The sequence below is a fragment of the Streptomyces sp. NPDC002669 genome (genome assembly GCF_042889165.1).
In the GTDB taxonomy this organism is placed as follows: Bacteria; Actinomycetota; Actinomycetes; order Streptomycetales; family Streptomycetaceae; genus Streptomyces.
This window is the reverse complement of the sequence record NZ_JBIAQQ010000015.1, coordinates 121045-216443: the sequence shown is the minus strand read 5'-3', so window position 1 is coordinate 216443 and position 95399 is coordinate 121045. Positions and strand designations below refer to the sequence as shown.

Annotated in this window: 79 protein-coding genes and 1 riboswitch; of the genes, 53 read left to right on the top strand and 26 right to left on the bottom strand. The window is 73.0% G+C overall.

What is annotated here, in order from left to right:
• Positions 1 to 206 precede the first annotated feature (206 nt).
• The 10 genes from ACFYW1_RS22980 (at position 207) to ACFYW1_RS22935 (ending at position 12674) form a co-directional block, all read left to right on the top strand.
• Entirely contained in the window at positions 207 to 3296 is a 3090-nt protein-coding gene (locus ACFYW1_RS22980) for a lantibiotic dehydratase (RefSeq protein ID WP_388996125.1), read from the top strand.
• Positions 3293 to 4768: a lanthionine synthetase C family protein gene (locus ACFYW1_RS22975; RefSeq protein ID WP_388996088.1), complete on the top strand. Its 1476-nt coding sequence runs from the start codon at positions 3293 to 3295 to the stop codon at positions 4766 to 4768. Before ACFYW1_RS22980 ends, ACFYW1_RS22975 begins: the two co-directional genes overlap by 4 nt.
• A 136-nt stretch (positions 4769 to 4904) precedes the next feature.
• On the top strand, positions 4905 to 6752 hold the full coding sequence (glmS, locus tag ACFYW1_RS22970; RefSeq protein WP_388996085.1) for a glutamine--fructose-6-phosphate transaminase (isomerizing): 1848 nt from the start codon (positions 4905 to 4907) through the stop codon (positions 6750 to 6752).
• Between the two features lie 18 nt (positions 6753 to 6770).
• Positions 6771 to 7139 carry a holo-ACP synthase gene (locus tag ACFYW1_RS22965; protein ID WP_356933880.1) on the top strand — a complete coding sequence of 123 codons (369 nt, stop codon included), beginning with the start codon at positions 6771 to 6773 and terminating at the stop codon, positions 7137 to 7139.
• A gap of 4 nt (positions 7140 to 7143) precedes the next feature.
• Positions 7144 to 8631, top strand: a complete 1488-nt coding sequence (locus ACFYW1_RS22960) for an NAD(P)H-hydrate dehydratase (RefSeq protein ID WP_388996083.1) — start codon at positions 7144 to 7146, stop codon at positions 8629 to 8631.
• A gap of 60 nt (positions 8632 to 8691) precedes the next feature.
• Positions 8692 to 9078, top strand: a complete 387-nt coding sequence (locus ACFYW1_RS22955) for a DUF488 domain-containing protein (RefSeq protein WP_388996081.1) — start codon at positions 8692 to 8694, stop codon at positions 9076 to 9078.
• Positions 9079 to 9184: 106 nt separating this feature from the next.
• The gene (gene alr, locus ACFYW1_RS22950; protein WP_388996078.1) at positions 9185 to 10339 is read left to right on the top strand and encodes an alanine racemase; all 1155 of its coding nucleotides are present in this window, start codon (positions 9185 to 9187) and stop codon (positions 10337 to 10339) included.
• Between the two features lie 108 nt (positions 10340 to 10447).
• Positions 10448 to 11671: an alpha/beta fold hydrolase gene (locus ACFYW1_RS22945; RefSeq protein ID WP_388996074.1), complete on the top strand. Its 1224-nt coding sequence runs from the start codon at positions 10448 to 10450 to the stop codon at positions 11669 to 11671.
• Between the two features lie 58 nt (positions 11672 to 11729).
• Positions 11730 to 12260: a tRNA (adenosine(37)-N6)-threonylcarbamoyltransferase complex ATPase subunit type 1 TsaE gene (tsaE, locus tag ACFYW1_RS22940; RefSeq protein ID WP_388996071.1), complete on the top strand. Its 531-nt coding sequence runs from the start codon at positions 11730 to 11732 to the stop codon at positions 12258 to 12260.
• Between the two features lie 234 nt (positions 12261 to 12494).
• Positions 12495 to 12674 (top strand): hypothetical protein, encoded by a 180-nt coding sequence (locus ACFYW1_RS22935; protein WP_388996068.1) that lies wholly within the window; start codon positions 12495 to 12497, stop codon positions 12672 to 12674.
• 103 nt (positions 12675 to 12777) lie between these two features.
• Here ACFYW1_RS22935 and ACFYW1_RS22930 read toward each other — a convergent pair whose 3' ends face one another.
• A complete protein-coding gene (locus ACFYW1_RS22930) occupies positions 12778 to 13371 on the bottom strand; it encodes a hypothetical protein (RefSeq protein ID WP_388996065.1) in 594 nt (197 codons plus the stop codon).
• 146 nt (positions 13372 to 13517) lie between these two features.
• Here ACFYW1_RS22930 and tsaB point away from each other — a divergent pair, with 146 nt between their 5' ends.
• From tsaB to ACFYW1_RS22890, 8 genes are all read left to right on the top strand, one after another.
• Positions 13518 to 14165 carry a tRNA (adenosine(37)-N6)-threonylcarbamoyltransferase complex dimerization subunit type 1 TsaB gene (gene tsaB, locus ACFYW1_RS22925; RefSeq protein ID WP_388996062.1) on the top strand — a complete coding sequence of 216 codons (648 nt, stop codon included), beginning with the start codon at positions 13518 to 13520 and terminating at the stop codon, positions 14163 to 14165.
• 29 nt (positions 14166 to 14194) lie between these two features.
• The gene (rimI, locus tag ACFYW1_RS22920) at positions 14195 to 14680 is read left to right on the top strand and encodes a ribosomal protein S18-alanine N-acetyltransferase (protein ID WP_388996123.1); all 486 of its coding nucleotides are present in this window, start codon (positions 14195 to 14197) and stop codon (positions 14678 to 14680) included.
• Positions 14680 to 15780, top strand: coding sequence for a tRNA (adenosine(37)-N6)-threonylcarbamoyltransferase complex transferase subunit TsaD (tsaD, locus tag ACFYW1_RS22915; RefSeq protein ID WP_388996059.1), 1101 nt, complete (start codon positions 14680 to 14682; stop codon positions 15778 to 15780). Before rimI ends, tsaD begins: the two co-directional genes overlap by 1 nt.
• 20 nt (positions 15781 to 15800) lie before the next feature.
• Positions 15801 to 16061, top strand: coding sequence for a hypothetical protein (locus ACFYW1_RS22910; protein ID WP_388996120.1), 261 nt, complete (start codon positions 15801 to 15803; stop codon positions 16059 to 16061).
• A gap of 168 nt (positions 16062 to 16229) precedes the next feature.
• Complete coding sequence (locus tag ACFYW1_RS22905) at positions 16230 to 16598, top strand: YciI family protein (RefSeq protein WP_388996057.1); 369 nt, start codon at positions 16230 to 16232, stop codon at positions 16596 to 16598.
• Between the two features lie 105 nt (positions 16599 to 16703).
• Complete coding sequence (locus ACFYW1_RS22900) at positions 16704 to 18056, top strand: RNA polymerase sigma factor (RefSeq protein ID WP_388996054.1); 1353 nt, start codon at positions 16704 to 16706, stop codon at positions 18054 to 18056.
• 11 nt (positions 18057 to 18067) lie between these two features.
• On the top strand, positions 18068 to 18733 hold the full coding sequence (locus ACFYW1_RS22895; protein WP_388996051.1) for a hypothetical protein: 666 nt from the start codon (positions 18068 to 18070) through the stop codon (positions 18731 to 18733).
• Positions 18734 to 18783: 50 nt separating this feature from the next.
• Positions 18784 to 19149, top strand: coding sequence for a hypothetical protein (locus ACFYW1_RS22890; protein ID WP_388996048.1), 366 nt, complete (start codon positions 18784 to 18786; stop codon positions 19147 to 19149).
• A gap of 34 nt (positions 19150 to 19183) precedes the next feature.
• On the opposite strand, the gene ACFYW1_RS22885 is transcribed toward ACFYW1_RS22890, so the two are convergent.
• Positions 19184 to 20437 carry a methyltransferase domain-containing protein gene (locus tag ACFYW1_RS22885; protein ID WP_388996045.1) on the bottom strand — a complete coding sequence of 418 codons (1254 nt, stop codon included), beginning with the start codon at positions 20435 to 20437 and terminating at the stop codon, positions 19184 to 19186.
• Positions 20438 to 20519: 82 nt separating this feature from the next.
• On the opposite strand from ACFYW1_RS22885, the gene ACFYW1_RS22880 reads away from it, so the two are divergent.
• The 4 genes from ACFYW1_RS22880 to groL all read left to right on the top strand — a co-directional run bounded on the left by ACFYW1_RS22880 (position 20520) and on the right by groL (position 24076).
• Positions 20520 to 21545 (top strand): polysaccharide deacetylase family protein, encoded by a 1026-nt coding sequence (locus ACFYW1_RS22880; protein ID WP_388996042.1) that lies wholly within the window; start codon positions 20520 to 20522, stop codon positions 21543 to 21545.
• On the top strand, positions 21542 to 21892 hold the full coding sequence (locus tag ACFYW1_RS22875) for a hypothetical protein (protein WP_388996039.1): 351 nt from the start codon (positions 21542 to 21544) through the stop codon (positions 21890 to 21892). Before ACFYW1_RS22880 ends, ACFYW1_RS22875 begins: the two co-directional genes overlap by 4 nt.
• Before the next feature lie 151 nt (positions 21893 to 22043).
• On the top strand, positions 22044 to 22352 hold the full coding sequence (gene groES, locus ACFYW1_RS22870) for a co-chaperone GroES (protein WP_148838741.1): 309 nt from the start codon (positions 22044 to 22046) through the stop codon (positions 22350 to 22352).
• A 98-nt stretch (positions 22353 to 22450) separates the two neighbouring features.
• On the top strand, positions 22451 to 24076 hold the full coding sequence (gene groL / locus ACFYW1_RS22865) for a chaperonin GroEL (protein WP_388996036.1): 1626 nt from the start codon (positions 22451 to 22453) through the stop codon (positions 24074 to 24076).
• 130 nt (positions 24077 to 24206) lie between these two features.
• On the opposite strand, the gene ACFYW1_RS22860 is transcribed toward groL, so the two are convergent.
• The 6 genes from ACFYW1_RS22860 to ACFYW1_RS22835 form a co-directional block, all read right to left on the bottom strand.
• Entirely contained in the window at positions 24207 to 24920 is a 714-nt protein-coding gene (locus tag ACFYW1_RS22860) for an ester cyclase (protein WP_388996033.1), read from the bottom strand.
• A gap of 157 nt (positions 24921 to 25077) precedes the next feature.
• Positions 25078 to 26106: a hydroxyacid dehydrogenase gene (locus ACFYW1_RS22855; RefSeq protein WP_388996030.1), complete on the bottom strand. Its 1029-nt coding sequence runs from the start codon at positions 26104 to 26106 to the stop codon at positions 25078 to 25080.
• A gap of 35 nt (positions 26107 to 26141) precedes the next feature.
• A complete protein-coding gene (locus ACFYW1_RS22850; protein WP_388996027.1) occupies positions 26142 to 26996 on the bottom strand; it encodes a carbohydrate ABC transporter permease in 855 nt (284 codons plus the stop codon).
• Complete coding sequence (locus ACFYW1_RS22845; protein ID WP_388996024.1) at positions 26993 to 27886, bottom strand: carbohydrate ABC transporter permease; 894 nt, start codon at positions 27884 to 27886, stop codon at positions 26993 to 26995. The genes ACFYW1_RS22850 and ACFYW1_RS22845 overlap by 4 nt, the downstream gene beginning before the upstream one ends.
• Complete coding sequence (locus tag ACFYW1_RS22840; protein WP_388996021.1) at positions 27886 to 29211, bottom strand: ABC transporter substrate-binding protein; 1326 nt, start codon at positions 29209 to 29211, stop codon at positions 27886 to 27888. Before ACFYW1_RS22840 ends, ACFYW1_RS22845 begins: the two co-directional genes overlap by 1 nt.
• A gap of 330 nt (positions 29212 to 29541) precedes the next feature.
• Positions 29542 to 30633, bottom strand: a complete 1092-nt coding sequence (locus ACFYW1_RS22835) for a substrate-binding domain-containing protein (protein WP_388996018.1) — start codon at positions 30631 to 30633, stop codon at positions 29542 to 29544.
• Between the two features lie 203 nt (positions 30634 to 30836).
• Here ACFYW1_RS22835 and ACFYW1_RS22830 point away from each other — a divergent pair, with 203 nt between their 5' ends.
• Entirely contained in the window at positions 30837 to 32366 is a 1530-nt protein-coding gene (locus ACFYW1_RS22830) for a right-handed parallel beta-helix repeat-containing protein (protein ID WP_388996015.1), read from the top strand.
• A 248-nt stretch (positions 32367 to 32614) separates the two neighbouring features.
• Here ACFYW1_RS22830 and ACFYW1_RS22825 read toward each other — a convergent pair whose 3' ends face one another.
• Together ACFYW1_RS22825 and ACFYW1_RS22820 are read right to left on the bottom strand one after the other, a co-directional pair.
• The gene (locus ACFYW1_RS22825; RefSeq protein ID WP_388996012.1) at positions 32615 to 33388 is read right to left on the bottom strand and encodes an SDR family NAD(P)-dependent oxidoreductase; all 774 of its coding nucleotides are present in this window, start codon (positions 33386 to 33388) and stop codon (positions 32615 to 32617) included.
• 177 nt (positions 33389 to 33565) lie between these two features.
• Entirely contained in the window at positions 33566 to 34261 is a 696-nt protein-coding gene (locus ACFYW1_RS22820; RefSeq protein WP_388996117.1) for an MOSC domain-containing protein, read from the bottom strand.
• A 98-nt stretch (positions 34262 to 34359) separates the two neighbouring features.
• Between ACFYW1_RS22820 and ACFYW1_RS22815 the strand changes: the two genes are divergently transcribed.
• Entirely contained in the window at positions 34360 to 35250 is an 891-nt protein-coding gene (locus ACFYW1_RS22815; RefSeq protein ID WP_388996009.1) for a LysR family transcriptional regulator, read from the top strand.
• A gap of 214 nt (positions 35251 to 35464) precedes the next feature.
• On the opposite strand, the gene ACFYW1_RS22810 is transcribed toward ACFYW1_RS22815, so the two are convergent.
• Positions 35465 to 35788: a WhiB family transcriptional regulator gene (locus tag ACFYW1_RS22810; RefSeq protein WP_388996006.1), complete on the bottom strand. Its 324-nt coding sequence runs from the start codon at positions 35786 to 35788 to the stop codon at positions 35465 to 35467.
• A 411-nt stretch (positions 35789 to 36199) separates the two neighbouring features.
• Here ACFYW1_RS22810 and ACFYW1_RS22805 point away from each other — a divergent pair, with 411 nt between their 5' ends.
• The 4 genes from ACFYW1_RS22805 (at position 36200) to ACFYW1_RS22790 (ending at position 40739) form a co-directional block, all read left to right on the top strand.
• Positions 36200 to 36811 carry a response regulator transcription factor gene (locus tag ACFYW1_RS22805; protein WP_003948568.1) on the top strand — a complete coding sequence of 204 codons (612 nt, stop codon included), beginning with the start codon at positions 36200 to 36202 and terminating at the stop codon, positions 36809 to 36811.
• 312 nt (positions 36812 to 37123) lie between these two features.
• Positions 37124 to 37699, top strand: a complete 576-nt coding sequence (locus ACFYW1_RS22800) for a sigma-70 family RNA polymerase sigma factor (RefSeq protein ID WP_148838753.1) — start codon at positions 37124 to 37126, stop codon at positions 37697 to 37699.
• Positions 37700 to 38001: 302 nt separating this feature from the next.
• Positions 38002 to 39507, top strand: a complete 1506-nt coding sequence (guaB, locus tag ACFYW1_RS22795; RefSeq protein ID WP_388996002.1) for an IMP dehydrogenase — start codon at positions 38002 to 38004, stop codon at positions 39505 to 39507.
• Positions 39508 to 39614: 107 nt separating this feature from the next.
• Positions 39615 to 40739: a GuaB3 family IMP dehydrogenase-related protein gene (locus ACFYW1_RS22790; RefSeq protein ID WP_148838755.1), complete on the top strand. Its 1125-nt coding sequence runs from the start codon at positions 39615 to 39617 to the stop codon at positions 40737 to 40739.
• 142 nt (positions 40740 to 40881) lie between these two features.
• On the opposite strand, the gene ACFYW1_RS22785 is transcribed toward ACFYW1_RS22790, so the two are convergent.
• Entirely contained in the window at positions 40882 to 41448 is a 567-nt protein-coding gene (locus ACFYW1_RS22785) for a hypothetical protein (protein ID WP_388995999.1), read from the bottom strand.
• A 105-nt stretch (positions 41449 to 41553) separates the two neighbouring features.
• Positions 41554 to 42816 (bottom strand): nucleotide sugar dehydrogenase, encoded by a 1263-nt coding sequence (locus ACFYW1_RS22780; protein WP_388995996.1) that lies wholly within the window; start codon positions 42814 to 42816, stop codon positions 41554 to 41556.
• Between the two features lie 258 nt (positions 42817 to 43074).
• On the opposite strand from ACFYW1_RS22780, the gene ACFYW1_RS22775 reads away from it, so the two are divergent.
• Complete coding sequence (locus ACFYW1_RS22775; RefSeq protein WP_388995993.1) at positions 43075 to 44781, top strand: glycerol-3-phosphate dehydrogenase/oxidase; 1707 nt, start codon at positions 43075 to 43077, stop codon at positions 44779 to 44781.
• Between the two features lie 115 nt (positions 44782 to 44896).
• Here ACFYW1_RS22775 and ACFYW1_RS22770 read toward each other — a convergent pair whose 3' ends face one another.
• Positions 44897 to 45982, bottom strand: a complete 1086-nt coding sequence (locus ACFYW1_RS22770) for a serine hydrolase domain-containing protein (RefSeq protein ID WP_388995989.1) — start codon at positions 45980 to 45982, stop codon at positions 44897 to 44899.
• A gap of 120 nt (positions 45983 to 46102) precedes the next feature.
• Here ACFYW1_RS22770 and ACFYW1_RS22765 point away from each other — a divergent pair, with 120 nt between their 5' ends.
• From ACFYW1_RS22765 to ACFYW1_RS22745, 5 genes are all read left to right on the top strand, one after another.
• Positions 46103 to 48130, top strand: coding sequence for a protein kinase (locus ACFYW1_RS22765; RefSeq protein ID WP_388995986.1), 2028 nt, complete (start codon positions 46103 to 46105; stop codon positions 48128 to 48130).
• A 253-nt stretch (positions 48131 to 48383) separates the two neighbouring features.
• Positions 48384 to 51422, top strand: coding sequence for a protein kinase (locus tag ACFYW1_RS22760; protein ID WP_388995983.1), 3039 nt, complete (start codon positions 48384 to 48386; stop codon positions 51420 to 51422).
• A gap of 143 nt (positions 51423 to 51565) precedes the next feature.
• A complete protein-coding gene (locus ACFYW1_RS22755) occupies positions 51566 to 53254 on the top strand; it encodes a protein kinase (protein ID WP_388995980.1) in 1689 nt (562 codons plus the stop codon).
• 291 nt (positions 53255 to 53545) lie between these two features.
• Positions 53546 to 55174: a succinic semialdehyde dehydrogenase gene (locus tag ACFYW1_RS22750; protein ID WP_388995977.1), complete on the top strand. Its 1629-nt coding sequence runs from the start codon at positions 53546 to 53548 to the stop codon at positions 55172 to 55174.
• A 69-nt stretch (positions 55175 to 55243) separates the two neighbouring features.
• Positions 55244 to 57073: a GMC family oxidoreductase N-terminal domain-containing protein gene (locus tag ACFYW1_RS22745; protein ID WP_388995974.1), complete on the top strand. Its 1830-nt coding sequence runs from the start codon at positions 55244 to 55246 to the stop codon at positions 57071 to 57073.
• A 63-nt stretch (positions 57074 to 57136) separates the two neighbouring features.
• On the opposite strand, the gene ACFYW1_RS22740 is transcribed toward ACFYW1_RS22745, so the two are convergent.
• Entirely contained in the window at positions 57137 to 58189 is a 1053-nt protein-coding gene (locus tag ACFYW1_RS22740; protein ID WP_388995971.1) for an LAETG motif-containing sortase-dependent surface protein, read from the bottom strand.
• Between the two features lie 662 nt (positions 58190 to 58851).
• A complete protein-coding gene (locus tag ACFYW1_RS22735; protein ID WP_388995968.1) occupies positions 58852 to 59211 on the bottom strand; it encodes a chorismate mutase in 360 nt (119 codons plus the stop codon).
• A gap of 383 nt (positions 59212 to 59594) precedes the next feature.
• Between ACFYW1_RS22735 and guaA the strand changes: the two genes are divergently transcribed.
• From guaA to ACFYW1_RS22695, 8 genes are all read left to right on the top strand, one after another.
• Positions 59595 to 61181 carry a glutamine-hydrolyzing GMP synthase gene (gene guaA, locus ACFYW1_RS22730; protein ID WP_388995965.1) on the top strand — a complete coding sequence of 529 codons (1587 nt, stop codon included), beginning with the start codon at positions 59595 to 59597 and terminating at the stop codon, positions 61179 to 61181.
• A 200-nt stretch (positions 61182 to 61381) separates the two neighbouring features.
• A complete protein-coding gene (locus ACFYW1_RS22725; RefSeq protein ID WP_388995962.1) occupies positions 61382 to 62170 on the top strand; it encodes a class II aldolase/adducin family protein in 789 nt (262 codons plus the stop codon).
• Between the two features lie 113 nt (positions 62171 to 62283).
• Complete coding sequence (locus tag ACFYW1_RS22720) at positions 62284 to 63552, top strand: hypothetical protein (RefSeq protein WP_388995959.1); 1269 nt, start codon at positions 62284 to 62286, stop codon at positions 63550 to 63552.
• Positions 63553 to 63670: 118 nt separating this feature from the next.
• Entirely contained in the window at positions 63671 to 64201 is a 531-nt protein-coding gene (locus ACFYW1_RS22715) for a DoxX family membrane protein (protein WP_388995956.1), read from the top strand.
• Between the two features lie 165 nt (positions 64202 to 64366).
• Complete coding sequence (locus ACFYW1_RS22710) at positions 64367 to 64573, top strand: hypothetical protein (RefSeq protein WP_388995953.1); 207 nt, start codon at positions 64367 to 64369, stop codon at positions 64571 to 64573.
• The gene (locus ACFYW1_RS22705) at positions 64557 to 65081 is read left to right on the top strand and encodes a DUF6879 family protein (protein WP_388995950.1); all 525 of its coding nucleotides are present in this window, start codon (positions 64557 to 64559) and stop codon (positions 65079 to 65081) included. The genes ACFYW1_RS22710 and ACFYW1_RS22705 overlap by 17 nt, the downstream gene beginning before the upstream one ends.
• Positions 65071 to 65916 carry a helix-turn-helix domain-containing protein gene (locus ACFYW1_RS22700; protein ID WP_388995947.1) on the top strand — a complete coding sequence of 282 codons (846 nt, stop codon included), beginning with the start codon at positions 65071 to 65073 and terminating at the stop codon, positions 65914 to 65916. Before ACFYW1_RS22705 ends, ACFYW1_RS22700 begins: the two co-directional genes overlap by 11 nt.
• A gap of 284 nt (positions 65917 to 66200) precedes the next feature.
• Positions 66201 to 66407: a hypothetical protein gene (locus tag ACFYW1_RS22695; RefSeq protein WP_388995944.1), complete on the top strand. Its 207-nt coding sequence runs from the start codon at positions 66201 to 66203 to the stop codon at positions 66405 to 66407.
• Between the two features lie 40 nt (positions 66408 to 66447).
• Here ACFYW1_RS22695 and ACFYW1_RS22690 read toward each other — a convergent pair whose 3' ends face one another.
• Together ACFYW1_RS22690 and ACFYW1_RS22685 are read right to left on the bottom strand one after the other, a co-directional pair.
• A complete protein-coding gene (locus ACFYW1_RS22690) occupies positions 66448 to 66711 on the bottom strand; it encodes a hypothetical protein (protein ID WP_388995941.1) in 264 nt (87 codons plus the stop codon).
• Complete coding sequence (locus ACFYW1_RS22685; protein ID WP_388995938.1) at positions 66698 to 68068, bottom strand: PspC domain-containing protein; 1371 nt, start codon at positions 68066 to 68068, stop codon at positions 66698 to 66700. Before ACFYW1_RS22685 ends, ACFYW1_RS22690 begins: the two co-directional genes overlap by 14 nt.
• Before the next feature lie 261 nt (positions 68069 to 68329).
• Here ACFYW1_RS22685 and ACFYW1_RS22680 point away from each other — a divergent pair, with 261 nt between their 5' ends.
• Together ACFYW1_RS22680 and ACFYW1_RS22675 are read left to right on the top strand one after the other, a co-directional pair.
• A complete protein-coding gene (locus tag ACFYW1_RS22680) occupies positions 68330 to 69628 on the top strand; it encodes a PspC domain-containing protein (RefSeq protein WP_388995935.1) in 1299 nt (432 codons plus the stop codon).
• Positions 69612 to 70307, top strand: a complete 696-nt coding sequence (locus ACFYW1_RS22675; RefSeq protein WP_148838773.1) for a response regulator transcription factor — start codon at positions 69612 to 69614, stop codon at positions 70305 to 70307. The genes ACFYW1_RS22680 and ACFYW1_RS22675 overlap by 17 nt, the downstream gene beginning before the upstream one ends.
• Positions 70308 to 70341: 34 nt before the next feature.
• Here ACFYW1_RS22675 and ACFYW1_RS22670 read toward each other — a convergent pair whose 3' ends face one another.
• Positions 70342 to 71106 (bottom strand): GNAT family N-acetyltransferase, encoded by a 765-nt coding sequence (locus tag ACFYW1_RS22670; RefSeq protein ID WP_388995931.1) that lies wholly within the window; start codon positions 71104 to 71106, stop codon positions 70342 to 70344.
• A 125-nt stretch (positions 71107 to 71231) separates the two neighbouring features.
• The gene (locus ACFYW1_RS22665; protein ID WP_388995928.1) at positions 71232 to 72293 is read right to left on the bottom strand and encodes an NlpC/P60 family protein; all 1062 of its coding nucleotides are present in this window, start codon (positions 72291 to 72293) and stop codon (positions 71232 to 71234) included.
• 356 nt (positions 72294 to 72649) lie between these two features.
• Between ACFYW1_RS22665 and ACFYW1_RS22660 the strand changes: the two genes are divergently transcribed.
• Positions 72650 to 73003, top strand: a complete 354-nt coding sequence (locus tag ACFYW1_RS22660; protein ID WP_388995925.1) for a hypothetical protein — start codon at positions 72650 to 72652, stop codon at positions 73001 to 73003.
• A 159-nt stretch (positions 73004 to 73162) separates the two neighbouring features.
• Here ACFYW1_RS22660 and ACFYW1_RS22655 read toward each other — a convergent pair whose 3' ends face one another.
• Complete coding sequence (locus ACFYW1_RS22655) at positions 73163 to 74311, bottom strand: NlpC/P60 family protein (RefSeq protein ID WP_388995922.1); 1149 nt, start codon at positions 74309 to 74311, stop codon at positions 73163 to 73165.
• Positions 74310 to 74479, bottom strand: a riboswitch (cyclic di-AMP (ydaO/yuaA leader). Its footprint overlaps the gene before it by 2 nt.
• A gap of 244 nt (positions 74480 to 74723) precedes the next feature.
• Here ACFYW1_RS22655 and pcrA point away from each other — a divergent pair.
• Positions 74724 to 77201 (top strand): DNA helicase PcrA, encoded by a 2478-nt coding sequence (pcrA, locus tag ACFYW1_RS22650; RefSeq protein WP_388995919.1) that lies wholly within the window; start codon positions 74724 to 74726, stop codon positions 77199 to 77201.
• 99 nt (positions 77202 to 77300) lie between these two features.
• Here pcrA and ACFYW1_RS22645 read toward each other — a convergent pair whose 3' ends face one another.
• Together ACFYW1_RS22645 and ACFYW1_RS22640 are read right to left on the bottom strand one after the other, a co-directional pair.
• On the bottom strand, positions 77301 to 78911 hold the full coding sequence (locus ACFYW1_RS22645; protein WP_388995916.1) for a M23 family metallopeptidase: 1611 nt from the start codon (positions 78909 to 78911) through the stop codon (positions 77301 to 77303).
• A 314-nt stretch (positions 78912 to 79225) separates the two neighbouring features.
• Positions 79226 to 80317: an esterase/lipase family protein gene (locus ACFYW1_RS22640; RefSeq protein WP_388995913.1), complete on the bottom strand. Its 1092-nt coding sequence runs from the start codon at positions 80315 to 80317 to the stop codon at positions 79226 to 79228.
• 420 nt (positions 80318 to 80737) lie between these two features.
• Here ACFYW1_RS22640 and ACFYW1_RS22635 point away from each other — a divergent pair, with 420 nt between their 5' ends.
• Complete coding sequence (locus ACFYW1_RS22635) at positions 80738 to 81151, top strand: cobalamin B12-binding domain-containing protein (protein ID WP_148838781.1); 414 nt, start codon at positions 80738 to 80740, stop codon at positions 81149 to 81151.
• A gap of 121 nt (positions 81152 to 81272) precedes the next feature.
• Here ACFYW1_RS22635 and ACFYW1_RS22630 read toward each other — a convergent pair whose 3' ends face one another.
• Both ACFYW1_RS22630 and ACFYW1_RS22625 read right to left on the bottom strand, forming a co-directional pair.
• The gene (locus ACFYW1_RS22630; protein ID WP_388995909.1) at positions 81273 to 82898 is read right to left on the bottom strand and encodes a DUF5691 domain-containing protein; all 1626 of its coding nucleotides are present in this window, start codon (positions 82896 to 82898) and stop codon (positions 81273 to 81275) included.
• A 30-nt stretch (positions 82899 to 82928) separates the two neighbouring features.
• Entirely contained in the window at positions 82929 to 84395 is a 1467-nt protein-coding gene (locus tag ACFYW1_RS22625) for an SWIM zinc finger family protein (RefSeq protein WP_388995905.1), read from the bottom strand.
• 261 nt (positions 84396 to 84656) lie between these two features.
• Here ACFYW1_RS22625 and ACFYW1_RS22620 point away from each other — a divergent pair, with 261 nt between their 5' ends.
• The 5 genes from ACFYW1_RS22620 (at position 84657) to sucD (ending at position 91789) form a co-directional block, all read left to right on the top strand.
• On the top strand, positions 84657 to 85769 hold the full coding sequence (locus ACFYW1_RS22620) for an AAA family ATPase (RefSeq protein ID WP_148838785.1): 1113 nt from the start codon (positions 84657 to 84659) through the stop codon (positions 85767 to 85769).
• Positions 85766 to 88258 (top strand): DUF5682 family protein, encoded by a 2493-nt coding sequence (locus ACFYW1_RS22615; RefSeq protein ID WP_388995902.1) that lies wholly within the window; start codon positions 85766 to 85768, stop codon positions 88256 to 88258. Before ACFYW1_RS22620 ends, ACFYW1_RS22615 begins: the two co-directional genes overlap by 4 nt.
• Complete coding sequence (locus ACFYW1_RS22610; protein WP_388995899.1) at positions 88255 to 89472, top strand: VWA domain-containing protein; 1218 nt, start codon at positions 88255 to 88257, stop codon at positions 89470 to 89472. Before ACFYW1_RS22615 ends, ACFYW1_RS22610 begins: the two co-directional genes overlap by 4 nt.
• 229 nt (positions 89473 to 89701) lie before the next feature.
• Entirely contained in the window at positions 89702 to 90883 is a 1182-nt protein-coding gene (gene sucC / locus ACFYW1_RS22605; protein WP_388995896.1) for an ADP-forming succinate--CoA ligase subunit beta, read from the top strand.
• 21 nt (positions 90884 to 90904) lie between these two features.
• Complete coding sequence (gene sucD / locus ACFYW1_RS22600; RefSeq protein ID WP_148838788.1) at positions 90905 to 91789, top strand: succinate--CoA ligase subunit alpha; 885 nt, start codon at positions 90905 to 90907, stop codon at positions 91787 to 91789.
• Positions 91790 to 91896: 107 nt separating this feature from the next.
• Here sucD and ACFYW1_RS22595 read toward each other — a convergent pair whose 3' ends face one another.
• Positions 91897 to 93444 carry a sigma factor-like helix-turn-helix DNA-binding protein gene (locus ACFYW1_RS22595; RefSeq protein WP_388995892.1) on the bottom strand — a complete coding sequence of 516 codons (1548 nt, stop codon included), beginning with the start codon at positions 93442 to 93444 and terminating at the stop codon, positions 91897 to 91899.
• Positions 93445 to 93569: 125 nt separating this feature from the next.
• On the opposite strand from ACFYW1_RS22595, the gene ACFYW1_RS22590 reads away from it, so the two are divergent.
• Positions 93570 to 95393 carry a DUF6350 family protein gene (locus tag ACFYW1_RS22590; protein ID WP_388995889.1) on the top strand — a complete coding sequence of 608 codons (1824 nt, stop codon included), beginning with the start codon at positions 93570 to 93572 and terminating at the stop codon, positions 95391 to 95393.
• Positions 95394 to 95399 lie beyond the last annotated feature (6 nt).

Sequence of the window (95399 nt, the reverse complement as noted above, 5' to 3'; positions counted from 1 at the left end):
GGGGCGGGGGGGGGCGCGGGCCGGGGGGGGGGGCCGGCGCCGCGGGGGGGGGGGCCGCCCCCGCGGCCCCCGCCCCCGCCCCCCCCCCCCCCCCCCCCCCCCCCCCCCCCCCCACCACCGCACCCCGAGGGACGACCGACGTGCGATCAGACCTGGACCTGGACCTCTTCGAGATCCGCGAGCCCGTGCTCGTACGGATCGCGAGCATGCCGCGCGACCGCGACGAGCCCCGGGTCGACGCCGACGACCCGGTGCCCGGAGTCCGGCTGCTGGCCGCCGACCCGCTGCTCCGCCAGGCCGTCGAGGTCGCCAGCGGAAGCCTCGCGCTCGGCCTCGGACGCCTGGCCACCGACGAGGGCGTCGCCGCCCTCGGCCCGAAGCGCGTTCTCAGCGCCGCCCGGACCCTCACCCGCTACGCGCGCCGCGCCGGCGGCCGCCCCACCCCCTTCGGCCTGTTCGCGGGCGTCGGCAGGGCCTCGTTCGGACCCGCCGCCGGGGCCCGGCCCACCGGCCCCGGCGAGGTGGCGGTCCGCCTCGACGGCGGCTGGCTGCACCGCCGGGTGCTCGACTGGCTCGCCGTCCCCGCGGTCCGCCGCCGCACCGACGTCGTCCTGAACGACCTGTGCGTACGGCGGGACGGACGGCTCACCCTGCACACCGGCGGACGCGAGGTCTCGGTCCGGGACAACGCCCTCGTCGCCGCGGTCCGCGAGGCCGCCGAGCGGCCCGTACCGTACGCCGCCCTGCTGGACGAGCTGGCCGGGCGCTTCCCCGCCGTGGCCGCGGACCGTGTCGACGGCCTGCTCGCCGGACTCCTCCGGCACGGCTTCCTGCTCACCCCGCTCACCCCGCACCGCATCGACGCCGCCCTCCTCGACCGCATCGAGGCCGCCGTGGACGGGGCCGTGCCGGGCGCCGCCGAGGCGCTGCGGGCGGCCCGCGCCGCCGCCGACGCCCACGAGGCGGACCCGCCCGGCGCGGGCCGGGACTCCTGGCGCGCCCTGCTCACCGCCGTCCGGGCCGTGAAGGGCGACGGCGCGGCGGCCGACGACGGCGGACGGCCCCCCGTCCACGTGGACCTGCGGATGCCCGCCGACCTCGCGCTGCCCGAGGCGGTCGGGGAGGAGGTGCGCCGCTACGCCGCCGCGATCTGGGCGATGACCCCGCAGTGGGCCGCCCTCGACCACATGCGGGAGTACCGCGACCGGTTCATCGAGCGGTACGGGACCGCCTGCGCCGTCCCGCTCGCCGACCTCGTCGACCCGCACCGCGGCCTCGGCCTGCCGCCCGAGCACGGCGCCCACGCGCCCGACAGCCCCCGCGCCGGTTCCGGCGACGACCCCGACCGCCCCCGCCGCGCCGCGATCGCCGAACTCACCCAGCAGGCGATCCTCGAAGGCGGTGACATCGAACTCACCGACGCCGACGTGGCGCGCCTGGCCGAGGCCGCCGGGCACACCCCGGTGAGCCGCCCGCCGCGCACCCTCGAACTCTGTTTCCAGGTCCTCGCGGACAGCCGGGAGGCCCTCGACCGCGGCGACTTCCTGCTCCTGGGCAGCCCGCACATCGGCTCCTGGACCGCCGGGGCGACCGCCGGCCGCTTCGCCGCCCTCACCGGGCTCACCGACGACCTCGCCCGGCTGGTGGCGGGCCCGGAGACCGGCCCCGGCGAGGAGGAGGTCCTGGTCGCCCAGGTCGAGATCGCGCCGAGCGACCCGCGCTCGCTGAACATCGTGCAGGTGCCGCCGCTGCTGCCGTACCGCATCCCCGTCGGCGTCGCCGACGACCGCGGCGACCCGCACTGCCTGGACTGGCGCACCCTTCTGGTCGCGGCGGGCGAGAACGGGCTGCGGCTGCTGCACGGCCCGACCGGCCGTCAGGTCGTCCCCGTGATCCCGCACATGCTGGCCCTCGACACCCAGGCGCCGCCCGTCGCCCGCTTCCTCTGCGACCTCGCGGCGGCCCGGCCCCGGGTCTGGTCCGGCTGGGACTGGGCGGGGCTCGACATCCTGCCGTACCTCCCGAGCGTCCGGCACGGCCGGGTGCTGACCGCGCCGCGCCGCTGGCTCGCGGACCGCCGGCTGCGGGACGCCGCCCGGTCGCCGGACGCCGCCGTGTGGGCGGAGGGCCTGCGCGACTGGCGCCGCCGGGTCCGGGTGCCGGACCGCGTCCAGATCGCCCGCAACGACCAGATGTTCCCGGTCGACCTGCGCGAGCCGTGGGACCAGGGGCTGCTGCGCGCCGAACTGACCGCGAGGGAACCCCGGTTCCAGCTGTACGAGGACCTCACCGCGGACGGCGCCGGGCTCGGCTGGAACTTCGGGCACAGCACCGAGATCGTCGTCCCGCTCGTCCGCGCCCCGCACGCCCCGCCGGCCGGTTCCCCCGACGCGCCGCCGCCGCTCGCCAGGTCCGCCATCAGGCTCGCGCCCACCGCGGTCCACCTGCCCGGCGAGGACTGGCTGACCGTCAAGCTGTACGCCGAGCAGGCCGCCCACGACGACCTCCTCGCCGACCGCCTCCCCGAACTGCTGGCCGAGGTCGAGGCGGACCTCGACCGCTGGTTCTTCATCCGCTACCGCGACCCCGACCCGCACCTGCGGATCCGGCTGCACGGCGACCCGGCCGTGCTGCGGGACCGGGTCCTGCCCGCCGTCGCCCGGCACGTGCGCCGGCTGACCGAATCCGGTGCGGCGCGGACGATGACGCTGGACGCGTACCGCCCGGAGACCGACCGCTACCTCGGCCCCGCCGCGCAGGAGGCCGTCGAGGAACTCTTCCTGACCGACAGCCGCTCCGCGCTGCTCCAGCTGCGGGCCCGGCGCGCCGGGGCGGCGGCCGTGCCGCCCGAGGTGCTGGCCGCCGCCGGGCACGCGGTGCTGCTGGACTCGCTGGGCGACTGGGACTGGTGCGCCTGGGCGGACCACATGTTCACCAAGGGCCCCGAACACGAGGTCTACCAGCGCCACCGGGCCCTGGCCGACCGGCTGGTCCGCCCGGGTGACGTGCCCGGTGACACCGCTCGTACCGTCGCCGCCGGGCTCGGCGTCCCGGCGCTCGCCGAACTGTGGGCCGACGCCCCCGAGGCGCGGGCCTACGGGAAGCTGGTGCTCGCCGCCGACGAGGCCGACCGCGACGAGGCGGTGCTCTCGCTGCTGCACATGCGGCACAACCGGCTGTTCGGCATCGACGCCGCGGCGGAGGCCCGCGGCTACGCGGTGCTGCGCGGGGCCGCCCGCACCCAGGTCGCCCGCCGGGCCCACGAGGCCCGGCCGTCCACGAGGAGCGCCCGATGACCGCACCGCACGGCACGGACCGGGACCCGCTCCGCACCCCGGCGCCCGCCGCCCCGCCCGCCACCTCCGCACCCGCGGCCGACGCACATGCCGCCGACGCCCCGCCCGCCACCTCCGCACCCGCGGCCGACGCCCCGTCCGCCGCTTCCGCGCCGCCCGTCACCGGCCTGCGCGAGCGCGCCGGGCGGGTCTCGGAGCTGATCCTCGACAAGCTGGCCGACCCCGCCGCCACCATGGCCGCGACCCGGATACCGGCCGAGGCGTCCGACGACGGCGAGGGCGAGGGCATCTGGGCCGAGATGACCCTGGGCAGCGGCAGCCCCGGCCTGGCCATCGCCTTCAGCGGCGCGGCCCGTCCGGGCACCGACCGCACCGCCCGCGCGCACGGCTACCTCGCGGTCGCCACCCGGGCCGCGGGCACCGGGGACACCGCCCCGAGCGGCATCTTCAAGGGGCCCGGCGCCCTCGCCTTCGCCGTACTGTTCGCCCACCGGGCCACCGGCGGCTACGTCTCCGCGCTCCAGGGCCTGGACGGCTACCAGCGCGAACTGGTGCGCACCGCGCTGCCCGCCGTCCCGCAGGACTCCCCGCTGCCCACCATCGGCCACTACGAGCTGGTGCGCGGCATGACGGGCGTGGGCCGCTACCTGCTGGCCCGTGCCGGGACCTGCGGCGAGGAGCTGGAGACCGTGCTGGCCTATCTGGTCCGCCTCGCACGGGGCGAGGTGGAGCACCGGGGCCACAAGGTGCCGCGGTGGTGGGCCCTGGACGCGCCCCGGATCGGCGCGGAGCACCGGTTGCCCGACGGGCACCTCAACCTGGGGCTGTCGCACGGAGTCGCGGGGCCGCTGGCCCTGTTGTCGGTCGCCTGGAGCCAGGGCATCCGGGTGCCGGGCCAGCAGGAGGCCATCGAGTCGGCCGCCGGGCTGCTCACGCGGTGGGCGGTGCGCGACGAGCACGGGGTGTTCTGGCCCCCGCACCTGAGCCTGGACGAGTGGCTGGCCGGGCCCGACGCCTTCGCCGCCCCCGCCGGATGGCCCTCCTGGTGCTACGGCGCCCCCGGGGTCTCCCGCGGGCTCCAGCTGGCGGGCCTGGCGCTGGACCGCACCGACTGGACCGGTACCGCGAAGGAGTCCGCGGAACGGCTGCTGGCCCTGCCCATGGAGCGGTGGGCCGTCGACGACCACGCCCTGTGCCACGGCTGGGCGGGTGCCCTGCACCAGCTCGGCCGGCTCAACGAGCACATCGGCGACCAACGGATCGAGGCGCTGCGCGACCGGATCGCGGCCCGGCTGGTCGCGGACTTCGACCCGGAACTGCCCTTCGGCCACCGCTTCACCATGACGAAGGTCCCGTTCGGGACGGACGTCTCCGGATACCTAGACGGGGCGGCGGGCGTGGCCCTGGCCCTGGACTCGTACTCCGTCGGGGGCACGCCCTCGGACTGGGACATGCCGCTGCTGCTGTCCTGAGGGACGGGCCCGGCCCCGCGCCGCCGCCCCGGACGCCCCGGCCCCGCGCCGCCGTCCTCCCTGCCGCCCCGTGCGCCTTCTGCGACGATGCGGGGAGGAGGGGGGTTCGGCCGCGAATGGGCATGAAGGGAACGGTATGTGCGGAATCGTCGGTTACGTCGGTGGGCAGTCGGCACAGGACGTCGTCGTGGCGGGCCTCAAGCGCCTCGAATACCGGGGCTACGACTCGGCGGGCATCGCCGTCCTCGCGGACGGCGGCCTGGCCGCGACGAAGCGGGCCGGAAAGCTCGTCAACCTGGAGAAGGCGCTGGCCGAGGCGCCGCTCCCGGCCGGGAGCACGGGCATCGGTCACACCCGCTGGGCCACCCACGGCGCGCCCACCGACGCCAACGCCCACCCGCACCTGGACAACGCGGGACGCGTCGCCGTCGTGCACAACGGGATCATCGAGAACTTCGCCGCCCTGCGCGCCGAACTCGCCGGCCGCGGCCACGACCTGGTCTCCGAGACCGACACCGAGGTCGTCGCCCACCTGCTGGCCGAGGCGTTCTCCTCCTGCGCGGACCCGGCGGAGGCGATGCGGCAGGTCTGCCGCCGGCTGGAGGGCGCGTTCACCCTCGTGGCCGTGCACGCCGACGCGCCCGAGGTGGTCGTCGGGGCCCGGCGCAACTCGCCGCTCGTGGTGGGGGTGGGGGAGGACGAGGCGTTCCTGGCCTCCGACGTGGCCGCGTTCATCGCGCACACCCGCTCCGCGATCGAACTGGGCCAGGACCAGGTGGTGGAGCTGCGCCGGGAGGGCGTCACCGTCACCGACTTCGACGGGCGCCCCGCCGAGGTCCGCAAGTACCACGTGGACTGGGACGTCTCCGCCGCGGAGAAGGGCGGCCACGACTCCTTCATGCTCAAGGAGATCGCCGAGCAGCCCCGGGCCGTCGCCGACACGCTGCTCGGGAGGATCGACGGCGAGGGCTCGCTCCGCCTCGACGAGGTGCGCATCCCGCCGCACGAGCTGCGGGAGGTCGACAAGGTCGTCGTGGTCGCCTGCGGCACCGCGTTCCACGCCGGGATGATCGCCAAGTACGCCATCGAGCACTGGACCCGGGTCCCCTGCGAGACCGAGCTGGCCAGCGAGTTCCGCTACCGCGACCCGATCCTCGACCACCGCACCCTGGTCGTCGCGATCTCCCAGTCCGGCGAGACGATGGACACCCTGATGGCCGTGCGGCACGCCCGCGAACAGGGCGCGAAGGTGCTGGCCATCTGCAACACCAACGGCTCCACGATCCCCCGGGAGTCCGACGCCGTGCTCTACACGCACGCCGGACCCGAGGTCGCCGTCGCCTCCACCAAGGCGTTCCTCACCCAGCTGGTCGCCTGCTACCTCGTCGCCCTGTACCTCGGACAGGTCCGCGGCACGAAGTGGGGCGACGAGATCCGCACCGTCGTCCGCCAGCTCTCCGAGATCTCCGGGGCGGTCGAACGGGTCCTGGGAACCATGGAGCCGGTGCGCGAACTCGCCCGCTCCCTCGCCGCCCACGACACGGTGCTCTTCCTCGGCCGCCACGTCGGCTACCCGGTGGCCCTGGAGGGCGCGTTGAAGCTCAAGGAACTGGCGTACATGCACGCCGAGGGCTTCGCCGCGGGCGAGCTCAAGCACGGGCCGATCGCGCTCGTGGAGGACGGGCTGCCGGTCGTCGTGGTGGTGCCCCCGCCGCACGGCCGGTCGGTGCTGCACGACAAGATCGTGTCGAACATCCAGGAGATCCGGGCCCGCGGCGCCCGCACCGTCGTCATCGCCGAGGAGGGCGACGAGGCGGTCGTCCCGTACGCCGACCACCTGATCCGGATCCCCGTTGCGCCTACGCTGCTTCAGCCGCTGGTGTCGACCGTGCCGTTGCAGGTCTTCGCCTGCGAACTGGCCCGGGCCCGCGGCAACGACGTGGACCAGCCGCGCAATCTGGCGAAGTCCGTGACCGTGGAGTAGCGAGATGAGGGGACGCCCGTGATCATCGGGGTCGGGATCGACGTGGCCGAGATCGAACGGTTCGACGCGGCGCTGCGGCGCACACCGCAGATGGCCGAACGGCTTTTCGTCGAGAGCGAGTTGCTGCTGCCCAGCGGTGACCGGCGGGGCATCGCCTCGCTCGCCGCCCGGTTCGCCGCGAAGGAGGCCCTGGCGAAGGCGCTCGGCGCGCCGGGCGGGCTGCTCTGGACGGACGCCGAGGTGTACGTCGAGGACAGCGGGCAGCCCCGGCTGCGGGTGAGCGGCACGGTCGCCGCCCGCGCGGCCGAGCTGGGCGTGCGGCACTGGCACGTCTCGCTCAGCCACGACGCGGGAGTGGCGTCGGCCGTGGTGATCGCGGAGGGTTGAGCACATGCGTACCGCGTACAGCGTCGAGACCGTACGGGCCGCCGAGCGGGCCCTGATGGCCCGCCTCCCCGAGGGCGCCCTGATGCAACGCGCCGCCGCCGGACTCGCGGCGGCCTGCGCCGACGTGCTGCGCGGGCGCGGGCGGGTGTACGGGGCCCGGATCGTCCTCCTGGTGGGCAGCGGCGACAACGGGGGCGACGCGCTGTACGCGGGCGCCCGGCTGGCCCGCCGGGGCGCGGGCGTGCGCGCCGTGCTCACCGCGCCGGGCCGCGCCCACGCGGGCGGACTCGCCGCGCTGCTGGCGGCCGGCGGACGGGTGACGGACGGACCGGCGGACGCGGCGGAAGGCGCCCCCGCCGCGGTGGCGGACGCCTGGGGCGGACACGTCGACCTCGTCGTGGACGCCATCACCGGCATCGGCGGACGCGGCGGGCTGCGCCCGGGGGCCGCCGCGCTCGTGCGGGCCTTCGCGGCGACCGGCGCACCCCTGGTCGCCGTGGACCTGCCCAGCGGGGTCGAGGCCGACACCGGCGAGGTGCTCGGCGACGCGGTGCGCGCCGACGCCACCGTCACCTTCGGCACGTACAAGCCGGGCCTGCTCGTCGACCCCGCCGCCGGACTCGCGGGCGCGCTGCGCCTGGTGGACATCGGGCTCGGCCCGGAGCTGCCCGCGGTGCCCGGCCTGGAGGCGCTCCAGTACGCGGACGTCGCCGCGCTGCTGCCGGTGCCCGGCGGCGGGAGCGACAAGTACCGGCGCGGGGTCGTCGGCGTCGTCGCGGGATCCGCCCGCTACCCCGGGGCGGCGGTGCTGGCCGTCTCCGGGGCGCTGCGCGGCGGCGCGGGGGCCGTGCGGTACGTCGGTCCGGGCGCCGCCGCGGTGATCGCGCGCCATCCGGAGACCCTGGTGCACACGGGGCCGCCGTCGAAGGCGGGCCGGGTCCAGGCGTGGGTCGTGGGGCCCGGCCTCGGCGACGGCGCACAGGCCGCCGGGGCGGTGGACGACGTACTGGCCGCCGAGGTGCCGGTGCTCGTCGACGCGGACGGGCTGCGGCTGCTCGACGCCGCCGCCGTGCGCGCCCGCACCGCGCCGACCGTCCTCACCCCGCACGCCGGGGAGGCCGCCGCGCTGCTGGGCGTGGCGCGCGAGGAGGTCGAGGCGGGGCGGCTCGCCGCGGTGCGCGAACTGGCCGCCCGCCACCGCGCCACGGTCCTGCTCAAGGGCTCCACGACGCTGGTCGCCGACAGCACCGGGGACACCCCGGTACGGGTCAACCCGACCGGCACCGCCTGGCTGGCCACGGCCGGCAGCGGCGACGTCCTCTCCGGCCTGATCGGCTCCCTGCTGGCCGCGGGCCTGGCCCCGCGCGATGCCGCGTCGGTCGGCGCCCATCTGCACGGACTGGCCGCCCGGCTCGCCGCCGACGGCGCCCCCGTCGCCGCGCAGGACGTCGCGGAGGCGATCCCGGCGGCGTGGCGGGACGTACGGGCCTGAGCGATCCTGGGCGCAGGCGGACACCGACCGGACCGAGGGAAGCCGACAGGAGGACCGACCGTGGGCAGCAGCGACGAGGTGCGCGTACGCCGGGTGTACGAGCCGAAGGAGGCCGGGGACGGCACCCGCGTCCTGGTCGACCGGCTCTGGCCGCGCGGCGAGTCCAAGGAGAAGGCGGCGATCGACAAGTGGCTCAAGGACATCACCCCGTCCGCTGAGCTCCGCGACTGGTACCACGAGGACCGCACCGCCACCCGCTACGACGAGTTCGTCGACCGCTACCGCGCCGAACTGGCCGACCCCGTCCACACGGCGGCCGTCCGGGAGCTGGTCGAACTGGTCAGGGAAGGGGGCCCGGTGACCCTGGTCACAGCGGTCAAGGACGTACCGCACAGCCATGTCCCGGTCATCGTCGACCACCTGGAGCACGAACTGCACAGGCACTGAGAGCCGGTCGGGGGCCCTTCGGCGGGTTCCCGGGGCGCCCCGCGCCCGCGGGGACCCGGCCCGCCGCCCCGGTACCCCGCCGTACGGCTCTGAGAGACTGGGCGCGATGAACGAGACAGCGTCCTTGAGAGCCCGTGCCGAGATCGACCTCGCCGCATTGCGTGCCAATGTGCGCGAACTGCGCGCACGGGCGGCGGGCGCGCAGCTCATGGCCGTCGTCAAGTCCGACGCCTACGGGCACGGGGCGGTGCCCTGCGCCCGCGCCGCGCTGGAGGCCGGGGCGACCTGGCTGGGCACCGCCACGCCGCAGGAGGCGCTCGCCCTGCGGGCCGCCGGGCTCGGCGGCCGGGTGATGTGCTGGCTGTGGACGCCGGGCGGCCCCTGGCGCGAGGCGATCGAGGCCGACATCGACGTGTCGGTGAGCGGGATGTGGGCCCTGCGCGAGGTCGTCGCCGCGGCGACGGAGGCGGGCACGCCGGCCCGGGTCCAGCTCAAGGCCGACACCGGCCTCGGACGCAACGGCTGCCAGCCCGCCGACTGGCCGGAACTGGTCGCCGCCGCCCGCGCCGCCGAGGCCGCGGGCACCATCCGGATCACCGGCCTGTGGTCCCACTTCGCCTGCGCCGACGAGCCCGGCCACCCCTCCATCGCCGCCCAGCTGACCGCGTTCCGGGACATGGTGGCGTACGCGGAGAAGGCGGGCGTCGACCCCGAGGTGCGCCACATGGCCAACTCCCCGGCGACGCTGACGCTCCCCGAGGCGCACTTCGACCTGGTGCGGACCGGGATCGCGATGTACGGCATCTCGCCCAGCCCCGAGCTGGGCGCTCCGGCCGACTTCGGACTGCGCCCCGTCATGACGCTCGCCGCCTCGATCGCCCTGGTCAAGCGGGTGCCGGCCGGGCACGGGATCAGCTACGGCCACCACTACACGACCACCGCCGAGACCACCCTGGGCCTGGTGCCGGTCGGCTACGCGGACGGCATCCCGCGCCACGCCTCCGGCCGCGCCCCGGTCCTGGTCGGCGGCGTCACCCGGCGGATCGCGGGCCGGGTCGCCATGGACCAGTTCGTCGTCGACCTGGGCGGGGACGAGGTCGGGGTGGGCAGCGAGGCGGTGCTCTTCGGCCCGGGGGACCGGGGCGAGCCCACCGCCGAGGACTGGGCGCGGGCCGCCGACACGATCGCGTACGAGATCGTCACCCGGATCGGTACCCGCGTGCCGCGCGTGCACCTGAACGCCGCCCCCGCCGAGTCCTGACCGAACGTGCACACCTGACCGGGCACGATTGACCGGACCCGGTCCGAGTCACGGCCGGAACGGACCGGTCCCGACCTGACGGATACGACCGACGAGGAGCGCGGCACGGTGAGCGAGATCGGTGCGGGGGACGCGGTGACGACGGCCGCCACGGCGGCCGGCTGGCGCCGGGCGGGCATCGCCGGAGCGGCCATAGGCGTGCTCGCGGCGGGCGCGGCGGCCGGGGTCGCGGTCGAACGGCTCACCGTCGGCCGGGGCATGCGCCGCCGGGCCAGGCTGACGCTGGACGCCACGGGCCCGTACGGCTCGCTGCGCGGGATGCCGGGCCGGGCCACTGCCGACGACGGCACCGAGCTGTACTACGAGGTCGACGAGGTCGAACCGGACGGCGGCACGGCGGACGCCCCGGCCGACGGCGACGCCACGGGCGCCGGAACGCGCCGCCGCAGGCTCTTCGGCCGCAAGGCCCCCGCGCCCGTCACCGTGGTCTTCAGCCACGGCTACTGCCTCGGCCAGGACTCCTGGCACTTCCAGCGGGCGGCGCTGCGCGGCCTGGTCCGCACCGTCCACTGGGACCAGCGCAGCCACGGCCGCTCCGAGCGGGGCCGCTCCCAGGCGCAGGGGGTGCCGGTCGGCATCGACCGGCTCGGCCGCGATCTGATGGCCGTGATCGAGGCGGCGGCCCCCGAGGGGCGGCTGGTGCTCGTCGGGCACTCGATGGGCGGCATGACGATGATGGCGCTGGCCGACCAGTACCCCGAGTTCGTCCGGGACCGGGTCGCCGCCGTCGCGTTCGTCGGCACGTCGAGCGGGAAGCTGGGCGAGGTCAGCTTCGGGCTGCCGGTCGCGGGCGTGAACGCGGTGCGGCGGGTGCTGCCCGGGGTGCTCAGGGCGCTCGGCTCCCAGGCCGAACTGGTGGAGCGGGGCAGGCGGGCGACCGCCGACCTCTTCGCGGGGCTGATCAAGCGGTACTCGTTCGGTTCGCGGGACGTCGACCCGTCGGTCGCGCGGTTCGCCGAGCGGCTCATCGAGTCCACCCCGATCGACGTGGTCGCCGAGTTCTACCCGGCCTTCACCGAGCACGACAAGAGCGCCGCGCTGCCCGCCTTCCGGGACGTCCCGGTGCTGATCCTGGCGGGCGACAAGGACCTGGTGACGCCCTCCTCGCACAGCGAGGCCATCGCGGACCAGCTCCCGGACGCGGAGCTGGTGATCGTGCCGGACGCCGGCCACCTGGTGATGCTGGAGCACCCCGAGACGGTGACGGACCGGCTGGCGGACCTGCTGGCCCGGGTGGGCGCCGTACCGGCGGCGAAGCAACGGGACCGGTGACCCGGCGGCGCGTTCCGCCCGCCGCGTCGCCACCGCCGGATCCTCTAACGTGGCGGCCATGGAAGCACCGCACAACACTCCGGCGGCCGAGGTCGTCGGGAGCGCCGCGCCGCACGGCGTCACCGTGAGCCTCCCCGTCGAGTCCCCCGAACAGATGCAGGCCCTGGGCCGCCGGATCGCCGGCATCCTGCGCCCCGGCGACCTCGTGATGCTCACCGGTGAGCTCGGCGCCGGGAAGACGACGCTGACCCGGGGGCTCGGCGAGGGCCTCGGCGTGCGCGGCGCGGTCACCTCCCCCACCTTCGTGATCGCCCGCGTCCACCCGTCGCTGACCGGCGGCCCGGCGCTGGTCCACGTCGACGCGTACCGCCTGGGCGGCGGGCTCGACGAGATGGAGGACCTGGACCTCGACGTGTCGCTGCCGGAGTCGGTGGTGGTCGTGGAGTGGGGCGAGGGCAAGGTCGAGGAGCTGTCGGACGACCGGCTCCACGTGGTGATCGACCGCGCGGTCGGCGACACGGACGACGAGCGGCGCGAGGTGACGCTGATCGGCATCGGCGCGCGCTGGGCGGGGCTGCGCGAGTTCTAGGACCTCTCCGGACGGGCGGGACTTTCGGGACCCGCCCCCCGGGCGGCCCCGGACGCCGGGCGGCCCCGGACGCCGGGCGGCCCCGGGGGCGGGAACCCGGCCGCAGCACGTCATCCTTTCCGACAGTCTGTCGGCAAATTGTTGCGCGGGGCGGTGCGGGCGTGGTCACATGGATGGCGAGAGCGGGTTAGGTCTGCCTAACCACGCCTTCCGCCGGAGCCCCAGGAGGCATCCATGACGACGTTCGCCGACCGTGAAGTGCCGCCGCCGCCGACATCGATGAGAGACCTGCTGGCGGCCTGCGCCGCGGCCACGGCGGTCTCCACGCCGCCCACCCCGGCGGCCGTCACCCCCGTCACTCCCGTCACCGCCGTGCCCCGTCCCGAGGCCGTCCCCGAACGCCGCGCGAGCTGACCGGCGCCTCGATCCGACGAACCGGCCCCGGGGTCTCCTCCCGGGGCCGGACCGGATTCCGCAGGGCGGACCGAAAGGCGGATCGCGGAGCGGAACACGCGTCCTAGCGGACGACGACCACCTTCGTGCCCACCATCGCGAACTTCCACATGGCGTCGCCGTCGTCCCGGGACATCCGCACGCCGCCCGTCTTCAGCGTCGGGTCCGGGCTCTCCATCGAGCCGTCCACCGCCGCGCTGAACCCCACGGCGGCGTCGTCCACCACCGCGAACCGCACCACGTGCTCGATCATCACGCCGTCCGAGCCCTTGGACGGGGCGCCCGAGCGCGTGCTCACCCGGTAGGTGCCGGGCAGCGGGTTCAGCGCGCTGGGCATGACCTCGAAGGTCCGGGTCGCCTTCCCGGCCGCGTCCACGAGCCACACCCGCCGGTCGGCCAGCGCGTACACGACCCGCTGCCCGGTGCCGGAGCCCGCGGGGAGCGCGGTCGGCCGCGACTTCTTCTTCTCCTTCGGCTCGGCGTGCTCGGTGGCGGAGGCGGAGGCGGACGCCTTCGGCCGGGGCGCCGCGAGGTTGTCGGGGACGTTCGCCGAGGCCTGGTAGGCCAGGACGCCGACCGCGACGAGCGCGGCCGCGGTGAGCCCGGCCACGATTCCCGAGCTGCCTCTGGACACCGTGCGCGCCCCTTTCGCTTCCATATGTCGTACAAGCGTTTAGCGTTTACGTCGTACCCGCGTGTGTGCACGGTGACGGTAGCAGCCGGGGCGGGCGGGACCGGGACGCCGTACGGGAGGCCGTGCACCGGTCGGCGGAGCCGTAGGCTGTTTGCGTGCTCTTGCTCGCCGTGGATACCGCAACCCCCGCCGTCACCGTCGCCCTGCACGACGGGACCTCCGTCGTCGCCGAGTCCGGTCAGGTCGACGCCCGAAGGCACGGGGAGCTGCTGCTGCCCGCCGTCGACCGGGTCCTGGCCGAGGCCGGCCTGAAACTCGACGCGGTGACGGACGTGGTCGTGGGCGTCGGCCCCGGCCCCTACACCGGACTGCGGGTCGGCCTGGTCACGGCCGCGACCTTCGGCTCCGCCCTCTCCGTCCCCGTGCACGGGCTGTGCACCCTGGACGGCCTCGCGTACGCCGCGGGCCGGGCCGGGCTGGAGGGCCCGTTCGCCGTCGCGACGGACGCCCGCCGCAAGGAGGTCTACTGGGCGCGGTACGAGGACTCCCGCACCCGGGTCGCCGGGCCCGCCGTGGACCGGCCCGCCGACATCGCCGAGCAGCTGGCGGGGCTCCCCGTCGTCGGCGCGGGCGCGGTGCTGTACCCGGAGGCGTTCCCGGACGCCCGGGGACCGGAGCACGTCGGCGCCGGGGCACTCGCCGCACTCGCCGCCGAGCGCCTCGCCGAGGGTGCCGAACTGCTGCCGCCGAGCCCGCTCTACCTGCGCAGGCCCGACGCCCAGGTCCCGAAGAACTACAAGGTGGTCACCCCGCAGTGACGACCACGACCGCCGCCGTGCTGCGCGAGATGCGCTGGTGGGACATCGCCCCGGTGCTGGAGCTCGAACAGGAGCTGTTCCCGGACGACGCCTGGTCGGCCGGGATGTTCTGGTCGGAGCTGGCACACTCCCGGGGCCCGCGGGCCACCCGCCGCTACGTCGTCGCCGAGGACCGCGCCACCGGCCGGATCGTCGGGTACGCGGGACTCGCCGCGGCCGGCGACCTCGCCGACGTGCAGACCATCGGGGTCACCCGCGACCACTGGGGCGGCGGCCTGGGCGCGGAACTCCTCACCGACCTGCTGAGGCACGCCACCGCCTTCGAGTGCGCCGAGGTGCTCCTCGAAGTGCGCGTCGACAACACCCGGGCGCAGAAGCTGTACGAACGCTTCGGCTTCGAGCCGATCGGCTTCCGCCGCGGCTACTACCAGCCCGGCAACGTCGACGCGCTGGTCATGCGCCTCCACGTACAAGAGCACGTGCAAGAGCACGCACAGGGAACAGAGACTGACTGATGGCTGACGAACCTCTGGTACTCGGCATCGAGACCTCCTGCGACGAGACCGGCGTCGGCATCGTTCGGGGCACGACCCTGCTGGCCGACGCCGTCGCGTCCAGCGTGGACACGCACGCCCGCTTCGGCGGCGTCGTCCCGGAGATCGCCTCCCGCGCGCACCTGGAGGCGATGGTCCCGACCATCGAGCGCGCCCTGAAGGAGGCCGGGGTCGGCGCCCGCGACCTCGACGGCATCTCCGTCACCGCGGGCCCCGGACTCGCGGGCGCGCTGCTCGTCGGCGTGTCGGCGGCGAAGGCGTACGCGTACGCGCTGGGCAAGCCGCTCTACGGGGTGAACCACCTCGCCTCGCACATCTGCGTGGACCAGCTGGAGCACGGCCCGCTGCCCGAGCCGACGATGGCGCTGCTGGTCAGCGGCGGCCACTCCTCGCTGCTGCTCGCGCCGGACATCACCGCGGACGTGCGGCCGCTCGGCGCGACCATCGACGACGCGGCGGGCGAGGCGTTCGACAAGATCGCCCGGGTGCTGGACCTGGGCTTCCCCGGCGGCCCGGTCATCGACCGGCTGGCGAAGGAGGGCGACCCGGCGGCGATCGCGTTCCCGCGCGGGCTGACCGGTTCGCGCGACCCCGCCTACGACTTCTCCTTCTCGGGACTGAAGACCTCCGTGGCCCGCTGGATCGAGGCCAAACGCGCGGCGGGCGAGGAGGTGCCGGTACGGGACGTGGCGGCGTCCTTCCAGGAGGCCGTGGTGGACGTCCTCACCCGCAAGGCCGTGCGCGCCTGCAAGGACGAGGGCGTCGACCACCTGATGATCGGTGGCGGCGTCGCGGCCAACTCGCGGCTGCGGGCGCTGGCCGAGGAACGCTGCGAGCGGGCCGGCATCCGGCTGCGGGTGCCGCGGCCCGGACTGTGCACGGACAACGGCGCGATGGTCGCGGCGCTGGGCGCGGAGATGGTGGCCCGGAACCGGCCGGCCTCGGACCTGGAGCTGTCCGCGGACTCCTCGCTGCCGGTCACCGACGCCCATGTGCCGGGCGCCCACGCGCACACCCACGACCACGTGCACGAGATCAGCAAGGACAACCTCTACTCGTGAACCGTACGACCGTCGCCCTGATGTGGGAGGCCCGCGCCACCACCGGCCGGGGCCCCGAACTCCTGGAGTGGGCGCGGGCCCGCGCGGGCGAGCTGGCCCGCGAGCCGCTCCGCCGCGAACTGCTGCGCGCCCCGCAGGACCGGGTCCTGGTCATCACCTGGTGGGCGGGCGAGTACGGCGACGAACTGCCCGAACTCCCGGAGCCGGACGCGGAGCTGATCACCCGCCCGGTGCACCGCTGGCGGTTCGAGTCGCTGGAGGCCGTCGAGTCCGCGGAGTGAGCCGGCCCGGGACGCCCCGGCCGTCCGCGCCCCGGCCCCGCGACCGCCCCGGTGGCCCCTCCCGGAAAATCTCGGAAGAATTTTCCGGGAGCTGTCGATCCGGCCGGTTCCCGTTCGACGCAAGGGTGAGAGGCGGGGAGGGCCCCCGTCCCCGACCGAGGAGTCACCATGCCCCGCTTCATGACCCTGATCCGCATCGACGAGCAGAACCTGCCCGCCGAGGCGCCGGACCCCGACTTCGAGAAGCGCATGGGCGCCCTGTTCGAGGAGATCACCGGGGCCGGTGTGATGCTGGAGACGGCCGGTCTCGCCCCGACCTCCGAGGGCACCCGCGTCACCTGGTCCGGCGGGAGGATCAGCTGCACCGACGGGCCCTTCACCGAGACCAAGGAGGTCATCGGCGGCTACGCCATCCTCCAGACCAGGGACAAGGCCGAGGCCCTGGAGTGGACCGAGCGGTTCCTGCGGGTCCACCCGGAGAACTGGACCGTCACCTCCGAGGTGCGTCAGATCGACGAGGCCACCCCGCAGGTCTGAGAGCCCGCCGGAGGGCTCTTCGGACGGCTTCCGGGCGCACTCCGTCCGGCGCCGTCCGGCGCGGCTTGCCGCTGCCCGGCACGGCTGCTCTGATGGGTGACCGTGATGGGAACGAGCACGCGGGCGGCGGTCGAGACGGTCTTCAGGATCGAGTCCGCGCGGATCATCGCGGGGGTCGCCCGCATCGTGCGGGACGTCGGCATCGCGGAGGAACTCGCGCAGGACGCCCTGGTGGCCGCGCTGGAACAGTGGCCGGAGTCAGGCGTCCCGGACCGGCCGGGAGCCTGGCTCATGGCCACCGCGCGGCACCGCGCGATCGACCTCGTACGCCGCAGGGAGACGTACGCGCGCAAGCTCGCCGAGGTGGGGCGGGCCCTGGAGGACGTCCCGCCGCCCGAGCCCCCGGAGCCGGACGGCATCGACGACGACCTGCTCCGGCTGATCTTCACCGCCTGCCACCCGGTGCTCTCCACCGAGGCCCGGATCGCCCTCACCCTGCGGTTGCTCGGCGGCCTCACCACCGAGGAGATCGCCCGCGCCTTCCTCGTCCCCGAACCGACCGTCGCCCAGCGCATCGTCCGGGCCAAACGGACCCTGGGCCGCACGGGCGTCCCCTTCGAGGTGCCGGAGGCACCCGAGCGGGCCGCCCGCCTCGGCTCCGTGCTGGAGGTCATCTACCTGATCTTCAACGAGGGGTACGCGGCCACCGCGGGCGACGACTGGCTGCGCCCCGGGCTGTGCGAGGACGCGCTGCGGCTGGCCCGGGTGCTCGCGGGGCTGATGGCGCACGAGCCCGAGGTGCACGGACTGGCCGCGCTGCTGGAGCTCCAGGCGTCGCGCACCGCGGCCAGGACCGGGCCGGACGGTGCGCCGGTGCTCCTCGCCGACCAGAACCGGGCCCGCTGGGACCGGCTGCTGATCCGGCGCGGCGTCGCGGCCCTGGAACGGGCGGTGGCGGCGACCGCCGAGGGCACCGGGCTCGGCCCGTACACCGTGCAGGCCGCGATCGCCGCCTGCCACGCCCGCGCACCGGCGTACCGGGACACGGACTGGACCACCATCGCGGCCCTCTACGACCGCCTCGCCGCGATCGAGCCCTCCCCGGTCGTCGAGCTGAACCGGGCCGTGGCCGTCTCGATGGCCCGCGGCCCGGCGGCCGGCCTCGCCCTGGTCGACGCCCTGGCCGACGACCCGGCCCTGAAGGACTACCACCTGCTGCCCAGCGTGCGCGGCGACCTGCTGGCCAGGACCGGGCGCACGGACGAGGCACGGACGGAGTTCGCGCGGGCGGCCGGACTGGCCCGCAACGAACGGGAACGGGCCATGCTCCTGGAGCGCGCCGCGCACCCGGCCGGCGCGGGCACGCAAACCCCGGCCGGCAGGGGTACGGGCACGGGCGGCACAGGCCCGGGTGCGGAAGCCCCGGGCGGCACGGAGGCGGCGCGGCCCGCTCGGTAGGGTCTGGTCCCATGTCCCCTCGTGCCCCGCTGCCGCCGCCACCGCCCCCCGTGGAGATACGTTCCTGGCCCGACCGGGAGTCCCTGCTGGCCGACCGGGCCGTGGTGCTCGGGGCGTTGGTGAAGGCCCACGTCTCACCGGGGCGGCTGGGGATGCTGTGGCTCTGGGGAGCGCTCTGCGCGCTCGGCTGGGCGCTGGCGGGCTCGGGGCTCATCACCTTCAAGGAGACGTACGACGTCATCAGCGCCGGGGTCGGCGTGATCCTGCTCGCCATGGGCGTCTGCTGCGTGGTGCCCGCCGTCATCCTGGTCGTCGTCGGACTGCGCCGCGACCGGAGGATCCGCGAACTGCTGTACGCCTGGGGCGGATTGGACCGCGACCCGGAGCGCGACGCGGCGCTGCGGATGCCGGGCGCCGCCCTCGCGTGGCTGCTGACGTCCTTCGCGCTGTGCGCGGTGGGCCTGTACCTGTGCTTCGTCATCCCGGCGAACCCCCCGGCGGGCAGGGTGGGTTACGGCGAGATCGTCCTGGTCATGGGGGTCGGGATGACCTGCTGGCTGCTCGGACTGATCGGCCTCGTCAAGGCGTTCGCGCACCGCAGGTGGGTGCTGCGGGTGCTGGCCGGGATGCCCGCCCCGGAGCGGGTGTTCTCCGTCGGGGGCGGCGCCCACCGCTGACCGCGGGCCCTATCCTGGCGGGCACACGCACCGGACCGGGGGAGGACGACGTGGAGTGGTACTGGTGGCTGCTCATCATCTTCTGGACGGGCGGCTTCGGCTGGGCCGTCGACAACGTCCGTACGTCACTGCGCAACCGGCACACCCGCAAGCTGGAACTGCTGGAGGCGGCCCAGCAGGAACGGCTGGCCGTCGAGGCCGCGAACAGGCCGCCCGAGCCGGTCTGCGGCTGCACGCACCACCTCGCCAAGCACGACAAGCAGGGCCGGTGCCACGAGCGGGTCGAGGTGCCGACGGCCTGGGACGAGAACAAGAAGCCGGTCCGCTTCGAGGCGGGGCAGTGCAACTGCCAGCAGTACGTGGGGCCCCGGCCGCTCTCCCAGGTGTACGCGGAGGACCTGACCGACCTGGCCTGACGGCCGCCCGGCCGGCCCGGTCGGGCCGTCGGGGTCAGGCCGGGCCGGTCATCGGGTGGCCGATCAGTATCGTCGGCGCCCCGGCCACCCGGGTCAGGAAGACCGTCGCGGAGTTCGGGCCGCGGAGTTTCATCCTGCGGCGCAGCTCCTCCGGTTCGACCGCCGAGCCGCGCTTCTTGACGGTCAGCACGCCGACCTCCCGCTCCCGCAGCAGCACCTTCAGCTTCTTCATGTTGAAGGGCATGTGGTCGGTGATCTCGTACCCGGAGGTGTACGGGGACGTGTACGGCTCGTCGCCGGTGACGTACGCGATGGTCTCGTCGATCAGCCGGCCGCGGCACCGCGCCACGACGTCGGCGACCAGACCGGCGCGGATGACGGCGCCGTCCGGCTCGTACAGGTAGCGGCCCACCGGGCCGACCGGCGGTGCGGGCGGCGGGCCCGCGGACCACAGCGAGGCGCCGTCCGGGAGGACCGTGGCCCGGTACGAACCGGCCGCGAAGCCCTCGCCGAACCAGAGCACCGCCTCCTTCACGTCCCCGCCGTCCGAGATCCACTCGGCCTCCGCCCGCTCCGGGATCGCCTCGTGCGGGATGCCGGGGGCGATCTTCAGCGCGGCGCGCGGTGCCCCGAGCGCGGTGCCGACCGCCCAGGACAGCGGCGGCGAGTACGCCTCGGGGTCGAAGATCCGGCCCCGCCCGCCGCGCCGGGCCGGGTCCACGAACACCGCGTCGTACGGCGAGGTGTCGATGTCGGTGACATCGGCGCACCGCACCTCGATCAGCTCCTCCAGCCCGAGGGCGGCGGCGTTGGCGCGGGCGACCTCCGCGGTCAGCGGGTCGCGGTCCACGGCGAGCACGCGGATGCCCGCCCGCGCGAGCGCGATCGCGTCGCCGCCGATCCCGCAGCACAGGTCGGCGACGCTCCGCACCCCGCCCGCCGCCGCGAACCGCTGCGCGCGCCGGGCGGCCACCGAGGTACGGGTCGCCTGCTCGACGCCGTTGGGCGTGAAGAACATCCGGCAGGCGTCCTCGGCACCGAACTTCGCCACCGCCCGCTGCCGCAGCCGCGCCTGCCCCAGCGCCGCCGAGACCAGGTGGGCCGGGTGGCTGCGGCGCAGCCGGGTGGCGGTGGCGAGTTCCTGCGCGGGGTCGTACGACCGCAGCCCGGCCAGCAGTTCGGCGCCCTCGGGGGTGCGCAGGGCCAGGAAGGCGGCGACGGGGTCTTCCCCGCTCGGGCGGGAAGGGTCGTGGGGGCCGTTCGGGGCGAGAGCGTTCACCCGCCCCATTGTGAGCCAGCCGGGTAGACCGGCGGGCCCGGCGGCGGTGTCTGACCGGGTGGCCGATCGAGTGCTGGCAGTATGCGGCGCCATGCAGCTTGTACGACAAAAGGAAAAAAACACCACAATGCGTCACGGGTCGGGTGGGCCCGGGGCCGGGCGCGGCCGGGGTTCCGGCAAGCACCGGCCCGTCTGCGCGGCCCTGGTCGCGCTCCTGGTCGCGGCGGCCGGCTCCGGCTGCGCCTCGGGCGAGGGGGAGCGGGCGGGCGACGCCGGTCGCGGCGGCCGGCCCGCGGCCGGGAACCCCGGCGCCCCCGCGGCGGCGCCCGCCCGCCCCGGCGGCCCGGGGCACCGGGCCGCCGCGCCGGAGACCGGCCGGGAGAACGCGAAGCTGGCCCCGGCCGTCCGGGCCGCCCTCGCCGAGAAGTGGGGTCTGGCCAAGCCCCCGCTGATCGCCCCGGAGCCGCCCGCCGTGAAGCCCCGCATCACCACCCGCGCCGGGTTCGAGGTGGAGGGCGGCGACGACTCGCTGCCGCCCGTCTTCACCACCGTCCCGACCGAGGAGCGGATCGTCTTCCTGACGATCGACGACGGCGCCGAGAAGGACCCCGAGCTGCTCCGGATGATGGACGAGCTGGACATCCCGTACAGCGCGTTCCTCAGCGACTACGAGGTGAGCGACAACTACGGGTACTTCGGCGAGGCGCGACGGCGGGGCACCGCCCTCAACAACCACACGCTCAACCACCCCTACCTGCCCGGCCTCTCGTACGCCGAGCAGGAGCGCGAGATCTGCGGCCAGCAGGAGGTCATCAGGGAGGAGTACGGGAAACAGCCCGTCCTCTTCCGCCCGCCGTACGGGAACTACAACGGGGACACCCTGCGCGTCGCGAAGTCCTGCGGCATCAAGGCCGTCCCGCTGTGGAACGCGGAGGCGTTCCCGGACCACATGGAGTGGCGCGAGGAGGACCAGGACCTGCACCCCGGCGACATCATCCTCACCCACTTCCGGGGCCGGTCCGAATGGGGCGGCAGTATGACCGACCTGGTCCGGGCGGTCATGAAGGTCGTCACGGACAAGGGGTACGCCGTGGCCCGGCTGGAGGACTACGTATGAGAAGGGCGCACCGGCTGCTGGCCGGACTGCTGGCGGCCGGTGCGCTCCTGACCGCCACCGGGTGCGCGCAGTCGGTGGACCCGATCGAACGGCTCGGGCGCAAGGCCGCGCAGCGGGTCGGCCACCCGGACCGGGCCCCGGGCGGCCGTGCGGAACGGCACGGCCCGTCCGTGCGTTGTCCCCTCGGCGTCCGTACCGGCGTCCGTACCGGCGTCCGTACCGGCGTCCGTACCGGCGTCCGTACCGGTGCCGGGGGCGTGTCCGGGGCCGGGGCGGGGGAGCGCGGGAGCGGCGCGGTCGCGACGCCACGATCGCTTGAATTGGCACTCCGCTTGACCGAGTGCTAATCCCGGTCATAGTCTCGGTTCTGGCACTCACCACTGGAGAGTGCCAACACCACTGCGCGACTGGCAGGTCCGGCACCCGCGACGACGGATCCACCTGGTCGCCACCCCAAGACTGTTACCCCGTGAGATCTCCGAAGGGGGAGACCGGATCGTGTCGACCGCCAGCTCCAAGGTTGCGATCAAGCCGCTCGAGGACCGGATTGTGGTCCAGCCGCTCGACGCCGAGCAGACCACGGCCTCCGGCCTGGTCATTCCGGACACCGCCAAGGAGAAGCCCCAGGAGGGCGTCGTCCTGGCCGTGGGTCCGGGCCGCTTCGAGAACGGCGAGCGCCTTCCGCTCGACGTCAAGACCGGCGACGTCGTGCTGTACAGCAAGTACGGCGGCACCGAGGTGAAGTACAGCGGCGAGGAGTACCTCGTCCTCTCGGCTCGCGACGTGCTCGCGATCGTCGAGAAGTAATTCACCCACGTTTGCTTCTGTTCTGCGCCCCTGGCCCCCGCGAATAACCAGCCGGGCGGTCGGGGGCGCAGTTCGTTCGAGAGGAAAGCTCAGCTCCCATGGCGAAGATCCTGAAGTTCGACGAGGACGCCCGTCGCGCCCTTGAGCGCGGCGTCAACAAGCTTGCCGACACGGTCAAGGTGACGATCGGCCCCAAGGGTCGCAACGTCGTCATCGACAAGAAGTTCGGCGCCCCCACCATCACCAACGACGGTGTCACCATCGCGCGCGAGGTCGAGCTCGACGACCCGTACGAGAACCTCGGTGCCCAGCTGGTGAAGGAGGTCGCCACCAAGACCAACGACGTCGCGGGTGACGGTACGACCACCGCCACCGTGCTCGCCCAGGCGCTCGTCCGCGAGGGTCTGCGCAACGTCGCCGCCGGTGCCTCCCCGGCCGCCCTGAAGAAGGGCATCGACGCCGCGGTCAAGGCCGTGTCCGAGGAGCTCCTCGCGACCGCCCGCCCGATCGACGACAAGACCGACATCGCCGCTGTGGCCGCGCTCTCCGCGCAGGACCCGCAGGTCGGCGAGCTCATCGCGGACGCGATGGACAAGGTCGGCAAGGACGGCGTCATCACCGTCGAGGAGTCCAACACCTTCGGTCTGGACCTCGACTTCACCGAGGGCATGGCCTTCGACAAGGGCTACCTGTCCCCGTACATGGTGACCGACCAGGAGCGCATGGAGGCCGTCCTCGACGACCCGTACATCCTGATCCACCAGGGCAAGATCGGTGCCATCCAGGAGCTGCTCCCGCTGCTGGAGAAGGTCATCCAGGCCGGTGGCTCCAAGCCGCTGCTGATCATCGCCGAGGACGTCGAGGGCGAGGCCCTGTCGACCCTGGTCGTCAACAAGATCCGTGGCACCTTCAACGCCGTCGCCGTCAAGGCCCCGGGCTTCGGTGACCGCCGCAAGGCCATGCTCGGCGACATCGCCACCCTCACCGGTGCGACCGTCATCGCCGAGGAGGTCGGCCTCAAGCTCGACCAGGCCGGTCTGGACGTGCTGGGCACCGCCCGCCGCGTCACCGTCTCCAAGGACGACACCACGATCGTGGACGGCGGCGGCGAGCCCGGCGACGTCAAGGGCCGGGTCAACCAGATCAAGGCCGAGATCGAGGCCACGGACTCCGACTGGGACCGCGAGAAGCTCCAGGAGCGCCTCGCGAAGCTGGCCGGCGGCGTGTGCGTGATCCGCGTCGGTGCCGCCACCGAGGTGGAGCTCAAGGAGAAGAAGCACCGTCTGGAGGACGCCATCTCCGCGACCCGCGCCGCGGTCGAGGAGGGCATCGTCTCCGGTGGTGGCTCCGCCATCGTCCACGCCGTCAAGGTCCTGGAGGACAACCTCGGCAAGACCGGCGACGAGGCCACCGGTGTCGCGGTCGTGCGCCGCGCCGCGGTCGAGCCGCTGCGCTGGATCGCCGAGAACGCCGGTCTCGAGGGCTACGTCATCACCTCGAAGGTCGCCGAGCTCGACAAGGGCCAGGGCTTCAACGCCGCCACCGGCGAGTACGGCGACCTGGTGAAGGCCGGCGTCATCGACCCGGTCAAGGTCACCCGCTCCGCGCTGGAGAACGCCGCGTCCATCGCGTCGCTGCTGCTCACGACCGAGACCCTGGTCGTCGAGAAGCCGGCCGAGGAAGAGGCCGAGGCCGCCCACGGCGGTCACGGCCACGCGCACTGACGCACGGTCGCCCCGTCGGCCCGCGCAGCCGACGAAAGGCCCCTTCCCCCACCGTTCGACGGTGGGGGAAGGGGCCTTTTCGGCGTACGGAGGGTTCCTGGCGCGACGGGGCTTTCGGCTCACGACGAGGTCAGGCGGGTGCCGTGCCCCGGTCGGAGGCGCCGAGCCAGCGCATCAGGGCCATGAGGTCCTCGTGCCACCAGCCCTCCTTGATCCTGCCGTCCTCGAACCGGAAGATCGTGGTGCCGGACATGACGCACTGTCTGCCCGTGGGGGCGATGCCCATGAAGTCGCCCTTGTGGGTGCCGGTCCAGGTCCACAGCGTCACGACGTCGTTTCCCTCGCAGACCTGCCGGTCCAGGTCGAAGGTGAAGTCGAAGGCGGCGCGCCACCGGGCGACGTCCTCGCGCAGCCGGTCGGAACCGACCACGGACTCCGCGTCCTTCGCGATGTCGTGGTCGGTGTAGTCGGCCGCGAACACCTCGTCGATGGCGTCGAGGTTGCCTCCGACGGCGATCTCGTGGAAGAAGCGGCGGGACTGCGTCTGGTTCAGCTGCTCGTCGCGGACCACGTCGAGGTCGGTGAAGGTGGGCATCCCGTCGCAGAGCGCCACCATCTCCCGGAAGATCCGTTCGGTCTCCGGCAGCCCCGAATTGGCCATCGCGGCCTCGTACGACGGGAACTCGACGATCTCGACGTAGTGGGACCCGTCGGAGCGGTCCTTGCCGATGAGGCTGTGGGTGGCGGTCCGGGTACCCCTGGTCCGCTCGGCCCACTGGTCCATGAGCCGGTCCATCTCCGCGAACCGTTCCGTCTTGCAGTCGATCATCTGTACGAATCTCATGACGGCTCCCGGTCTCACGTACTGGTGGGATGCCCCCAGTCTAGTGAGAAACGGGCATTTCGACGGCCCGCACCTTCGAGCTGTCCGGGCCGGGACCCCGGCCCGGACAGCTCGAAGGTGCGGGCCGGGAGGCCCGGGGGGGGGGGGGGGGGGGGGCTCAGGCCGAGTGGCCCAGGCTCCCGGAGTGCACGGGGTCCGCGAAGGGCAGACCGGCCGTGAACCGCTCCAGCTCGTCCAGCGCCTGGTCGGCCATCCGGTGCAGCTCGTCGCCCAGCGAACCCGCCACGTGCGGGGTGAGCAGCACGTTCGGCAGGGTGTACAACGGCGAGTCGGCGGGCGGGAGTTCGGGGTCGGTCACGTCCAGCACCGCCTGCAGCCGCCCGGCCGTCAGCTCGGCCAGCAGTGCCCCCTCGTCGATCAGCGACCCCCGCGCCGTGTTGATCAGCGTCGTCCCGGTCGCCATCGCCGACAGCTGCGCCGCGCCGATCAGATGGTGCGTCTCCGGGAGCTGGGGCGCGTGCACCGAGACGACGGAACTGTTCGCGCACAGCTCGTCGAGCGGGGCGAGCCGCACCCCGAGCCGTTCCGCCTCGGCCTCGTCCACGTACGGGTCGTACAGCAGTACGTCCAGGTCGAAGGGGCGCAGCAGCTCGATCACCCGCCGGCCTATCCGGGAGGCCCCGACGATGCCGACGGTGCGGCGGTAGTTGCCGGCCCCGTCGAGCTCCGCGAGCCAGTCGTGGTCGGCGCGCAGCCGGCGGTAGCGGTCCGCGGCGTGCAGCACCCGCTTGCCCGCGAACAGGATCGCGGCGAGGGTGAACTCGGCGACGGGCAGGGCGTTGGCCCCGGCCGCCGAGGTGACGACGATCCCGCGTTCCCAGCAGGCGTCGGTGATGTGGTGCTTCACGGAGCCCGCGGCGTGCACCACGGCCCGCAGCCGGGGCGCGGCCGCCAGCACCTCGGCGGTGAGCGGGGTGGCGCCCCAGCAGGTGAACAGCACCTCGGCCTCGGCGAGCGCGGCGGCCACCTCGGGCGTCGGCTCGGCCAGGTCGTGGGCGACGAGGCGCGGGTCGGTGCGGGTGAGGGCGGCCAGCCGGGCGCGGTGGCGGTCGGCGAACAGGCGGTCGGCTATGCCGGGGCCCATCGCGAGCAGGGCCGCGGGCCGGTTGTCGGTGGTGTGGGGCATGGTGGGACTCGTACTCCTCGGGCTCGCGGTGGGGGTCACTTGACGCTGCCGGCGGTCAGTCCGGCCTTCCAGTGCCGCTGCAACGAGACGAAGGCGACGATCAGCGGGATGACGGCGAGGAGGGAACCGGTGACGACGAGCGGGTAGAAGCTCGGCTCGCCGTGGGTGTTGGTGTTCCAGGAGTACAGACCGAGGCTCAGCGGGAAGAGCTTGCGGTCCGAGAGCATCACGAGGGGGAGGAAGAAGTTGTTCCAGATCGCGGTGAACTGGAAGAGGAAGACGGTCACGAAGCCGGGCATGACCATGCGCAGCCCGATCGACCAGAAGACCCGCAGCTCGCCGGCCCCGTCGATACGGGCGGCCTCCAGCGCCTCGTTCGGGATGTAGCCGGTGCTGAACACCCGCGCGAGATACACGCCGAACGGGTTGACCAGCACCGGGATCAGCACGGACCAGTAGGTGTTCACCAGGCCGGTCTTGGAGGCCAGGAGGTACATCGGCAGGGCCAGCGCCGTGGTGGGCACGAGCACGCCCATCAGCACGAGGGCGAACAGCTTCTCCTTGCCCCGGAACTCGTACTTGTCGAAGGCGTACCCCGCGGCGACGCAGATCAGCGAGCAGACGAGGGCGCCGACGCCCGCGTACAGCAGGCTGTTGAGGTACCAGCGGAAGTAGATGCCGTCGCCGTAGGAGGCCAGGTTCGACAGGTTCTCGCCGAGGTTGAAGCCCTTGAAGGAGAAGGCGTTGCCCGCGAGCAGGTCACCGGTGTCCTTGGTGGCGGCGGTGACCAGCCAGACGAGGGGGAAGAGCATGTAGACGACGGCGAGCAGGAGGAAACCGTTGACGGCGGTCTTCGACATCCACCGGCTGCGGGAAGCGGGGGAGTTCATGCTTTCTTGCCCTTCCGGCCGGTGAAGCGGGTGACGACGAAGGACAGCAGCGCGGCCATGAGCGCCAGCAGGATGGAGGCGGCCGCGGCGAGACCGTAGTCGTTGCGCTCGAAGGCCGCGGTGTACGCGTACATGTTCGGCGTCCAGGTGGAGGTGACGGCGGAGCCGGTCCCCTTGTTGAGGATCAGCGGCTCGGTGAACAGCTGGAGCGAGCCGATGACCGTGAACAGCGCGACCATCACGACGGAGGCGCGGATCAGCGGGACCTTGATGCTCAGCGCGGTGCGCCAGGCGCCGGCCCCGTCGACCGTGGCCGCTTCGAGCACGGAGCGGTCGATGGCCTGCAGCGCGGCGTAGAAGATCACCATGTTGTAGCCGAGCCACTCCCACAGGGCGATGTTCACGACGGAGGGGAGCGCACCCCCGGGCGAGAAGAAGTCGAAGCCGATCCCGCCGGACTCCATGGCGCTGACCACCGGGCTGAGCTGCGGCGTGTAGAGGTACACCCAGATCAGCGCGGCGATGATGCCGGGCACGGCGTGCGGCAGGAAGAGCGCGAGCTGGAAGAACCGGCGGGCACGGGCCAGCGCGGAGTCCAGCAGCAGCGCGAGGGCGAGGGCGCCGACGAGCAGCAGCGGAATGTAGAACAGGCAGTATCCGAGGAGTACGCCGAAGCCCTCGCGGAACGCCCGGTCGCCCAGGGCCGCCGTGTAGTTGTCGAGTCCGCTGAAGACGGTCTCGGTGCCGCCGAAGCCCAGGCCGGACTGTTTCTCGGTGAACAGGCTGAGCCAGACCGCGTAACCGATCGGCAGCACCATGGCCACGGTGAACAGTACGAAGAAGGGCCCCAGCAGGATGGCGGCGGCTCTGGTCGTCCGGGCGCGCTTCATCAGCCTGCGTCCTCGACCTTCAGACCGCGCTTCTTCAGCTCGGCGACCGTGGCGTCGTGCCCGGCCTTCACGGCGTCCTTGATGGTGGTGCCACCGCTGGCGACCTTGCCGAACTGGTCCTTCATGGTGGTGTTCGTCGTGCCGGTGGTCGGGCCCCAGTTCCAGTTCTGGCCGATCGACGCCGCGGCGCCCTCGAAGACCTGGTAGATGTCCTGGCCGCCGTAGTAACCGGCGTCGAAGGCGCTCTTGGCCGCCGGGCGCAGCGACGCCGCGGCCGGGAAGGCGCTCGACGTGCCGGACTCGATGCGGGCCTTGATGCCTTCCTCGGTGGTCGACATCCAGGTGGCGAACTCGACCGCGGCCTTCGCCTTCTCGCTGGTCTTGGTCACCGCGAAGGTGGAGCCGCCGAGCATGCCGCTGGCCGGCTTGCCGTCCCAGCTGGGCATCGGGGCGACGGCCCACTTGCCGCTCTGCTCGGGCAGCGTGCCCTTGAGGACGCCCGCGCCCCAGGCGGCGCCGAGGTAGCCGACGGTGCCGCCGTTCTTGAGGGAGTTGGTCCACTCGGGGCTGAACGAGGCGTTGGCGCGGATCAGGTCGTCGTCGAGCAGACCCTGCCAGTAGTCGGCGACCTTGTTGGTGGCCGCGTCGGCGGTGCTGACCTTCCAGGTGTCGCCCTCGGGCTTGTACCACTGGGCGCCGGCCTGCCAGGCCATCGCCTGGAACGTGGTCGGGTCGTCGGGGAAGAAGGTGCCGATGCGGGCCTTCTTGTCGGCCTTCTTGATCTTCTCCGCGGCCTTGCGGAACTCGTCCCAGGTCTTGGGGACCTCGACGCCGTACTTCTCGAACAGGTCCTTGCGGTAGTAGAAGGACTGCGGCGAGGCGTCGAACGGAACGGCCCAGTTCTTCCCGCCGAGGGTCGTCAGCTCGACCGCCTGCGGCAGCAGCTTCTTCCTGATGTCCTCGGTGAAGTACTCGCCGATGTCCTGGAGCGCGCCCTGGCTGACGTACTCCGGGAGCTGCGGGTACTCGATGGAGACCAGGTCGGGGGCGTTGCCCGCCTTCACCGCGTTGGAGATCTTGGCGTAGCCGCCCGCGTTGCCGGACGGGATCTCCTCGTACACCACCTTGATGTTCTTGTGGGAGGCGTTGAACGCGTCGACGACCTCCTTGGAACCCTTGGCCCAGCCCCAGAAGGTGATGCTGACGGGCTTGCCGTCGCTCCCGGCGGAGGAGTCGTCGCCGCTGCCGCCACAGGCCGTGAGAACGGCGAGTGCGGTGACGGCGCCGACGACGGCGATGGACGTTCTGCTCGAACTGCGGCTCACAGCGAGACTCCTGAACAGGCGACGACATTGGCGTTGGCCGTGATCCTTGGACCAGCCGTGACCGAAGTCAAGAGCGAAAGAGCGATTGATCGAAAAAAGATCAGATAAGTTACGTACGGAGGCGAGTGGGACACGCTGCGGAACGGGTGCGCGGGGTGGGGAGTGCGGGTACGAGGGCCTGCGGATGGGCCCGGGGCATGAACGGACGCGGACGGGCATGAACGGGCACGGGCGGGCCCGTCGTGAAGCCTGCCCCGGCGCACGCCCCCGGATTCCGGCGCCACGCCGGTGCCCGCGCCCGGACATCTGCCCGGGCGCGGGCACCGGTGGCTACAGGGGCGCTCCGCAGGAGTCCCGGACGCGCAGCTGCGGCAGCAGGGTCAGATGCCGCCGGGGCGCGCCCGAGCCCTGGCCCAGCCGTTCGACCAGCAGTTCCGTCGCATGGCGGCCGACCTCGCGCTTGGGCGGTGCCACCGCCGTGAGCGGGGTGTCCGCGAGCGCCGCCACCTCGTCGTCGTAGGCGATCAGCGCCAGGTCCTCCGGCACCCGCACGCCCAGCTCGGCCAGGCGCTGCACCACCTGGATCGCGTCCACGTCGTTGTGGATCAGCGCCGCCGTGGCCACTCCCGAATGCACCGCCTCGCGCAGCGCCCGCACGGCCTCCTCGAAGGCGTCCGGGGCGAGTTCGGCCGGTACGGAGTCGATCACGTCCTGCGGCGCGCGCAGCCCGAGCACGGCGAGGGCCTCCTCGTACCCGGACCGCACCGCGACGGCGGTCGGGGAGTCGGCGCGGGCCATCAGCAGTGGCGCCCCGTGTCCGAGGCCCACCAGGTGGCGCACCGCGAGCAGGACGCCGTGCGCGTGGTCCGAGCAGACCCGGTCCAGGCCGTCCAGCGGGGAACCGGGCGCGGGGCGGCGCTCCAGCAGGACGGTCGGCACGGGCAGCGAGGCGATCCAGTCGCCGAACGCGGCGGGGTCGCCCGGATGCTGCCACCCGGGAGCGACCAGAAGTCCCTCGGCGCCCGCCGAGAGCAGGCCCTCCGTGCGGGCGTGGTCCTCCTGCGGCCGGTAGTCGGAGATCCGCAGCACGAGCCGGGCCCCGGCCCTGGCCGCGGCCTCGTGGGCGCCGCGGATGACCTCGGCGAAATAGTAGGTGGACGAGGGCGCGAGCATGCCGATGACCGGACCGCCGCCGCCCGCGCCGCCCGGCCCGGCGGCGGAGGCGGGCTCGGCGTCCTGAGGCCAGGACACCGAGCCGTGCACCCGGTCGAGCAGGCCGCGGCCGGCCAGCTCCTCCACGTCCCGGCGGGCGGTGACGGGCGAGACCCCCAGCTGCGAGGCCAGGTCCGAGACCCGGGCCGAACCCCGTTCCCGTACCAGCCCGAGCAGGCGGTCATGACGTTCAGCAGCACTTTCGCGCACGGCAGCAGTCCCCTCGCAGTGTGTGGCCCGGCCCCCTGGTCCGGCCGGTGCCGGGGCCGTAGTCCGACCCTAGACCAACGTGATCGAACGATGGGAGTTTCGATCATTCAAACGCGATCCATTGACGTTCGATCAATCCGAGTCCAGGATTCCGGCGGTGCGGGCTCGTCCCGTCCCGAACCCGACTGTTGTACGGAGGAATTGTGAGACATCGCGTCACCGCAACGGCGCTCGCGGCGCTTACGGTCGCCGGCGGCCTGACCGTCGCGGGCCAGGCCGCCGCGCAGGCGGCACCCACCGGCCGTACCTTCCACGTCGACTGCGCCGCCGACCCGGCGGGCGCCACCGGCAGCAGGCAGCACCCCTGGACCTCGCTCGCCGAGGCCAACGCGCAGACCTACGGGCCCGGCGACCGGCTGCTCTTCAAGCGCGGCACCACCTGCACCGGCACCCTCGCCCCCAAGGGCACCGGTTCCGCCCGCGCGCCGTTCACCATCGCCGACTACGGCGGGGGCCCGGCACGGGCCAAGCTCGACGGCGCGGGCGCCCACGACGTCGTCCTGCTCGCCGACATGCAGTACGTGCACCTCAAGGCCCTGGAGATCGTCAACGCCGCCGCCCCCGGCAGCGAGCGCAACGGCGTCCGGCTGCGCCTCACCGACTACGGCGTCGCCCGCGGCTTCGACATCTCCGGCCTCTACATCCACGACGTGCGCGGCGGCGACTACAAGACGATCTCCGGCTCCAGCGCGATCCACATCGCGGTCGAGGGCAAGGCGAAGGCCAGCTGGTACGACGGCCTGAACATCGCGCACAACCGCATCGAGGATGTCGACCGCGAGGGCATCTACTTCAAGTCGACCTTCTCCAAGCGCGACCTGGTCGGCCAGCAGCAGGACCCGAACGTCTACCCGGGGGAGTGGACGCCCAGCACCCGGGTCCGCATCCACCACAACACGCTGAAGTCCCTGGCCGGCGACGGCATGAAACTCGACACCACCAGCGGCGCCCGGGTCGACCACAACCGGGTGGACGGCTTCCAGCTCCGCTCGCCCTCCGCCAACGCGGGCATCTGGACCTTCAACACCGACGACACGACCGTCGAGTACAACGAGGTCTCGGGCGGCGGCAACACCCACGACGGGATGTCCTTCGACGCCGACGGCGCCTCGCAGAACACCGTCTTCCAGTACAACTACAGCCACGACAACAAGGGCGGCTTCCTGCTGATCTGCCCGTACAGCGGCGCCAAGACCATTGGCACGGTCGCCCGCTACAACGTCAGCCGCAACGACGGCGCCCGCCTCGTCCAGAACTGCTGGGGCCCGATCCTGGGCACCGAGATCTACAACAACACCTTCCACAACAAGGAGCAGATCCCCGGCTACCTCGTCCAGGACGACGCCGGCAGCCCCGCCACCACCCAGCACGAACTGTCCATCCGCAACAACGTCTTCGTGAGCGAGGGCACCGGCGGCTACGCCTTCAAGAACCCGACCCCCGGGCTCTCCTTCGACCACAACGCCTTCTACGGCATCGACATGACCCGCCTCAACCCCGGCGGCATCACGGCCGACCCGAAGCTCCTGGACGACTTCCGGCTCGGTGCGGGCTCGCCCGCCCTCGCCGCCGGAACCGTCATCGAGAACAACGGTGGCAAGGACTACTTCGGCAACAGCCTGAAGCCCGGCGCCCCCAACATCGGCGCCTACGCGGGCCCCGGCGTGGAGTGACGGCCCGACGGACGGCCGCCCGGTGGGTGAACGCCTGCTGCGAGGCCGCCCGGTGGGTGAACGTTCACTGCGCGACCGCCCGGTGGGTGAACACTCACTGAACCGCCGTCCGATGAGTGAACACTCACTGAGCGGGCGCCCGGTGAGTGAGCGTTCGCTGAGCGGCGGCCCGGTGGGTGAACACTCACCGGGCCGCCGCCCGCCCGGTAAGCAGCCGTTCGATATGCGATCGGCCGATGGCCGGCCGCTCACTGCGGACCGTACTTGCGGCCCGTCTTGGAGGTGACGCCTCCGAGCAGGCCGCGCGGCGTCAGCTTCACGACCCCCATCAGCGCCTTGTACCGCGGGTCCGGGATCGAGAGGGACCGGCCGCGCGCCAGGTCGGCCAGGGCCGCCGCCACCAGCTTGTCCGCGTCGAGCCACATCCAGCCCGGGATGTTGCCGGTCCCCATCCCGGCCCGCTGGTGGAACTCCGTCCGTACGAATCCCGGGCACAGCGCCATCAGCCGTACGCCCGAACCGGCCAGGTCCTTCGCCGCGCCCTGGGTGAACTGCACGACCCACGCCTTGGACGCGCCGTACGTCCCGCGCGGCACGAACGCCGCCACCGAGGCCACGTTGACGACCCCGCCCCGCCCGCGCTCCCGCATCGCGGTCGCCGCCGCCGAGGTCAGCCGCAGCACCGCCTCGCAGTGCACCTTCAGCATTCTCAACTCGTCGGCCATGGGCACGTCCAGGTACTGGCCCTTGTTGCCGAACCCGGCGTTGTTGACCAGCAGGTCCACCGGGTGGCGACGGTCCGTCAACCGTTCCTCGACCGCGGCGATCCCCTCGTCCTCGGACAGGTCGGCCCGCAGCACCTCGGCCTCGATGCCGTGCCGGTCGTGCAGTTCGGTCGCCTGCTCGCGCAGCCGTTCGGTGTCTCGCGCCACCAGCACCAGGTTGTGCCCGTCGGCCGCGAGCCGCCGCGCGAAGGCGGCGCCGATCCCCGCGGTCGCGCCCGTAATCAGTGCAGTCGTCATACGCGGCACGTTAGTGCCCCGTGCACACCCGGGCCCGACCCGCCCGCCACCCCTCACCGGGGCAGGGCACATGTCGCGGAATCACGGGCACGGTCGCGGAGTCGGAGGTATGCGCGCGGAGTCGGGCGCGCACGCGGGGAGTTGCCGGGATCGGACGGTGCCCGTGGACGCCGGGATTCAGTCGGCGCCCGTGGGTGCCGGGGGCCGGTCGCCGTACTTCTCCACGCGGGCCCGCGCGGCGCGCAGCGACTCGGGGTGCAGCGCGTCCCCGGCCACGAGCAGTCCGGGAAGCAGGTCCCGGCGGGTCGTCATGGCCCGGAACTCCAGTTCCACGGTGACGTCGTGGTCCGGCCGGTGCACGATCTCGACCGGGTCCCCGGCCCGGATCTCGCCCGGCTCGATCACCCGCAGATAGGCGCCCGGGGCCGCCGCCTCGGTGAACCGCCTGACCCAGCGCTGCTCGCCGAGGTGACCGGCGAACGTCCGGCAGGGAATCCGGCCCGACGTCACCTCCAGTACCAGATCGGGGCCTATCCGCCAGCGTTCGCCGATCCTGGCGCCGCTCACGTCCACACCACCGGTCGTCAGGTTCTCGCCGAACACGCCGTTGGCCAGCGGGCGGCCGAGCTCCCGCTCCCACGCGTCGAGATCCTCGCGGGCGAAGGCGTACACCGCCTGGTCGGAGCCGCCGTGATGGCGCAGGTCGCACACCGCGTCCCCGGCCACGCCACTGCCGCCGGTCCCCTTCGGGCCGGGGTCGGCGACCCGTACGGGGCCGTCGACGGGCCGTTTGTCGATGCCGGTCGTGCCACTGGGGGAGTCGGTGTGCTCGACGGCCTCCGGCCGTCCCGCGTTCACGCTCAGCAGCGTCATCGGTTCCATGGACGTCATACGGAGAACGCTAACCAGCGAACCTAAAAGATGCATGGCAATAATTCGCCCACGCCCCAAGAATCGCTTATCTTTCATGGGTGATCGAAGCCCGGCACCTCCGAGTCCTGCGCGCCGTGTCCACCACCGGTTCGTTCTCCGCCGCCGCTCGCGAACTGGGCTGTACCCAGCCGGCGGTCAGTCAGCAGATGAAGGCCCTGGAGGCATCCGTGGGCACCACCCTGCTGATCCGCACCGGACGCGAGATGCGCCTGACCCAGGCGGGTGAGGCCCTGGTCCGGCACGCCTCCGGCATCCTCGCCGGGCTCACCGCGGCGGAGGAGGAGGTCGCCGCCATCGCCGGGCTGCGGGCCGGCCGGGTCCGGCTGGTGTCGTTCCCCAGCGGCAGTTCCACGCTGGTCCCCGGCGCCCTGGCGGCGCTGCGCGAGGCCCATCCGGGGACCAGGGTCTCCCTGGTGGAGGCCGAGCCGCCGCGCTCGGTCGAGATGCTGCGCGAGGGCGACTGCGACATCGCCCTGGCGTTCCGGTACGGCAGCTGTGGCGCCGAGTGGGAGGACCTGGTCGTGCGCCCGCTGCTCACCGACCGGCTGATCGGGCTGGTCCCCGAGGGGCACCGGCTGGCCGGGGCGGACGCGGTGGGCATCGCCGAGCTGGCCGACGAGTCGTGGATCGCGGGCTGCCCGCGCTGCCGTGGGCAGCTGGTCGAGGTGTGCGAGGGGGCGGGCTTCACGCCCCGGATCGACTTCGCCACCGACGACTACCCGGCGGTGGTCGGCCTGGTCGGGGCGGGGCTCGGCGTGGCCGTGCTGCCGGAGCTGGCGATCGAGTCGGTGCGCCCCAAGGGGGTGCGGACCGTGATGGTGGAACCGGCCGTCCGGCGCGAGATCGTCGCGCTGACCCTGCCCGACCTCGCGCAGGTCCCGGCGGTTGCGGCCACGCTGGACCGGCTGTCCCTGGCGGCCGCCCGCTGAGCGCCCCGGGAGGGCCCGGCTCACCGGGCGCCGGGGACGGCAGGCGTCCGGGACGGACCGGTCTCAGGGGCCGACGGGTACCCGGGACGGACGGGCGCCCGGAGCCGACGGGCGTCCGGGATCGGCAGCCGTCCGGAGCGGTGGTCGTCGGGCACCGCGCGGCCGGTTGAAATGCGGAAACGTTTCTCCGTTTGTCGTGCGAGGTGTGGCGGGATCAGCCGTGCCCCGAGGAGGACGGCACGCCCGCCGTGATCAGCCGACTGCGGGCCCGTCCCATGAGCTCCTCGCGCTCGTCCTCGGTCAGCCCGCCCCACACTCCGTAGGGCTCTCGTACGGCCAGGGCATGCGCCGCGCACTCGGCGCGCACCGGGCAACGCATGCAGACCTCTTTCGCCGAGTTCTCACGGGCGCTCCGGGCGGCTCCGCGCTCACCCTCCGGGTGGAAGAACAGCGAACTGTCGACCCCGCGGCAGGCTGCCAGCAGCTGCCAGTCCCACAGATCGGCGTTGGGTCCGGGAAGGCGGGAGAAATCTGCCATTGCTTGTCCCCTCGAAACCGTGCTGAGTCGGAAACGTCGAGTCGTCTGTCGTTGACCGTGCCCACGACCGTACAACCATGGTGTAAGCAGATGTAAATATGACTGATTGCGAATCTAGTCATAGACGCCAGCAAAAGGGAAGAAAACCCGCTAAATGGGGCATACCTTCATGTGAAGTTTCGGTTGACTGTTGGATGATCCGCGCCATTCCCCTCCGTGTGCGCCCTCTCACGTAGAGTGCCGAACCCGCTTGTCCGACCCGTAACTCTTTCGAGTGACCGTCGTTGAGAGGGCGGAGGCGGTTGGCGGAAAAAGCGATCGGGCAGATGTCCGAGAGTGTCAACCGCGCAGGTGACGACTTGTAACAGCCTGGAGGCACAAGGTGACGCGCATCAGCTGCGGAGGACGGTCATGACATCCGTTCTCGTCTGCGACGACTCCCCGCTCGCCCGAGAAGCGCTCCGACGCGCGGTCGCGACCGTGCCCGGCGTCGAGCGGGTGACGACGGCGGCCAATGGCGAGGAAGTTCTCCGCCGCTGGGGCGCCGACCGTTCGGATCTGATTCTGATGGACGTACGCATGCCCGGCCTGGGAGGTGTGGAGACGGTCCGGCGGCTGCTCTCCGCCGACCCCGGCGCCAGGATCATCATGCTGACCGTCGCCGAGGACCTGGACGGGGTCGCGCTCGCGGTCGCCGCCGGTGCTCGCGGCTATCTGCACAAGGACGCCTCCCGGGCGGAGTTGCGGGCCACCGTCACCCAGGCGCTGGCCGATCCGACGTGGCGGCTCGCCCCGCGTCGGCTGCGGTCGGCCGAGATGGGTGCGGCCCCGACGCTCACCGCGCGGGAGATCCAGGTGCTGGAAGGGATGAGCCACGGCCGTTCGAACGCCGAGATCGGACGCGAGCTCTTCCTCTCCGAGGACACGGTGAAGACCCACGCGAGGCGTCTGTTCAAGAAGCTCGGGGCCTCGGACCGGGCGCACGCCGTCGCGCTCGGCTTCCGTTGGGGGCTGGTCCGCTGAGGGGCGGCCGGGTCCGGCAGCCGAGTGGTTCCCCGCCCGCACACCGGCGGGCGGGGCGACGCGGCCGACGTGCGCCCGGCGGCCTCCGTGCCGTCCGCGGCGCCCGCCGGGCCGACGGCATGTGACGCTTCCCGGCCGATGCCGCATCCTTGAGACGTGGAGTTCCTCGGGGTGGAGTTCCTCGGGAACGATTCGGTCCAGCGGAAGGGGAGGGCGCAGGACATGACTTCCGGCGCACCCGCTCATAACGCTTCGGTGCACAACTGCGGACGCGGTGGCACGGATGGCGAGGCTCCGAGGCACCATGGTCCGATGCGCGACGACGAGACGACGGCGATCGGTGCCCTGGTGCACCGCGCCGTCGAGGGCGACGCGCAGGCCACTCACGATCTGCTGGCCCACGTCCACCCCCTCGCCCTGCGCTACTGCAGGTCGCGGCTGAACCGGCTGCCCGGTGACGCCCGCCACTTCGTGGAGGACCTGGCGCAGGAGGTCTGCGTCGCGGTGCTGATGGCACTGCCGCGCTACAAGGACACCGGCAGGCCCTTCGAGGCGTTCGTCTTCGCCATCGCGGGGCACAAGGTCGCCGATCTCCAGCGGGCCGCCATGCGGCACCCGGGATCGACCGCCGTGCCCTCGGACGAGATGCCCGAGCGGCCCGACGACTCGCTCGGCCCCGAGGAGCGGGCCCTGCTCAGCAGCGACGCCGCCTGGGCGAAGAAGCTCCTCGCCAACCTTCCGGACAACCAGCGCGAGTTGCTCGTCCTCCGAGTCGCCGTGGGGCTGACCGCGGAGGAGACCGGGCAGATGCTGGGCATGTCCCCGGGGGCGGTCCGGGTCGCCCAGCACCGGGCACTGAGCCGGCTGAGGGCCCTCGCGGAACAGTGAGACCGGGTCCGTGAAGCTCCCCACCCGGTTCCGGGGAGCTTCCGACCGGGCCCGCGGATCCTTTGCCGGGCCTTGACGAGGCTTCCGCACGGGCCTCCGCGAAGTCTTCGTACCGGCCCCGCAAAGCCTTCGCACCAGCCCTGCGAAGCCTTCGTACCGGCTCCGGGAGGTCTTCGTACCGGCCCTCATCGGCCCGTACGAAGCTACGGAACCTCCAGGTGATCTTGTTCGTGGAATGAGACACCCTCGAAGGCCGTTAGCATGGACATCCGCACCGATCAAGGCCATTTGGGGAAGGTGTCATGACTGCAAACGTCGACGGAGTGCCCGAGAAATTCGCGACGCTCGGGCTGACATACGACGACGTGCTGCTGCTGCCCGGCGCGTCCGACATGGCGCCCGACCAGATCGACACCTCCTCGTACATCTCCAAGAACGTGCGGGTGAACATCCCGCTGCTCTCCGCCGCGATGGACAAGGTCACCGAGGCCCGCATGGCGATCGCCATGGCCCGGCAGGGCGGCGCCGGTGTGCTGCACCGCAACCTCTCCATCGCCGACCAGGCCAACCAGGTCGACCTGGTGAAGCGCTCCGAGTCCGGCATGGTCACCGACCCGATCACGGTGCACCCGGACGCGACGCTGCGCGAGGCCGACGAACTGTGCGCCAAGTTCCGCATCAGCGGTGTCCCGGTCACCGACACCGCGGGCAAGCTGCTCGGCATCGTCACCAACCGTGACATGGCCTTCGAGTCGGACCGCACGCGCCAGGTGCGCGAGGTCATGACGCCGATGCCGCTGGTCACCGGCAAGGTCGGCATCTCCGGCGTGGACGCCATGGAGCTGCTGCGCCGCCACAAGATCGAGAAGCTCCCGCTGGTCGACGAGGCGGGCGTCCTCAAGGGCCTCATCACCGTCAAGGACTTCGTCAAGGCCGAGAAGTACCCGAACGCCGCCAAGGACAAGGAAGGCCGCCTGCTGGTCGGCGCCGCCGTCGGCGTCGCCGGTGACGCCTTCGAGCGGGCCCAGGCGCTCGTCGAGGCCGGTGTCGACTTCATCGTCGTGGACACCGCCCACGGTCACTCCCGACTGGTCGGCGACATGGTCGCCAAGATCAAGTCGAACGCGGCCGGCGTCGATGTCATCGGGGGCAACATCGCCACCCGGGACGGCGCGCAGGCGCTGATCGACGCGGGCGTCGACGGCATCAAGGTCGGTGTCGGCCCCGGTTCCATCTGCACCACCCGCGTCGTCGCCGGCATCGGCGTCCCGCAGGTCACCGCGATCTACGAGGCGTCGCTCGCCGCCAAGGCGGCCGGTGTCCCGGTCATCGGCGACGGCGGCCTGCAGTACTCCGGCGACATCGCCAAGGCCCTGGTGGCCGGCGCGGACACCGTGATGCTCGGCTCGCTGCTCGCGGGCTGCGAGGAGTCCCCGGGCGAGCTGATGTTCATCAACGGCAAGCAGTTCAAGTCCTACCGGGGCATGGGTTCGCTCGGCGCGATGCAGAGCCGCGGCGACCGCAAGTCCTTCTCCAAGGACCGCTACTTCCAGGAGGGCGTCGCCTCCGACGAGAAGCTGGTCCCCGAGGGCATCGAGGGCCAGGTCCCCTACCGGGGCCCGCTCTCCGCGGTCGTCCACCAGCTCACCGGCGGTCTGCGCCAGTCGATGTTCTACGTCGGCGGACGCACCGTCCCCGAGCTCCAGGAGAACGGCCGGTTCGTCCGGATCACCTCGGCGGGCCTCAAGGAGAGCCACCCGCACGACATCCAGATGACGGTCGAGGCGCCGAACTACAGCAGGAAGTGACGCGGCCACACGCCTGAGGGGCGGGCCCGGGGGTTCCCGGGACCGCCCCTCAGGCGTGTGTCGGGGATACTGGACAGCGCAGACATAGAGGGAAAGGCCACACCATCGTGACTGAGATCGAGATCGGGCGCGGCAAGCGCGGCCGCCGGGCGTACGCATTCGACGACATCGCCGTCGTACCGAGCCGTCGTACCCGCGACCCGAAGGAGGTCTCGATCGCCTGGCAGATCGACGCCTACCGGTTCGAGCTGCCGTTCCTGGCCGCCCCCATGGACTCGGTGGTCTCCCCGCAGACCGCGATCCGCATCGGCGAACTCGGTGGCCTCGGCGTCCTCAACCTGGAAGGGCTGTGGACCCGGCACGCCGACCCGCAGCCGCTGCTCGACGAGATCGCCGAGATGCCCGTCGAGTCGGCGACCCGCCGCCTCCAGGAGATCTACTCCGCCCCGATCCAGGAGGAGCTGATCGGGCAGCGCATCAAGGAGGTGCGCGACTCCGGCGTCGTCACCGCCGCCGCGCTCTCCCCGCAGCGCACCGCCCAGTTCTCCAAGGCCGTCGTCGACGCGGGCGTGGACATCTTCGTCATCCGCGGCACGACGGTCTCCGCCGAGCACGTCTCCGGCGCGGCCGAGCCGCTGAACCTCAAGCAGTTCATCTACGAGCTGGACGTCCCGGTGATCGTCGGCGGCTGCGCCACGTACACCGCCGCCCTGCACCTGATGCGCACCGGCGCGGCCGGTGTCCTCGTCGGCTTCGGCGGCGGCGCCGCGCACACCACGCGCAACGTCTTCGGCATCCAGGTTCCGATGGCGACCGCGGTCGCCGACGTGGCCGGGGCCCGCCGGGACTACATGGACGAGTCCGGCGGCCGGTACGTGCACGTGATCGCGGACGGCGGCGTCGGCTGGTCCGGCGACCTGCCGAAGGCCATCGCCTGCGGTGCGGACGCCGTGATGATGGGTTCCCCGCTGGCCCGCGCCACCGACGCGCCGGGCCGGGGCCGGCACTGGGGCATGGAGGCCGTCCACGAGGACGTGCCGCGCGGCAAGCTGGTGGACCTGGGCTCCGTCGGCACCACCGAGGAGGTCCTGACCGGCCCCTCGCACACCCCCGACGGCTCGATGAACATCTTCGGCGCGCTGCGCCGGGCGATGGCGACGACGGGGTACAGCGACCTCAAGGAGTTCCAGCGCGTCGAGGTGACGGTGGCGGACTCGCAGCACAGCCGCTGAGCACCGTCCGTACGGAAGAACGGGCGAGGGCCCCGCACACCACGATCGGTGGTGTGCGGGGCCCTCGCCCGTGTCCGGTCGATCCGCCCGGTGCGGGCCGGATCCTTTCTCAGGACCGCAGGACCGCAGGACCGGGCCGGGGTTACGCGGCCTTCTTGGCGCCACCGAACGCGGCGACGGCGCCGAGCAGCAGGAAGATGTACGCCTTGAAGTCCGCCGCCTCGCCCCACGCCTTCGTCAGGGCGTCGAAGTGGTCGAAGAACAGCGTGGCCGCGGACTGCTGGGCCAGGTCGGACAGGATGATCGAGACGCCGATGAGCTGGCCGAGGTAGACGGCGCCCACCGACAGGATGGCACTGACCACGGGCAGGATCGGGTTGCGGCCGCCGACCTTGCTCGCCGCGAAGCCGACCAGGAAGCCGACACCGATGGCGATGTAGCCGATCTCGCGCTCGATCGCACCGGCGATGACGCCGTACAGGAAGGCCGCGACGAGGGCCGTGACCAGCGCCGTCAGCAGACCGAGGCCCACCTTGTCGCGCACCGGGGCCGGAGGGGCGAACGGCGCGCCGCCGAACGGCACGCCGGGCTGGCCGGGCTGCTGGCCTCCGAAGGGGTTGCCGCCGGGCTGGCCCCCGTACGGGTTGCCGCCGGGCTGGGCGTTGTAAGGCTGCTGCGGCTGGTTCGGCGGCGGCACGGGCTGGCTCATGAAGGGATCCCCCTGGAACGGAAGCGCACGATTGTGCGAGATGTGACGCCGCAGGCTAGCAGCCGCCTGTGACATCGCCCACCGGAATCTTCCGGGAAACCCTCCTCACAGCCGATGCGCGGCCCCTGCCGGGGTGGCCCCGCGGGTGTCCAGGAGGAGCTGTGCCTTCACCGCGAGGCCCTGGAGGTCGTAGGTCCGGTGGTGCTGGAGCAGCACCGTGAGGTCGGCGCTCGACGCGGCCTCGTACAGCGAGTCGGCGCGTGGAACGGGCAGCTCACGCACCCGCCAGTCCAGGACGTGCGGGTCGTGGTAGCCGATCTGCGCCCCCATGTCCATCAGCCGGCCCGCGATCTCCCGGGCGGGGGACGCCTCCTGGTCGGCGAGGTCGGGCTTGTAGGTGACGCCGAGCAGCAGCACCCGGGCGCCGCGGACGGATTTCCCGTGTTCGTTCAGCAGGGTGGCGCACCGCTGGATCACGTACTGCGGCATCCGGTCGTTGATCTCCTGGGCGAGCGAGACCATGCGCAGGGGGTGGCCGGGGGTGCGGCTGTGGTACGGGAGGCAGCCCGGGTCGACGGGGGCGCCGTGGCCGCCGACACCGGGGCCGGGCCGGAACGGCTGGAAGCCGAAGGGCTTGGTCTCGGCGCACCGGATGACGTCCCACAGGTCGACGCCGAGGTCGTGGCAGAGCACCGCCATCTCGTTGACCAGGGCGATGTTGACGTGCCGGAAGTTGGTCTCCAGGACCTTCGTCATCTCGGCCTCGCGCGTGCCGCGGGCCCGTACGACCTTGTCGGTGAGCCGGCCGTAGAAGGCGGCGGCGGATTCGGTGCAGGCGGGGGTGAGGCCGCCGATGACCTTGGGGGTGTTGGCGTAGCCGTGGGTCCGGTTGCCGGGGTCGAGGCGGCCGGGGGAGCAGGCGAGGTGGAAGTCGCGGCCGGCGCGCAGTCCGGAACCCGCTTCGAGCAGCGGCAGCACATGGTTCTCGGTGGTGCCGGGCGGCACGGCCGACTCCAGCAGGACGGTGGTGTGCGGGCGCAGCCGGGCGGCGAGCGCACGGGCCGCGTCGCCGACGGCGGTGAGGTCGAGGTTGCGGTCGGCGCCGAGCGGGGTGGGCGCGCAGATCACGGCGGTGCGGACGCGGCCCAGTTCGGCCGGGTCGGTGGTGGGGCGGAACCCGCGGGAGAGCATCCGGCGGATCTCCGAGGCGGTGAGCGACCCCTCGACGGGGGTGCGGCCCGCGGAGAGCTCCGTGCAGGCGCGTGGGTCGATGTCGTAGCCGACGGTCTCGATGCCGGCGGACACGGCGGCTTGGGCGAGGGGCAGGCCGAGGTGGCCGAGGCCGATGACGGCGAGGTCTGCGGGCATGTGGAGGGCCGTCCTTCCCGATCGGTCCAGGACCATGAAGGCAGAAAGCGCAACTGCTGGGGACAGCGCAATGTCACACTAGGGTTAAATATGACCTATTTGTCGCATTGCAAGGCTCCTGTCGTCCTGGTGTTGTCCACAGGCGGTGGCCGAAGTCGTGGACGGCGGACAGAATCGAGAGGTGGGCACGGGCCGTCCGGCTTTCACGTCGGGTAGCGCTCCGGTGCCGGACCACCCCGATCCATCCGGGAGGCAGCGGTGAGGACAGCGACACTGGGACCTGCGGAACGCGCCGAGGCGCTGGCCGCGATGGCCGAGCGCGAACTGGACGTACTGGTCGTGGGAGCGGGCGTGGTCGGCGCCGGTACGGCGCTGGACGCGGTGACGAGAGGGCTCTCGACCGGTCTGGTCGAGGCCCGGGACTGGGCGTCGGGCACATCGAGCAGGTCGAGCAAGCTGATCCACGGTGGACTGCGCTATCTGGAGATGCTCGACTTCGCGCTCGTGCGGGAGGCGCTGAAGGAGCGCGGGCTGCTCCTCCAACGGCTGGCCCCGCACCTGGTGAAGCCGGTGCCCTTCCTCTACCCCTTGCAGCACAAGGGCTGGGAGCGGTTCTACGCCGGCTCCGGGGTCGCGCTCTACGACGCGATGTCGGTGTCCTCGGGCCACGGCCGGGGACTGCCCGTGCACCGGCACCTCTCCCGCCACCATGCCCTGCGCGTCGCCCCGGCACTGCGGAAGGACGCCCTGGTCGGGGCGTTGCAGTACTACGACGCGCAGATGGACGACGCCCGCTACGTGGCGACGTTGGTGCGCACCGCCTCGGGTTACGGCGCGCACGTGGCCAACCGGGCGCGGGTGATCGGCTTCCTGCGGGAGGGCGAGCGGGTCGTCGGCGCCCTCGTCGAGGACGTAGAGACGGGCCGGGAGTACGAGGTCAGGGCCAAACAGGTGGTCAACGCGACCGGGGTGTGGACGGACGACACCCAGGCGCTGATCGGGGAGCGCGGCCAGTTCCACGTACGGGCGTCCAAGGGCATCCACCTGGTCGTCCCCAAGGACCGCATCCACTCCACGACCGGGCTGATCCTGCGGACCGAGAAGTCCGTCCTCTTCGTCATCCCGTGGGGCCGGCACTGGATCATCGGGACGACGGACACCGACTGGGACCTGGACAAGGCGCACCCGGCGGCGTCCAGCGCCGACATCGACTACCTGCTCGAACATGTCAACTCGGTCCTGGCCACGCCCCTGACCAGGGACGACGTCGAGGGCGTCTACGCCGGCCTGCGGCCGTTGCTGGCCGGGGAGTCCGACGCCACCAGCAAGCTCTCGCGCGAGCACACGGTGGCGCATCCGCTGCCGGGCCTCGTGGTCGTGGCGGGCGGCAAGTACACGACGTACCGGGTGATGGCGAAGGACGCGGTGGACGAGGCGGTGCACGGCCTCGACCAGCGGGTGGCGGACTGCGTCACCGAGGACATCCCGCTGCTGGGGGCCGAGGGGTACCGGGCGCTGTGGAACGCCCGCGCGAGGATCGCGGCCAGGACCGGCCTCCATGTCGCCCGGGTGGAGCACCTGCTCAACCGCTACGGCTCCATGACCGAGGAGCTCCTCGAACTCGTCCTCCGCGATCCGGCGCTGGGCGAGCCGCTGCCCGCGGCCGACGACTACCTGAAGGCCGAGATCGTCTACGCGGCCTCGCACGAGGGCGCGCGTCACCTCGACGACGTACTGACCCGGCGCACCCGGATCTCCATAGAGACCTTCGACCGGGGCACGCGCAGCGCCAGGATCTGCGCGGAGCTGATGGCGCCGGTGCTGGGCTGGGACGAGGGGCAGGTCGACCGGGAGGTCGAGCACTACGAGAAGCGGGTGCAGGCGGAACGGGAGTCGCAGCGCCAGCCGGACGACCTCACGGCGGACGCGGCGCGGCTCGGGGCCCCGGACATCGTGCCGATCTAGAACGCGGGCCGTTTCGTCGGGGTGCCCATCGAGCGGCCGTGTGCGCCGGCAGGGGACGGCGCACACGGCTCGGGGGGCGGTGACGGCGCACACGGCTCGGGAAAGGGAGGGCGGTTCAGGAGGAAGCGGGGGCGGCCGGGGTGCAGAACTCCGCGTCGAGCAGTTCCTGTTCGAGGGAATCCCCGTCGGTCAGGGTGTCCGTGTCGGCGCGGTACGTCAGGGTGTGCCGCCCGTCGCGAGTGGCGGCGGTACGGACGTAACTGCCCGCTATGCGGCCGCTGTGGCCCCAGACGATGGTGCCGCAGGACAGCTTCCGCGGATGGATGCCCAGGCCGTAGGCGCCGTGCGTGGCCTCCGTGTCCAGCATGGCCGTCAGCTGGGCCGGCGGGAGGAGGCGGCCGCCCAACAGGGCCGACTGGAAACGGTCGAGGTCGCCGAGGGTGGAGATCAGTTCCCCGGCCGCGCCCGCCGTGCGCGGGTCGAGGTCGGTGACGTCGCGGAGCGTGCCGTCGGCCGGGTCCCGGGTGTAGCCGCGGCCGTGCGGGGCGGGCAGGTGGGTGCGGGCGCCCGGGAGGGAGGTGCCGGTGAGACGGAGGGGGTTGATGATGCGGTTGCGGATCTCGGTGGCGTAGCCGTGGCCGGTGACCCGTTGAACGACGAGTCCGAGTACGGCGTAATTGGTGTTGGAGTAGGCGTAGTGGCCGGGGGCGCTCGTGGGGCGGTGGGCCAGGGCGACCCGGATCGCGTCGGTGGGGGAGACGGGATGGGCGGACGCGTCGGCGGTGTAGTCGTACAGGCCGCTGGTGTGGTTGAGCAGGGCGCGCAGGGTGATGCGGCGGCCGTCGTTGCCGTGACCCCCGATCAGTCCGGGCAGCAGCCGGTCGACGGGGTCGGACAGACGCAGCCGCCGTTCCCCGGCGAGTTGGAGCACGACCGTGGCGACGAAGGTCTTGGTGACGCTGCCCGCCCGGAACCGGTCCGCCTGTCGGATGCCCGGCCCCGTCGAGCGGTAGGTGTCGTACGGTGCGGGAGGGACCCGACGGGCCAGCAGTGCCGCCGTGGGGGCACCTCCCCGGGCGACGAGCCGCGGAAGGTGAGTGGCCGCGGGGGCGAGGTGTGGTTCGCTGGGCGGGGACGCTGTTCGCAGGGCGAGCAGCACCAGCACCAACGGGGTGACGAACAATGCCCTGGGCATCGGCATGGCGGGGAATCCCTTTCTCCGGGCACATCATGACGGGCCCGTGGACCCCGCACCACGACCGGTGCCGGGGTGAGGGACAATGAACGCTCTGCCAGGGCGGGTTGATCGCAGAGGGGACGCATGTCGGAGGCGGAGCAGGCACGGGAGCCCCAACGGGACACGGACGGACGTCTCCTCGCGGGTCGGTACCGGCTCGGGGAGGTGCTCGGCCGGGGCGGTATGGGCACGGTCTGGCGTGCCGCCGACGAGACGCTGGGCCGCACGGTCGCGGTCAAGGAGCTGAGGTTCCCCTCGGCCATCGACGAGGACGAGAAGCGCCGGCTCATCACGCGCACCCTGCGCGAGGCGAAGGCGATCGCCCGGATCCGCAACAACGGCGCCGTGACGGTCTACGACGTGGTCGACGAGGACGACCGGCCGTGGATCGTGATGGAGCTCATCGAGGGCAAGTCCCTCGCCGAGGCCATCCGCGAGGACGGCGTCCTGACGCCGAAGCGGGCGGCCGAGGTCGGCCTCGCGATACTCGACGTGCTCAGATCGGCGCACCGCGAGGGCATCCTGCACCGTGACGTGAAGCCGTCCAACGTCCTGATCGCCGAGGACGGCCGGGTCGTGCTGACCGACTTCGGCATCGCCCAGGTCGAGGGCGACCCGTCGGTCACCTCGACGGGCATGCTCGTCGGCGCGCCCTCGTACATCTCCCCGGAGCGCGCCCGCGGGCACAAGCCGGGCCCGCCCGCCGACCTGTGGTCGCTCGGCGGCCTGCTGTACGCCAGCGTCGAGGGTACCCCGCCGTACGACAAGGGGTCGGCGATCGCCACCCTGACCGCGGTGATGATCGAGCCGCTCGACCCGCCGAAGAACGCCGGTCCGCTGAAGGACGTTATCTACGGCCTCCTCGCCAAGGACCCTGATCAGCGGCTCGACGACGCGGGCGCCCGCACCCTGCTCAACGACGTGATCCACGCTCCCGAGAAGCCGGAGCCGGCGGCGGTTCCGCCCGCCGAGGCCACCCAGGTCATGGCCCTGCCCAAGGCGCCGGACGAGCCCCGCCCCAAGTCGGCGTCGAAGCCCGCGGAGCAGGGCGAGGGCGCGCGGGACCGGCTGCGGGGCGCGCTGCGTTCCGTGCGCAACGCGAAGGCGACCCCGGTCGCCGCCGCCGGTACGGCCGCTGCCGCCGCCCCGGCCACCGTTCCGCCCCCGCCCCGGACGCCCCCGTCCGCCGCCGCGGCGAGCGGTCCGGCGTCCCCGGCGAAGCCCGGCCGGCCCGCCGCCCCGGCGACCGGCGCGGCCACGGTGGCCTCCGCCTCCGTGCCGCCGCCCCGCCCGGCCACGTCGCCGCCCGCCCCGCCGCGCGCGTCCATCACGGACGTGGTGCCGCGCCGCACCCTGGCGATCATCGCCGTGGTGATCGCGCTCGTCCTGGTCGGCACGATCCTCGCGCTCACGCTCGGCGGGGACGACAAGGACAACGCCGGCGGCGGCAACGGCAAGGACGACAAGTCCACCTCGGCCGGGTCCTCGACGGCCGTCGGCGGCTCCTCCACGGACACCGACAGCGGCAACGGCGGAGGCAGCGGCAAGGACCAGGGCAAGGACCAGAACGGCGCCCCGGGCCAGGACGCGGACAAGGGCAAGGACAAGGGCGACGGGGCGGACGGCTCGAAGGGCGACAAGCCCGGTGACGCCCTGCCCGCCGGGTTCCGGAAGGTCACGAGCAAGCGTTTCCACTTCACGGTGGCCATGCCCAAGAACTTCCGGTTCGACCAGACGGCCGGCAGCAACTCCGGCGCCATCTACAACGTCGACGGCGGCTTCCCGCGCATCCAGATCGACTACACCGACTCGCCCGGCGGCGACGCCGCCGCGGCCTGGAACGCCGCACGGGCCGCCGTCGCCGCCACCAGCAGGGGCTACAAGCACTTCGGCATCAAGAAGGTCGAGTACAACGGCTACCCGACCGTCGCCGACTGGCAGTTCGAGCGCACCCAGCAGGGCCAGAAGGTCCGGGTGCTCAACCGGGGCTTCAAGGTCGACGCCGGCCACGGCTACGCGATCATGATCAGTTGCAAGGCGGACGAGTGGAACGGCGCGGAGTGCCGGAAGCTGCGCGAGGTCGCGTTCGACACGTTCAAGCCCGTCGACTGACCGGACCGGCCGGACCGACCGGAACCAGCGACTCCGATGGAACCGGACGATCCGGCCGGTCCGTCTGACTCCTCGGGGGAAAGGGGCCGGGTTGCACCGACCCCGGCGCGTGGCCGTCACGTGCCACGTATCGTGAGAGCCTGAAGACCGTACGCAGCCGGGACGATGAGTCAGTTGCACGGTGGGCGACCGCAATTGACGGGTTGATGCGGTCCCTTGTGACCGGGGGGACAACGCGCTCTGGGGAGGCGTCGTGGACGACTACGCGGGTCGGGTGCTTGCCGACCGTTACCGCCTTCCGTTGTCCCGGTCGGACGAGTACGAACCGGTCGAGACCCGGGCGTTCGACACCTACAGCGGGCAGGAGGTCCTGGTCCGGCAGGTGCCGTTGCCCGAGGTGGTGGACGCCGAGGTGCTCGGCGCGGACGGCTCGGCACCAACCGGTTTCCGGGGTGCCACAGGGGCGGTGCGGCAGCCGGCGGACCCGGTGGTGCGGCGTGCCGTCGAGGCGGCGCAGGCGGCGGCCCAGGTGCCCGACCACCCCCGGCTCGGCCAGGTCTTCGACGTGTTCGCCGAGGCGGGTTCGCTCTGGATCGTGAGCGAGTTCGTCGCGGCCCGGCCGCTCGCGAGCCTGCTCGCGGAGCGCCCGCTCAGCCCCTTCCGGGCCGCCGAGATCGGCTCCGACGTACTGGCCGCGCTGCGGGCGCTGCACGCCCACGGCTGGACCCACCGGAACATCACCGTCCGCACGGTGCTGATCTGCGACGACGGCCGCGTCATGCTGACCGGCCTGGCGGCCGGGGCGGCGGAGGAGGCGCTCTGTGGGTACGTGACGACGCCCCGGCCCGACGACGAGGACGACGACCACGCGGACGGATACGACCACGCGGACGGATACGGCGACGCGGACGGATACGGCGACGGGGACGGGTACGACGACGAGGGCGGGTACGACCACGGTGACCACGACCGTTCCGGGGCAGGGGTGTTCGCGCCGCCCCGGCCCGCCGTGCCTCCGGCGCCCGCGCCCATGGCCGAGGTCCCGGCCTCGCGCGGCCGGATGGCGATAGGGACGGGCCGGGACGACGACGATCCGCACGGCGACGGGGACGACGACGCGTATGCCGACGACGAGGCGTACGCGGACGCCGACGAAGATCCGTACGGGGACGACGACCGCTCCGGTGACGTACGGAGAGGGGCGGCGCCCGGTCTCCCGGGCGATCTGGAGGCCGTGCCGCGCCCGGTGAGCCACGCCTTCCCGGCGGCCCCGTCCAGGGACTTCACGCAGTCGCGGACCGGGCGCCCCGACGCGATCGTCGCCTACCGCGAGGGCGCCCGCGCCGGTGCGCGCCTCAGCGAGGACCGGCGCCGCGCCGAGGCGGAGGACACCGGCAGCCTGCCGGTCCAGCGCGCCGGTACGGACGCCGCCGAGGACGACGGCACCGGTAACGCCGACGGAGCCACCGGGACGACGGCCCCGTACGCCGGATCCCCCTGGGCCAAGGGCCCGTACGGCGACGACGTCCCGCACGCCGAGGACCCGTACGAGGACGAGGACGACGAGGGCGGGAGCGAGGACGGAAACGGCGGGGACATCCACGACGCCGAGAGCGTCCATGACGCCGGGGACGACCGCGATGCCGGGGAGGGCCGTACGCCCCCGGGCCCCGCGTCTCCCCCTCGGCGGGCGTATCTCATCGGCTCGTGGGACGACGGGCCCGGAGCGGGGCGCCCCGTTCCCGCCGGAGGATCGGGGCAGGACGCGCTGCGGGCCGAGTCCCGGCGCGGCGGCGTGCCGGCCCTCCCCGCGCACCTGCCGGAGCAGCCCTCGGCGGGCCGCTGGGACGAGGACGACGAGGGCGGCCGTACGGCCTCCGGCTACCGGGGCCCCGCCACCCCCCTCGCCGCCGAGCGGGCCCGGCAGACCCGGATCGCGGTCGTGGGCGCGGTCACCGAGCGCTGGGCGCCCGAGCAGGCCGGCCCCGTCCACGAGAACTGGCAGCTGGCACCGCCGATCGGCCCCGCCACCGATCTCTGGGCGCTGGGCGCGCTGCTCTACCGCGCCGTTCAGGGCCACGCCCCCTACCCCGAGGAGAACGCGGCCGAACTGGTGCAGATGGTGTGCGCCGAGCCGCCGGCGTTCGCCGAGGAGTGCGGTCCGCTGCGCCCCGTCGTCGAGTCCCTGCTGCGCCAGGACCCCACCGAGCGGCCGGACTTCGAGGAACTGAGCGGCTGGCTGCGCTCCCTGGTCCGTTCGGCGCCCGAGCCCGAGGCCGGTCTGGACGTCGTACCTCTGCCGGCCTCGGACAGCGCCCGGCTCCCCATCGTGCGCCGCCGGGGCGAGCTGGTCCGCCGTCGCCGCGGGCGCAACGCGGCCCACGGCCGCCACCGCCACGCCAAGAACAGGTCCGGCCGGCCGGCGCAGCCGGAGCAGCAGGACGCCGGACTCGACCTGCTGGGCGGATTCGACCGGCAGGACGGGTTCGAGCGGCAGGACGGGCCCCGGGCCGAGCGGGCCCCCAGGCCGGCCAAGGCCCCCAGGGCTCCCAGGGCGCCGCGCGAGCCCAAGGCGCTGCGCACCCCGCCCCGGTTCGCCGAGGGCCGGGCGCCGCGCAGGCTCGGGCGGCTGCTCCTGCTGCTGATTTTGCTGGTCATGGCCGCCGCCATCGCGTACGCCGTGATGTTCATGCCCAAGTCGGGCGACGGACAGGGCAACGGCTCATCGGGGCCCGGAGCGTCGACGTCCGGTTCGCCGGAGCCCGGCACGGGGGAGACCGGCGGCCAGGATTCGCCCGGCTCCCAGCAGCCGCAGACCAGCCGCTCCGCGGTCGCGCTCGCCCCCGGCTACACCCTGCGCAAGGACGCCGAGGGCTTCGAGGTCGGCGCGCCCAGGAGCTGGCGGCGCACCCCGGCCAACGCCGACCGTCAGATCCGTTACGGCGGCGACGGTTTCAGCCTGCTGATCGTCCCGGGCCGTGACGCGGTCGGGTCCGGTGGCGACGACCCGCTGGCGTACCAGGCCGACAAGGAACTGGAGCTGCAGCAGTTCCGCGACTCCGAGTGGTCGGGGTCGAGCGGGCTGCGCCGGATCGACGTGGGCCGACAGGCCATGGCGGAGGGCCAGTTCACCTGGCAGGACGCCTCGGGGCGCGAGGTGTACGCCCGCAACCTCGTGATGGTCGTCGAGGGCCGCTACCACGTGATCCAGGTCATCGGCCCGGAGAACCGGCGTGACAAGGTTTCGGACATCTATGAACAAGCCATCTCTTCCTACCGGGTGACGTCCTGACCCCGCTCCGTGCGGCGGCCGGCATGTGACGGAGCGACAAGCATCACAGTGCGGTCTCGTGGGCGGTGCGAGGTTCCGTGGCCGTGCGTCCGCTCCGTAATCTGGCACCTGAGGTACGGGGCGGGGACACGGGGCGGGGACACGTGGAGCAATCACAGGGCACGGAATCGGGACTGTTGCTGGCCGGAAGGTATCGGTTGGGCGAGGTCCTGGGACGCGGCGGCATGGGCAAGGTGTGGCGGGCCCACGACGAGGTGCTGCACCGCACGGTCGCGGTCAAGGAGCTGACCGCCGGGCAGTACGTCGCCGAGGCGGACCGGGTCGTCCTGCACGCCCGGACGCAGAAGGAGGCGCGGGCCGCCGCCCGGATCACGCACCCGGGCGTGGTCACCGTCCACGACGTGCTGGAGTACGACAACCGGCCCTGGATCGTCATGCAGTACGTCGACGGCCCGTCACTGGCCGACGCGGCCAAGGAGTCCGGCGAGATGGAGCCGCGCGAGGCGGCCAGGATCGGCCTCCACGTCCTGGGCGCCCTGCGCGCCGCGCACGCGGCGGGGGTCCTGCACCGCGACGTCAAGCCCGGCAACGTCCTGCTCGCCGGGGACGGGCAGGTGCTGCTCACCGACTTCGGGATCGCCGCCATCGAGGGCGACTCGACCATCACCCGGACCGGCGAACTGGTCGGCTCCATCGACTACCTGGCGCCCGAACGGGTCCGCGGCGCCGACCCCGGCCCCGCCTCCGACCTGTGGTCGCTCGGCGCCACGCTCTACACCGCGGTCGAGGGGCGCTCGCCCTTCCGCCGCACGTCCCCGATCTCCACCATGCAGGCCGTCGTCACCGACGAGCCGCCGACGCCCGGCCGGGCGGGCCCGCTGGCCCCCGTGATCACCGCGCTGCTCCGCAAGGAGCCGGACGAGCGACCGACGGCGGCGGAGGCCGAGCGGATGCTGCTGGACGCCATGGAGGGCCGCGAACCCGTGGCCGCGCAGGCGTTCGTGCCGACGCAGCGGGTCACCGGCGAGATGCTGCACTCCCTGGGCCAGGAGGGCACCACCGCCCCGACGGCGCCCGTTCCGCCGTCCGACCCCGATGCCCGGCCGCCCGCCCCGGACCCGGTGACCCGCCGCAGCCGCGGACGCTGGCGCACCGCGGTCCTGGTCGTCGCGATCGCGGCGCTGGTCGGCGGCGGCGCGGGGCTCGCCGCGATGAAGTACGGGGACCGCACGGAGAAGTCCATCGAGCAGCCCGAGGGGACCAAGGGCGCCGATGCCGGCAAGCCCGCGACCGATCCCGACACCGGCAAGTCCGCGACCGATCCCGACGCCCCGTCCTCGCCGAAGCCCACCGACGAGGTGAAGGACGTGCCCGACGGCTGGCACCGGGTGGAGGACCCCGAGGGCTTCAGCCTGACCGTGCCCGACGGCTGGGAACGCCGGATGGACGGCAACCAGATCGACTACACCCCGGACGGCGGTGTGCACTACATCCGGATCAGCATCGACCCGGAGCCCGACTTCGAGAACCCGTACATGCACATGCTGAGCCTGGAGGCGCAGCTCTCCCGGCGGCTTCCCGGCTACCAGCGCCAGACCCTGCACTCCAACACGTACCGGGACCGGCCGGGATCGCTCTGGGAGTTCACCTGGACCGAGACCAAGCAGCACCCGGGGCCCCGGCACGCGATCGACCAGATGTACTTCGGGGAGACGGGCGGACCCGAGTACGCGCTGTACATGACGGGCCCGGAGGAGGACTGGGAGACGACCCGGGCGCAGTTCGACACGATGCTGCGCAGCTGGCGGGCGCCGGGCGAATCCGCCGACTGAGCCGGACGGCTCCGACGGGACCGGGCCGGAGGCGGCTTGGACGGGACCGGACCGGAGACGCGGCCCGGCGGAGGCGGGCCGGTCCGGAGGGGATGGTTCCGGCCACGTCGCGCCGGGTGGTCCCGGTGCGGCCGGACCGGACGGCTCCGGTGACGTCATGCCGAGTCGCCGGGGCGGAAGGCCCCTGATCAGGGGCTTCGTTGCCAGTGATCACTGGCTTGTTTGTGAGGACTGTGAAAACCCGTTACCCACGGGTACCCAAAGTGTGCGGGTGGACGTACTCTCGCCCTCATGACGGACTCGCAGGCCTCCACGTCCACTTCCGCGGCCCAGCTCGGCACCAACCCCGTGGCCGCCGCCCCCGCCGGGGTGCGCACCGCCGCCGATGTGGTGACACCCGAAGTGATCGCCCAGCTCACCCGGGGCGTGGTCGGCTCGGGCCGCACGGCCAACCACACCCCCTTCACCGGGGAGAAGCTGGCCGACCTGCCGGAGTCCACCCCCGAGGACGTGGCGACCGCCTTCGAGCGGGCCCGCGCCGCCCAGCCCGCCTGGGCCGCGACCCCCGTGCGCGCCCGCGCCGCCGTGCTGCTCCGCTTCCACGACCTGGTGCTCAGCCGCCAGGCCGAGGTGCTCGACCTGATCCAGCTGGAGACCGGCAAGGCCCGGCTGCACGCCCACGAGGAGGTGCAGGCCGTCGCCGTCGCGGCCCGCCACTACGGGCGCAGGGCCGCCGCGTACCTGAAGCCGAAGCGGCACACCGGCGTCGTGCCGACCCTCACCAAGGTCACCGAGCTGCGCCAGCCGCGCGGCGTCGTCGGCCAGATCGCGCCGTGGAACTACCCGCTGGAGCTGTCCGTCGGCGACGCGCTGCCCGCGTTCGTCTCCGGCAACGCCGTCGTGATGAAGCCCGACACGGAGACCGCGCTGACCGCGCTATGGGCCCGTGACCTGCTGATCGAGGCCGGACTGCCCGCCGAGGTCTTCCAGGTCGTCCTCGGCGAGGGCCCCGTCGTCGGCCCCGAGGTCGTCAAGCACGCCGACTACGTCTCGTTCACCGGCTCCACCCGCACCGGCCGCGAGGTCGCACAGGGCGCCGCGGCCCGGCTGGTCGGCGTCTCGCTGGAGCTCGGCGGCAAGAACGCCATGCTGGTCCTGAAGGACGCCGACGTGGAGAAGGCCGCCGCGGGCGCCGTCCGCGCCTGCTTCTCCTCCGCCGGACAGCTCTGCATCTCCATCGAGCGGCTGTACGTCCACGAGTCGATCGCCGACGACTTCGTGGCCCGCTTCGCCGCCCGCACCAAGGCCATGCGGCTCGGCAGCTCCCTCGCCTACGGCGCCGACATGGGCTCCCTGGTCGGCGAACGCCAGCTGGAGACCGTCAGCCGGCACGTCGCGGAGGCCGTGGAGAAGGGCGCCAGGCTCGTCGCGGGCGGGGTCGCCCGCCCCGACATCGGCCCGCTGTTCTACGAGCCGACCATCCTCGACGGCGTCGAGGCGCCGATGGCCGTCTGCACCGAGGAGACCTTCGGCCCGGTCGTCTCCGTCTACCGCTTCACCGACGAGGACGAGGTCGTCGCGCTGGCCAACGCCACCCCGTACGGCCTGAACTCCAGCGTCTGGACGAAGGACTCCCGGCGCGGCCACCAGGTCGCCGCCCGGCTGCGCACCGGCACGGTCAACATCAACGAGGGCTACGCCCCCGCGTACGGCAGCGTGCAGTCCCCGATGGGCGGCATGAAGGACTCCGGGCTCGGCCGCCGGCACGGCTCCGAGGGCATCCTCAAGTACACCGAGGCGCAGACCGTCGCCCAGCAGCGCCTGATGCCGCTCGCCCCGTCCTTCGGCATGGACGACGAGAAGTACGCCGCGTTCATGAGCGCCGGCCTCAAGGCGATGAAGGCGTTCCGTCTGCGCTGACCCCGTTCCGCCCGCGCCGACACCGGTGGTGCCGGAGCGCCTTCCGCCCGTTTCGCACCGAGGAGAGCCATGTCCCAGGACAGCCCTGCCCAGAATCGGCCCGCCGACCGGGAAACGGCCGACGACGACGCCTACGACTACGACGTGATCGTCGTCGGTTCGGGCTTCGGCGGCGCGGTCTCGGCCCTGCGGCTGACCGAGAAGGGGTACCGGGTCGGGGTGCTGGAGGCGGGCCGCCGCTTCACCCGCTCCGAACTCCCCAGGAACTCCTGGGACCTGAAGAACTTCCTGTGGGCCCCGGCGCTCGGCCTGTACGGCATCCAGCGCATCCACCTGCTGGGCAACGTCATGGTGCTGGCCGGCGCCGGCGTCGGCGGCGGTTCGCTGAACTACGCCAACACCCTGTACGAGCCGCTCGCGCCGTTCTTCGACGACCCGCAGTGGAAGGACATCACCGACTGGCGCGAGGAGCTCGCCCCGTACTACGACCAGGCCAAACGGATGCTGGGGGTCCGGCTCAACCCGACCATGACCCCCTCGGACGTCCACCTGAAGGCGACCGCGCAGGCCATGGGCATCGGCGACACGTTCCACATGGCGCCGGTGGGCGTCTTCTTCGGGGACGGCGAGGACGGCGACGGCACCGCGCGGGCCCGGCCGGGCGGCGAGGTCGCCGACCCGTTCTTCGGCGGGGCGGGTCCCTCCCGCAAGGCGTGCACCGAGTGCGGCGAGTGCATGACCGGCTGCCGGCACGGCGCGAAGAACACCCTCAACGAGAACTACCTCCACCTCGCCCAGGAAGCGGGCGCGGTCGTCCACCCGATGACCTCGGTCGTCGCGGTCGTCGAGGACTCCCGGGGCGGTTACGCGGTCAAGACCCTCCCCACCGACAACCGGAAGAAGGGCAAGGGCCGTACGTTCACCGCCCGCAAGGTGGTCGTCGCCGCGGGCACGTACGGCACCCAGACGCTGCTGCACCGGATGAAGGACACCGGGCTGCTGCCCCGGATCTCCCCCCGGCTCGGCGAGCTGACCCGTACCAACTCCGAGGGCCTGGTCGGCTCGCAGACCACCGACCGCCGCTACCGCAAGAAGCACGGGGCCGCGCGGGTCGACTTCACCCGGGGCGTCGCCATCACCTCCTCGATCCACCCGGACGAGAACACCCACATCGAGCCGGTCCGGTACGGCAAGGGCTCCAACTCGATGGGCGCGCTGACCGTCCTCCAGGTGCCGTACGGCGCGCACCGGGTGCGCAGGTGGCTGTTCGAACTGGCCAAGCACCCGACGCTCGCCCTGCGGTCGCTCTCCAACCGCCGCTGGTCGGAACGGACCATCATCGGGCTCGTCATGCAGTCGCTCGACAACTCCCTGACGACGTACCGCAAGCCCGGCGGCATCGGAAAGGGCCTGCTCACCGCCCGCCAGGGGCACGGCGCGCCCAACCCGACGCAGATCGAGGCGGCGACCCGGGGCGCCTCGCTCCTCGCCGAGGAGATCAACGGGTTCGCGGGGTCGAACGTGGGCGAGCTGATGGGCACCCCGCTCACCGCGCACTTCCTCGGCGGCTGCCCCATCGGCGCCACCGCCGAGGACGGGGTGATCGACCCGTACCACCGGCTCCACGGCCACCCCGGCATCTCGGTGGTCGACGGTGCGGCGGTCTCCGCGAACCTCGGCGTCAACCCGTCGCTCACCATCACCGCCCAGGCCGAGCGCGCGATGTCCTTCTGGCCCAACAAGGGCGAGGCGGACCCGCGCCCGGCGCAGGGCGAGGCGTACCGGCGGCTGGCCGCGGTCGAGCCGTGCGCGCCGGCCGTGCCGAAGGAGGCGTTCGGCGCGCTGCGGCTGCCGTTCCTCGGCATGCCGGCCGTTCCGCCGAAGAAGCAGCAGCCGTAACGCCCGGAGGGGCCGCGCCCCCTCCGGGCGCGGCCCCTCCGTACTCCCGATGGTCCGGACGCGTCAGGCGCCGGCGGCACCGTTCCTGCGGCGCCGCACGACGAACATCGCGCCCGCGCCGAGCACCACGGCCGCCCCGCCCGCGGTGGCGAACACCGGCAGGGCGGAGGACGAACCGGTCTCCGCGAGGCTGCCGGTCACCCGGCCCGTCCGGTTGTCCGCCGGCTTCGTGGACGGGACCGGGGCACGGCCGCCGGTCTGCGGCGTGGAACCGCTTCCGCCCGCCTCCACGATCTTGAACTTGTACGCCACGTCGGTGACGCCCCGGCAGTCCTTGTCGCCCACGTACAGACCGGCGCCGAGGGTGAAGCCGGAGCCGACCGGGGCGCTCGACCGCACGTTGATGCGCAGCGGGATGTCCACCTCGTAGCCCGCGGGGACCTCGTCGGACTGGCCGACGTAGCCGACCGCGCGGCCGTCCTCGCTGAGCTCCTCCCACGTGCCGGTCTCCGGGTCGAGGGCCTGGAGGCGGACCTGCTTCGAGCGGAAGAGGTCGTTGCCGTCCTCGTCGGAGGCGGCGCCCGCGAAGTAGTCGACGTTCCGCACGGCGGACTTCGAGGAGTTGTAGACGTTCATCTTGAACTTGTGCCAGCCGCTGCCCCGGGCGATCTTCCCGGGCAGGCCGTTGATGGAGGTGTCCAGGTCGGACGTGGCGCACTCGGCCGGCTCCGCCGGGTCCTCGGACTCCGAGGGCGACGGGGAGGCGGAGGCCGAGGCGCTCGCCGAGCCGCTCGGGGTCGCACCGGGCTTCTCGCCCGGGGCCGGGTCGGTGTCCTCGCCGGGTCCGGTCACCTCGCCCTCGCCCGTGCCCTCGCCCTCGCCGGACCCGCCGGGCTCCTCGCCGGTCTCCCCGGCGGGGGCGGAGCTCGACGTCCCGGGGGACGGCTGCCCGTCGGTCTCCGTGGCATCGGAGCCGCTCGGCGAGGGGGAGGCGGTGGTCTCGGTGGTGGTGGTCCCGTCCGTGGTCACGGCGAACGCGACCGGGGCGGCCAGGACCGCGGCGGGGGCGATGACTGCCGTGGCGGCGGCGAACGCCATGGCGCGGCGAAGCTTCATGGTGACCTCGGTGGTGGGGCGTACCGCCGTGAGCGGTACGGGTGCGGGCGGGCCCGCCGTGCCGGGGCACGGGGCGGGCCCGGGGTTTCGCATGGTTGACCCGTGATCCACCGCAATGGTTGTCCGGGCACTCACAGAACCTTTATGTGAACCCAATCACGGCCATGTGTCCCCAATTGCCCCGACGGCCCGCCCCGGGGCCTCTCGCGCGTCGGCGCCGGTACGCGGCCCGGGCGCCGGAACGGACGGGCCGGGCTCCGCGCGGGGCCCGGCCTCGTCCCGGCCCGTTCGGATCACGGACCTCGTGATGGAAGCGGCCGGCCCCGGGCGTCCCCGGAGCCGACCACTCCTGGAGTGACCGGACTGCTGTCCCCTGCCGACCGGTCACACACGCTGGTGCGTGGTCCCACGGCGTGCCTGCGGCACGCCACACGCTCCAGCGGAGCCACGCGTGGTTGCTCTTCTTCCGGAGCCGCCCCTGGCTGGCACGGACATCGGGACCAACGAAGCCGCCGCGAACCCGGTCACGCGCCGTACGGGTGAGAGTCGGCCCGAACTGGGATACGCCGGAGTACCCCGGGCCCGCGGGCTGCCGCGACGGGCCCGGGGACAGGGCCGAAGGCGGCCCGGCGGCGGACGCCCCGGCCGAGGGACGGCGGGCGTCAGGCCCGGCCGCGGCACAGCTCCAGCAGGGTCATGGCGAGCGAGGTGCCGGGCTTGCCGAGGGCGTCCCGGTACTGGCCGAGGATCTCCATCTCGCGGGAGAGGCTGATGCGCCGGCCGCCGGAGGTGATCCGGGCCTCCTGGATGACCGCCGAGACGGCCATCCGTTCCTGGACGAGCCCGATGATCCGGTCGTCGAGGGAGTCGATGCGGGCGCGCGCGTCGGCGATCAGTGCGGCGGCCTCGTCGGTGTGCGCGCCCGTCCGTTCGGCGGCCGACGCCCCGGCCGCGGCCGGGCCCGGGGTCCGGGCGGGAGCGGTGCTGGTGGGAGCGGTGCTGGTGGGAGCGGTGCTGGTCATGGTGGTGACTCCTCGTGGATGTGGTCCCCGAGCCGACCGGTCCGTGAACGCCGAGGCGCCCCGGGCCTTTCGGCCCGGGGCGCCTGGAACGTTGCTCGTCAGTTGATCAAGCAGCACGACCATGGCAGCCGGCGGGCCGGATGCCATAGGTAAAGACGAAGGTCGTGTGCTGACGCATGGCTTCAGTATGGCCCCGCCCGCGCGGACGGACCAACACGGGCCCGGATGGCGAGACGCCCGCCGCCCCGGGCCCACCGTTCCCCGCCGGGCCCGGAGCGCCCGCCGGCCCCGCGGGCATGACCTGAGCATGACGCCGGGTGGCTCGGTGACCCCGGTAGAATCGACAGAACCGACCCCTTTTTCCACCGCCGGAAGGCCGCCCCGTGCCAGCAGCACCCCCCGCCGCCGCCGACAGCACCACCGACGTGGTCCTGGTCGTCGACTTCGGCGCTCAGTACGCCCAGCTCATCGCCCGACGCGTCCGTGAGGCCCGGGTCTACAGCGAGATCGTCCCGTCCACCATGCCGGTGGCCGAGATGCTGGCCAAGAACCCCCGGGCGATCATCCTGTCCGGCGGCCCCTCCTCGGTGTACGCGGAGGGCGCGCCCTCCCTCGACCGCGCGCTGTTCGAGGCCGGGGTGCCGGTCTTCGGCATGTGCTACGGCTTCCAGCTGATGGCCACCACGCTCGGCGGCACGGTCGACGACAACGGTGCCCGCGAGTACGGCCGCACGCCGCTCACGGTCAGCAAGGCCGGCTCCACGCTCTTCGAGGGCACCCCCACCGAGCAGTCGGTCTGGATGTCGCACGGCGACGCCTGCTCCGCCGCCCCCGAGGGCTTCACCGTCACCGCGTCCACCGACGTCGTGCCGGTCGCCGCCTTCGAGAACGACGAGAAGAAGCTCTACGGCGTCCAGTACCACCCCGAGGTCCTGCACTCCACGCACGGCCAGCAGGTCCTGGAGCACTTCCTCTACCGCGGCGCCGGCATCGAGCCGAACTGGACCACGGGCAACGTGATCGAGGAGCAGGTCGAGGCGATCCGCGCCCAGGTCGGCGACAAGCGCGCGATCTGCGGCCTGTCCGGCGGCGTCGACTCCGCCGTGGCCGCCGCCCTGGTCCAGAAGGCGATCGGTTCCCAGCTGACCTGCGTCTACGTCGACCACGGCCTGATGCGCAAGGGCGAGACCGAGCAGGTCGAGAAGGACTTCGTGGCCGCCACCGGCGCCAACCTGAAGGTCGTCGACGCCGGCGAGCGCTTCCTGAAGGCCCTCGCCGGGGTCTCCGACCCGGAGACCAAGCGCAAGATCATCGGCCGCGAGTTCATCCGCGTCTTCGAGCAGGCCCAGCTGGAGATCCTCCAGGAGGACGGCCCCGAGGTCGCGTTCCTCGTGCAGGGCACGCTCTACCCGGACATCGTCGAGTCCGGCGGCGGCACCGGCACCGCCAACATCAAGTCGCACCACAACGTCGGCGGTCTTCCCGACGACATCGAGTTCCAGCTCGTCGAGCCGCTGCGCCAGCTGTTCAAGGACGAGGTCCGGATGGTCGGCCAGGAGCTCGGCCTGCCGGACGAGATCGTCCAGCGCCAGCCGTTCCCCGGCCCCGGCCTGGGCATCCGCATCGTCGGCGAGGTCACCGAGGAGCGGCTCGACCTGCTCCGCGAGGCCGACGCCATCGCCCGCGAGGAGCTGACCGCGGCCGGCCTGGACCGCGACATCTGGCAGTGCCCGGTGGTCCTGCTCGCCGACGTCCGCTCGGTCGGCGTCCAGGGCGACGGCCGCACCTACGGTCACCCGATCGTCCTGCGCCCGGTCTCCTCCGAGGACGCCATGACGGCCGACTGGTCGCGCCTGCCCTACGAGACGCTCGCCAGGATCTCCACCCGCATCACCAACGAGGTCGCCGACGTCAACCGCGTCGTGCTCGACGTGACGAGCAAGCCGCCGGGCACCATCGAGTGGGAGTAATCCCTCCCGCAGGCCAACGCCGATGCCGTCGCCCCTCCGTCCGGGCGGCGGCATCGGCGCGTTCCGCCGCCCGCCTGTACCCGCGATCGACCGGCGGCGACAGGCACCGCCGGCGGGGCGGGCCCTCCGCACCCCTGGTCACTTGCGGCGACCGGCGGTAACTTCCGAGGCCGTACGCCCGGGACCTCCGAGGAGCCGCCATGTCCGAGCCCACGTCCGCCCCCGCCCCCGCGCCCATACCCGTGGACCGGCTCCACTTCGCGATGCCGCCCGTCCACGCGTCCGCGGCCGACGAGCGCGCGCACCGCAAGGAACGGCTGGCCGGGGCATTGCGGCTGTTCGGGGAGTACGGGTACGAGGACGGCGTGTCCGGGCACATCACCGCGCGGGACCCGGAGTACGCCGACTGCTTCTGGGTGAACCCCTTCGGGGTTCCCTTCGAGGGGCTCGCGCCGGACGAACTGATCATGGTCAACGGCGACGGGCAGGTCGTCGAGGGGCGCCACCACGTCAACCAGGCCGCGTTCGCCGTGCACGCCCAGGTGCACCGGGCCCGGCCGGACGTCGTCGCCGTCGCCCACACCCACTCCGTGCACGGGCGGGCCCTGGCCGCGCTCGGTGAACTCGTCGAACCGATCACCCAGGAATCCTGCGCCTTCTACGAGGACCACGTCCTGTACGACGCCTACACCGGGGTCGTCGTCGACGAGGACGAGGGGCGCCGGATCGCCGCCGCGCTCGGCGACCACAAGGCGATCGTGCTGCGCAACCACGGGCTGCTGACCGTGGGCGACTCGGTGGACGCGGCCGCGTGGTGGTTCATCGCGCTGGACCGCTCGTGCCAGGTGCAACTGGCCGCGCGGGCGGCCGGGAAGCCGGTGCTGATCGAACACCGGGACGCGGTCGCCACCCGGGAGCAGCTGGGCAGCGACCTGGTGGCATGGATCAACTACCAGCCCCTGTGGCGCCGGATCAGTCGCACATTCTGACGATACGCGCCGACGGTCCGCCCCGATGCGGCCCGACGCCCCTCCGTGCGGCACAATTCGCAGCAATAACAGTCGAGTTGAATCGACCGGAGTGGGAAAGGGCGGCGTTCTCCGTGGCGTTGGACGAGGCGAGTGCGGGCAGCACGCACACGGGCGGCTGCACGTGCGGTGGCTGCCCGCACGGGGCGCGCGAGGGACATCGGCGTGCGGTGGCCGCCTTCCTGGCCAGACGGGACGAGTTCGCCGCGGGCCAGGGACTGCCGTCCGGGGTCGCCCACTCCGCGTCCGCGACCCGCCAGTGGGTCTCCGACGAGCTGACCCAGTCCGCCAGGACCGTCGCCGAACGGGGCCGGGAGGCGGGCGAAGCCTGGCTGTACCGGGTGTGGCGGCGCACCCTGATCGCGGTGTGGGGCGGCGTCGTCCTGCTGGTCGTCGGCGAGGCCGTCACCGCCGTCGGCGCGGGCTGGACCAACGCCCGTACGGCGGGACTGATCGCCGGACTCGTCACCGCCGGGCTGCTCACCGGCGCCGCCCACGTCCACCGCGCCCGCGGCGGCCTCCTCGCCCCCGTGATCGGCGAGGACAACCGGCTCTCCACCTCCCGGGCGGTCGCCGCCTCCTGGGTGCTGCTCGCGGTCTTCTCCGTGCTCGTGCTGGCGCTCCAGCTGGCGGGCGCCTCCGACCACGCCGAGCGGGACGAACTGATCGAGGGGCTCGACCTGGCCAGGGGCGCCGGGGTGGTGACGGTACTGGCGCTGGTGTGCGCCGTCGCCGTGGTCGTGCGCCGGGTGGTGACCGTACGGACCCTGGCCGGCCGGCTCCAGAAGCTGCGGGCCGTCCGGCCGCGCGCCGCCGACCTGCTCACCGACGACTCCGGACGGGGCAGCTTCACGGACGTTCAGTACGTGCTGGTGAGCACCGTCGCCGTGCTGTTCGCCGCGGTTCGGCTGGCCCGCAGGCCCGAGCAGCTGCCCGACCTGCCCTGGGGGCTGGCGCTGCTGGTCACCGTCTCGGCGCTCGCGTACTTCGCCGGGAAGTACGCGGAGGGCGGCCGTCCGGTGATCCTCTCGGTGGTACGGGCCCGCGAGGCCGGGGACCTGGACGCATCGGTGCGCACCGGCGACGACATCGAGATCCGCGGCGCGGGCTTCGTGCCGCCGGGTGCCGGGACGCCGGACCGGCTGGCCCGGCTGGTCGTCCGGATAGGGCGGGTCCACGTGCACGTACCGCTGATCCCGGTCACCGGCGGCTTCGCCAACCCGACGGACGGCGTCCTCACCGTGCCGGTGCCCGTCGAGGTCGAACCGGGGGTGGTGGAGGTGCAGGTCGTGACCGCCGCCGGGGTGGAGACGAACCGGGTCGAGATCGACGTGACGGACTGACCCCGCCCCCGCCCTCCGCCACCCGGCCGCCGGTCGGAGGCCCCCACCGGGTGACCGGCGTGCGCGCCGCGTACGTATCGTCTGATGGCGGGGACGACGAGAGGCGAGGTGGCCACACATGCGGGATCACGGCTTGTACGTACGGGGTACGGGCGGCCCGAACGGATTGAACGGATCGCACGGGATCGGGGAACTGGCGCGGCGCCACGCCCTGCTGCCGCTGCGGATCTTCCTCGGCGTCACCTTCGTCTACGCCGGGCTCGACAAGCTGACGGACAGCGCGTTCTTCCACGCGAGCGGCCCGGGCTCCCTCGGCGAGACCCTGCACGCGGTGCGCGACTCGTCCGCGATCCCGGCCCTGGTCGACCTCGCGCTGAAGAGCCCCGGCGGTTTCGGCTACGCCATCGCTGTCGGCGAACTCCTCGTCGGCCTCGGCACCCTCCTCGGCCTGTGGACCCGGATCGCCGCGCTCGGCGGGGCACTGATCTCGCTGAGCCTGTGGCTGACCGTCAGCTGGCAGGTCGAGCCGTACTACCTGGGCAACGACCTGGCCTATCTCATGGCCTGGCTGCCACTGCTCCTGGCCGGGGCCCCCACGTTCTCGGCGGATGCCCTGCTCAGGGGACGCAGGCGGGGAAGTTTCCGTTAGCCCGGCGTCGGGCCGGCATCAGGACCCGAGAGGGGCGGGCTCACCCCAGGGACGGAGCTTTACCCGACAACGCGAATATTGGCGCGGTCGCATAGACGCTGCTCACGGCCCCCTCGTACCGTCGTGCCAGACGCCCCAACAGGGGCCAACCGAAGGGGAGTTCAAGTGGCACGCGAGGAGCTACAGCGACTGACCGGGAACGGCAACGGCACGTGTGGCAAGGACGACTGCCCGAACGTCTACCGCACCGCGTCAGGCTCGTTCGTCGTCCAGGGGGACGTGTCCACGGCCTTCCGGCCGCCCGAGGGGGAAGGGCTCGTTGAGATCCCCGAAGAGGTCCTGAAGGAGGCAATCCGTGCTCTTGGATGGTGACAACTGGGCAGCAAAGTTCCGGGAGTTCAAGCATGAAGCCTGGCGACTGGAGACGCTGCCGCAGTACCTCATGCCCCAGGAGGCCGAGGAGTTGGAAGGGTTCCGCTCAGGGGCCCGTATCGACCCTCAGACGGTCTCGAACGAGTACACCGACCGCCTACGTCGACAGGCAGCCGAGGGGCGCCCACAGGGGCGCGTGCACGTCGTGACTCGCCCGCTGACCGAGTATCTGCGGTTTGAGTTCAGCCAGTACTACGCCCCTCACGCGCTGGTCGGTGAACAGATTCGCATTCTTGATGTGACCGACCGGGAAAACCCGCTCGCTGGAGTTCAGGATTTCTGGATGTTCGATCAAGCCGAAGTGGTCCTGATGAACTACCAGCCGGATGGTAGACAGATCAGCCGTGAGCTATTCGAGGGTGATGTGACCCCGTTCATCGAATATCAGCGAATCGCGGTAGCTGAGTCAGTCCCCTTCGAGGAGTACGTGAAGGGCCTTGACCTTTGAACCCGAACGGCTAGGTCAGTCCAGGTCAGACCTAGCGGAAGCAATGCGCACGCTGCGGAAGCGGGCTGGGAAAACTCAAACCTGGCTCGCCCGCCGCTGCACCATGTCTCAAACCAAGATCAGCAATATCGAGAGCGGGAAGCTAACCCCCGCTCTAGTCGACGTTGAATTAATATTGGAAGCACTCGGCGCCGAGGGGCCAGAGGTCGAAGAACTCCTGTCCCTTGCTCGTACCGCAAACACTGAGTGGCAAGATCACTGGTCATCCCGTCGCAGGGGTCTGGACAAGAAACAGAACGAGCTAGCACGGCTCGAATCGTCCTCCACTGAGTTCCGGTATTTCATGCTCTCAGCGATCACAGGATTGCTTGCCACACCTGAATACGTTCGTGCCAGCATTGCTGATGTTCCCGGCGACCAGTCCAAGACAGTGGCCAGGAAGGTAGAACGCCAAAGCGTTCTGCATGACGAATCCAAGTTGTTTACGTTCATCCTCACAGAGCAGGCCGTTAGGTGGCCTTTCCTACCCCCAGTCGGCATGGCTATGCAGCTCGATTGGCTGGCCTCTGTCTCCAGGATTCCGAACGTACGAATCGGTGTGATTCCGATGAGAGGTCACATCCCGGAAATGCCGCTGAACACCTTCACGGTCTACGACCGGCGACTAGCCACGGTGGAGACAGGTACCGGGGCCTTGATCCTCAGAGACCACCGTGACGTGAATGCTTACCGCGAGGACTTTGATCGGTACTCGACCTACGCCAAGTTCGGGGATGAGTGCCGGGAACTCCTGTCCGGCTGGTCAGAGGTATTTACCCGACAACGCGAATATTGATCGAGACTTCCCAGAAACGATGGGACATTGGGTTCCGACGAAGTCGGAAAGGTAGAACCCATGACCGAACCCACCCGGTACTCGACTCCCCCCATCGATCTCCCCCTGGACCCCTGGCTCCTGGAAGGCGTGCCGGTCAGCGGCTGCAAGGCGTGCATGGCACTGGCCCGGGAACGCAAAGCCGCACTCGGCCGAGGAGATATGCAACTGGCCTACGAGACTTCTCGCGAAATCCGGAGCCCTCCCCACAGGGGCCAGCAGTGACCCGTTCCATCATCAGATTTGTGAAGCACACCATCCGGCACGTCGAGGAGAGCGGCCGGCTGTTTGAACTCTTCTGCTCGACGCCTGGTTGCGATGCCGGCAGCGGTCCGCATTTCGATCAGGAAGCAGCCCAGGACTGGGCCCTTGCCCACACCGGCAGGAACCCGGAGCACACCATGTTCCGGTGGCAGGTGATCGACCACGCGAGAGTGACCGGGGAAGACTGAAGAGGGCCGGGGCCCCTCCCGGCCCTCTCGTACCCATTGCCTATTCCACGGCCCGGCCGCTGCTCGTGCCGGCCGGGGCCCCCACGTTCTCGGCGGACGCCCTCCTCGCGTCGCGGCGGCGGCGGATCATGTAGTTCACCCAGGTCACGGTGGCGGCCAGCCAGAGGCCGCCGAAGAACAGCGGGAAGAAGAAGGTCCAGGAGGCGTTCCAGGAGCCCGCGGCATCCGCCGCGTACCCCGCGGCCAGGGCGAGCACGACCACGCCCGTCACCGCACGTCCCGGACGGAACTCATGACGCAGCACGGGTGACCTCCACCTGTCCGATGCCGACTTCGAGAGTGAGCTCGACCGTGCCGGCCGGCTTGCTGCCCGGGGCCGGGGGCAGCGTCCGGTGCTCGTTCCGCGACGGCCTGATGTCCACGTCGACCGGCTGTTCGGCCGGGGTGTCGGCGGGGCGGCCGCCCGGCAGCGTGATGTCCCCGAGGGACGCCCGCGCGGCCACCTCCACCGTCACCTCCTTCGGTACGACGACGACCACGCGGCCGGCCCCGACGTCCACCTTCGTGGTGACGGTGTCGCCCCGGGGGACCGTGATCCCGGTGAGGTCCAGCCGGGCCACCCCGGTGCCCAGGTGGTAGTCGGACCGGACGGCGGCCGCCGAGGCCGGGCGCCAGCCCTCGCGCACCCACTGCGTGGAGATCTCCTTGGGCAGCGCGGAGGCGCCCGCCAGCAGCACGGCCGTGATCACCGCCAGCATGACCGTGCCGAACCCGGTCCGGCCGAGGAACGAGCTGACCAGCATGCCGAGTCCGAACACCGCGAGCGCGGCGGCCAGGCCGAACTGCAGACTCGTGCCGAGCGGCTGCGAGTCCCAGCTCAGCCTCGTGCCCAGACCGCCCGCGATCAGCGCGAACAGGAACACGAGACCGCCGATCGGGGCCGGCCCCCGGGTGCCGGGCGTCCGCCGGGGCACCTGGAACGGATTGTCCGGGTTCCCCCACGCGGGACGGGCCGACCGGCACGGCTTGCCCGGTGCGCCCTGTCCGTCCGGCCGGTCCGAGGGCAGCGCGTCGTCCGGGCCCCACAGATAGCCCGGGCCCACCGGCCCCGTCGTGCCGTCCTTGACGATCGGGTCGCGCCACCACGACGGGCTGCCCGGCGACGGCGGCGCCTTCACCTCGGGGGGCGCGTCGGCCACCGCCTGCGCCGCCGGGTGCAGCGGGTCCGCGGGCGCCACCGTCCTGCGCTGCTGCGTCCACACGGCGAAGCCCACGACCGCGAGCGAGAGCATCGCGGAGAACGCCAGCGTTCCGCCGTTGTTCAGCATGGAGAGGAACAGCCCGCAGCCGATCAGCGCGAGGAGCACCGCGATCAGCGACGCGCCGTCCACCCGGCCGGACAGCAGCCGCCGCGCCTCGTTCTCCTCCTCGCCGTCCGCGGGGATCAGCAGCCAGGCGAAGCCGTAGAAGATCAGCCCGATGCCGCCGGTCACCGACAGCACGCCGAGCACGATCCGGAAGATGACCGGATCGACGTCGCAGTAGCGGCCGAGTCCGCCGCACACCCCGGCCACGACCTTGTGCCGAGGGCTGCGGCGCAGTTGCGGCGCCGGTTCGGGGGGCTGGGCGACACCGGGGGCGGTGTCCTGGGGAACGGTCATGGCTCCATGGTGACGGGCCGGACGCCGGTCCGGGACCCGCCCCGACCCTGGCCGATCCCTGATATTGGCCCCGAGCCCCTCGGGGGACCCGGGACCTCGAAGGCCCCGGGGACCCGGCAGTCCGGCACCCCGGGCCCCGGCCCGGCCGGAACCGGAACCGGAACCCGAGGCTTCCCGCCGCTCCCCGGCGCGGGGCTCTCAGGGTCGAGTGGGGGACCGACCCTGATGCCATCACCCGCGCGGGCATGTGACGATCGGTGCATGCCAGCCGCCACGACCCGAGCCCCGGGCTCCCGCACCGCCGACCCGGACGAGCCGCCGCTGCGGCGGTTGTACCGCAGCGCGGACGGACGGATGCTCGGCGGTGTCGCGCGCGGCCTCGCCGGGCACATAGGGCTGCCGGTCGTCTGGGTGCGGTTCGTCTTCCTCGGCCTGTTCTTCGCGGACGGCCTCGGCGCGCTGCTCTACGCCGTGTTCTGGATCGTCGTCCCGCTCGGCGTCGGCGGCGTCGAGCCGCCGCGCTCGCTCTTCGAGACCGCCCCGGACGGCACCCGTCGGCTCCGCAAACCCGACAAGGGCCAGGTCTTCGCCCTGATCGCGCTGTTCATCGGCGCCATGATCTTCGTCGGCAACGTCGACATGGGCAGCAAGGCCAACCGCTACATCTGGCCGACGCTGCTGATCGGCGCCGGGTCCGTACTGGTGTGGCGGCAGGCCGACAACGCCCGGCGCGCCCGCTGGATGGAGGTCGGCAGCCGCCGCCGGGTCCTGCACCTGGCCCGGGGCTTCGCCGGGGTCGCCCTGGTCGGCCTCGGACTGGCCGTCTTCATGGTGGTGCGCGGCTCCGCCGCCCAGCTCGGCAACGTGCTGACCGCCGCGATCGCCGTGCTCACCGGCATCGCGCTGCTGGCCGGCCCCTACCTCGTGCGCATGACCCAGGACCTGTCCGAGGAGCGCACCATGCGCATCAGGGCCCAGGAACGCGCCGAGGTGGCCGCCCACGTCCACGACTCGGTGCTGCACACCCTCACCCTGATCCAGCGCAACGCGGAGGACGCCGGTGAGGTCCGCAGGCTCGCCCGCGCCCAGGAACGCGAACTGCGCAACTGGCTGTACAACCCCGAGGGCACGGGCAAGGACGAGGACGACGAACCCGAGACCCTCGCCGAGGCCGTCAAGCGCGCCGCCGCCGAGGTCGAGGACAAGCACGGCGTCCCGCTGGAGGTGGTCGTCGTCGGCGACTGCCCGCTGGACGAGAAGCTGGGCGCACAGATGCAGGCCGCGCGCGAGGCGATGGTCAACGCCGCCAAGTACGGTGGCGAGGGCGGCGCCGTGCAGGTGTACGCGGAGGTCGAGGGCCGTACGGTCTTCGTGTCGGTGCGCGACCGGGGGCCGGGGTTCGACCTGGACTCCGTACCGGGGGACAGAATGGGCGTACGAGAATCGATCATCGGCCGGATGCAGCGCAACGGCGGCACGGCACGGCTGCGTTCGGTGCCCGACGGGGGCACGGAAGTCGAGCTGGAGATGGAGAGGGCGAGCGATGACCAGGACCACTGAACCGGGCGGGGACCCGGAGCGCCGGGTACGGGTCGTGCTCGTCGACGACCATCGGATGTTCCGCACCGGCGTCCAGGCCGAGATCGGCCGCACCGAGGAGACCGGCGTCGAGGTCGTCGGCGAGGCCGCGGACGTCGACCAGGCCGTCACCGTCATCACGGCGACGCGCCCCGAGGTCGTCCTCCTCGACGTGCACCTGCCCGGGGGCGGCGGCGTCGAGGTGCTGCGCCGCTGCGCCCCGCTGATGGGCGCGGCGGAGAACCCGGTGCGGTTCCTGGCGCTGTCCGTCTCGGACGCCGCCGAGGACGTCATCGGCGTCATCCGGGGCGGCGCCCGCGGCTACGTCACCAAGACCATCACCGGCACCGACCTGATCGACTCGGTCTTCCGGGTCCAGGAGGGCGACGCGGTGTTCTCGCCCCGGCTGGCCGGCTTCGTCCTCGACGCCTTCGCCTCCACGGACGCGCCGCCGGTCGACGAGGACCTGGACCGGCTGACCCAGCGCGAGCGCGAGGTGCTGCGGCTGATCGCCCGCGGCTACGCGTACAAGGAGATCGCCAAGCAGCTGTTCATCTCGGTGAAGACGGTCGAGTCGCACGTCTCGGCGGTGCTGCGCAAGCTCCAGCTGTCGAACCGGCACGAGCTGACCCGGTGGGCGACGGCCCGACGGCTGGTCTGAGCCGCCGGGCCGCAAGCCCCGGCAGGAAGGCCCGTCAGGCCGCCGGGTCGAGCGAGATGTTCAGCTTCTCGCCGATCCGGCGGTAGCCGATGCCCGCGTAGATCCGCTCGACGTCGGCGTCGCCCGGCTCCAGCCAGACCACCCGGCAGCCGCGCTCGAAGGCGGTCGCGGTGAGGTGGGCGGAGAGCGCGGCGCCGATGCCCCGGCGCCGGAACGCGTCGGCGACGGCGAGCCCGGCCAGTTCGGTGAGGCCGTCCACGGGGACCGAGCAGCCGCCCGCGCCCGCGGGCGTGCCGCCGACGGTGGCGAGGGCCGCGACCCCGCCGCCCCCGACCGCCGTGCGCAGCCACCGTTCCGTGCCGTCCTCGGGCTCGCCGGTCCCGCCGTACCCGTGGTGCTGGACGAGCGCGGCGGCGGCGAACTCCGCGTCGGTGGCCGGTTCGCCGATCACGAGGTCCGCCACCGGCTTCGGCGTCAGCAGCCCGTCCGGGGCGCAGGCCATGATCGGGGCCCGGTTCTCCACGGTGAACCCGGCAGCGAGCAGCGCGGGTTCGACCGCGGGCGCCCAGCCGGGCAGGAACTCCAGCCGCGGCAGCCGGTCGTGCTCGCGGAACACCGCGATCAGGGCGTCGAGTTCCCCGGGCGTGGGTTCGGCGTCCTGGTCGGGTATGGCGTAATTGGCGTACTTGATGGACCAGTCGGGGTTGTACCGCACGGTGAACGGGCCGACCCGGAGGTGGTCGGGGGAGCGCAGGGCGAGGGTGCGGGCATGGGTCTGGACATCGATGTCCATGGGCATGTGTGGGTGTCCTCGGGCCGGTTGGTCGGTGGCGGGTCGCCCCCGACGGCGGGCCGACCCGGTGCTGGTCCGACCCGGGCGCGGCCGCCCGACGGCGCCCGCTCCGGATCGGAATCGGGGGGAGCCTATGCCACGCGTGTCGCCCCGGCGAAGGGCATCTGGTCGATCGGCGCGATCCGGACCGTCGACCCGGTGCGCGGCGCGTGGATCATCTGCCCGTTGCCGATGTACAGCCCGACGTGGCTGATCCCGGAGTAGAAGAACACCAGGTCGCCCGGGGCGAGTTGGGAACGCGGGATGCGTTGCCCGGAGTTGATCTGGGTGTACGTGGTCCGGGGGAGGGAGACCCCGGCGGAGCGCCAGGCGGCCTGGGTGAGCCCGGAGCAGTCGAACGAGGAGGGGCCGGTCGAGCCCCAGACGTACGGCTTGCCGATCGCTCCGTAGGCGAACGCGACGGCTGCGGCGGCACGGGCGTTCGGGGCCCGGACGGGGCCGCGCGCGACGGTCCGGCCGGCCCGGGCCGCGGTGTCCGTACCGCCGGACCCGCCGTGGCCGGACTCCTCGTACGCGGCGCGCTCCGGCGGGGTCAGCCGGGCGAGGAGCCGCTGCGCGTCGGCCAGCTTGGTCCTGATCGTGGCCCGCTGCTTCTTCAGCTCGGCCTGGCGGGCGGCCAGCACGGTCAGCTTCTTGTCGGCCCGCGAGCGCACTTCGGCGATCCGGGCGACCTGCTTGCGGACCCGGTCGATCGCGGCGGCCCGGCGGTCGCCGACCCGGTCCACGAACGCCGCGCGCTCCAGGTACTGGTCGGGGTCGGAGGAGAGCGCCAGCTGCACGGACGGGCTGATGCCGCCGGCGCGGTACTGCGCGGCGGCGTACGCGCCCAGTTCGTCGCGCGCGGTGTTGAGGCGCTCGGTCCGGCGGGCGGCCTCGTCGCGCAGGGCGTTCAGGGCCTCGGTCGCGGCGGTCGCCTTCTCCTTCGCGCCGTTGTACTTCTCGGTGGCGACCTCCGCGTCGTGGTACAGCCGGTCCACCTCGGCCTTGACCTGGGCGGGGGTGAGGTCGGGGTCGGCGTGCGCCGACCCCGGCAGCACGACGGCGGTGGCGGCCCCGGTGAGGGCGAGACCGGCCGCGGTGCGGGCAGCAGAGCCGGAGAACGGGCGCTGCTTGGGTTTTCGATGCGCTGCCACGAGGGCGTGCGTCCTTCCTGATGACTGCCCGTCGGGGACTACCGACGGGCCCACCGGCGAACCGGCGACGGGCGCCACGGGGGAGCGGCCCGCCGCCGGACCGCCCGGCGGGGCGACCGGTGCGCCGTCCGGGGACGGAGCGGCGATGGAGCCGGTCACCTGGTCAGGGACGCTAGACCCGGGGCACGGGCAGGAGTCGTAATGACGCTTATTGCCCGAATTTGGCGTGGCGTTGTCGTTGAGTGATCGAGGAAATTGCACCAGAGCGAGGCATTGGGTACAGACACGAGTGAAGCGGCCGGGAAGTCGCACCTGCCTGCGGGGCGGTGATATGGGCGGGGTTAGGCTGCGGCCTCATGGACGTACTCATTCATGTCTTCGTCGCCCTGCACGTCATCGGCATCGCCTCGCTGCTGGGTGGTTTCCTGACCCAGATGAAGGCGATGGGTGCGGGCACGGCCCGGTTCGTACCGGCGATGCTGCACGGTGCGCTGACCATGCTGGTCACCGGTGTCGCGCTGGTCGGGCTGAACGAGGCCGACGGCGGCCACGTGAACAACATCAAGATCGGGATCAAGACGCTGATCCTGGTCGTCATCCTCGCGCTCGTCTACGTCAAGCGGGACGAGGAGACGGTCGACAAGGGCGTCTTCGCGGCGGTCGGCGGCCTGACGCTCGCCAACATCTTCATCGCCACGCTCTGGACCTGAGCCCGCCTCCCGGGCCCCGTGCCGGCCCGAGGTCTGCCCGATCGCCTGTTCGCCCGCTGCCGGCCCCGGCCCGGCCGCCGACCCGCCGCGCGAGGCGGGGCAGCGGCCGGGCCGGGGTGCCGGCCGGGCCCGGAGCGGCGAGCCCGGCCGACGCGGTCGTCACGCCGGGCGCACGCTGCCGTAGATCGGCATGTAGTAGATCGACTCCTCGCGCACGTTCGCCCCGGGCTTCGGCGCGTGGATCATCATCCCGTCGCCCTTGTAGATGCCGACGTGGCTGATGTCGTCGTAGAAGAAGACGAGGTCGCCCGGCCGCAGGTCCGCCGTGGCGACCCGGGTGCCGACCTTCACCTGGTCCCAGGTGGTGCGCGGCAGGTCGACGCCCGCCGCCTTCCACGCGGCCTGGGTGAGCCCGGAGCAGTCGTACGAGTCCGGGCCGGTCGCGCCCCAGACGTACGGCTTGCCGATCTGGGCCCGGGCGAAGGCGAGCACCTTGTCCGTCCTGGTGGCGTCGCTGTCCGAGCCGGTACCGGTGCCCGTACCGCTGCCGGAGCCCGCCTCCTTCGCGGCCTCCTCGGCCCTGCGGTCCGCCTCCGCCTTGGCGGCGGCCTGCTGCTTCGCCAGTTCCTCGGCCTTGCGCCTGGCCTCCGCCTCCTTCTTCCGCTCCAGCGCCGCGAGCCGCGCCTTCTCCTCGGCGGTCAGCTTCGACAACAGCGTGCGCGCCTCGCCCAGCTTCTTCTGGACGTTCTGCTTGCTGGTGCGCAGCGTGGCCTGGGTCGTCGTCAGGGTCTCCAGGCTCCGTACCGCCTCGGAGCGCTTCTTCGCCACCCTGGCCTGCTGGGTCTGGAAGTCGGTGACCGCCTTCTGCTGCCGACCGGTCATCCGGTCCAGCAGCCGGCTCTGGTCGAAGTACGCCTGCGGGTCGTCGGCCAGGAAGAAGGTGGCGGTCGGCGCGATGGAGCCGTTGCGGTACTGCGCGGCGGCGTAGGCGCCGAGCGTCCGGCGCGCCTCGTTGAGCTTGTCGGCGCGCTCGGCCACGTCGTCCAGCAGGCCCCGGACCTTGGCGCGCTGGGCGGTGGAGGCCTCCTTGGCCAGGTTGTACTTCTGGGTCGCGGTGCCCGCCTGCCGGTAGAGGTCGTCGACCTTCTTCTGGACGTCCTCGATGCCGGGCTTCGGGTCGGGCGCGGCCGTGGCGCTCTGCGTGGAGAGCAGGGTCACGGACGCCAGCGCCGCCGTGGTGAGTCCGACGGCCGGTGCGTTGCTGAACGTCCGGGGGCGCGGTTTGCGGTGCGATGCCAAGTCGGGCATCTCCTTCCGTGGACCGCCTGCCGGGTTAGCTGTCGGGTTCGGGCGGAACGGAAGGCTGCCCTACGGTCCGTTCAGTGGGGGATGAGGACCGATTCACCCCGGTCTTGCCTGTTGGGTCCCCGGCTCCGAACGCCCGCGAGGGCAGCCCGGATTCGGCGCGGGCTCCCGCTCGGCGTGGTTCGCCGCAAAGGGGGTACGGGCTGCCCGGTCGAGCACGCTAGCCAACCGGTGTGCCGCTGGGAAGGTCGATGTTCGATATGCCCGATACATTTTCGTGACCTGGGTGGCGGGGGCGGCCGGGGGACCGGAACCCCTCACGTGGTGTGCGCGCCCGCTCCCCGTGCGTGTCCGCCGGGAGCGGTTCGGCAAGGGCCCGTCGGGTGTCCGCGCGGCGGCTTAGACTCGACAAGCGATGAGCAGCCTCTTTGACGACAGTTTCCTGGCCGGCCTCCAGCACTCGGAGGAAGAGCCCCCGCCGCCCCCCGAGGACACCGCACCCGAAGAGGTGCCGGAGGGGCTCTTCGGGGACGTGTTCGACGGGCCGCCGCCCAGGGACGCGTACTACCGCGACGGCGCCCCCCGCCCGGTCATCGACCCGGCGGCGCTCCTCGACGGGCTGAACACCGAACAGCGCGCCGCCGTCGTGCACGCGGGCGCCCCGCTGCTCATCGTCGCCGGGGCCGGTTCCGGGAAGACCCGGGTGCTGACCCACCGGATCGCCCACCTCCTGGCCGAGCGCGGGGTGCACCCCGGCCAGATCCTGGCGATCACCTTCACCAACAAGGCCGCCGGCGAGATGAAGGAGCGCGTCGAGCAGCTCGTCGGACCGCGCGCCAACGCCATGTGGGTCATGACCTTCCACAGCGCGTGCGTGCGCATCCTGCGCCGCGAGTCGAAGAAGCTCGGCTTCACCTCGTCGTTCTCGATCTACGACGCGGCCGACTCCAAGCGACTGATGGCCCTGGTCTGCCGCGACCTCGACCTGGACCCGAAGCGCTTCCCGCCGAAGTCGTTCACGGCCAAGGTCTCCAACCTGAAGAACGAGCTGATCGACGAGGAGACCTTCGCCGGCCAGGCCGCCGACGGCTTCGAGAAGACGCTCGCCCAGGCGTACACGATGTACCAGTCCCGGCTGCGCGAGGCCAACGCGCTGGACTTCGACGACATCATCATGACGACGGTCCACCTGCTCCAGGCGTTCCCCGACGTCGCCGAGCACTACCGCCGCCGCTTCCGGCACGTCCTGGTCGACGAGTACCAGGACACCAACCACGCCCAGTACACCCTCGTGCGGGAGCTGGTCGGGCCGGCGGGCGAGGGCGACGCCCCGGCCGAGCTGTGCGTCGTGGGTGACGCGGACCAGTCGATCTACGCCTTCCGCGGCGCGACCATCCGCAACATCCTCCAGTTCGAGGAGGACTACCCGGACGCGACCACGATCCTCCTGGAGCAGAACTACCGCTCCACGCAGACGATCCTGTCCGCCGCCAACGCGGTCATCGAACGCAACGAGAGCCGCCGCCCCAAGAACCTGTGGACGAACGCCGGCACGGGCGCCCGGATCACCGGCTACGTCGCCGACACCGAGCACGACGAGGCGCAGTTCGTCGCGGACGAGATCGACCGGCTCACCGACGCGGGCGACGCCAAGGCCGGTGACGTCGCGATCTTCTACCGGACGAACGCCCAGTCCCGTGTCTTCGAGGAGATCTTCATCCGCGTCGGGCTGCCCTACAAGGTCGTCGGCGGCGTGCGCTTCTACGAGCGCAAGGAGGTCCGGGACATCCTGGCCTACCTGCGCGTCCTCGCCAATCCGGAGGACACCGTCCCGCTGCGCCGCATCCTCAACGTGCCCAAGCGCGGCATCGGCGACCGGGCCGAGGCGATGATCGACGCCCTGTCCCTGCGGGAGCGGATCACCTTCCCGCAGGCGCTGCGCCGGGTCGACGAGGCGTACGGCATGGCGGCCCGGTCGGCCAACGCCGTCAAGCGGTTCAACACGCTGATGGAGGAGCTGCGCACGATCGTCGAGTCCGGCGCGGGCCCCGCGGTGGTCCTGGAGGCCGTCCTGGAACGCACGGGCTACCTGGCCGAACTCCAGGCGTCCACCGACCCGCAGGACGAGACCCGGATCGAGAACCTCCAGGAACTCGCCTCGGTGGCCCTCGAATTCGAGCAGGAGCGCGCGGCGGCGGCCGGGGACGGCACGGAGGAGGGCACCCCCGCGGCCACCACCGGTACGGGCACGCTCGCCGAGTTCCTGGAGAAGGTGGCCCTCGTCGCCGACTCCGACCAGATCCCCGACGAGGACGAGGACGGCTCCGGCGTCATCACGCTCATGACGCTGCACACCGCGAAGGGCCTCGAATTCCCGGTGGTCTTCCTGACCGGCCTGGAGGACGGCGTGTTCCCGCACATGCGGGCACTGGGCCAGACGAAGGAGCTGGAGGAGGAGCGGCGGCTCGCCTACGTCGGCATCACCCGGGCCCGCGAGCGGCTCTACCTGACCCGGGCGGCGATGCGCAGCGCGTGGGGGCAGCCCTCGTACAACCCGCCGTCGCGGTTCCTGGAGGAGATCCCGGACCAGCACCTGGAGTGGAAGCGGACCGGGCCGATGGCGGCCCCGGCCGGGCCGACGACGGGGATCACCTCGTCGCTGTCCGCCTCCCGCGCGCGCTCCGGCCCCTCGGGCTTCGCCACCCGGCGGGCCTCGGACAGCAAGCCGACGGTCACGCTGGCAGTCGGGGACCGGGTCACGCACGACCAGTTCGGCCTCGGCACGGTGACGGCGGTCGAGGGCGTCGGCGACCAGGCGAAGGCCACGGTCGACTTCGGGGACGACCGGCCGAAGAAGCTGCTGCTGCGGTACGCCCCGGTCGAGAAGCTGTAGTTCCGGCCCCGTACGCATGGTTCTGCCCGCCACACCGTCGGTGTGGCGGGCAGAACCATGCGTGTCCGTGTTCCGGGCGGCGGGCCCGGGGCCGTCGGCTCAGGTCGGGTCGACGCCGTGGCTGCGGAGCCAGGGCAGCGGGTCGATCGCCGCGCCGCCGCCGGGACGCACCTCGAAGTGCAGGTGCGGGCCGGTCGAGTTCCCGGAGTCGCCGGAGTACGCGATGACGTCGCCGGCCTTGACCGGGCCCGAGCGGATCTTGGTGCTGCTGAGGTGGCAGTACCAGGTCTCGGTGCCGTCGGCCGCGGTGACGATGGCCATGTTCCCGTAGGCGCTGTTCAGCTGGGTGCGCACGGTGCCGTCCGTCGCGGCCATCACCGGCGTGCCCTGGAGGACGGGGAAGTCGATGCCGGTGTGCCGGGACATCCAGTTGACGCCCGACTGGCCGAAGTACGCGCTGAGGGTGTGCTGGGCGACCGGCATGACGAACTTGGGCCGCAGCGCCTCCTTGCGGGCGGCCTCCTCCTCGCGCTTCTTCTTCTCGGCGGCCTGCCGCTCCCGCAGGTCGATGCGTTCCTGGGTGCGGCTGGCGCGGTCGGCGAAGTTCTCGGCGTCGGCGCTGAGGTTGGCGAGCTGGGTGTCCAGCTTGTTGTTGGCCACGCCCGGCTTGACGGTTCCGGCGTCGGGCGCCGCCATCGTGGTCTTGCCGTCGTCCTTCTTGTCGTCGCCGCCCAGTCCGCCGACGGAGGCGGCCGCGATGCCGGCCACGCTCATCACACAGGCGGAGGGAATGGCGACGGTGAGGAGCGCGGAACGCTTCGCGGGGGAACGCCGCCTGCGGCTGCTGCCGCCGTTGCCGCGGGCCGAGGTGCGGCCGATCGGCCGGTGCGAGTCGTTCGCCGGGGCGGGCAGGTCCGCGTCCAGGACCGGGAAGTCGCGGGTCAGGGCGTCGTGGATCGAGGGGCCCCGGTCGGCGTCGCCGTCGGCGCCGTGGTTTGTACCGGCCGTGTGCCCGGCGTCGTGCCCGGGCCCGTCGGTGCGGTAGGGGTCGTACGGGTCGTAGGAGCCCTCACCGGTGTAGAACTCGTACGGCTCGTGCGCCGCGTGGGTCTCCTGGACCCCGTACGCGTCGTGCGTCGCCGGAGCCTCGTGCAACACCTGTTCGGCCTGCACGGTCTGCACGGTCTGCGCGGACTGTGTCGTCTGCTGTTCGTGCTCGGGCGTGGCGCCGGTGTTCCAGGCCGTGGCGTCGTACACGCCGGAGTCGTACGCGGCCGTGTCGGTCGCCGCCCACTGGTTGCCCGGCTGCCAGCCGCCGGTGTCCCACTGGCCCGTGGCGTCCGGGGAGCCGCCCTGGGCCGGGACGCCCATGAAACCGGAGGTGTCGGTGAGCACGGTCGCGGTCGTGCCGTAGTCGGCGGCGGGCGTCCAGGTGGCTGTGGTCGAGTACGTCGGCGCCGCCTCGTACTGCTGCTGGGGCTGTGCCGCGTACGTGTCGTACCCGTCGTACGAGGTGGTCGGGTGCGCGCCCGTGTCCCACCGGGTGGAGTCGTACTGGCCGCTGTGCCCCATCTGTCCGGCGCCGTAACCGTTGCCGTAGGCGCCGTCGTGGCCGTCGGGGAGCGAACCGAAGAGGGGGTCGGTGTGGAAGCTGCCGGTGGCATCGCTGTCGTACCCGGCATACCCGGCGTGGGGGTGCTGGTCGTTCACCAACTTCTCTCTCGCCTCGGCAGCAGAACCTGTGGGCCCGGGTTCCGGTGGGGGGATCCCAGGGGGGAGCAGTGGCCGCGACTGTACCCGGCGGTATGCGACGCCGACAATCTTCGGCAGGCCCTGACGGCTCAGGAAACGGGCAATCGGCCGCCTTTCGGCGGGCCGAACACACAGCCTTGGCTCTATGTTCGAAACTTGTTCTATTTGCGGGGTGTCCGCGGACGCGGTATGGGCGCACGGAGCGGGGTGTCCGGGGCGTTCGGGGGCCGGAGCGCCAGGGGTGTCCGGGGCTTCCGGGGGCTCGGGCCGGATCAGGCCGCCGAGACGGTTCCGCCGGTTCCCCCGGCCTCCGCAGGGCCTTCGGGCCCTGCGGGATCTTCGGTTCCGCCCGTCGGCTCACCGGATTCCAGCGCCTGCCGGACCGCGGCGACGACCGACGGGTGCACCGGCAGCGCGAGATGGCCGATTCCGGTGACCCGTACGTTCAGTGCGTCGAGGTCCGGATGGTCGATGCGGGCCGCCTCGGTCGGGACGACCACCCGGTCCAGCTCGCTCCAGAAGCTCACGAACCGGGTGCGGCAGCCGGGCGCGGGCCTGCGCAGCTCCTCGATCGGGGCGGAATCCGTGCGCATCTGCCGCACGATGGGGTGGGCGCTCGCCAACGGGGCGACGGCGGTGCCCTGGTGCGGGGTGCCCAGGGTGACCAGGGTGCGGACCCGCTGGTCACCGCCCAGTCGCTGCACGTAGTAGCGGGCGATCAGGCCGCCGAGGCTGTGCCCGACGATGTCGACCTCGTGGTGCCCGGTGCGGGCGCAGATCTCCTCGACGTGCCGCCCGAGCAGCTCGGCCGCCGTACGGATGTCGCAGGTCAGCGGCGAGTAGTTGAGCGACTCCAGATGGTGCCAGCCGTGCCGGGAGAGGGAGCGGCGCAGCAGGACGAAGACCGAGCGGTTGTCGACGAAGCCGTGCAGCAGCACGACGGGCGGCCGCTCGTCGCCCTCGACGGGGAGGGCGGAGTCCCCGGCCGGGGTGGTGGGCTCCACGGGGACGGCGGGCGGGGGAACGGCGGGGGAGCCCGGGAGGGTACGTGGCCCGGCGGAGCCCGCCCGGCCTGCGGAGCCCGTGCGGTCTGCGCGGTCTGTGGAGTCTGCGCGGTCTGTGGGGGCTGAGGGGGCTGAGTGATCCGTGGGGTTCGTGGGACCTGTGAGGTCTGGGGGATCTGTGAGGACTGTGGGGTCCGATGCGGCGTGGCGCTCTCCGGTGATGCCGGTGGGGTAGAGCAGTACGTGTCCGGCGAGGACCACCAGTTCCAGCGCTTCGGCCTTCAGCAGGGCGGGCGACGGCCGGGTGCGGACCGGGTACGGCAGGCTCAGCAGTGCGGGAAGGAAAGGCGGGACCTTCATGGCCGACCTCCTTGCTCCGGCATCCGGGGGCGGCCGCCGCGGCCCGGATGCCCTCATGGGGTTCCGGGGCGAGGCCGCGGGCGGCCGGACCGGCCGGCCGGGGATCGGCCCCGGCGCGCGTACCCCGCTCACCGGCGGTGGCCGAGGGACGGCCGACGGGCCGGACGGGCGGGGGCGGCCGTACCACCGTGCCGCGCGGCTGGCGGCGCGGTGGTACGGCTACCTCGTAGCGGCTCCCCTGGCGGCCGGTCCCGCACGGCAGACCTGCCGTCTCCCGGGGCACCGGCGCCCGGTGAACATGTCCCAGGTGTGATTTCCCCCTCCCCGTCCACCGCGAAACGACGGCTTGCGGGATGCTGTAGATAACGTTCGTTCACATCCCCGGCCCTTCAGGCACGGGAGACGCATGTGGAGGCAGTGATGGGTGTGACCGGTCCGATCCGTGTGGTGGTGGCGAAGCCGGGCCTGGACGGCCATGATCGCGGCGCCAAGGTGATCGCGCGGGCCCTGCGCGACGCAGGGATGGAGGTCATCTACACCGGGCTCCACCAGACGCCCGAGCAGATCGTGGACACCGCGATCCAGGAGGACGCCGACGCGATCGGCCTCTCGATCCTCTCCGGTGCGCACAACACGCTCTTCGCCAAGGTGATCGAGCTGCTGAAGGAGCGCGAGGCGGAGGACATCAAGGTCTTCGGCGGCGGCATCATCCCGGAGGCGGACATCCCCCCGCTGAAGGAACAGGGCGTCGCGGAGATCTTCACCCCGGGTGCCACGACGGTCTCGATCGTCGAATGGGTCAACGCGAACGTGCGCCACCCCGCCGAGGCCTGACCGCCCCGCCTTTTCCTCTCCCTCCCGGTCCCTTCCGGCGGCCACGTGGCGGCGGGCCACTTCTCCCGGCCCGCCCGCCCGGCTCCGTCCCAGGAGTTCCCCGTGCCGCTCCCGGGCCCCGTCAGTCCGGTATCGATGCCGGCGCAGACGAGGGTGCCGGTGCCGGTATCAGTTCCCGTTCCATCGCCGCGCGCAGCCGCAGCGTGGAGACCAGCCGCTGGAACGCCTCCGACCAGTAGCCGTTCGCTCCCGGCGAGGCGTCCTCCGGTTCGTCCGGGGTGGTGGTGAGGACCTCCAGGCGGTCGGCCTCGGCCGGGTTCAGACAGCGTTCGGCGAGTCCCATCACACCGCTGAAGCTCCACGGGTAACTGCCCGCGTCCCGGGCGATGTCCAGGGCGTCGACCACCGCGCGGCCGAGGGGTTCGGCCCAGGGGGTCGGGCAGACCCCCAGCAGCTGGAACGCCTCGGACAGGCCGTGCGCGGCGACGAAGTCGGCCACCCACGCGGCCCGTTCGGGCGCGGGGAGCACCGAGAGGAGCTTCGAGCGCTCGGCGAGCGAGGCCGTGCCGGGGCCGTTCGACGGCGGGACGGAGGGGGCGCCGAGCAGTGCGCGGGCCCACTGCGGGTCCCGCTGCCGCACCGCCGCCCGGCACCACGCCGCGTGCAGTTCCTCGCCCCAGCCGTCGGACACCGGAAGGCCCACGATCTCGCGCGCGTCGCGGCCGCCGAACCGCGCCGTCCAGGTCGGGAGCGGGGTCGCCTCCACCAACTGGCCTAGCCACCACGACCGTTCGCCCCGGCCGGACGGCGGCACCGCCACCACGCCGTCGCGCTCCATCGAGGCGTCGCACTCGTGCGGCGCCTCCACGGCGACCGAGGCGTCGTCGCCGGTGAGGTCCGGGCCCACGCACGACAGCGCGCGGGCCGCCATCCGGCCGGCGAGCGCCGACTCCGGCAGCGCGGAGAGGAGTTCGGCGGCCGTGGCACGGACGTTGCGGCTGCGGTCGGAGAGGGCCTGTTCCAGGAAGGGTTCGTCGGCCGCGGAGAGTCCGGAGCGCAGCGAGTCGAGGAACATCAGCCGGTCCTCGGCGCGTTCGGTGGACCACGTGGACGCGAGCAGCGCGAGCGCCTCGGCGGGGTCGTGTTCCCGGACGGCCCCGAGCAGGGCGACCCGCTCCGCGAACAGCCCCTCCTCCCACAGCCGGGCGACCCCCTCCGGGTCCGTCACGTCGGGCAGCGAGGAACCGCCCGACGAGCCGCGCAGCGCGAACTTCCATTCGGGGTTCAGCCCGGCCAGCCACAGCCCGCGCGGCCCGGCGAAGGCCAGGGCCTGCGGCCGCAGATCGGTACGGGCCCGGGCCGCGTCCAGCAGGGCCGGGAGCAGCGGGGCCGGGGCCCGGAAGCCGTACCGGTTGGCGACGGCCAGCCACTGCGGGATCAGCTCGGTGAGGTCGGGGGCCGTGCCGCGCCGGCCGCCGGAGCCGCCCGGCGCCGACCGGTCCGCGAGCAACTGGGCGAGCCTGCGCCGCGCGGCCGGCGGCAGCGGCGGCCGGGGGTCGGAGGGCGCGGGGGCGGGGCGGGCCGCCGGGGTCGCGGGCAGCAGCCCCGCCCGGCGGCGCACGGTGTGCAGCGCCGCCGTGTCCAGCAGACCGGTCGGCCCGTCGGCCCCCGCCGGGCGTCGGTCGGTGCCCAGGAGCGCCGTGGTGACGAGCTCTTCCCAGGCCGCGGGTGTGATCGTGCGAGGCATGTGCTCCCCCTTCGAACTTCGGATCCGACGTCAGATGAGCGGTACGGTCCCGGACATCGCGTCGGCGGGACCGGCCCCGAGGCTCTCGGAGCCGTCCGCGCCGACCGCATCCGTGCCGGTTCCCACACCGGCTTCGGCTTCGGTGGACCAGGCCGCGAGCGGGTCGAAGCCGCGGTGGCCGCATTCGCCGAAGACGGTGACCGGGGCGCCGCCGGAGAGCGCGACGAGCTTCCACAGGCCGGGCCGGGACAGCGCCGCCGGGGCGACGGGCAGGGCCGCCCCGCCCGCCGCGTCCACCAACTGCCAGCCGTCCCCGGACGGTACGGGTATGACCTCGTCCAGCGTCACCGGCCAGGAGTCCAGCCAGGGGTCGTCCCGCAGGGCCCGCCCGTACGCCCCGATCGCATCGGCCGCGGTGCCGCCGGGCGGCGGGGTGCCGAACGGCGACGGCGTCCCGAACTGCTCGCCCAGCTCCGCCCGCAGCTGACCGGCGCCCGGATGGGGCGTGATCTCGGCGTCGATCGTGATGCCCACCGGCAGCGCCAGGGCGGGGGAGCGCCCGGCCGCCCCGAAGGACAGCAGCAGCGCCGTGCGGCCCGTTCTCCTGCCGTGCAGCCAGATGCGGCGGGCGACGATCCGGCCGTCCGGGGTGTCGTACCGGGCGAGGACCAGCCAGTGGTCGCGGACCGGCGGGCCCTCGGCGTGGGCCGTCAGCCCCACCCGGGTGCGGACCGTGGCCGCCAGCGGCTCCGGCAGCCGGTCGATGCCCAGCCAGGCGCTGTCCAGCAGATGGAGCAGCGCGCACTCCTCCAGCAGCCGCACCGGCCACCCCTGGCCGGATCCCGGGACGGACCCCAGCTCCCGCACTCTGGCCGCCAGCCCGGGCGCCTGGGCGTCGACCATGCGGGCCGCCGTCTCCTCCCAGAGCCCGTACCCCGCCTGACCGGCCGCCGCGAGCCCCCCGCGCAGCAGGTCCGCGAGCCGCTCCTCCAGCTCCTGCGCACCGCCGGTGATCCGCTCGGCCCGGCGCTCGGCCCGGCGCCGGGCGGCCTCCGGATCGGCCGGACCGGACGCCGCACCCCCCTCCGGCGCGTCCTTCCCCGCCTTCCCGTCCGTCCGCGCGCGACGGCCCGTCAGCCACTCCCCGGCCCAGTCCGGCGCCTCGCCGCCGGGCAGCGCCGCCCCGTCCGACGCCCAGACCAGCAGCAGCCCCAGGGCGTGCTTGCACGGGAACTTCCGGCTCGGACAACTGCACTTGTACGCGGGGCCCGTGACGTCCACGACCGTCCGGTACGGCTTGCTCCCGCTGCCCTTGCACAGCCCCCACACCGCACCCGAGCCGTCGCACCCCCCGCCCGACCACGGACCCGCCGAACCGAGCTTGCTCCCCGCCTTGCGCGACGCGTCGTCGGGAGCGAGGGCCAGTACCTGCTCCACCGTCCAGCGCGCCACCGGAACGGCGGTGCGCGAAGGTTCTCCCCCGTGAGATAGCAGCATGGGAACGACGGTAAAGCGCACCACTGACAATCGCCCTGACCTGCTGTTTCAGGCCGCATCCCCCGCACCGTCCACGCTCTCGGCACCTCCCGCGCCGTCCACGGTCTCCGCGCCGGCCGCACCATCCGCCCCGCCCGTCGCCTCCGCCTCGCCCGTCGCCTCCGCCCCGCCCGTACGGCCGTCTGCGCGGCCGGGGACCGATTGTCAGTGCCGTGGTGCACGGTGGAACCACATCAGGTCGACCGATCTGGAGGGGGATCCATGACCGTGCCCGAAACCACCGCCGCCACCGGCGCGCAGGCACTGCGCCCGCACGCCGAGGACGCCTTCGCCCACGAGCTGAAGGCCCTCGCCGCGGCCGACGACCGCCCGCGGCCCGCCCGTTGGCAGCTCTCGCCGTGGGCCGTCGCCACCTACCTGCTCGGCGGCACCCTGCCCGACGGCACGGTGATCACACCCAAGTACGTGGGCCCGCGCCGGCTCGTCGAGGTCGCGGTGACCACGCTCGCCACCGACCGCGCCCTCCTGCTCCTCGGCGTTCCCGGCACCGCCAAGACCTGGGTCTCGGAGCACCTCGCGGCCGCCGTCAGCGGTGATTCGACCCTGCTCGTCCAGGGCACCGCGGGCACCCCGGAGGAGGCCGTCCGCTACGGATGGAACTATGCGCAGCTGCTCGCGCACGGCCCCAGCCGCGACGCCCTGGTGCCCAGCCCGCTCATGCGCGCCATGTCCGGCGGCATGACCGCCCGCATCGAGGAACTGACCCGGATCCCCGCCGACGTCCAGGACTCGCTCATCACGATCCTGTCGGAGAAGACGCTCCCCGTCCCCGAGCTGGGCCAGGAGGTCCAGGCGGTCCGCGGGTTCAACGTCATCGCCACCGCCAACGACCGCGACCGAGGGGTCAACGAACTGTCCAGCGCGCTGCGCCGCCGGTTCAACACCGTCGTGCTCCCGCTGCCGGCCACCCCCGACGCCGAGGTGGACATCGTGTCCCGGCGCGTCGACCAGATAGGACGTTCCCTCGACCTCCCGGCCGCCCCCGACGGCATGGCCGAGATCCGGCGCGTCGTCACGGTCTTCCGCGAGCTGCGCGACGGCGTCACCACCGACGGCCGCACCAAGCTCAAGTCCCCCTCGGGGACGCTGTCGACGGCCGAGGCGATCTCCGTCGTCACCAACGGCCTGGCCCTGGCCGCGCACTTCGGCGACGGAGTGCTGCGCCCCGGCGACGTGGCGGCCGGCATCCTCGGCGCGGTCGTCCGCGACCCCGCGGCCGACCGGGTGGTCTGGCAGGAGTACCTGGAGACGGTGGTGCGGGAGCGGGACGGGTGGAAGGACTTCTACCGCGCCTGCCGCGAGGTATCCGCATGACCCGGACCGAGCGCCCCGCGGGGCCGCTGCTGCTGGGGGTGCGGCACCACGGCCCGGGTTCGGCGCGGGCCGTCCGCGCCGCCCTGGACGCCGCACGCCCGGGGGCCGTGCTCGTCGAGGGACCGCCGGAGGGCGACGCGCTGCTGCCGCTGGCCGCCGACGAGGGGATGCGGCCACCGGTCGCGCTCCTCGCGCACGCCGTGGACGACCCCGGGCAGGCGGCGTTCTGGCCGCTGGCCGCGTTCTCGCCGGAATGGGTCGCGGTCCGCTGGGCCCTCGAACACGACGTCCCGGTCCGCTTCATCGACCTGCCCGCGGCACACTCCCTGGCCATGACGCGCGCCGAGGAACAGGCGGCGGCCGTCGACGGTGACGGCGGCGACGGGGCGGGGAAGGGCACCGCGGCGCCCGCCGGCGCGGGGGCGCCCGACCCGGGTGACCCGTCCGCCGGCCCCTCCGCGCAGGCACCGGTCGACCCCGTCGCCGTGCTCGCCGGGGCGGCGGGCTACGACGACCCGGAGCGCTGGTGGGAGGACGTCGTCGAACACCGCGCCCAGGACGGCGGCCCCACCGACCCGCTGGCCCCCTTCGCCGCGCTCGCCGAGGCGATGACCGCCCTGCGCGAGGTGTACGGCGACGGCGGCCACCCGCGCGACACCGTCCGCGAGGCGTACATGCGCATCCAACTGCGCAAGGCGGTCAAGGAGTTCGGCGACGGCATCGCGGTCGTCTGCGGAGCCTGGCACGTCCCCGCCCTCGGCGCGGTGACCACGCTCACCGCCGACCGCGCCCTGCTCAAGGGGCTGCCCAAGCTCAGGACCGAGATGACCTGGGTGCCCTGGACGCACCGCAGGCTCGCCCGGCACAGCGGATACGGGGCGGGCATCGACTCGCCCGGCTGGTACGGGCACCTCTTCGAGGCCGCCGACCGCCCGGTCGAGCGGTGGATGACCAAGGTCGCCGGACTCCTGCGCGACGAGGACCGGTTCGTGTCCTCCGCCCACGTCATCGAGGCCGTCCGGCTCGCCGGAACCCTCGCCGCCCTGCGCGGCCGTCCGCTCGCCGGGCTGAGCGAGACGACCGACGCGATCAGGGCCGTGATGTGCGAGGGCTCCGACGTGCCGCTGGCCCTCGTCCGGAACCGGCTCGTCGTCGGCGAGACCCTCGGCGAGGTCCCGGACACCGCCCCCGCCGTCCCCCTGCAACGCGACCTCGCCCGCCGGCAGCGCACGCTCCGGCTCAAACCGGAGGCGCAGGAGCGGGAGCTGGAGCTCGACCTGCGCAAGGACAACGACGCGGCCCGCAGCCGACTGCTCCACCGGTTGCGCGTCCTCGCCGTCGGCTGGGGCGAGCCCGTGGCCGGCCGGGCGAGCACCGGCACCTTCCGGGAGAGCTGGCTGCTGCGCTGGGAACCCGAGGTGTACGTACAGGTCGCCGAGGCCGGTACCTGGGGCACCACCGTGCTCTCCGCCGCGACGGCCAGGGCCGGGGCGCTGGCCGAGGCGGCCACCACGCTCGCCGAGGTCACGGCACTCGCCGAGCAGTGCCTCCTCGCGGAGCTGCCCGAGGCCCTGCCCGTCGTGATGCGGGCCCTCGCCGACCGGGCCGCGCTCGACTCCGACGTCGGCCACCTCGCCGACGCCCTGCCCGCGCTGGCCCGCACCCTGCGCTACGGCGACGTGCGGTCCACGGACACGGCGGCGCTCGGCGAGGTCGCGGCCGGGCTCGCCGAACGGATCAGGGTCGGGCTGCCGCCCGCCTGCACCGGGCTCGACGCCGACGGCGCCGAGGAGATGCGCCGCCGGGTGGACGGCGTGCACACCGCGATCGGGCTGCTCTCCGGGACCGCCCGGGCGGGGGCGGACGCGGACGGGCTGCGCGAGCGCTGGGCGGCCGTACTGCACGGACTCGCCGCCCGGGACACGGTCGCGGGGGTCATCCGGGGCCGCGCCGCCCGGCTGCTGCTCGACGAGGGGCGGCTCGGGGAGGACGACGCGGCACGGCTGATGGGCCTGGCCCTCTCGCCCGGCACGCCCCCGGCCGACGCCGCCGCGTGGATCGAGGGGTTCGTCGGGGGAGCCGCCGGGGGCGGGATGCTGCTCGTCCACGACGAGCGGCTGCTGGGCCTGGTCGACGCCTGGCTCGCCGCGGTCCCCGCCGACACCTTCGTCGACGTGCTGCCCCTGCTGCGCCGGACGTTCTCGGCGTACGAGGCGGGCGTACGACGCACGCTGGGCGAGCTGGTGCGGCGCGGCCCGGCCGCGGGCGGCCCGGCGGCCGTCACCGGGGGCGGTGCGACGGCACCCGGTTTCGGCCCCGTACTGGACGGGACCAGGGCCGACGCGGTGGAGCCGGTGCTGCGTCTTCTGCTCGGCCTGCCCGCCGCCCCGCCCGCCGGGACCACCACGGGGGACGCAGGAACGGCGGAGACCGCCGAAAGCACCGAGAACGCCGAGCACGTCGAGGAACCGCTGGGGGCAACGGGATGACCACGCACACGGCCCGCACCACGGGCACGACGGCAGGGGCGGCGGGCACGGCCGGCGCGGCGGACGGGGAGCGGCTGCGACGGTGGCGGCTGGTGCTGGGCGGGGACGGCGCCGAGGGCACCGGCCACACCCTCACCGGGCGCGACGCCGCGATGGACGGCGCGCTGAGCGCGCTGTACGGCGGGGGCAGACCCGGCGACCGGGGCAGGGGCGGCCGTTCGGCCGGGCTCGGGGCCTCCGCGCCCTCCGTGGCCCGCTGGCTCGGCGACATCCGCACGTACTTCCCCAGCTCCCTCGTCCAGGTCATGCAGCGCGACGCGATCGACCGGCTCGGCCTCTCCGCGCTGCTCCTCGAACCGGAGATGCTGGAGGCCGTCGAGGCGGACGTCCACCTCGTCGGGACGCTCCTCTCGCTCAACAAGGCCATGCCCGAGACGACGAAGGAGACCGCGAGGGCGGTGGTGCGCAAGGTCGTCGATGACCTGGAGAAGCGGCTCGCCACCCGCACCCGGGCGACCCTCACCGGCGCGCTGGACCGTTCGGCGCGGATCAGCCGGCCCCGTCACCACGACATCGACTGGGACCGCACCATCCGGGCCAACCTCAAGAACTACCTCCCCGAGTACGGCACCGTCGTCCCCGAACGGCTCATCGGCCACGGACGGGCCGACCGGTCCGTGAAGAAGGACGTGATCCTCTGCATCGACCAGTCGGGGTCGATGGCCGCCTCCGTGGTCTACGCCTCCGTCTTCGGCGCGGTGCTCGCCTCCATGCGCACCCTGCGGACCAGGCTCGTCGTCTTCGACACGGCGGTGGTCGACCTCACCGACCAGCTCGACGACCCCGTCGACGTCCTCTTCGGCACCCAGCTCGGCGGCGGCACGGACATCAACCGGGCGCTCGCCCACTGCCAGTCGCACATCACCCGTCCGGCGGACACCGTCGTCGTTCTCATCAGCGACCTCTACGAGGGCGGCATACGCGACGAGATGCTGAAGCGGGTCGCCGCGATGAAGGCGTCCGGTGTGCAGTTCGTGGCCCTGCTCGCGCTGTCCGACGAGGGCGCGCCCGCCTACGACCGCGAGCACGCGGCGGCGCTCGGCGCCCTGGGCGCACCGGCCTTCGCCTGCACCCCGGACCTGTTCCCCGAAGTGATGGCGGCGGCCGTCGAGAAGCGGCCGCTCCCCGTGCCGGACCGGGAGCCCGACCGGTAGCCGCAGCACCGGGACCCGGCCACCGGCGTGATCTGTGACCGTAATCACCGCTCCGTCGGTATCTGTGATTTAGGGTCCTGCGGGACGCGGGGATAACCTGCGAGATGGACATGCCGCGTACCGGGGTCACCGTGTGCGCCCTCCTGGTGACACAGCAGTCACGTTGCCCCTCGCGGCACGCCCACGCAGAAAACGAACCGCGAGACCATTGATTAAGGGACGGACGCGCGTGGACCTGTTCGAGTACCAGGCGAGGGACCTCTTCGCCAAGCACGGTGTACCGGTGCTGGCCGGTGAAGTCATCGACACGCCTGAGGCGGCCCGCGAGGCGACCGAGCGGCTGGGCGGCAAGTCGGTCGTCAAGGCGCAGGTGAAGGTCGGCGGCCGCGGCAAGGCCGGCGGCGTCAAGCTGGCCGCCACCCCCGACGAGGCGGTCGCCCGCGCGACCGACATCCTCGGCATGGACATCAAGGGCCACACGGTCCACAAGGTGATGATCGCCGAGCTGTCTCCGGAGATCGAGGCGGAGTACTACGTCTCGTACCTCCTCGACCGCACCAACCGCACCTTCCTGGCCATGGCCTCGGTGCAGGGCGGCATGGACATCGAGGAGGTCGCGGAGAAGACCCCCGAGGCCCTCGCGAAGGTCCCGGTCAACGCCGTCGAGGGTGTCACGATCGAGAAGGCCCGCGAGATCGTCGCCCAGGCCGCGTTCCCGGCCGAGGTCGCCGAGAAGGTTGCCGAGGTCCTGGTGACGCTGTGGGACACCTTCGTCGCCGAGGACGCCCTCCTCGTCGAGGTCAACCCGCTGGTCAAGACCAAGGACGGCCGCATCCTGGCCCTGGACGGCAAGGTCTCGCTCGACGAGAACGCCGACTTCCGCCAGCCCGAGCACGAGGCGCTGGAGGACAAGGCCGCGGCCAACCCGCTGGAGGCCGCCGCCAAGGCCAAGAACCTCAACTACGTCAAGCTCGACGGCGAGGTCGGCATCATCGGCAACGGCGCCGGTCTGGTCATGTCGACCCTGGACGTCGTCGCGTACGCCGGTGAGAACCACGGCAACGTGAAGCCCGCCAACTTCCTCGACATCGGTGGCGGCGCCTCCGCCGAGGTCATGGCGAACGGCCTGGAGATCATCCTCGGCGACCCGGACGTCAAGTCCGTCTTCGTCAACGTCTTCGGCGGCATCACCGCCTGCGACGAGGTCGCCAACGGCATCGTCCAGGCGCTCGCGCTCCTCAAGTCCAAGGGCGAGGACGTCACCAAGCCGCTGGTCGTGCGCCTCGACGGCAACAACGCGGAGCTGGGTCGCAAGATCCTCTCCGACGCGAACCACCCGCTCGTTCAGCGCGTGGACACCATGGACGGCGCGGCCGACAAGGCCGCCGAGCTCGCCGCGGCTGCGAAGTAAGGGACGAGGGACTCCAACACCATGGCTATCTTCCTCACCAAGGACAGCAAGGTCATCGTCCAGGGGATGACCGGCGCCACCGGTATGAAGCACACCAAGCTCATGCTCGGTGACGGCACCAACATCGTCGGCGGCGTGAACCCGCGCAAGGCCGGTACGTCCGTCGACTTCGACGGCACCGAGGTGCCCGTCTTCGGCTCCGTCGCGGAGGCGATGGAGAAGACCGGCGCGAACGTGTCCGTCCTCTTCGTGCCGCCGGCCTTCGCCAAGGCCGCCGTCGTCGAGGCGATCGACGCCGAGATCCCGCTCGCCGTCGTGATCACCGAGGGCATCGCCGTCCACGACTCGGCCGCCTTCTGGGCGTACGCGACGTCGAAGGGCAACAAGACCCGGATCATCGGCCCGAACTGCCCCGGCCTGATCACCCCCGGTCAGTCCAACGCCGGCATCATCCCGGGCGACATCACCAAGCCCGGCCGCATCGGTCTCGTGTCCAAGTCCGGCACGCTGACCTACCAGATGATGTACGAGCTCCGCGACATCGGCTTCTCGTCCGCCGTCGGCATCGGTGGCGACCCGGTCATCGGCACGACGCACATCGACGCCCTCGCGGCGTTCGAGGCCGACCCGGAGACCGACCTGATCGTGATGATCGGTGAGATCGGCGGCGACGCCGAGGAGCGTGCGGCCGACTTCATCAAGGCCAACGTCACCAAGCCGGTCGTCGGTTACGTCGCGGGCTTCACCGCCCCCGAGGGCAAGACCATGGGCCACGCGGGCGCCATCGTCTCCGGCTCCTCCGGCACCGCCCAGGCGAAGAAGGAGGCCCTCGAGGCCGCCGGCGTCAAGGTCGGCAAGACGCCGACCGAGACGGCCAAGCTGGCGCGCGAGATCCTCGGCGCCTGATCGCCCGATCTCATCGCGGCACCGCACGGACGGCGCGGGCCCGTACCCCGGTCAAGGGGTACGGGCCCGCGCCGTTCTGTCGGTTCCGTCCGGTCCGGACCGCCGGCTCAGTCGGCGCCGGGGACCAGCCGTGCCGGGCCCTGTACGAGTTCGCCGTGCAGCTTCTTCCGCAGCTTCAGGTCCTGCGGCGTCAGCTTCTCCGGGCCGCCGTGCGGCGGCACCCCGTCGACCTGCCGGGCGGGTGACGCCGGGGCCTCGTACCGTGCCGGGGCCGTCGCCAGGGTGAACAGCGTCAGGCCGATGATCAGCACCGTGAAGGAGACGGCCGCCCTGGTCCACAGCTGGGCCTTGCGCTCGCTGCCCTCGCGGACCATGGCGGGCGGAAGGAGCGGGCCGCAGGGCTGGGCCAGGGCGAGCGCGCCGAGCTGTTCGTGCAGGAGCGCCGACCGGTCGGCGGACGCCGCGGCCCCCGACTGCCCGGGATCGGCGCCGGAACGCCCGGAACCGGTGCCGGGTCCGGCCTCGGTGCCGGGTTCCGCCGGCGCGGAGAGCCGCTCGGCGATCGCGGCGCGGGCGTTCATCAGCCGGCTCGCCGCCGCCGGGGTGCTCGCCTCGGTCTCCGCCGCCGTGTCCGGCAGGTCCAGGCCGACACCGTCATGGAGCAGCAGGGTGCGCCGGTACGACGGCGGCAGTTCGAGCAGCGCGTCGAGCAGGGCTTGCGCCCCGGGCTCGGCCTGCGGCGGGTCGGGGTGGCGGTGGGCGCGGCGCAGCCGGTGCCACGGCGACACGGCGTACTCGTACGCCGCGGCCCGTACCCAGCCCACCGGGTCCCGGTCCACCGCGACCTCGGGCCAGCGGTCCCAGGCCAGGGCGAATGCCTGCGCGACGGACTCCCGGGCGAGGGCCCGGCGGCCGGTCAGCAGGAACGCCTGCCGGAAGAGGGCCTCGGCGCAGTGCCGGTACAGCGCGTCGAACGCCTCGGCGGGGGAGGGCCCGTCGGACCGGTCCTCCGAGGCCCCGTTCTCCGGGGCCTCGGCGGGCCCGGCGGGCGCCGCGGGGGACTTGGAAGTCCTGGGCGCCGCAGCCGGTGCCGCGCAGGGGCGTTCAGCGGCCGGCGTGCGTCCGGTGGTCGGTGGGCGTCCGGTGGCGGAGGCGCGTTCGGGCGCGGGGGCACGGCGGGTGGTGGGCGTGCCGGGCAGATCGGGGGTGGTGCCGGGCTCGGTCGGGGCCATGGCGGTGCTCCCGGTGGCTTCGACGGGGTTCGGCGGACGGGACGACGGCTGTGCGGACGGTCCCGGCTTCGGGGACGCCACCGGTTTGGCCAGCCTCGCGACCGACGTCGGCGACGTCGGCCGGGCGGCCCGTTTGGCGGCGGCCTTCGGCCTGGTGTTCGCGGCGGCCGTCTTGGTCCGTGCGTTCGGAGGCGTGGCCTGCGGGCCCGTCCTGCCTCCGCCGATCAGCCTGGCGTATGCCTCGCGCTTCCGCCCCCGGGGAGAACTGCGTCCCGTCTCCCAGGACCGGACCGTGGCCCGGGTGACGCCCACGGCCGTCGCCACCTGCTCCTCACTCAGTGACTTCGCCTCGCGCAGTCTGCGTCGCTCCTTGGGGGAGGGGAGTGGATGGGCAGCGGCCGGGTCGGCCGGACTCCGCGTCATGTAGAACCCCCGTTGGAGCGACACCGGGTGGAAAAGAACATAAACGTATATTGAGCGACACAGCGGCCGTTCGCCTGTTACACGAAATAAGCGCGTGTCGTTGGGAGCATTGCGGTGTGACCCGAATGACCGAACGCAGTCCGTCGTCGCCGGCGGAGTCCAACCGGTCCACCGCGCCGCTCTTCGCCCTCCTGCGCGGAGCGATCGCGGCCGGGCTGGGACTGGGCTCGCTGACGGTGCTCGTCCTGGTGCTGTGGATCTGTTCCCCGGCCCCGGACGGCGGCCCCGGCGGCGCCCTCCACACGGCGGCCGGGCTCTGGCTGCTCGCCCACGGCGCCGAGCTGATCAGGACCGACACGCTCAGCGGGGTTCCCGCTCCGGTCGGCCTCGTTCCGCTGCTGCTCGCCGTGGCGCCGGTGTGGCTCGTGCACCGGGCGGTCCGGGACGTGCTGGCCGACGAGGAGCGCCCGGTGTCCTCGACGACGGTCGCCTTCCTCGCGGTCGTCGGCGGGTACCTGCTGGTGGGTGCGGCCGTCGTGGTCTACGCGCGGGGCGGCGGCGCGCTGTCCGTGCGTCCGATGTCGCTGCTCCTCCCCTCGGCCGTCGTAGTGACGGGCGCCGCGGCGGCCGGGGTCTGGACGGCGGCCGGACGCCCGGTCGGACCGCCGCCCTCCTGGGCGCCGGTGCGGCTGCACGAGGCGCTGGCGCGCGACCGGTTCGGGGAACGGGTGCGGACGGCGTGCCGCTCGGCCGCGGCCGGGACGGCGGTGCTGCTCGGCGGCGGCGCGCTGCTCGTCGCGGTGGCGCTGGTCCGGCACGCGGAGTCCGCACAGCAGTCGTTCGTCCGGCTCTCGGACGACGGGGCGGGGCAGGTCTCGGTCCTGCTGCTCGCGCTGGCGCTGGTGCCGAACGCGGCGGTCTGGGCCGCGGCGTACGGGCTCGGGCCGGGCTTCGCGCTCGGTACGACGTCCGCGGTCACCCCGCTCGCCTTCTCGGGGAGCCCGGCGCTGCCCGCCTTCCCGCTGCTCGCCGCGGTACCGGCGGAGGGCCCCGGCACGGCCCCGAACTGGGCGGCCGGGGCGGTGCCGGTCGCGGCGGGGGCGACGATCGCCTGGTTCACGGTGCGCCGGGCCGCGCCCGTGCACGCGGCACGGGAGGAGGCGTGGAGCCTGCGGGAGACCGCGCTGACGGCCGCCCTGGGCGCGGTGGGGTGCGGGACCGGCGCGGCGGTGCTGGCGGCGGCGTCGGGAGGGCCGCTCGGAACCCGGGCCCTGGCGGAGTTCGGGCCGGTGTGGTGGCTGACGGGGGCGGCGGCCCTGGCGTGGACGATGCTCATCGGCGTTCCGGGAGCACTGCTGCTGAGGTTCTGGCGGCTGCGGGAACACGACGAGAGCGAGAACGAGGACGGGTCCGGGGCCGGGGAACAGGAGGACCGGCGGGACCGGTGGGAGGAGGACGGCGAGGGGCGGCGGCGGTGGTGGTGGCCGTGGCACGGCCGTCGGGGCGACGACGGTACGGCCGGGGCCGAGCCGCCCGTACCGGACGCCGTGTCCGCGACCGCCCCGGAACCGGGCTCCGAGCCGAAGCGGAAGGCGAAGTCGAACGTCGGTGTCGGCGCCGGTGCTGGTGCCGGTGGTTCCGGTGGGGCGGCGGCGGTGTCCGCGCCCGCGCCCGCCTCCTCCGCCCGGGTGCCGGGCCCGGCCGTCGTGCCCGGGCCGGAGGAGGACGACGGATTTGAACCGTACGACTTCCTGCCGACCGACCCGTGGCACGAGCGGAGGGGGGGGGGGGGGGGGGGGGGGGCGGCGCGGGGGGGCGGGGGGGGGGGGGGGGGGGGGGGGGGGGGGGGGGGGGGCGGCGCGGGGGGGGGGGGGGGGGGGGGGGGGGGGGGGGGGGGGGGGGGGGGGGGGGGGGGGGGGGGGGGGGGGGGCCCCCCCCCTCCCCGGTGAACCAGT

Bases quoted from the DNA above. Each gene is read 5' to 3' on its own strand.
- pcrA (WP_388995919.1), top strand. From the start codon at position 74,724: ATGAGCAGCCTCTTTGACGACAGTTTCCTGGCCGGCCTCCAGCACTCG.
- ACFYW1_RS22805 (WP_003948568.1), top strand. From the start codon at position 36,200: ATGACATCCGTTCTCGTCTGCGACGACTCCCCGCTCGCCCGAGAAGCG.
- ACFYW1_RS22895 (WP_388996051.1), top strand. From the start codon at position 18,068: ATGTCCCCTCGTGCCCCGCTGCCGCCGCCACCGCCCCCCGTGGAGATA.
- ACFYW1_RS22910 (WP_388996120.1), top strand. From the start codon at position 15,801: ATGTGGGAGGCCCGCGCCACCACCGGCCGGGGCCCCGAACTCCTGGAG.
- ACFYW1_RS22975 (WP_388996088.1), top strand. From the start codon at position 3,293: ATGACCGCACCGCACGGCACGGACCGGGACCCGCTCCGCACCCCGGCG.
- ACFYW1_RS22930 (WP_388996065.1), bottom strand. From the start codon at position 13,371: ATGGAAGCGAAAGGGGCGCGCACGGTGTCCAGAGGCAGCTCGGGAATC.
- ACFYW1_RS22820 (WP_388996117.1), bottom strand. From the start codon at position 34,261: ATGACGCTGCTGAGCGTGAACGCGGGACGGCCGGAGGCCGTCGAGCAC.
- ACFYW1_RS22905 (WP_388996057.1), top strand. From the start codon at position 16,230: ATGCCCCGCTTCATGACCCTGATCCGCATCGACGAGCAGAACCTGCCC.
- ACFYW1_RS22935 (WP_388996068.1), top strand. From the start codon at position 12,495: ATGACGACGTTCGCCGACCGTGAAGTGCCGCCGCCGCCGACATCGATG.
- ACFYW1_RS22655 (WP_388995922.1), bottom strand. From the start codon at position 74,311: ATGCCCGACTTGGCATCGCACCGCAAACCGCGCCCCCGGACGTTCAGC.
- groL (WP_388996036.1), top strand. From the start codon at position 22,451: ATGGCGAAGATCCTGAAGTTCGACGAGGACGCCCGTCGCGCCCTTGAG.
- guaB (WP_388996002.1), top strand. From the start codon at position 38,002: ATGACTGCAAACGTCGACGGAGTGCCCGAGAAATTCGCGACGCTCGGG.
- ACFYW1_RS22785 (WP_388995999.1), bottom strand. From the start codon at position 41,448: ATGAGCCAGCCCGTGCCGCCGCCGAACCAGCCGCAGCAGCCTTACAAC.
- ACFYW1_RS22620 (WP_148838785.1), top strand. From the start codon at position 84,657: ATGACCGTGCCCGAAACCACCGCCGCCACCGGCGCGCAGGCACTGCGC.
- ACFYW1_RS22725 (WP_388995962.1), top strand. From the start codon at position 61,382: ATGTCCGAGCCCACGTCCGCCCCCGCCCCCGCGCCCATACCCGTGGAC.
- ACFYW1_RS22850 (WP_388996027.1), bottom strand. From the start codon at position 26,996: ATGAACTCCCCCGCTTCCCGCAGCCGGTGGATGTCGAAGACCGCCGTC.
- ACFYW1_RS22845 (WP_388996024.1), bottom strand. From the start codon at position 27,886: ATGAAGCGCGCCCGGACGACCAGAGCCGCCGCCATCCTGCTGGGGCCC.
- ACFYW1_RS22855 (WP_388996030.1), bottom strand. From the start codon at position 26,106: ATGCCCCACACCACCGACAACCGGCCCGCGGCCCTGCTCGCGATGGGC.
- ACFYW1_RS22740 (WP_388995971.1), bottom strand. From the start codon at position 58,189: ATGAAGCTTCGCCGCGCCATGGCGTTCGCCGCCGCCACGGCAGTCATC.
- ACFYW1_RS22675 (WP_148838773.1), top strand. From the start codon at position 69,612: ATGACCAGGACCACTGAACCGGGCGGGGACCCGGAGCGCCGGGTACGG.
- ACFYW1_RS22635 (WP_148838781.1), top strand. From the start codon at position 80,738: ATGGGTGTGACCGGTCCGATCCGTGTGGTGGTGGCGAAGCCGGGCCTG.
- ACFYW1_RS22810 (WP_388996006.1), bottom strand. From the start codon at position 35,788: ATGGCAGATTTCTCCCGCCTTCCCGGACCCAACGCCGATCTGTGGGAC.
- sucD (WP_148838788.1), top strand. From the start codon at position 90,905: ATGGCTATCTTCCTCACCAAGGACAGCAAGGTCATCGTCCAGGGGATG.
- ACFYW1_RS22825 (WP_388996012.1), bottom strand. From the start codon at position 33,388: ATGACGACTGCACTGATTACGGGCGCGACCGCGGGGATCGGCGCCGCC.
- ACFYW1_RS22595 (WP_388995892.1), bottom strand. From the start codon at position 93,444: ATGACGCGGAGTCCGGCCGACCCGGCCGCTGCCCATCCACTCCCCTCC.
- ACFYW1_RS22900 (WP_388996054.1), top strand. From the start codon at position 16,704: ATGGGAACGAGCACGCGGGCGGCGGTCGAGACGGTCTTCAGGATCGAG.
- ACFYW1_RS22640 (WP_388995913.1), bottom strand. From the start codon at position 80,317: ATGAAGGTCCCGCCTTTCCTTCCCGCACTGCTGAGCCTGCCGTACCCG.
- ACFYW1_RS22745 (WP_388995974.1), top strand. From the start codon at position 55,244: ATGTCCCAGGACAGCCCTGCCCAGAATCGGCCCGCCGACCGGGAAACG.
- ACFYW1_RS22735 (WP_388995968.1), bottom strand. From the start codon at position 59,211: ATGACCAGCACCGCTCCCACCAGCACCGCTCCCACCAGCACCGCTCCC.
- ACFYW1_RS22860 (WP_388996033.1), bottom strand. From the start codon at position 24,920: ATGAGATTCGTACAGATGATCGACTGCAAGACGGAACGGTTCGCGGAG.
- ACFYW1_RS22770 (WP_388995989.1), bottom strand. From the start codon at position 45,982: ATGCCGATGCCCAGGGCATTGTTCGTCACCCCGTTGGTGCTGGTGCTG.
- ACFYW1_RS22590 (WP_388995889.1), top strand. From the start codon at position 93,570: ATGACCGAACGCAGTCCGTCGTCGCCGGCGGAGTCCAACCGGTCCACC.
- ACFYW1_RS22715 (WP_388995956.1), top strand. From the start codon at position 63,671: ATGCGGGATCACGGCTTGTACGTACGGGGTACGGGCGGCCCGAACGGA.
- rimI (WP_388996123.1), top strand. From the start codon at position 14,195: ATGCGCTGGTGGGACATCGCCCCGGTGCTGGAGCTCGAACAGGAGCTG.
- ACFYW1_RS22670 (WP_388995931.1), bottom strand. From the start codon at position 71,106: ATGCCCATGGACATCGATGTCCAGACCCATGCCCGCACCCTCGCCCTG.
- ACFYW1_RS22875 (WP_388996039.1), top strand. From the start codon at position 21,542: ATGAGAAGGGCGCACCGGCTGCTGGCCGGACTGCTGGCGGCCGGTGCG.
- ACFYW1_RS22960 (WP_388996083.1), top strand. From the start codon at position 7,144: ATGCGTACCGCGTACAGCGTCGAGACCGTACGGGCCGCCGAGCGGGCC.
- ACFYW1_RS22685 (WP_388995938.1), bottom strand. From the start codon at position 68,068: ATGACCGTTCCCCAGGACACCGCCCCCGGTGTCGCCCAGCCCCCCGAA.
- ACFYW1_RS22750 (WP_388995977.1), top strand. From the start codon at position 53,546: ATGACGGACTCGCAGGCCTCCACGTCCACTTCCGCGGCCCAGCTCGGC.
- ACFYW1_RS22630 (WP_388995909.1), bottom strand. From the start codon at position 82,898: ATGCCTCGCACGATCACACCCGCGGCCTGGGAAGAGCTCGTCACCACG.
- ACFYW1_RS22800 (WP_148838753.1), top strand. From the start codon at position 37,124: ATGCGCGACGACGAGACGACGGCGATCGGTGCCCTGGTGCACCGCGCC.
- tsaE (WP_388996071.1), top strand. From the start codon at position 11,730: ATGGAAGCACCGCACAACACTCCGGCGGCCGAGGTCGTCGGGAGCGCC.
- ACFYW1_RS22885 (WP_388996045.1), bottom strand. From the start codon at position 20,437: ATGGGGCGGGTGAACGCTCTCGCCCCGAACGGCCCCCACGACCCTTCC.
- ACFYW1_RS22765 (WP_388995986.1), top strand. From the start codon at position 46,103: ATGTCGGAGGCGGAGCAGGCACGGGAGCCCCAACGGGACACGGACGGA.
- ACFYW1_RS22980 (WP_388996125.1), top strand. From the start codon at position 207: ATGCCGCGCGACCGCGACGAGCCCCGGGTCGACGCCGACGACCCGGTG.
- ACFYW1_RS22610 (WP_388995899.1), top strand. From the start codon at position 88,255: ATGACCACGCACACGGCCCGCACCACGGGCACGACGGCAGGGGCGGCG.
- ACFYW1_RS22680 (WP_388995935.1), top strand. From the start codon at position 68,330: ATGCCAGCCGCCACGACCCGAGCCCCGGGCTCCCGCACCGCCGACCCG.
- tsaD (WP_388996059.1), top strand. From the start codon at position 14,680: ATGGCTGACGAACCTCTGGTACTCGGCATCGAGACCTCCTGCGACGAG.
- ACFYW1_RS22625 (WP_388995905.1), bottom strand. From the start codon at position 84,395: ATGCTGCTATCTCACGGGGGAGAACCTTCGCGCACCGCCGTTCCGGTG.
- glmS (WP_388996085.1), top strand. From the start codon at position 4,905: ATGTGCGGAATCGTCGGTTACGTCGGTGGGCAGTCGGCACAGGACGTC.
- alr (WP_388996078.1), top strand. From the start codon at position 9,185: ATGAACGAGACAGCGTCCTTGAGAGCCCGTGCCGAGATCGACCTCGCC.
- ACFYW1_RS22880 (WP_388996042.1), top strand. From the start codon at position 20,520: ATGCAGCTTGTACGACAAAAGGAAAAAAACACCACAATGCGTCACGGG.
- ACFYW1_RS22660 (WP_388995925.1), top strand. From the start codon at position 72,650: ATGGACGTACTCATTCATGTCTTCGTCGCCCTGCACGTCATCGGCATC.
- ACFYW1_RS22780 (WP_388995996.1), bottom strand. From the start codon at position 42,816: ATGCCCGCAGACCTCGCCGTCATCGGCCTCGGCCACCTCGGCCTGCCC.
- ACFYW1_RS22615 (WP_388995902.1), top strand. From the start codon at position 85,766: ATGACCCGGACCGAGCGCCCCGCGGGGCCGCTGCTGCTGGGGGTGCGG.